The organism is Candidatus Bealeia paramacronuclearis (assembly GCF_035607555.1).
In the GTDB taxonomy this organism is placed as follows: Bacteria; Pseudomonadota; Alphaproteobacteria; order UBA9655; family UBA9655; genus Bealeia; species Bealeia paramacronuclearis.
On sequence record NZ_JAVHWZ010000002.1, the window covers coordinates 56,147 to 167,599 of the forward strand.

The following is a 111,453-nucleotide window of genomic DNA, read 5'->3' on the forward strand; positions in this document are numbered from 1 at the left end:
GCGCCTATTGCCATTGTTCTCCATCCTCATCCTGAGCATGGTGGGACGATGAACAATAAAGTGTCCTATGCCTTATTTCGTGCATTTGCAGATAAGGGGTTTCGTGTGCTGCGTTTTAATTTCCGTGGCGTGGGTCGGTCTGAAGGCAAATTTGATCATGGTGAGGGTGAGCTCAGTGACGCGGCCGCGTGCCTCGATTGGCTTCAATCTCAAAATCCTGAGCCACAGCAATGCTGGGTTGCAGGGTTCTCCTTTGGAGCTTGGATTTGTATGCAGCTTTTAATGCGCCGCCCTGAACTTGATGGATTTATTTCTGTAGCCCCGCCTGCCAATCATTATGATTTTAGTTTCTTAGCGCCTTGCCCTGTTTCTGGAATGCTTTTGCAAGGGACTGAAGACGATATCGTGCCTAAAGATTCTGTGGCAAAGCTTGCACAAAAACTTTCGGCACAACGGGGGCTTCATATTGATTATCGTTTGGTACCTGGTGCCGATCACTTCTTTGCAGGAAAACTCGATATCCTCACAAATCATGTGAATGATTATCTTGACGCCGCTTTTAATCCCATGCCTTTGGTTGCGAATGGGTGAGACTCTAAGAGTCTTCTTTTTGAGTGTCGTTTGAATTTAAAAAATAGAACAAGTGAGATTTTCATGACAACGCTTTTTGATTCCCTCTCAATGGGGCCATATATTCTTCCAAATCGTATTATTATGGCGCCTATGACCAGGGGACGTTCGGATGTAGGAGCTTTGCCCAATGAGCTTATGGCTGAGTATTATGCTAGCCGTGCAGATGCTGGATTATTAATCACTGAAGCTACTGCTATTCATCCTTTGGGTTATGGTTGGTTGGGCGCGCCGGGTATTTGGAATGAGGATCAAACAAAAAAGTGGAAACTTGTGACAGATGCGGTTCATGAGAAAGGTGGAAAAATTTTTCTCCAACACGAGTTACGCAGTTTGCAGGAGAAGAGAGAAGAGATAAGGTGAGAGGGAATATTTATTAAATGAGAAGAAATGATGTCTCGACACAAATGCACAAAATCACTTTATCGTTCATTTTTACAAGCCAGCAGTGTGCGCTATTCAGGGTTGGCACTTTCGGAGGTGTCACCGATTCCATTGTCGCATGACAGCGTCAATCGATGGTTGAGTTCTAGTGCATTGCGTCCGAGCGGAGTGTGGAATCTTACTCAATCTCTTATTAACAAGAAAGAACCTTGTTTTTTAGTATGTGACGATACAATTTTGGATAAAAATCGGAGCGAGAAGATAGAGCTTGTGCATTATCAGTATTCTGGGAATGCCCATGATGTTATTGCGGGGATAGGTCTTGTCAATTTGGTATGGCATGGCCTGAGGAGTCATGACTCTATTCCTGTTGATTATCGTATTTATGATAAAGCCAGCGATGGCAAAAGCAAGAATGACCATTTCAGGGAAATGTTAAAGCTGGCTCAAGACAGAGGGATAAATCCGGATGACGTGGTTGCAGACGCTTGGTACTCGAGCTTGAATAATCTGAAGGCCATTGAATCCATAGGCTGGACATGGGTGATGGGGTTGAAGAAAAACAGGAAAGTGAATCGTGGAGAAACTCTTGAAAAGCTGGACATTCCAGATGAAGGACTGAAAGTTCACTTACGCGGATATGGATGGATTACTGTTTTCCGGTTTGTTGCCAAAAACGGTCGCACGGATTATATCGGAACCAATAGGGATAATCCCTCTCGTGATCATATTGAACTGGTCATGAAATCGCGTTGGAAAATCGAAGTTTATCATCGGGAATTAAAGCAAACATGCGGTCTTGAACGCTGTCAGTCTCGCACGGGACGAGCCCAAAGAAATCATATATTTCTTGCCATTTCGGCTTGGATTCAAAGATTTAAAAGACGACTTGCTGGAGGCTTCTCTTTTTATCAGCAGCAGTGGGATGTTATTAAGCATGATATCTCTAGAGAAATAACAAAACTCATGTCTTTCGCTTAGATTCCCACCCTTTTGCTGCAAACTGCGTAACTCGTGTCCAACTTTGGCATATGGGGCGAGTTTCTCATCCAGATTTTCTTAATGGTGAATTGCCTGTGGGCCCCTCTGCGATTGCAGCTGAGGGGGAAACTCATACACCTCAAGGTAAAAAAAATTATGTCACACCCCGGGCTCTGACAATTCCAGAAATCCATAAAATTATAGAACACTATGCTGAGGCTTCTGAAAGAGCCATTACGGCAGGTTTTGATGGTGTGGAAATTCATGGGGCCAACGGTTATCTCATTGATCAATTTATTCGAGATGGTTCCAACCTGCGTCAAGATGACTATGGTGGTACGCTTGAGAATCGCTTGCGTTTCCTTTGTGAAGTTACAAAAGCTGTTTGCGATAAAATTGGATCTGATCGTGTCGGCGTTCGCCTCTCTCCTACATCTCATTACAATAGTATGAATGATAGTGATCCTGTTGGGACTTTCGTGCGCGCTGCAGAACTATTGAATGACTTAAATATTTGCTATTTACATACGCTTGAAGCCCTGCCAGGTCATATGTTGGCCACAGAAGGCTCCCGGGTGACGCCTCATATTCGTAAGGTTTTCAAGAACGTCCTTATCACAAATGGAGGTTATAATCTGGAAACTGGAAATAAAGCGATTAATGAAGGGGAGGGGGATGCTATTGCGTTTGGGGTACCTTTCCTCGCAAATTCTGATTTAATTTATCGATTTAAGCATAATGCACCCCTCAATGCACCAGATTTCGCAACTCTTTATACGTCAGGAATCGAAGGATATACGGACTATCCCATTATTGGAATTTGATCACTTTTTGGTGCAAAATATTTTTTTACGCCAGGAGTTCTCCATAAGAAATATTCTCAATGCTTTGAAGAATGCCTTGCCTAACGACTGGAATCATGGGGTCTGGGAGGTTTTCAGAATCAAACCATCCCATATCAGTATGCTTTTGAGGTTCAATATTATAAGGAATTTCATTTACGAGGAGATTGTGGACAAAGAAAAGGCTTAAATCTTGCCATCGTTTGGAAGGATCTTCCCAGGAAATAGCATCGAGATAAACCGCCGTTGAAAATTGAGGCGTTTTTACAGTGATTCCTACTTCCTCATGAGCTTCTCGAATGATAGCTTGAAGTGGGGTTTCGTCCCCCTCGATTTTACCCGTAGGACAATGCCAATGACCGCCATAAATGTGTGCATTAAGGTTGCGCTTTAAAAGAAGGATCTGGTTCTCCTTCCTTAAAATCAAATGAGGACAAATAATCATAAAAGTGTTTTAAATGTTGGTTTCGATTCCTTCAAGAGGTTAGTTTGTCAAAATATCTGTTTTTTTTTGAGGACTTCAAAAACGCAAGGGAAGGAGGATTATATTTCCCTACTTCAAAGGAGTTTTCTCACAACCACAGGTTTCCAGTTTTTTCTCAAGGGCGTCTACACGTGCTTTGAGAGCGTCAACATCAATCTCCACGGCATCGGCTTTACTGGGTTCTGCAAAGTCTGGGGTGGGGATAGATGGTGGAGGCTGAATACCGTTGGAGGGTGCTTGAATATAAAGCGTCTCCGTTTTATCTTCCGCCCTTAAGGAAGGGGCAGCTAAAAGCAGCCCCATCATGACAATGCTTGAGAAAATCGTCTTCATGGCTGTCTCCTTATGAGGCTGAATGGGGGTCAACCCAGCCAATATTTCCATCGGCTCTTTTATAAACCAAATTCATTTTTCCATGAGATCCGTTAAGGAACAAAAGTGCCGGAGAATTGGAGAGGTCCATATGCATGACGGCTTCTCCCACAGACAAAGTGGGGATATCCGTGTTCATTTCAGCAATAATCACAGGCGCTTCAAGTTCTTGCGATTCAGAGCTGCTATCCAATACATATTGTTGTGCGGACGTTTTTACATATTCCACATCGCGCTTTTTGTGGTGATCTGTAATGCGTTTTTTGTATTTGCGAAGTTGTTTTTCAAGTGTTTCAAGGGCTGCATCCACGCTCACATAAGGATCGTCCGCTTCTGAATGGGTGCGTACATTAATACCTTTTCCCAGATGAAGATCAAAATCTGTGATAATGCGATACCCATCTTTTGTCACGATCACCGAGCAATCAATTGGCTCAAGGGCATATTTGTTGACGATTTCATCAATCTTTGAGGATGTGTGATCACGCAAAGACTCACCAATATCAAGTTTTTTACCAGTCATAATAAATTTCATTTGAAGCACCCTTTAGTTTAATGTTTTTCCCTACTTTCAGGATAATCCTCCAATGGTTAACAGTCAAATAAAAGGGAGAAATATTTTTAGAGGATAATCTCAAAGATTTTATCGGACGCAGTTTCTCCCTTGATTAGCCTGATTTTTGAAGCACTCACTTGAAAATGTTTTGCTAAAGTTTTCATGACGGCCGTATTGGCTTTTCCTTTTTCAGGAACCGTTGTGACTTTGACTTTGTAATGGTGAGGTTCATCGAGTTCTAAAATTTCATTAGTGCGTGCGCCTGCAATAACACGAACCTTAATGCGCATGAAAGACCTCAGTAAAGGCGATTTGAAGCGCGTGATCGACCTCTTTGAAAGATGCTGTGATTCCCAGGTCCTCAAGGGAAGTCAAGCCATACTGAGGCAATCCGCAAGGAATAATATGGTTGTAATGAGAAAGATCTGGATTCACATTCAAAGAAATCCCATGCAGGGTTACCCATTTTTTGACTCTCACACCAATAGCTGCAATTTTTTTCTCCTGACCATTTATATCTACCCAAATTCCCACGCGCCCTTCAGCACGAAACCCAGTCACGCCAAGGTGGAGCAAAGCCTGGATAATCCATCCCTCAAGATTGCGGACATAAGACCGCAGATCAGCCCCGCGATTTTTAAGATCAAGCATCACATAAGCGATGCGCTGTCCGGGGCCGTGATAGGTGACTTGACCTCCGCGCCCTGAGTGAAAGGCAGGAAATGGTGCATTTTCCAAAACGTCCTCATCTTTGCCGCTGGTGCCTAGGGTGTAAAGGGAAGGATGTTCACAAAGCCAAATTAATTCAGGGGCCTGATCTTGAAAAATGGCCAAAGCCCGTGATTCCATGGTCGCCAAAGCGTTAGGATAATCGATGAGGCCTTCCTCAATTTTCCATTCCGGTAGGGGAGGACAAAAATCTTTACTTTCACCTCTTGCAAAAGGAGGACATTCCATGTTAACACGCCCCTACATTCTTCGTTTCTATCAGTTGAAGGGTGTAGCATTCTTTCAATCCTTATAAAAGAATGTTTTTTGTGCGGTCGTGGCGGAACTGGTAGACGCGCAGCGTTGAGGTCGCTGTGGGAGAGATCCCGTGGAAGTTCGAGTCTTCTCGACCGCACCATTTTAAAAGTGGTTTATATCTCAAGAGCTCTCAGGATCGATTCTTCAAGATCCTGAAAATCAACGGGCTTCGTCACAAAATCAAACGCACGATAATTCATCGCTTTTCGAAGGGTTGTTAAATCTCCATAAGCTGAGACAAGGATGGTTCGGATATGCGGACGCAGGGTATGCGTATGTTTTAAAAGGGTGAGTCCGTCCATTTCAGGCATATTAATATCTGAAATGATAACCGCGATTTCGGGATCATTTTCAATAATGGATAGAGCATCCCGCCCATTTTGTGCAAAGATAAGCTGAAATTTTTCGGCGGCGAGTGCTTTTCTAAACTTTTGGCGCGCGAGAAATTCTAAATCTTTCTCGTCATCAACCATCAATATTTTGGGTATGATCATCGTGTTTACATCAGTGAAATCTTATTTGGATTACTTATCCGTTATTTTTCAGATTTCGTCAAATTGGGGAACTGCTTTTTGCAGAGGTGCTATGAAAGAGTTGTGCTTGAAATTTCGGTCCTAAATTTTAGACTGTGAAAATCTTAATCTTTTGGAGAACTTACATATGAAAAACAACTTAACACTCAATTCAATTTCACTTGCCCTTTTGTGCAGTGTGTCCTTTTTTGATCTTCAGGCTATGAATACGGCCAAAGAGGGAATGGAGATTTCAGCTTCTAGCTCTACTGCTTCTGCTTCTGCGGTCACCAAACAAAAGACCTCTATATTTGAAGAGTTTGAAAGTGTAAGTGTGAAAGAGTACATCGAAAAATGCATGCCCAACTTGCCTGTCGAGAAAAAGAAAGACGCTGTTAAGGTGTTTGATTCCCTGTTGAAATCAAAAGCAACCCCAATTCAAGAAGACGATGCAAAATTGAATTTAAAAATTAAAACAGAGGGAGGGTATAGTTTTCCACCTTCAATGGAAATGCAGGGTCCGTTTTTAAAATATTGTGGTACGGGCTCCTTTAAACGTATCCTTGATATTGGTGGGGGAAAAGGAGATGACACGATATCGTGCCTTATGACGCGTAATGCGCAAGTAATCTCTGTTGATATTCAGCAGAATCAATTGAATGAACTGGGATTAAGGGTTGAAGACAAACTTGAAAAATCTTTTCCGGAAATTTTTGAGAAAAAATGGTTTTCAAAGTTAAAGCGTAATTTTGCAACAAAAGGATCTGTTCCAACTGCCTATATGAACGCGATTAATGGCGTGAATATGAGCCGTGTAGCCCATTTTTTAAATGGAGAAGAATTATCAATACTCGTTGATAACCTTGCAAGTATGATGAAAGATGGGGCATGGCTTTCTTTGACAGTTTCAACAATTGTGCCTGATTCACGCGAAGCTCAGTGGATTGAAAAACAAACACAACAAGGTTTAAAAGATCCTGGTCTCGTTTATTATGAAACTATTAAAACTATAAGAAAGAATGGTGTAGATCATTTGATCATTGAGGCTCTCCCCAAAACGTTCGCCATGGTTAACAGGAAGACGTGTCAACTTCCCAGTCCTGGTCATAAAATGGAGTTTATGGAAGAAAATAAAACGGCTTGGACGAATACCATGATACAAGGTCGGTATTATCATACGCTTGAGAGTTTAAAATCCTATTTAGAGAAAGATTTTGATATTGTTGATTCAAAGGTGACTGAGTGGGATGACGAAGATAAATTTCTTTCAGTTATTGCCGAAAGAAAACCACGTCAATAAGTAGGCTAGTAAATCCCCCCCCCTCAAATTTTGCGTTTGAGGGAGAGGCTTACAAAAAGGAAAGGGAATGACTTTAATAACATCAGATGCAAGAATTTTGGAATTGAAAAACAGAGATTTTTGGGAAAAACCTCCGAATGACTCTTCCGTTCTTAACATGCTGAATTGCATTGTATTTCTTGCATTCTATGCCCGCTTTTGAATAAGCCATCTTGCTGCACTATGTGCTTTTTTAATTGTCTAGAAATAACGGTTGAAAAAATAGATATTTTATATTATAGGGGTGATAATTTTACATTTTTAAATGGTTTTTTACAATGAATCGCACTTTATTATACTCAATTCTTTTGGCTTCAACGTTTATTTCTCCTGTATTTTCAATGCAGCAGCCGATTGACGAAGAAACCCCCACAGAGTCCACTCCTAGAAAAATCCAAACAGATGAGGAGCAGATCGCGCAATTGCCTTTGATTGAGCGCCTTTACATGGGGCGGTTTAAAAAACTTGACGCAAATTCGATTCAAGAAAAAACCCGCTCTGCAGTGCAGCTTATGATCCTAAATCAAAATGATTCCGCGCAGAAAATCTGGGAAGATTTGGCTGAGGCAGAACAGACGTCCGCAATGTACAAGCTAGGGATGATGTGTGAGAAAAAGGGGGACGCGCTGGGAGCCCTCTCTTGGACTGTTTTTGCAGTTCAGTGGGAGTGGATTAAGACTGGTAAACCGCACGTCCAAGCCCTGGAGCAACTTGAAAAGTGGAAGGAACAAAAAGATCTCATCAAAAACTCTCGAGTGACTGGTTTTCTTTCGAAACTCCATGAATTTAAGACATATTACCCGGATACGACGGAGGGGGGCGATGCGCCCGAAGAGTTTGACAGAATAACATGATTTACTCAGCAGAACCCTTTTGAGACGGATACAACATTTTTGAATAACGACTTGAAAACCCGCAAGGACACGGGGCTGTTGGAAAGATTTGTGAACCTGAAACATAAAGAGGAGACACGTCAGCAACTGACTCAGGGTAAAAAGTCCAAGAAGGGAGCCCAGAATGGATGTAAATTTCGGACAAATTTGGCTGTAATGTACGAATCGTTAGGATATGATCAGTGTGCAGAAAAGCATTACATAGCAGCAAACACAGCCTTATCCTATTTGAACCTTTCACATCGCTATTGAAGAACGAACAAAGAAAAATTCAAAGAAGCTGCGGAAAACTACTTTTCTTCCAAAGCCCAGGATGACAAGGCGGATAGAGACATGGAATCCCTCGTCGCCTATCGTCTTGGATGCTATTACCATAACAAAAGAGACAACGCAAAGATACGGAATTGGTTCTCAAGATCCGACACGTCTTTGGGATATTACCAACTGGCGTGGATAGAGAATCACAAAAAAAACAATGATGCTGAAGTCACTCGCCTTTTGGAAAAATCAAAAGAAAAGGCGAAAACAGAAGGACGACCTTTTCCCGCCCTTTACCTGTTCCTGGCAAATTATGAACGGGAGCGAGGTGCTACGGAGGAGAAGGTTTTTCCATATTTACAACTGGCTGAAGAGCAAGAGAAACAACTCAAAGAGATGTTTAAAAAAAATCCTCAGCTCGAGACAAAGCCGTTTTGGGCGGAGTTAAAGAATGATTCTCGCGACAAATTGATTTCGCTCGGCATGGGAAATTATTATCTTCATTTCGCCTTAAAAGGGCAGGATGTTAAGACAAATCTCCCCTTAGCCATTGAAAAGTATAAGGTCTCTGACACACCTCATTCATTGTTTAATATAGGCCTAGCTTATTTGATCGATTCTCCCTTGTATGCCCCACAAAAAGCCGTTGAGTATTTCTTTCAATCAGGAAGACCAAAGGGTTTTTTACAGGTTGCCCACCTTCATAAAACAGGAAAAATCGCTCCCACCCCTTCAAATGTTGGGTATTGGGGAAAACTTGACGAACTTAAGAAGCTTTTTAAGAAAAGTTTGAGAAACGTAAGGTGGCATAACAAGGCCGCTCTGCAAGGAGAGTGGGCTCTTTGTATTGATGAAAATTTAGATTTGGCTGAAATTTATTTTCAGGAAGCCCTCAACGGAAATAAAAATATTTTACCAAGAGACAAAGAATTGTATGAGAGCTCTCTCCAAGATATCTCTGAAAAAAGGCTCTTACTCAGTAATCAAAATAAATTATTAAAATTAGAACTTCTGGCTCAGGAAAACTCAAACCGCAATCTCCCCTCTGAGACGTCGTTCGTGCAAAATAGCAACAACTATCAGCCACAAGAGGAGTTGGTCACGAAGCAGGATCAAACTATACCAGAAGCTTCTCGTTCTGAAGGTAAGCAAGATATTGACATAACACCCCCCACAATCAATGCGGGGCAGGTTAAAAAACAGAAGACAAAACCTAACAATAATGTGAGTTCAAAAAAGGATTTAGGCTCTAAAAATTCTAAAATTGATTTTCTAACCCTCTCAAAGGGCGACGAAAAGAAAGACGTCATCTTGGACTTCGCCGACATCACGTTGGAGAGCGCGTTTGAAGCAGAAATTGACATGCAAGTTGCAGAGGGGAAAGTCAAAAACAGCAAGCTTAAAGAACTTTGGGATGACGCCTTGGAGTCCATCGAATGTGGAAACCTTCTCAAAGGGACAGGTCAGCCAGAGATTTTAAAAAATACCTCAAATATATCAGGCACAATAGTTTCAAGGCGCATCAATAAAGAAGATCGACTTGTCTATAGCGTTGAGAGTGACCCACAAAACCCGGACAAAGTGAAAGTCACTATCCTTTCAATTGAGGGGCATTACACGTTTTTGACGAAGAAGTAGCGTCTGCATGGGATTCCTGATTTTTATCTGAGGTCAGACAGTATAGCACTTCTCTGTTACATTGATAGATATTGACGGAGGAGTTTATCAAAGAGTTGATGAAGGTTTTCTGGGTTTTTCTGGACGATGGAGAGGAGGATGGATTTGATTTTATGCCACCAATGTTCAATAGAATTGAGGTCAGGAGAGTCAGTGGGGAGAAAGCGCTTTTACAAGTGAATCTGCGCTTTTTAACCTAATTTATTGTGCCATTGAAAAAATTACAGAAAAAGGGACAGTGTTTTTGCAAAATTGGGCTTTGACAATTTCTCAGCTCGATGTATATTTTGAAGGAAGGCTCCAACTGGGGTCTATGTTTAACCGCTGACACAGTTAGTTGAACACTCTCGCGCTATGCGCTTTGAGCTCTCTCAAGCTGTCTCAAAGTATAATTCTTATCGGCCTCATCGCGCCTTGAAAGGCCTCACTCCTTTGCACTATATTCACTCTCATATTCTCGAGGCCTCTTGAGTCTCATTTCATATGAACTCCTACAAATTGAAAAAAGTATTGAAAAAATAAAAATCATTGTTATATTAATTTTGATTTAGTTTTATTTTTGGGGAAAAATTTTGTTTTATCGTGTTTCATTGGTGTTATTGACGGGTACAATTCTGGGTTCTGTTTCATCGCCGGCGCTTTTAGAGGCCTCGGGTGGGGAGGGGTATCACAAGGATCACAGAGGAAACAATAAACACTCTAATGATCAGCGTGATTATTCACAAAAAACTCGTTCCGACGGCAAAAGTAATTCCGAAATAAAACATGAGAAAAAGGGATATTTCCCAGAGAATAAAAAGAGCGAAAATTCTTTAAATTTTCAAGGAAAAAAGAAAAAAGGTTCTGGTGCGTCCAACAATTCCCAACCCTCTCAGGAGAAGATAGATCTCAAGAAAATTGATTTCACAAAATCCTTGGAATCGATCAGAGATTTTAATTCCTTATTCTCCTTTCTCAAAGATAACTTTCACAATCCTCAAAGCGTTGTAAAATGGTGCAATACCATTCGGGACATCATAAAAGACAAAAATCACAGAGATTACAAAAGAAATATCAACAATATCTTTATCGCAAGAGTCCTGACGAGTCTGGGTCAAGCAGTTAAAAAGAACCCTAAACTCAAATCAGTTTTAGATGAGTATTTTAGAGCCCAAACCGAATTTTTGGACTTGTGGGAAGACCGCGCCTTTAGTTTTCTAGAGCAGAATACATTTAAGGAGCAAGAGCTCTCGAATATTTTTTATGGCAATGCGCAGTTGGGCGGAATATTAGGAAGTAATTTCCTCAAAAAATGGGAGGAGGAAGCCACTAATCATCTCAAATCATTTAACGAGCAAGAGCTCTCGAACATTTTTTATGGAAATGCCCTTTTGGGCGGAAAGTGGAGTGATAACTTCCTCAAAGCTTGGGAAGAGAGAGCCCTTTCTCGTCTCGATAAATTTGGCCAGCAAGGGCTCTCGAATATTTTTTATGGAAATGCCCTTTTGGGCGGAAAGTGGAGTCGAGATTTCCTCGCAAAGTGGGAAACACAAGCCCTTTCTCGTCTCAATGAATTTAAGGAGCAAGAGCTCTCGAATATTTTTTATGGCAATGCGCAGTTGGGCGGAATATTAGGAAGTAATTTCCTCAAAAAATGGGAGGAGGAAGCCACTAATCATCTCAAATCATTTAACGAGCAAGAGCTCTCGAACATTTTTTATGGAAATGCGCAGTTGGGCGGAAAACTAAGTTCAAATTTCCTCGCAAAGTGGGAAACAGAAGCCCTTTCTCACGTCTCAAAGTTTAACGAGCAAGAACTGTCGAACATTTTTTATGGCAATGCGAAGTTGGGCGGAAAATTGAGTGATAAGTTCCTCGCAAACTGGGAAATACAAGCCCTTTCTCACGTCTCAAAGTTTAACGAGCAAGAACTGTCGAACATTTTTTATGGGCAGGCTCTTTTAGGAAACCCCTTCTCTCAAAAGTTTGTGGGAGCCTGGAAAGAAACCTTTTTGAGTAAAAGGACGAACGGGGAATTTCAGGATCCCTCAGCAGAAATACACAGTATTTATCTGGCCATCCAGCGATTCAATCTTCAAAAAGAGTTTGCTGAAGACCTTTTTCAAGAGATCAAATTGCTTTCGAAAAAACATGGAAAAAAAAATAAAATAACAACGTCCCAACTTCAAAATTCTGTTTTTGAAAGCCTGCAATCTTATTCCAAAGACAAAGACCTTGGAGATCTTGAGGAAGAGGCTTTCTTTGAGTCCGTAATGTCTCCTGTGGATATCTATCTGAAAAAATATGGAATTGTTGTTGAAGTTCAGGGGCCTTCTCATTTTCTCAGCGATCACAAAACGGCAAAACCAGAAGATAGGCTTAAGGAACACATTCTTCTCAATGACTCAGAGGGAAAAGTTTGCTCTGTTCTGGCCATCCCTTATTTTGAATGGAATCTGTTGAAAAACGAGCAAGAAAAGTTCGGCTATTTTAATGAAAAGCTCTCCCCCATTTTGCAGACGTTGAATTTAAGCTCTCCACATCAGGAGACCTCAAAGGGGCGTGAAAATTTCAAATCCTCTGCCATGAATATTGTTTTGAATTTAGGGGAAGGCAAAGATCTAAATGAGAGCAATCTTAGGCTTGCCTATAAAAAGAGGAAGTTCCTATTCTCAAACGATGGATCCGACAAAAATACCATGCCTGATGCACAGAAAACACCCGAAAACAAAGAAAGCGAAATCAACCTTCCCTTCAAGAAAAGATTACTACCACAATCATCCGGAGAAATAGATTTCTCAAATGGTGCCGAGTCATAGCTGACCCTGCTTTTTCTTGAGGAGAGGGCTATTCATTCGCGCCGCAAGTGCTTATGTTTGAATGGCACCCTCTCTTTTTTATGAAGATAAGTGGGATAGGGAAAACACCCTCGCCTTTAAGGAAATACTTGAGTCGGCGCTGAAATAACGCCTAGCAAGTTGAATTAAATATCACTTTAGAATTTCAGAACCCTAGCGTTTATGCGTTAATTTTTTATTCAAATCTTTATCACCAAGTTTCATTCACGATGGATATATATCGCTAATCACACAGAAGACAAACTGACCGGCAGCCGAGCAAAGGTGTTCAGTTTTGTTCGCCTTTACTTGATGTGTTGGATTGAGGCTTAAAGGCCAAGATTCCAGAATAACGAAGCCTTTGCTCTTTTAATTGACTCAAGCTCAGCTCATCAAACTTATATTTTTTTGATTCTTCACTATAGTCAGCATCATACCAATAAGACTCTTTCACTTCAAACCCAGCATTGGAATAAAATTTAGCAAGAGTTTCCGGGTCCATACTGTGGACAGTGACATATCTCTTTCCAAAATGAGGTTTCGTGCTCCCCACTTTATAGGCACCCACGTATTCATCATCATTGAATTCGTCTATTTCATGGGTCATGTACCCCGGGGATTTAACCTCTTGTTTTCGTTGTTTTTCCCAAAAATCTACAATGACGTCTTCGGCGCAAGGGCCAACGACAGAAGCCACTGCAAAACCTCCCGGTTTGGTAACTTCATACAATTTTTTAGTGTAGAGTTCAGTTTCATCTGGAGTTAAAAAGTGGATAAGATTTCCTGAATAAGTACCATCATACCTATAGTCATACGCAGGTCTCTCAAAGTTCAAAACGTTCTCCATCGAAATTAAAGGAACAAGGCCTTTGAAAGTTTCCAGATCTTTTAAGCTTTTTTCATTTGGAAGGTAGTTCTCTGCGCGCATTAAATTTTCTTTAATTTTTGGTTCAAGCTCCTTTTGAAGCTCCATAGGAACAACTCTTCCGCCAGCCACCAGAAATTTCCAAGAGGCATATCCCCAACCTGATGGGGCGTCCAATATTAAGGGGGGCTCTTTATGAGATTTAAACAATTTATGCGTTTCTGTAAGGGCGCTTTCCAAAGGAGGGAGCACCCCTGGAAAATTATATCCAAAATTCTTGGCTTGAGGGATCCCCTGATTAACCAGAGTCATCTTTTCCTTCAATATTGAGAAAGCAAGATTTAGCTTTTTCACAACGATGAGATGAGAAGCCCATAAATCAGTGCCTTCCTCAACAGCAACCACAGGAGCCGTTAAGAAAACTACTGTTAAACAGATGGTGATTTTAAAATAATTTAAAACTTTATTCATAAAAATGACTCAACAAAAAAATAATTGGGAGTATATAATTTTAAATTAATTTTCTTGTCAAGGAAAAGTAAAAATCTGTAGGAGCAATTTGAAAATGTCCGGTTAAGCAATTTAGAAATGTCCGGATTTGTCCTTAAGTTTTATGCTGATGCAGTCAGCAAGCAGGAGGATGAATGGAGACATTGTATAGCGAGGCCGAGATGGAAAAACTAAAGATATTGGATGACATAAAACGAGGTCTGCTGCGCCAAGGTGAAGGTGCGGCAGAGTTAGGTTTGAGTGCTCGGCAAGTGAGGCGTTTGCAGGCGAGAATTTCTGTTGAGGGACCTTCCGGGATTAAACGGCGTGCTATATCGGGCAGTAATCGTGCGCATTCAGAGGGCTTCAAAGCCAGAGTTCTTGAGGCAGTTCGGAATCGTTATGCGGATTTTGGTCCGACGCTAGCCAGCGAGAAACTGTTGGAGAATGAGGGGCTTAAGATCAACAAAGAAACTCTGCGACAATGGATGATAGCCGATGCATTATGGAGCGGGAAAATTCGGAAAAGCTCGCCTCTGCATCAATCCCGTCAGCGCCGCTCGTGCTTTGGTGAGCTTGTACAGATTGATGGGTCGCACCATGATTGGTTTGAGGGACGGCGTGCAAAGTGTTGTTTGCTCGTCTTTGTAGACGATGCCACCAGCCGCATCGTATCTATGCGATTTGAAGAATCGGAGACCACTGCCGGCTATTTCCGAGCCATGGAATCACACCTCGAGCAGCATGGTCTGCCTCTGGCCTATTATAGTGACCGGCACAGCATTTTTAAAACAACGCGCACAACTGACGGATATTACCAAGCTACTGAGCTGCATCGCGCCATGAAAGATTTAGGAATTGAGTTGATTTGCGCTTACTCACCCCAAGCCAAGGGCCGTGTCGAGCGGGCGAATCAAACGCTGCAAGATCGCTTAATCAAAGAGATGCGTTTGAGAGGTATCTGCGATATTGCGACTGCCAATGCCTATTTGCCGGCGTTTATCGAGAAGTATAACCAAAAGTTCGCCGTTGATGCGGCAAACCCGAAAGATCTGCACCGTGACGTACCTATCGACGCGCAAAGGTTGCGACGAATTTTATCTCATCACGTCACGCGCAAGCTTTCAAAAAACCTTGAATTCTCTTTGGAAGGGCAGGCCTATCAAGTTCAAGTGCCTGGAAAAGGCTATCGCTACCAGAATAAAAAAGTCACAATTTATCAACATTATACGGGGGCAATAGAGGTGATGCTTGGAGAAGAAGTCTTAAGCGTGATGGCGCTGGATAGGGTGACAAGGGGGCCCATTCTAGCTGATCGTAAGGACTTAGATCATGTTTTTGACCAGGAAATCTTCCCCAAAATAAACCCAGACTTCTTATTACCCACAGGGTCCACAGCCCCAAGTCTCTCTTGCGCTTGAGAGCGCGAGAGAGGGCTATGGACTTGTGGATAATAATTCAACTCAAAGCGGACATTTCTAAATTGCCTTGACAGGAAAAGTAAAAATCTAATTTTGAGGAAGAGGGCACCTTTGAAAAATCCTCCACACTTTTTCAAAGGTAATACAGAGGGATCCATTGGCTAAAACATTAGAGGCCGTAATAATAGGGTCCATAATAATATTAAAGGCCAAAAGAAGGGCCAACATTTCAGGCGTAAAGCCAAGGTAAGCTTCAAAAAGGGGAAGGACTATAAAAATGGCACCTCCCATCACGGCCGCCGTTGTATAGCGGGCGAGCACGAATAAAACCATAAAAGGAATCCAAGTTGAGGCGTCTGGAAAAGGAATTCCGTGATTGAGCATCAAGACAATTCCAAAAAGGGCATTGGCGATGCAATCCCCAATCTGTTGAATATTGGTTGTGGCGGGGATAACCATAGAGGCAAAGTCAGGATTGTGGACATTTTTACGCGCGGCCTCAATTGTAAACGGCATGGTGGCTGCTGAGGAGGCTGAGGTAAAAGCAATGAGGCCTGTGGGTAGCGTATTTTTTAATTGCGCTATCAAAACCTTCAAACGAAATCCTGAGGAAATTCCATAAAGCACAACTAAATACGCTAAAATAGCTCCCACAATCCAAATAAGAGACAGGCCATAGGCGGCCCAAAGGGAAGAAACATGTCCGCTTTTTTGAATATTTAGCAAAAATCCAAAGACAAAAAAGGGTACAAAGCGTGTAAAGATTTTTTGGAATATAAAATCCACAAGTGTTTTACATTTTTCAAGCCCTCGTTGCAAAGAGGTGAGGGGAGAGAACGCCAAAATCAGCCCCAATCCCAATCCAATATAAGTCCCTTTTGAGGCGCTCCAAAAAGAGGGCCTTAAAAAAGAAATCGTAAAATAAGGACTGAGAGATTGGGGCTCGCCCACGATGGATGCTGTGACTGTTGCGCGGAACATATCTTCCAAAAGCGCACCGATGCCCCAGGCATAATTGACGCTCAAGGCGTTGGAGAGGGCTTCAAAAATCAAAAGGATGAAGACTAAGGCGAAAGCTTGCTTTTGAAATTGAGAGAGTGTGAAGGTAATATAAATCATCACAGCGAAGGGCAAAACCCACATTAAAAACTCTTTGATGAGAAGGCTTAATGTATAAGCCCCCTCAGCAAAAGCATTTGGCATAAGGGATCCGAAAAGGATAACAAATGCCATTAGAAGCAAAGTCAGGTATTGAGGTTTTGCAAAAATGTTCATCACGTCACAACACGATTTTAAGTTTTCGTGATCATAAAGGATGAACTTTCAAAATGCCATCAAAATGGTTTTGGCCCACAATCTTAAGATTTTGGACTGTAATCCCTCAAGTCACCAATAAGACCCCAATTTTGAAAAATTGTCGCAAGCCATCCAATTTCATTGGAGTAGTAATGGGTTCGTGCACCATGAAGTTCAAAAAAATGCCCGGTATAGGGATGGGGCGTTTTACTTTTTGAATCTGGAAAATAATGAAGTGTTCCGTGAGAGCCCTCTGTGATTGTGAATTTCAGTTTTAAGTTTTTAAAAACTTGAAAAACGACTTTCATTTCAACAGTTTTATTTGTTGTGAAAATATCATTAAAAATAGGATCGTCATAATCATAGAGGACAGAGGAGGGACGTACGTTTTGATTTTCATTTTTCTTTTCAACCTCTTTTTTTTCCTCTATTTCGTTAAGAATGGCCTCTTTTTTGCCTTTATTAAGTGGCTTTTCCTTTTTAACAGGATTTTTTGGCAATTTTTCTCCCTCATAAAGTTGGGAAAGTTGATGATCCGAAGGTATATGGCCAGGAACTTCTTGTTTAATTTCATTCATTTTCGCTGTTGAAGTTATGAGGACGGGTGTCTCCTCACTTTGGGAAAGGAGAATATTGTCTTCAACTTTTAAGGATGTTTCTTTTGTTTTTTTAGGCGTCGTTTGAGGGGCGTTTGTTTTGGAAGGTGTTGTGGTTTTCTTTTTTATCGCTTCAAGTTTTTCTTGTTCTTCAGCTTGCTTTTTTTTCAGCTCATTTTTCCTCTTTTTTTGGGTTTTCATGGCTTCAGCATATTTAGAATTTTCTTGTTTCACAAAAGCGGTGGAAAAGTATTGAAAATCGTGCTGAATTTTTTGTTTTGTTACATAGCCGCTTGGATCGACAATTTGCAATGACTTTAATTTTGAGTTATCTTGTTTTTTTTGTATTTCAAAATCATCGCTAATACACCACCCCTCAAAAAATAATTCGGCGCCCCTCATGTAAAAAGGAAGTGAATCAAAATCAGGAGCTTCTTTATTTGGTATATTTAACATCTTGATTAATCTCTTGGAGGCCGCGACGTCTTCTTTTTTGTGAAACAAAGTTTGATTTATCCAAGGATCATCAAAATTCATTGTTAGAAGATAAAACGGAACTTTTTTCTGTCTGGCAACAATCAAAAATTCAAAACGAGTGATTTGTCTTATCTTATTATATTCAATTACAAAATTACGGGCGTTTTCTAACGTAAGAGAGGTCTTCACTTTTTGCTGTAATCTTTTAAAGGCTTGAAAATCTTCAAAAGTGAATTGGTAAAAATCAAAGAGCTCGTTAATTCTGCCGTTTTCATAAGTAACTTTAGATTCTTTTGTGTTATAAGATACTTGGGTTGAATGGATTGATGATGCATTTGATGACAGGGTCGATGAGAGATGTGTAAAGAATTTTAAATTATCTTGTTCACGCAATGTAACTTTGTTTTGTATGAACGCTATTAAGGGGGCAGTTAAAAAATCAGAGGAAGTAGAAGAGGTGATGCTTATAAGGAGGGCTTTTTTTAATTTTATCGTAAATTTTTCAGAATCAAGAAAATCTTCTTTTGTGACATCAGATTTTAATATTACTTTCATAGCGTCCGCTAAAGATGCTGACTTTGATTCGGCCAAATCATAGGTGTCTAGACAATTATAAATAATATTTACAATAGGGCCCACAAAATCTGAAAGCTTCTCAGATATGTAGTCTAAGGAAGCATGAGCATAAACTTCATAAGCGTTTAAATAATCCTTGATGTTTTGAAGTTTTTGATCTTCATTTTCTTCTTGAGTCGCAAGTGTCTTCTTCTTTTTTGAAATTGTGCCTGGTGTTTGATCTTGATCGTCCATCGCCGAGAGTACAGGCGACATGAGAATTGCTAATAAAGACGTTGTAAGAAAAAATCTTGATTTTGAAAATAACATTATAAAAATCTTTTAATTTATTTTTTTATATTTAAAATTTAATAATTATTCTTTTAATTCATTATTTTTTAAGAAAAGTTCAAAAAAATCATTAAAGAAACTTTTTTCTTCCCATGAAACGGGCCTGTAAAGAAACATCTTTAAAGAGATTAGAAGGAGCCGTCTTTGATCGCATGTCGTAAATGTGTCTTCATCACTAATAGGTTGAATTTCACCATCAGAGTCTTTTAAGGCAAATTGAGACGTAGACATCACTAACTTATAATTCATTGCCAAAACAGAATCTGAGTCTGAGTCAGAATCGGATTCGGATTCAGAATCAGATTTAATTTCTGGAGCAAAGTGGAAATTTATCAGGTCTCGGGCGTTTTTATGACGCTTATCGTAACGCTTGAAATAAGCGTCTGATTTCTTCTTTAGAATTTCCTTTTTCTTTTTCAGAAACTCAGCAGTATTTTTTTCCTTTTCTTCTCTTGTAAGGGACTTGTCATAGCTTGTTCTCGTAATTCCGTATTGATTGAAAACGTCTTTTGAAAGGGTGAATGTTTTTCTGGATTTTGAGTCTGTTAATGATTCAATTGAGGCATTTTTCCATTCATTGTATGCATTTTTGCGGATGTGTTTAAAATGGTCATCAAAAAACTCATCGTATCCGTCAGCATCTTCCAAAATCGCTTTAAGTCCGCAATCAATATAGCTGAGAATTGTTTCGTCTTTGACGTCTAGACTCATCTTATAGGCTTCGGTTTCAAGGCCCCAAAATCGAGCCAAAACATTAAATCCCCATTCCCAGGTCTCGTCCTTAATTGTTGATGAAAGGAGAGAAACCATTTTAATTTTTAACTTATTTTGGATGCTTTCATTTGGGATTAGTTTTGGCTGTCCTTTAATTATTTTTAGGGAGTGATTCTCCTTTGGTATGTAGTTTTGCACGACATCATCTAGAGTTCCCATTTTTTGAGGCAGTGTTTCGGAGGGGCTTTGAATAAAATCTCCATTAATTGTTTTTTCAGAAAATCTGACTGTCTTTTTTTCCGTTTTAAATTTTTTCTGAATGTTTGAATTGTCTTGAGATATCTCTCTTTCGTAGATATCAAATTTTCTCTTGGTCATATTTTCTTGATTTTCTTTTTCATTATCGGAAGACGTAATTTCCATTGCACCAAGTGGCTGGATGATAAGGCCAAACATTACAAAAAACGAGAAAAATAGATTCAAAAACATTATACTAACACCTTTAACACAAAATTTAAAAACGTACATTTTAGAAGAATATTTTAGCATGAGATTGCCTTCAATTAAGTATGTATTAAATTCTATAAAGTCAATATATTTTTAAATATTGTTAAAATTTTACACAAACTGAAGTTCTTTTAGAGATGAATAAATCTTGTTTACATGTTTCATTACAGTCGCTTAAACTTATTCAAACTTATTTGTTATCAAAGGAAAATCAATGTCCCTTCAAAAATCAATTGTCACTTTAGCGCCCAAAAAAGTCATTGGGCTTGAAGTGCGAACAAGTTTTCAAAATGAATGCAATCCATTGACGGCCAAGATAAGCCCTTTGATAGGAAGATATTTTCAAGAGGGGGTTTCTCAAAAAATTCAGGATAAAACTGCCCCTGGAGTGATGATTGCGGGCTACAAGACCTATGATCTCTCCTTTCAAAGGGGGGCGGCGGGTTATGAGGGGCCTTATACGTATTTCATCGGGGATGAAGCCAGTTCTTTAGAGAGTGTTTCCGAAGGCTTAATAACAACAGAAATTCCGGGGGGAGTTTATGTGAAATTCACAACCTCACCTGGGCCGATGCCTCTGATCATTATCCACGCCTGGCAAGAAATCTGGCAAATGTCAGAAGGCGACCTTGGTGGAAAGCGAACCTGGGGGGTTGATTTTGAAGTCTATGACGAACGTGCTCAAAATCCCATGGCAGCGGTGATTGATATTTACGTGGGAACTGAGGCCTCATAATCGTTATAGTAAATATTTTAAAAATCATTTAGACTTTCTTAAGGATTAGATGACTGAGTGAGAAAAACCATGAGCCGATCTATATTTCAAGGAGTTGATGTTTTGACAAAAGTACCCCAAGTTCCCAATGAAAATGATGCCCCTGCGCTTTTAACTCCCCAGCAAAGCAGAGAGCGCCAAGAGCGTTTGGCCAAGGCATTGCGTGAAAATCTCCTCAAACGCAAAGAGCAAATGCGAGCCCGTTTAATCCAGATGGAAGCGGCTTTAAATCAGAATTATGAAAAGGATTCCGAAGTTGTTTAATTAACTCTTCCTTAATCTTTTTTTCGTATAATAATTCAAAGAGTTGTTTGGAAAAAGGCGACCTCGCTTATGGGGAAGAAAAATAATCATAAAGAATTCCCTTATCTGGACCGTGAAATCTCATGGATTGCTTTTAATGAACGTGTTTTAGGGCAAGCCATGATGACGCAAAAACCGCTTCTCGAGCGTCTTCGATTTATTGCCATTGCTGCTAAAAACTTAGATGAATTTTTTATGGTGCGTGTGGCGGGGCTTAAAAACCAGGAAGCAGCAGGACTTGAGCGTAGACATCCTGAACCTGTGAGTTTAAAATCACTTTTGGATCAAATTCATGAGCGCGCCTCCGCTCTGATTCAAAATCAGTTTAATGTTCTTCAAACTCTAAAAAAGGAACTTGAGTCCGAAAACTTTTTTCTTGTAACGGCTGAGGGTTTGATGAAGTCAGACAAAGTTTGGCTCAGTACTTATTTCAAAGAGGAGATTTTCCCCGTACTCACACCTTTGGCGGTAGACCCTGCCCATCCTTTCCCGTTTGTTGCAAATTTAGGGATGACCGTAGCCCTTGAGATGGAGAATCCCGAAGGGGAGATTTTAAAAGGCTTGGTACCATTGCCCCTCAAAATTAAAAGATTTATTCAGCTTCCCAATCGGGGCTCGCGTTTTATTGCCCTTGAAGATGTGATCTCGCTTTTTATTCCCAAACTTTTTCCCGGGTTTATTTTGCGTGGCATGGGATGTTTTCGCGTTGTGCGCGATAGTGAAGTTGAAATTCATGAGGAGTCCGATGACTTTGTGCATTATTTCGAAGCGGCCCTCAAACAACGCGAACGCGGCGCTGTTATTCTTTTAATGATTCAAAAATCTATGCCTCCAGACCTGCGCGCATTTGTGGAGGAGGGGCTTGATCTTTCTATTGGGGAAGTGATGGAAGTAGACGGGATGTTGGGTCTTTCAGATTTGGATCAGGTCATCATCTCCAAACGCAATGATCTGCAATACAAGCCTTATGTTGAGCGCTTTCCAGCGCGAATTCGAGAATTTGGTGGAAGTTGTTTAGCTGCCATTAAACACAAAGATTTACTCGTCCATCACCCTTATGAAAGTTTTGACGTGGTTGTAGATTTTTTAAAAGAAGCCGCGCGTGATCCCAACGTGGTCTCTATCAAGCAAACGCTTTATAGAACCTCGAACGACTCCCCCATTGTGGCAGCACTTATTGAAGCGGCAGAAAATGGAAAATCCGTCTTGGTCATCGTTGAACTTAAAGCGCGCTTTGATGAAAAGGCAAATTTAAAATGGGCGCGAGATTTGGAGCGCGCCGGGGTTCTTGTCGTCTATGGACTTTTGGGGCTCAAAACCCATGCAAAACTTTCTTTGGTGACGCGTCGTGAAGATGGGCATCTTAAGAATTATGCTCATTTTGGAACGGGAAATTATCATCCCCAAACTGCAAGGGTTTATGATGATCTCTCTTTGTTTACGGCCGATCATAAAATTGTGGAAGACCTCTGCAAAATTTTTAATTATGTGACAGGATCGGCATCACCTAAAAAACTTAAGAAACTGGCGTATTCTCCCCTGAGTCTTAGATCCACGTTGATTGAGCATATTCGTGGAGAGAGAGATTTTGCCAAAGCAGGAAAGCCTGCCATAATTTGGGCCAAGATGAATGCGTTGGTGGATCATGAAATTATAGATGAGCTTTGTTTGGCTTCTCAAGATGGGGTTAAAATTCATCTGATTGTGAGAGGAATTTGTTGTTTGAGTCCTGAACTTCCCGGCGTTTCAGAGAATATTCATGTTAAAAGTCTCGTGGGGCGCTTTCTCGAACATTCTCGTATTGTCTGTTTTGGAAATGGTCATGATCTTCCTTCTGAACATGCCAAAGTTTTTATTTCTTCTGCAGATTGGATGCCCCGAAATTTTGACTGGCGATTTGAAAGTTTGGTGCCCATTGAAAACCATACGGTCAAATCCCAAATTCTAGATCAAATTATGATGGCTTATCTCAAAGATACCGCCAATAGTTGGTCTTTGGGCGCGGATGGAAATTATACCCAAATCAATCCAGAGGGAGAGGGATTCAATGCTCACCACTATTTTATGCGGCATCAATCTCTTTCAGGTGGTGGGTCCATGACTCATGATTTGCATCTTCCTCATTTAACTTTAGAAGAACCGGAAATTCTACCATGACATTTGCAACATCCCCCGTCATTGGTGATCGCGTGGCCGTTATTGATATCGGATCCAGGTCTTTACAACTTGTGATTTACGATCATTTTGGTCCGGCTCCCATTTTACTTCATAGTGAGAAAGTCGTTGCCTTTTTAGGAAAAAATCTTACAGAAACGGGAGTGCTTCATCAAGAAGGCATGGAGATTGCCAACTTTAATCTCAGTCGATTTGTGAGTCTTGTTCGTGATCTGAATGTGAGTTATTGCGCCATTATTGCAACGCAAGCCTTACGGGAGGCTAAAAATGGTAAGGAGTATATACGGTTTATTGAAAACCTCTGTGAGGCCAAGGTTCAAATTCTTAAAGGAGAAGAGGAAGCTATCAATTCGGCGCGTTCTATCCAATGGGCGTTTTTAAATCCTCAAGGTGTGATGGGAGATTTGGGCGGCGGAAGTCTTGAACTGGTGCGTTTTGACAAAGGAGAGCCACAGGAAAAAATAAGTCTTCCTATTGGACCCTTGCGTATTGAGAGTCTTTTTCAAGAGTCTATAAGCAAAGCGCAAAAATTCCTAGAAGAAGCTTATCGTAACATCACATGGATTAAAAAACCAAAGTCACTCTACCTTGTGGGAGGCGGTTGGAGAACGCTTGCAAATTATCATATGCAAAAGACAAACTATCCCATTCCTATTTCCCAAGGCTATCATTTGTCGCCTCATACAACATCACGATTGTGCTCAAAAATTATCAAAGCCAATCCTGAGGAATTGGCGTCTTGGTCACGCGCGACTGCAGGGCGAAAATTAACTTTACCCATGTCGGCGCTTGTTTTAAAAGAGCTTCTGAAGGTCACACAGCCGCAGCAAGTCGTCTTTACCAGCTACGGCTTAAGGGAGGGGTACTTGATGAATCAACTTCCTCCTGAGTATCAAAAAGAAGATCCCTTTTTGTGGGCTGCTAAAGAATGGAATAAAAGATCTTCCCGTCTGCCTGGATTTGCTGAAGCTTTATATAAGTGGTTAGATCCCCTGATTGGAGAGGATCAAGCCTTAAGACGTCTTACTTATGGTGCTTGTCTGCTCAGCGATGTTGTCTGGCGAGACCACCATAACTTTCAAGCGGAAATCATGTTTGAAAGAGCACTTTCATTGCCCTTTGTGACATTAACCCATGATAATCGAGCTCTTTTAGCATTCATCCTGTATTTAAGGTATGGTGGAAAATTGGATAGGCTCTCTTTGCCAAAAGTTCTTACGCTTTTGACAAAAGATGAATTGAAATGGGGGCGCATTATTGGAAGTGCTATGTATTTAGCATACACACTGTCGGCAGGAAGCCATGAGATTTTAAATGGAACAAAACTTCTTGTGGATGATGAAGAATTGCGCTTGGTTTCCAATTCTGATCCACGACTTTTTGAAGGATATGAAGTCCAAAAACGCTTTCAAAAATTGGCAGTCCTTGTTAAGGCGCGGGGATCAACTTAATTTTGTTTTTTTTAAAGACGATGCCAGTTTGTCCCTCAAGAATTTTTTGGGCATCTTCTCCAAAAACGGTATAGCGCCAGCCTTCCAAAAAGGGAGCTTCTTTTCCAAGGCTTCTTACAAAAGTTTCAAGATCTGAAGATGTCGCTAAAAGTTTGGCTGCCACATTGTGTTCATCGGCCTTAATGCGCAAAAGCATCTTCAACATTTCAAGGGCTGAGTTCATTCCAGGCGGAGAGGGGAGTGTAGCCTTCATCTGAGGGCATTGATCAAGAGGAAGCGCGAGAGCACTTTTTACAACTGAAATAATGTCTTCCCCAAGACGACTGTTAGCAATTGCAGGGTTCAGCCCCCTCATTCGCCCAAGGCTATCTTTATCTTTAGGCGCAATGGCCGCAATTTCCAAAAGCGTTTCATCCTTAAGAATACGGCCCCGTGGCACGTTTCGCTTTTGGGCTTCAATTTCTCGCCAAGCTGCAAGTAGCTTTAAAATCGCTAGCATGCGGGGCTTTGCGGTGCGATAGCGGATGCGTTCCCACTGCTTTTCGGGATCAACTTTGTAAGTGTCAGGACTGGATAAAACCTTCATTTCATCCTGAACCCAAGATCCACGGTGCGTTTCATCCAGGCGTTTTTGAAGTTTTTCATAAACCGTTCTTAAATAAGTCACATCACCCAAAGCATATTCAATTTGACGACTACTCAAAGGGCGACGAGACCAATCCGTAAAACGCTGAGATTTATCAAGCTTGGCTTTGGCCAAAGTTTCAACCAAGGATTCATAAGAGGCCGATTCGCCATAACCGCACACCATGGCGGCCACTTGCGAATCAAAGAGGGGGGAGGGAACCGCCTCTCTTAAATTATAGAAAATCTCAAGATCTTGGCGGGCCGCATGAAAAACTTTGAGGATTTTTGGATTGTATAAAAAATCCAAAAAGGGCTCAAGATTCAACTCCTGTGAAAGCGGATCTATGGCCACAGCCTCATCTTTGGTTCCGACTTGGATAAGGCACAGTTGCGGCCAATACGTCGTTTCGCGAATGAACTCCGTGTCAATGGTGATGAAAGTGTCATTTTGAGCGCGTTCTATAAAAGCCAGAAGCTCAGATGTGGAGTGAATCAGTGTCATGGCGGTGAGTATAATAAAACTTTTCAAGAAAAGATACACTCATCCTGACTTGAAGTTAATCTCCAAAATAGTACTAGGATCACTTTTTAAAAAAAATGTTGAGTTTTTGATTTATATTTTGTATATAAACTATATGTTTTTATTATAATTTTGGATTCAGGAGATTTTATGGTGTTTTTATTGAATTGTTATTTTTCAAAAAATTTTACGAGCGTATTGGCACTCAGTGCATTGACTCTGTCGGGATTCTCAGTCCCGCTTTATGCTGCTGACGATAATAAAGAGAATGAAAATACGTTTTCAATATCCCCCAAAGAAAAAGATCTCAATAGCAAGAGCGAGTCCGTTGAAACCAATTCCCCTCAGAAAAAAGACATTAAAGTTGCTGCGGATGTTGAAGGAGTGACAGAGCTACTTGAGGCATTTCAAGCATTTAACGAGGATTCTCTTTCTTATAGAAACGAAGTCGGAGCAGTACAGCATGCTTATCTTATTAATTATTATGAAAAAAATGAACCTCAGGAAGGTGCTGTTAAAAAAGCTTTTGCCTTCTTAAAGCAAGGTATTCCCTCTCTTTTTGGAAAAACCATCGACGAGCTTAAAACTGAATTAATCTGTATTTTTGAGAATGCTTTTGAAGGTGTAGAATTCAAAGAAAGTGCACAGTTTCAAAATTTAAAAAATTATACGGCATATCTTATGAAGGCTCTGCCAGAAGAGGTACGTAAGAAGTTTTCTGACTTTGTAAAAGATCATAAAATTTCAGATGAGTATAGAAATTTAAATCAAGATGAAATTAATGAAAATTATAAAGCAGAAAATCTTCTCCTTCAAAACCTTTTTAATAGCAAAAAACTTGCCGAAAAAAGCAAACTCCTTTCTCCTTTAAAATTTTGAGACACTTAACTAAAGATAGATAACGTGATAAGATGGCTTATTTAAAGGGGGATAGGCCATGGAATGCAAGAAATGTAATTCAGTTCAGTATGTTAAGAATGGAATGGTCAGAGGGATCCAACGCTACCGCTGTAAAAGCTGCGGCTGCAACTTCACAAATACACCTAAGCGCGGAAAGCCAGAGGCCATGAAAGCCTTGGCAATCCTTTTATATACATTGGGAAATGCAAGCTTTGGAATGATCGGAAAGGTTCTTAAAGTCAGTAATGTCGCTGTTTTGAAGTGGATTCGAAAAGAGGCAAAATCATTGGAAAGGCCTGCCGTTCCATCTGACCTTAAGCTCGTTCAAATCGACGAGATGTGGCATTACGTGAATGGAAAAAAAACAAAATTTGGATCTGGAAAGCCTTTGACCCTGTGTCAGGGCGAGTTATCTCCTGGACTTTGGGTCGCCGTGATGATCGAACAGCCAAAAGCTTAATCGACGAAATCGGCACGAGGGATCTCACTTTCATCACGGACGATTGGGAGGGATTTCATCGTCTAATTCCTGAACATCAACTTTTTACTGGCAAGGATTTAACCTACCCAATCGAGCAGGATAACAGCAACACACGTCATTATCTCGCGCGCTTTCGAAGGCGCTCCAAGGTCACGTCTCGAAGCCATGAAATGGTAGATCTTTCCTTACTTCTTCTTTACCATCTCTCCAATCCTGAAGTCTTCAAAAAATATCTGGACTCTTTCTTATCTATCTTTAGTTAAGAGTCTCTTTAAATCAGATTTTAATGCTCATTTGGCCGCAAATACTACTAATTATTTTGATATGATTCTTGAGAAAATCTATCCAAAAACGAAAGAAGATCAGTTGATTTTTGAAAAATCATTTTCCCCCCTCGTGAGTACTTTGTGGAATATTAGCTCTCTTTATCAGAAACACCTGAAAGAGGGATTTGAACCTTTATTTATACAGGACTATCATTTTGATACGATTTTTTTTGAAGCGGCCCAAAACCGAGTGATGTATAATCCTCAAACTAGGATATATAGATTTGTTGATATTAATGACAAGTCTGAGTTTATTTTTTTTCAAAATATGGGTTACGTTCTTTATGATTCGCCTAACGTGAATGAAATTGCTGAAAATCTTATCGCAAATATGGGAAAAACACAGAATAAAACAAATATTGATCAGGTGCAGACCTTATTCAAAAATAATCCAAAATTACTGCAAAACATCCCAGATGATTTTCTGATTAAACGAGGTCATCCCGAACTTCTTTTATTTAAAAAAGATCAAGCCAAGGCATTTGTGAAAAAAAACATTTCTTCAAAACCTAAAGTGTCGGCTAAGCCTTCTAGTGGAAAGGACCTTCAATCAAAACCTTCTCACAAAAAAGAAATCATTTCTGCAAACTCTGAATCCATAAAAGTTTCCACTCCTGTAGCGGTAACTTCAGAATTAAAATCCTCTACGCCTTCTGTGGTTCAGGCAGAAAAAAAAGAGGATGTCAAAATTGCGTCTTTCTCAGTTCCGACTATGACTCTTGTAATGAACACGAAAGGGGAAAGTATACCAAGGAATCCTCTCGTTAAAAAAGGGAAGAAACACGTAGTAGACCCAAAACCCGCTCCCAAACAAAAACCACTCAATTCTTCAGGAAAGAAAAATGGTGAAGTTTCCTCGATATCTTTAAAAGAATTTCAAGAGTCTATTGACTTCGAGGCTATTCCGGAAAAATCACTCAGGTCTGTTCTCGAGGATTTGAGCAATCCCCAAAAGACTTTTAACACAGCGGACATTAAAAAGATTTTTGAAAGCTTTGGAGCAACTTTTACCTCAGATAGCGGGGGATCACATGGCACCCTGAAATTTAAAAATTTCACGCCTCTTACACTTATTGAACTTCATGGATCTGGACGAGATTTCTATGGACCCAGATCAATGGCAAAATTTAGAAGTGTCTTTCTTGAATGGTTTGGAAAAACCATCGAAGAGAAAAAGGACTAATCATGGCGGTAACGCTCCAACCGTTTCCCTCAGGCTATGTACAAGATCTTTTGTGCATCGTCTCTTGAGGAACGGCGGAGTTAACAATCTCACGCTGGCGCCACACCCAGTAGTTTATCGCGATTGAGCTTTTTGACTTTGGAAATCTTAAGAGAAATGTTGCCTTCTTTTTGCCCTAGTTTTCCTAAAAAGAGGGGGAATTTTCCACTGCATAAAGGAATCAATTCGCTCGGTTTGGCTTTAAAAACAATTTGAGATCCCTTTTCCCATTTGAGGACTTCGCTGAGAGGAATTGAAACCGGATCGAGGATTGCTTCAAGATCTACATTAATTTCGAAAAGTTGTTCCTCAAAGTGGTTTTCCCAAATGGAGTCTCGTCCGAATTTTTCGCCCATGACCATTTGTAAAAGTTGCTCACGTACGGGCTCTAGAGTTGCGTAAGGAATAACAAATTCCAAAAATCCGCCGCGTTCGTCCATTTCAATTTTAAGGCGAATAAGGATACAGGCATTGACGGGCCTTGCGATCACTGCAAAGCGGGGATTGCTCTCTAGGTTTTTGAATTTAAATGTCACTGGAGAAAAAAGACTGAATGACTTTGTAAAATCTTCAAGCAGAAGATGAATCATCCGCTCAACCAAATTTCGCTCGATAGTTGTATAGGGGCGCCCCTCAATTTTGGTGATCCCGGGCCCTTTTCTGCCGCCTAAAAGAAGATCCACAATGGAATACACAAGGTGCGTATCGATTGTCACAAGTGCCGGATTTCCCCATTCTGCGGCCTCAAAAACACTGATGAGAATCGGTAAAGGAAGCGAATCAATATAATCTCCAAAACGAATGGAGTCAATTTTCTCAAGACTAACATCCACGATATCGCCCGTAAAATTCCGAAGTGTTGTGGAAAGAAGTCGCACCAAACGATCAAAGATTACCTCGAGCATCGGCAGACGCTCATATGTCACATGACTCGATCCAATGAGAGCTTTGAGACCTTGAGATTCCTCAGAAGCGTCACCGCTAATCCCTAAAAGGCTATCGATTTCCTCTTGGCTGAGTTCATGACTGAGGGTCTCTTTATCCCCTTCTGCCATTACGGACTCATCTGCGAGCATTTGTTCTTGAGCTTCTGCGCTCACGGCGGCTCCCCAATTTTATAATTATTATTTTTCTAAAGATTAACATAAATTACATCTGCCGCAAGCAAGAATCCCTTGCGAGATCAAATTTAAAAGGCTAAAAAATGGGATGGATTGGGTCGCACAACTCACAACTTTATTACTTAGTGGAGTCCTTGCGGGATTCTTGATTGCGGCTCCTGTGGGCCCGATTGGCATTTTGTGTATTAAACGAAGTCTTCATCACCATTTTATTCTCGCATTTTTAACAGGTGTGGGCGCCGGACTTGCAGATACATTTTATGGAGCGGTGGCCTGTTTTGGATTGGCAAGTATTGCCTCTTTATTACATGAGTACGATCCCCTTATCCGATTTGTAGGAGGTGGCGCTTTGATTGCAGTCGGGTTTAAAGTGATGCGTGACCACCACCATTTAAAAAATGACGTCAATAATGAATCTCAAGCTTATTTCAAAGCGCTGACCTCTGCGTTTTTCTTAACTCTCGCCAATCCCGCAACCTTGATTGCCTTTACGGCAGCCTTTGCCACATTGGGGCTCAATTCCCTCAATCGCTCTGCTTTTCAAGCAGGAACCGTTGTGCTTGGGGTTTTTCTTGGCGCCACAATGTGGTGGCTTGTGCTGTCTTCAGGCGTTTACCTTTTGCGAAAAAAACTCAACGACGATGCGCTCACCTGGATCAATCGTGTCTCGGGCACGGCTCTTATTGTTTTTGCAGTTTATCTTCTCTGGACAAGCCATTATCTGATTTGAGGCATATCTACTCCTCACCCTTTAAGACATTGGGGAAATTTCGCAATGCCGCGTGATGGACGTAATCCTCAATCTGGCCCTCAAAAAGTTGAGCATGGCCTTTGGCGGAAATGGCCAGAATGTGAGTGGCCACTGAATCAATGAAGGTTCTGTTATGACTTACGAATATGACTGTGCCCTCAAATTCATCCAAGGCTTGTGCTAAAAGCTCGGAAGAGGCCATATCCAGGTGGTTTGTGGGCTCGTCCAAAAGCAATAAATTGGCATCTTGTGAGAGAAGGCTGGCCAAACCTACCCGACTTTTCTCACCCCCCGAAAGTACGCGAATGGGTTTGAAAACATCGTCCCCTTTGAGTAAAAGGGCGCCTAAAAGTCGCCGCGCTTTTTGTTCGGAAAGATTGGGGGCAGAGGACATCAAATTCTCCAGGGCCGTTCTTTTGGGATCAAAAACATCGAGTTGTTCTTGGGCAAAGTAGCGCATTTCCACATTGTGACCCCATTTGAACTCACCCTCAAGTGGTGGAATTTTTCCTGCAATGGTTTTTAAAAGCGTTGATTTTCCAATGCCATTGGCTCCGATAATTGCAATTTTTTGCCCACGCTCAACCCGGAATCCTATTTTTTTCACCAGAGGTTGCGCGTATCCCACGGCAAGGTCCGTGACTGTTAAAGCCACGCGTCCAGATGGTTGAGGTTTTTTTAAAGGAATTGCAACTTCCGCATCTGGGGAGTTAAAATCAATGGAGTCCTCAAGAACCTTAATTTTCTCAAGCATTTTGAGCCGACTTTGAACTTGGCGAGCTTTGGAGGGTTTGGCGCGAAAGCGACTCACGAATTTCTCAATTTCTTGAGATCGACTCTGTAGATTTTTTGCCATTTGCTCATTTTGCGTATTTTTGAGCTCAAAGGCTTCTAAAAACGCATCAAAATTGCCTTTATAAGCAGTAAGCGTGCCGCCTTTTAAGTGAAGTGTATTATTTGATAATCGGTTTAAAAGGGCGCGATCGTGAGATACGAACACAAGGGTTCCAGTGAAATCCTGAAGGTAGTCCTCAAGCCAGATCATGCTGGGGAGATCCAAGTGGTTTGTAGGTTCGTCCAATACTAAAAAGTTTGGGCGATTCATGAGCATTTTCGCAAGCTCTAAACGCATGCGCCATCCACCTGATAACGACTTGGGATGCAGTTCAAATTGTGCGTGATGAAAACCAAGCCCCACCAAAATCGCTTTGGCATCTGCCTCTAAAGCATAGCCTTCGAGGTCTTGATAACGCTTTTCTATTTTTTCGTATTTTTCATAAAGCGTATCAGAATAATGTGTCTCCATACCATGAAGGGTTGCGTGAAGATCGTGATGCAGTTGATAGACCTCGCCCGCACCCGATAAAGCTTCCTCAAGAATGGTTTCTTTGGGGGTAGGGTTGGGTTCTTGGGGTAAATATCCTAGCCTTAACGTTCCTGGGCGAATTACATCACCATCGTCAGGATCGTCTAATTTGCAAAGAATATTGAGAAGCGTTGTTTTCCCAGCACCATTGGCACCCACAAGGGCGATGCGAGCTTTTTCAGGGAAACGATAATTTACGTCCTTAAAGACATAACGGTCGCCAAAGCGACGAGAAAGATTTTGAAGAGAAATCATTGTGGCACCTAAGTATAATCAAGTCTAAAGAGAAAATGGTGCCGTAAAAAAAGAGTGTTGAATTTTCACGGCACGCTGGATTTGTTGATAATCCGCGTGCCTTAATCATCCTGTGATGATGTGGCCTTTGTTCCGCATATAAAATATTTTCATTATAATCTCCTTTCCGAGAGATATTTATTCTTACCAAAAAAAAGAGAAAATGTCAAATTCTTCAGGGGCACTCTTATGTCTAGATTCTTTCGGGAGTAGGGGCACTTCACTGGTTCGCCCAGACAACTGCGCCGTTGATGACTTTTCCGTTAAAGGTGGCACCACGGCCTAATACCAATAAACCTTGGCGCCCTTGGAAAACCACATTTCCTGCAATTGTAGATTTACTATCAACGTAGAGTATTGGTTCCGTTTTCTTTAGATTTTTAAGATCATAAATAGTTCCTTGAATTGTCACGGAGATACTATCTCCAACATCAAATCCAAAGGATCCACTTTGTTTGTTTTGAAAAACAATGGTGATTCCACGAATGTGAGAATTTATCAGTTCTACCTTATTGGTATAAGCGATGAGACTGTTTAAAAATCGACTTCCTTCCGAAACAAGCGGCCCATAGACCGTAAAAGCTCCCTTTGCCGTTATTGTCTTTAATTCAACTGGACCATGTACCGTTGCATCTCCGATGTCTGATGCTTTGAGTGAAAGGGGGCCTGTCACCTTCAGATGAGATGCTTTTAACCCCTTTGCTGTGAGGGGGCCTGTCACCTCAAGCTTGCCGTTGACATTGAGTGTATCAAGGTCGGAGGGCCCATGAATTGTCAAATCGGAATGAGTTTTATGACTCAAATTGGTTGGTCCATAAAAAACTTTGGGGGTTAAACGGGCAGGTGTTAAATCCGTCGCATTAAGGGGTGATACCAGCGCCACAAGGGTAATAAATGAAAAGTATGAAAAATGCATAATCCACTCCGAATAGAATAATTAAAAATTAACTTACAGTTCAGGCTACCAGATTTTGAAAGAAAGTACAAACTTGGCAATTGCCCATTCATCAATTTCCTTAGAGAAAGAAGGGCACGATGCCATAAGAGCACTGTGCCACTCGACCCTTAAAAAAACTCACTTCTCTTTAGGTGTTTCAGGGTTTTGGAAGGCAATGCCCTCTTTTTGCGCATAAGGATCCTCACCACGCTTGAGAGGCTTTTTGGTAGCTAGAATTTCGATAAAACTTTTCACCGATTTCACCCCTTTGATCGCGCGGGCCTCTTTTAAGACGGCATCTAGTTCTTCACGACTTTGTGCGATTCCAAAGATGTAAATTGTCTTATCAAAAGTTCTTAGCGTATAATTTTGGAAGGGGATTTTGTTATTGAGCATCATATTGGATTTCAATTTCGTGGTCATCCAAGCATCTCTTGTGAATTCATCAAATCCTTCGCCACCACCGACTTTGAGTTCGTTAATAACTTGCTTGATACCAGAGACTTTTTTCAAAGCCTCCAAAACTTTTTTCTCTGTGAGTTGATCTTTAACATGACCCACAAGGAGGACTTTGCCATTGTAAACGGTCACATCAATGCCCGTAGCATCCGCTTTTTCCACAACCCATTTGTAGGTGATTTCAGAGCGAATGCGGTTGTCCCTCGCAACGCCATCAATGCCACGTGACTCTGTAGCGGCCGTTCCCACAACTGCAGTGCCGCCCACAATCAGTGGGACAAAGCATCCACTCAAAAGAACAGGAAGAGTTCCCAATGCGATTAATTTTTTTACAACCATAATGCTCTCAACTCCTTTAAGACGTCATCCATGCGGATCGAATATGCTCTGGCCATCGCCAGGGCGCAATCAACACTACATCAAATCGAATGGTTTGAGGAGAGGGGCCTTTCCAATTTTGAAGGAAATATTCTCCCGCCCGTTCAATACGGCGTTTTTGATGGGGTGAGATAGATTCTGCTGCAATCGCTTTAGTCTTGCGTGCTTTGACTTCCACAAACACGAGGGAATCATTACGTTTGGCAATCAGATCGATCTCTCCCACAGGGGAGGCAAAACGGTGGTGTAAGATATGATAGCCTTTGAGTCTTAAATAATAAGCTGCGAGTTTTTCCGCAAACTGTCCCCATCTCCAAGCCCTCAGACGTTTTTTAAAGCTTGTCTTGGAGATGGAGAGCCAAGGCGTAGAGTTCTTTTTTGCTTTTCCCGGTTTCATCTTTAAGGGCACTGACGGCCTCCTTTGTTGAATACGATTTTAATAAAATTTTAAGACGTTTTTCAATCTCTTTTATTGAATTTTCATCGTCTTTGCCTTCGCCAGAAATCAAAAGCACCATTTCACCTTTGGGAGGGTTGGTTTCAATCGAATCGAAAAGATCTTGTAAAGACAGATGTCGGACTTCCTCAAATTTCTTGGTGATTTCTCGTACAAGAGCCGCATCCCTATTTCCAAGAACCTCTAACGCATCTTTGATTGAGGCTCCAATTCGATGGGGGGACTCGAAGAAAACAAGAGTTGCGGGTAGATTTTTTAGATTGCGGAAAGCGTCTTGCCGGGCCTTGCTTTTATTAGGGAGAAATCCTCCGAAATAAAAAGGGTAGGGGGGGAGACCTGAAAGACAGAGTCCGGCCAAAACGGCGGAGGCCCCGGGAATAACTGTATAAGGAATTTGGAGACGTTGGCATTCAAGCACCAATTTATATCCAGGATCCGAAATCAATGGCATTCCCGCGTCCGTAATCAAAGAAATGGATTCACCTTGGAGGAGCTTTTCTAAAAGCTTGGGACGCGCTCCTTCAGCATTATGATCGTGATAGGGAAAAAGAGGGCTATCAATTCCAAGACTAACAAGAAACGGTTTTGATGTACGGGTGTCCTCACACGCGATTAAATCTGAGGCCTTCAGCATTTCAATCGCGCGCAATGTTATATCCCCCCTATTTCCAATGGGGGTGGCAACCAAATAAAGTGGCATTTACTTCACTCACTGAAAAGGATAGGCTCCTATCATGCCAAACTTTCAGAGGATTAGGAATGCTTATCCGTAAATTTTCTTTAAATGCACTTCGATGGGGTGCTGTTATGTCTCTGGCCCTGGCCATTGTCTCCTGTGGAACAACCTCAGAAAAGCCTGTTCTGCCAGCGCCACCACCACCTAAGCCGTCTGTTGTTAAACCGTTGCCGACCAAACCTGTAATCAAGCAAGAGATGCCTCAAACAACAAAAGTCGGATTTGTAGTTCCGCTTTCAGGTTCTCATGCGGAATTGGGACGCGCCCTTCAGCAATCAGCACAAGTCGCTCTTTTTGATATGAAAAAAGATGGCGTGGAATTGGTTTTTGCAGATTCTCAAGGTACTGCCGAAGGTGCGCATAAGGCGGCTCAAGAGGTCATTAGAAAAGGCGCTCAGATGATTATAGGCCCTGTGTTTGCCGAAGAAGTACAAGCTGTTAAAGCGCTTGTTTCTGCGCGGAAAATTCCACTGTTGGCCTTTACTACGGATAAATCCATGGCTGATGATAATGTGTTTGTTTTAGGGTTTTCGCCTCAAGAGCAAATTGAGCGTGTTTTGAAATATGCCGCATTTCAGGGTCTCATTCGTGTGGCGCTGCTAATACCCTCCAATCCTTATGGAAAGTTGGTGGAGGAGGCTACAAATCATCTTGAACAGCAGGGCCTTATCACCATTGTAGCCCGTGAATCTTATGCGTCTCAAGATATCGGAACGCCGGCTTTGACCTCAAAAATTGAGAAAATTCAAGCAGCCACTCCACAAGCACTTTTAGTGCCGGAAGGCGGGAAATCTTTGATGGGGCTTTTGCCTTATTTGGAATCTTATGCGTTGACTTCGCAAAGTGTTCAACTTTTAGGATCAGGTCAATGGGACTCTTCCGACGTCTGGAAAATTCAGGGTCTTCAAGGGGCTTGGTTTGCCTCACCTGCGCCTCAATTAAGGCAAGAGTTTGAGGAACATTATAAATCTGCGTTTATCTCTCAATCTCCTCGGATTGCGCCTCTGGCGTATGATGCGGTGGCTTTGGCGGCCGTGCTTTCTACCAGAGGTAATTTTTCCCCACAAGCCCTTGAAGTAAAACAAGGCTTTTCTGGAATCGATGGCATTTTCAGATTCAAAGATCACATCGCTGAGCGCGGACTTTCGATTTTGGAAGTTCGGGAAGCTCAGGTTGTGGTTCGAGAAAATGCCCCTGATCGTTTTTGAAGGGGACGGTTACATCTCGACTTCTTCTAAAGTCTTCGTTAAAAATAAGGCGAAAGAAGGGCTCTCACATGAATGATCTTTTTGAAATTCCAGTTTCTAATTTGACGCTTGAAGAAGCAAAAACTGAGCTTGCGCATTTGGCTAAGGAAATTCAGCGCCATGATGTCCTTTATTATTTAAAAGATCGGCCAGAAATTAGTGACGCGGACTACGATCATCTTAGGGGCCGAAATAGCGCGATTGAAAAACGTTTTCCTGAGTTAGTTCGCAAAGATAGTCCCACATTTCGCGTGGGCGCGCGGGTCGTTTCACAATTTCATAAAGTACGCCATCAAAAACCAATGTATTCGCTGGACAACGCATTTGATGAGGTGGATGTTCGGGAATTTTTGAGCCGTGTGATTCGATTTTTAGGACTTTCAGAGGAGGCGCCTTTAGAAATTGTGGCTGAGCCTAAAATCGATGGTCTGGCCGCCAATCTTCACTATCAAAAGGGGCAATTTCATTTAGGCGCCACCCGCGGGGACGGAGAGGTGGGCGAAGATATTACCGAAAATCTCAAAACGATTTCGGACATCCCGCGTCAGATTTCTCTGGGGGATGAAATGGGTATTCGTGGCGAAGTCTATATGAAGCATAGCGATTTTATGGCGATTAATGCTGAGCGTGAAGCCCAAGGCGAGCCGGTTTTCGCCAATCCCAGAAATGCGGCTGCAGGTTCCTTGCGTCAGTTGGATGCACGGATTACAGCCGCAAGACCCCTCCATTTTTTTGCTTATGCTTGTGATGATGTGAAATGCCTTCCAGTGAGCTCTCATTGGGCGTTTTTAGAATCCTTGAAAACCCTTGGATTTGTCGTTAATCCATTGGCAAAGTTATGTCAAAATGTCGAGGATGCGCTTTCTTATTACGAAGATCTTAAAACCAGCCGTGCAAATTTGACGTATGACATTGATGGTGTCGTCTTTAAAATTAATCGCCTGGATTATCAAGAGCGTTTGGGATTTTCAGCGCGCGCTCCCCGTTGGGCTATTGCGTATAAATTTCCGGCCGAACAAGCGCAGACGATTTTAAAAGAAATTGTCATTCAAGTTGGGCGAACAGGAACATTAACCCCGGTAGCCCATCTTCAGGCCGTGACTGTGGGGGGCGTTGTGGTCTCGCGCGCCACTTTGCACAATGAAGATGAAATTACGCGAAAAGATGTGCGCGTAGGGGATACCGTTTTCATTCAAAGGGCAGGAGATGTAATTCCCCAAGTTTTGGGGGCTATCCTAGAAAAACGCCCTTCTCAATCAGCTCCCTTTTCTTTTCCGACCGTTTGCCCCATTTGTGGAAGCCATGCGATTCGATTTCCCGGAGAAGTTGCCCGAAAATGTATTGGAGGCCTTATTTGTCCGGCACAAGTGTCATTGCGGCTTCGGCATTTTGTCTCTCGCGGCGCCTTTGATATTGAAGGTTTGGGGAGCAAGCATATTGATGCTTTTTTTGAAAAGGGGCTTTTAAAAACACCTGTGGACATTTTCACACTGGAAGCCCGAGACTCAAAATCATTAACGCCTTTGCGCCTGCAAGAGGGGTGGGGAGGGCAGTCTGTCCAGAATCTTTTTGAGGCGATTAATAGGCGTCGTGAGATTCCGCTCTCCCGTTTTATATATGCTTTAGGGATTCCGCAAATTGGGGAGGCGACCTCAAAACTTTTGGCGCGCCATTATCAGAGTTTTGAAGCCTTTGAAACGTCTATTATCGGTGCACAAAATCCTGAAAGTGAGGCTTTTCAGGACTTAATTGGGATTGATGGTATTGGCTCCAGTATGGCCGAGGATTTAATTGCGTTTTTTGATGAGCCGCACAATCGGGAAATTATTCAAAGTCTTTTGTCTGAAATTAAAATTCTTGAGGCAGAAAGACCACAAACGAGCACTCATCCTCTTTTTGGAAAATCCGTTGTTTTTACGGGAACGCTAGAGAATATGAGCCGTTCTGAAGCTAAAGCAAGAGCTGAAATTTTGGGTGCAAAAGTGTCAAGCTCTGTTTCGAAAAAAACAGATTTTGTGGTTGTAGGAAAAGATGCAGGATCTAAAGTCAAAGATGCTGAAAAATATGATATCCCAATCCTCAATGAAGAAGATTGGGAAAAGATGTCTCAAAAATAGGAGTCTATTTTTGAGAAAATAATTTCTTTTTTTCTTCTAATGTGTCCTTAATAATGTCTTGATAATGATCGTATTCTGGTAAAAAAATAATGGTGGAAAAAAGCTGTTCGGCAAGAGTTACATGATGTTCTTCAAACTTTTCATCTTTATTTGCGAGAAGCCATCCAAAGCTCTCATATCCGCTGAGATGAACGCGAGCTTGAAATCCTGTTGCACGTAGTCGATGAATCAGTGAGCATGAATAATCTTGAACGATACTATTATCATTTGTCTTCATACTGTGTTGATGTTTTACATTCGTCAATGCGGTTTGGGCGACACGATGAAATTTCGTTTCTTTGAAAATATTAGAAATTAACGTCTCAAGTTCTGCTACGGTTTGATTTTCATCTGACACAAGCAATGCAATTTTGTGACAGATATCGTCATCATTTTCTCCTGGGAGAAAACTTTTTTGAATGTCTTCCCAAGAATGCTTTTTTTTGTTGAGCACTTTTGACGAGGTGATGTTTTCTTCCTTAAGAAATTTTTTATTAAACATTGCATCAAGCGGTTGAGAAAGAAAGAAGGGCACACTTAAAGCAAGAGAAGAGATCAAAATACGCATAGACAACATCCTGTGTTAAAATCAAATAAAATTTAAACCTGATTATATCTAATAATTTTTTGATTTAAGTTGTCAATGGGCTTCTTCCCAATTGTCTCCAATCCCAATTCCAATCACGAGTGGAATTGAAAGAAAACAAATAGAAGACATGACTTTCTGAATGATATTTTTTGTGGGCTCAAGATCTTTTTCCAAGACTTCAAAGACCAACTCGTCGTGCACTTGCAAAATCATTTTCGCATCAAGGTTTTTTTCTTTTAAAAGAGGAGGGATGCGAATCATGGCTTTTTTCATGATATCTGCATTGGTGCCTTGAAGCGGCGCGTTGATCGCTTGTCGTTCGGCAAAGCCGCGCTTGTTAAAATCGCGATCGTGAATTCCAGGCACATAAACGCGTCTTCCGAAAAGTGTCTTGACATACCCTTTTTCTCGACCTTCTCGTTTTTTCAGCTCCATATAATCGTTAATTCCTGGATAAAGCTCAAAGTAAAGCTTCATATAATGGGCGGCTTCAGTTTTTGTGACACCTAATTGCTTGGCAAGACCAAAAGAACTGATGCCGTAAATGATGCCGAAATTAATGGCTTTGGCCTTTCTGCGTAAGGAGGAATCAACTTGATCTTGAGGAACTCCAAAAACTTGGGCGGCCGTTGTGGTGTGAATATCTTTGCCTTCGAGAAAAGCCCTTTTCAAAGACTCAATATTAGCCATATCCGCAAGCAGTCGCAGTTCAATCTGAGAATAGTCGGCAGAGAGGATCTTGTGTCCACTTTCGGCAATAAAGGCGCGGCGGATTTTTTTGCCTTCCTCTGTTCTGATGGGAATGTTCTGTAAATTCGGATCAGACGAAGACAATCGTCCCGTATTTGTAATCGTTTGGGAAAACGAAGTGTGAACGCGGCCCGTCCGTGGATCAATTTGTTGAATGAGGGCATCCGTATACGTGCTTTTGAGCTTTGAAAATTGTCGCCATTCAAGGATGCGATCGGCAATTTCATAGCCTTGGTTGGAGAGGTCTTCTAAAATGTCGGCTGAGGTGCTAAAAGCTCCGGTTTTGCCTTTTTGGCCGCTGGGAAGGCCTAAATTTTGGAATAATACTTCGCTCAATTGTTTGGGCGAACCCACATTAAAAATAACGCCCGCCTGTTCTTGAATTTGCTTTTCTAAAATCTCAAGGCGTCCGCCAAATTCATGGCTCAGTTCTTTTAAGGATTTTGCATTGACTTTGACGCCAGTCTTTTCCATCTCAACCAAAACGGGGACAAGAGGACGGTCGAGGGATTCATAAATGCTAAGCAAATGCTCACTCAAAAGTCGAGGCTTTAGAGTTTGATGTAATTGGAGCGTGATGTCCGCATCTTCGGCGGCATATTCGCAGGCTTTGTCTAAAGGCACATCGGCAAAGCTGATTTTTTTGCTGGCCGTGCCCGTCACATCTTTATAGGAAATGGCAGTCACATCAAAATGAAGTTTAGCTAATTCGTCCATGCCGTGGCCATGTTGTGCGCCATCCAAAACATAAGAAATCAGCATCGTATCATCAAGGGAAGTAATATTAAGGCCATAGCGACTTAATACTAACATATCGTATTTAATGTTTTGCCCAATTTTGAGGATCCCGGGATTTTCAAGAATGGGTTTGAGTTGAGCCAAAACATAATTGAGGGGAAGTTGTTCGGGAACCTCTCCCTGATTTAAAAGATCTCGTGGCGGTAGATTGTGACCTACGGGAATATAGCAGGCTTCATGGGCATTAAGAGAAAGGGAGATACCAACAAGATCGGCCGCTAAGGCATTTAAAGACGTTGTTTCCGTATCAACCGCAACAAAACCTTGGACACGAATGCGTTTGATCCAGGATTCGAGCTGAGGTTTCTCAAGAATCAATTCATACTTTCGTTCGGAAGGCGGCGTTTTTTTAGACTCTTCCTTTTGGCGGGAAAGTCGTCCCAAGAGATTTGTAAAATTTTGGGTCCTTAAAAAAGAGGCGATTTTTTCATCATCCACTTGAGGAAGCGCAAATTCAGAGAGCATTTTTTCAACGGGAACATCAGCTTTTAATGTTACCAACTGTTGGGAAATGAGCGCTGACTCTTTATTATTGTGAAGGGTTTCGCGACGCTTGGGTTGCTTAATACTTTCAAGGTTTTGATAAAGAATTTCAAGGTCGCCAAAGGTGTTGATAAGTTCTGCTGCGGTCTTGACCCCAATTCCAGGAACGCCTGGAATATTATCGGAAGTATCCCCTGCCAAAGCTTGAACATCACGGACCTTATCGGGGGTAACACCAAACTTTTCAAAAACCTCAGAGGCCCCGATAGGTTTGTTTTTCATCGGATCCCAGAGGCGGATTCCCACATCTACAAGTTGCATCAAGTCTTTGTCTGAAGAGACGATGGTGACTTCAGCGCCTTGAGCTTGGGCGGCGCGTGCGTAAGTAGCAATCAAGTCATCGGCCTCAAATCCGCGCATCTCAATTTGCGGTACGTTGAAGGCTTCGCAGGCTTCGCGAATAAGTGGAAATTGAGGGATGAGTTCAGGCGGTGTTTCAACACGATTGGCTTTATATTGAGGGTAAATTTCATTGCGGAAATTCTCACGTGCCGAGTCAAAAACGACAACAATATGATCCGGTTTTATCTCTTTCAAAAGCTTGATGAGCATATTGGTAAATCCCAAAACTGCCCCCACGGGCGTTCCATCCGGGCGGCTTAAGGGCGGAAGGGCATGAAAGGCGCGAAAGATATAGCCAGAGCCATCAATAAGATAGAGGTGTTTAAGGGGGATTTCGGTCATGAGACCCTCTTAAAAAATTGTTTTATTGCTGTGGCTTTTAAAATAATAAGGCCCGATGAAATGACAAGGGTTGTCCCAAAAATTCGCGGTAATGTCCATTCCATCCCTTCAAAAAGAGCGGAGACGTTCATGGCAATAACGGGTGCTAACACAAAGAAATAGTTGGCTTTTCCAACACCCCAGGCCTGAAGAAAAAGATTATAACTTACAAAAACAAATCCTGAGAGGAAAAAGCTGAGATAAAAAAGTGAGATCAAAAATTCAGGTTCCCAGAACCATAAGAAAGAGCGGCCCGAAAGGAAATAAACGAGTCCATTAAAAAAGGCTCCCGTCAAAAGTCCATAGGCCGTTCCTTGGATTACGGTGAGGGGCAGTTTTTTGAGATGCACGGAAAGAAGGGAGCCTACGGATGCAAAGCTCAAGCACATCAAAATAAAACTAAAACCAACCATTTCCCGTGTTGAAATTTCAATTTTGCTAAAGGTGTTATTATTATCTAGCGCAAATAGAAGTCCAATTAAACTTAAACATCCTGAGACCAAAATCGTTTTTTGAACAGGTTTTTTGTTCCAGAAAGAGTCAAGGAGAGAACTTGGAATCATCAGCAGAGACAGACCCATGGCCACAATGCCTGAAGGTAAATAATCCACCGCCTTGTAACAGCACCAGGTATTGAGATAATAAAATGTGATTCCAAATGCCGCAAGCCAGGGAAGATTGGCGACAGGGAACTTTTGGAATTTTTCACCTTTGAACTTTGAGAAGAGAAGAAGCCCCAGGCCTGAAATCAAAAATCGGTAAAAAACGGCAAGGTCTGCAGGGACATATTGAACCTGTATGCGAACAAAGATCCAACTAGAACCAGCGAAAAGAAGTGAAAAAACAAACAAAATATGAAGTTTTGAGAACTTCGAAAAAAAACCATTCATACTGAAATGTGCATACCTCCGGGCAGGGCAATTCGGGCTTTGATAAGCGTTTCGGGACTGATTTCTGCCAGATTGCAAAAGGAGAGTAAGGTTTTGTCGTCTTCTAAAATAACATCCAAGACACCCCCCAAAAGCTCGGGTTCATGGGCGCGTTTTTTAAGATCATTTAAAGAAAGCCCACTTTGGTTGACGAATTGATTTAAGAGTTCCTCATGTTTTGCCAAAAAGGCGAGTGCTTGAAGTGCTAGAGTTTCTGCATGCTTTTGATCCACTAAACAATTCCTTCTTCCAGTGCAATTTCTTCTCTGGCCTGATCATGGCAGTTTAGAAGCGCTTTTTCAAGTCGATGTTGGCTGCAATCAATTTGTATTTTTTCAAGATCAAAATGTATTTTTGAAATAAGCCCCGCATCCCCGGCACTTGAGAAATAAATGCTTATGACCATTTGTGCATAAGCTTCTGCTGCCTCTTCATCATAACCCAAAATATCTTGGGCAATCCAAAGGCCAAAAAGATGATTTCGCCTTGACGTGACCCGAAACATCATCTCTTCATCGTGATGATATTTGGCCTCAAAAGCAAGCTTGCGCTGATTAAATCCGTCCACTCATAGCCTCCCATCGGCATTTTATTTTTGTGAGTGCATTCTACTGAAGTTCATTTTAGTATCAAGCGACAAATTCATAAAGGGGAATAATTGTGGCGGAAAATGAGATCGACTTTGGATATGAACGCATTCAAAAAAAAGAGAAAGCGGAGCGTGTGAAATCACTTTTTCGAAATGTGGCCTCCAAATATGATTTGATGAATGATCTCATGAGCGGGGGGCTTCACCGAATTTGGAAACATGAATTTGCGAAGGCACTTCCTTATCGTGGTGGAAATACTTATCTTGATGTGGCTGGCGGTACCGGGGATATTGCGACTCTTATTTTAAAAAATCTTGAGAAATATGGACTTCAAGGACGTGTGATTATTTCTGATATTAATGAAGGAATGCTTGAGGAAGGATTACGTCGTGCACCAAATTTGTCGTTGGATTGGACCTGCGGAGATGCCGAATCCTTACCGTTTCCTGATAATTTTATGGACGTCTATACCATTGCTTTTGGATTGAGAAATGTCACTGACAAAAACAAGGCCCTTCAAGAGGCTTTCCGCGTTTTAAAACCAGGTGGAAAATTTTATTGCCTGGAATTTAGCAAAGTCCGGGATTGCCTCAGTCCTTTTTATGACCTTTATTCTTTTAAAATCGTCCCTAAAATTGGCAGAATTGTTGCTCAAGATGAAAATGCCTATCGCTATTTGGTGGAAAGTATTCGCATGTTCCCTAATCAAGAAACACTCAAGTCCATGATTGAGAACGCTGGGTTTCAAGCGACCAGTTACAAAAACCTCTCTCAAGGCATTGTGGCCATTCATGAAGGACGGAAAGGTTAGTTCATTTCCCTGTATTGGCACAGCCTTGAGCTTGGGGGGGATATTTTCTAAACGACTTTGGAACACCATTATTTGGCACAGATCTCGCATATAAATCATCAAATGAATAAGAAAGATGGAGAAAAAGAGAGTGGTTGATTCGGTTTCAAGCCCAACATCTTCAATGAGCGTCACAAAACGTGACAGTGGCGCTTATGGCATGACTCAACGCAAAATGGGTGATGCTGAGATTGATGCGGCAGCTATTGCCGATGGTCCTATTGAAGTTGCAGAAGCCCGTACAAAAATTATTCAAGAGAAAATTGATGGTGTTAAAAAACGGCGAGATGTTCTCCATGATCTCAAGCCAGATCTTTTGGCTTTGTCGAAAACTGTAGATACTCTGCGAGGCATGAGTAAAGCCTCAGGCGTCGAGAATGTCTTTGATAAGCGACTTGGAATGGCTTCTGGACTCGTCTCAAAACTTGATCAGACTTATGTTGCGGTTAATACACAAGATGGTGCAAGCGTTCGCTCCTTTGACATAAAAATTCAGCAACAAGCTTCCTCAGATGTTTTAACCTCAGGCGCTTCGCTTTATTATGGAGATACAACCACAGCCTTAGGACTTGCTGCCGGAAATCTTTCTATTAATGGATCTTCTGTAGCCATTACCAATACCATGAATTTGACAGATGTCATGAATGCCATCAATTCGTCTCCCATCTTTACGGTGCAGGGTGTACAAGCCCAAATTCAAACGACAACACTCTTGGGTGTTACTTTTAATCGCCTCAGTTTAACGCCTCAAATGGGTGGAAAACTGACCATTAGTGATGATCAGGGATCTGCTATAAAAAACGCGCTTCACTTTGTAAATAATGAATATACCTCGTTAAATCTGACGGGAAACTTAGTTATTGATGGCAGAACGATTGCCATTGATCCCAGCATGACAATTTATGATGTCAGAAACGCGATTAGAATTGAGTGTTCTCAGCAACTCAGTCAGCCAGCAACCGCAGATGTTGATATTCGCGGAAATGGCGATTACAGATTATTTGTCAGCCGAAAAGACACGGGGGCCCCCCAATGTCTTTGGTGGGGACGGACCCCAGTATTCTTTCAGCTTTTGGATGGACTCTGTCCGGATCTGGAAAGAGCGCGAATGATTTAAGTGCACAATATTCCATTAATTACGGGGATGGGAATTGGATTGACAATACCAGCACCACCAATACCATAGATAATATAATAGATAAGGTATCGTTGACGATTACGGGTGTGACACCTAATGGTGAACAAGTCACGGTCGGTGTTGAGCCTTATTTAGATCAGATTAAAAGTCGTATAGTAACATTTGTGGATCTTACCAATAAGGTTTTGGACTTCCTCAATAAGCAAAACGAACGTGGCCCAGACGGAAAACCCGTTAAAGATGCTCTTTTGGCAGGAAATAATTTCTTACGCGACCTGACGCATAAAATTCGTTCGAGTATTAATATGATTGTTCCTGGGATTCAAAGTGGAGAATTGCAATCGCTTCAAGATTTGGGAATTAGTTTTAAAAAGGATGAGGATGGTTTTCATTTAAAACTCGATGATTCCCAATTGAACAAGGCCCTGAACACGAATCCAGATCAAGTAAAGCAAGTGTTAGCGTTTCGATTTCAGACAACAAATTCCTCTTTCTTAATGCCAACTTCTCCTCAAGCGCTTGACGGTGGTTTGGGAGGAAAAAACATTGGCGTGAGTGTCACAAATCAAGGGGGAGTGATCTCAGCATACTATACATTGAATACTGTAAATTATCCGGCTAATATTGATTCTAAAGGAACAATTACACCCCAAGACGGAACGCCTTTATCATCACTTTCTCCAATTTACCTCATGCCCTCTGTTTATAATAGTTTGAGCGTTGGTGATACACAATCTACAACTATAACAATAACTCAAGGTATTTTAGATGTTTTGGGTAATAGTTTGAAGGGAGTTGTACAAAAGGGATTGTCTGTGGGCGGAAAAACGCTTGTTCAAGCAGGTTCTTATGAAAATGAAGATAAACGCATTGGTGATGATATTCAAAAAGATGAAATAAAGATTGAAAAAATAAATGAAAAAGCTGAAAGAGAGCGTGAAAAAATTCTAAGGCAATTTGAGCGTATGCAGGGGATTCTTGAAATGGCCAAGCATATGCGTGCTATGATTGCGTCTTATTTTGCAGCTCAAAACAAACAAAATTAAACAACAGGGAGAATGGAAATGTCTTATGCAACAAAACTTTATCAAAAAAACAGCACAAACCATGCTCAAGCTATTGATCTGGTGATTGATATCTATGATGAGGCTGTGAATGCCCTTGAGGAGGCGCTTCAAGCCATCAACGACAATCGCATTCAGGATCGTTTTATGGCAACTGAAAAGGCACGTAAATATTTAATTGGGCTCAGTTCGTCTCTTAATAAAAATAATGAGGAAACTCAAACTTTATCAAAGACTCTCGAAAACTATTACGTTGTGATCAATGATCTTCTGACGCGCATCAATGTTTACAATAAACCAGAAACCTGTCTTGCTGCTATTCAAAGCCTCAAAGAGATGGCGGAATGCTGGCGCGAAGTTAAATCCACGGCGCAAGAGGAAGTTTCCCCTCAAATCTAGATTTAAAAAATACGAATTTTCACAATTTATTAATTTATTTTTTGTATCCTAATAATAGAAGTTGGTTTTATTTTAATTCTGTTGTTGGGAGAGAGCTATGGATCAAAATCCAGCCCTGGTGGTGTTTAACCGGACTTTTGATGAAGCGAATAATATGCTGTTGGAAGCCCGAGAATATGTAAAATTTTATGCAGCTAGAGATGTGCAACATTTGCCACCTATTGAGCGCCTTAAGGTCAGCTGTGAAGCTATGCGCGTCACAGCGCGCCTGACCCAAATCATGGCGTGGCTTTTGATGCAAAAAGCAATCCGCGCGGGCGAAGTGTCAAAAGAGGATTACATTACAGAAGATGCGCGCCTTTTGGTGGGGGGCACGTGTTTAGACACGTCGTCTCAAGAGGATTTGTCAATTCCGCCACGTTTGCGCGATCTTTTGAAGCAAAGCTATGCCCTCTATCTCCGTGTTCAGCGATTGGATGAACGTTTTCGTGGGAAAGATACTCTCTCTGCAGCCGTTCCTCATCAATCTGGAGCCAGCTTCTTGAGCTTAATTCAATAGCTTAATCGTTTGCAATTGTTTTTTTCAAATAAAAGTCAATAAATTCAATCTCTGGGGCGAGTTATTGGCTTACTTCATTTCCTTTTTTTCAAAGGGTGCAAATAATAGCGTTATTTTTTCTACTTTCTCTTTTGTGGATGTGCTGTCTCCTATCAATAAGCTAAAGACATCGGGGTATTTATTTGTCAGAATGTCATAAATTACAGATTGAGATCCAATGTTTTTTGAAATTTGTTTTTTGTTTTTGTAGATTTGTTCCCATATATATTTAAAATTAAGACTTAAAGATTTAAGAAGTAATTTAGGAAAAACAGCTTTTTTATTGATTTGAGTTTGAAGGGCGTTGAGCGTTGAGATGTCCAATTGAGGTTCTTTCATTTCCTGAAGACATGCAATGGATTTTTCAAAGTCTCCTTGATAAATATAAAGTGCAGATTGGAGCTCAAGAAGACCGCCTTTTTCAATTGCAATATCAAATTTTAAACCTTCTGATTCATAAGGCAATTCTATCTCTTTCTTCTTCTTTTGATTTTTAAATTCCTGAAAAATTTCAGAAAGATATGTGTCTGCACGTGCAAGCTGACAGATATCTCCAGATTCTAAAATGGCGGTTACAATATAATACTTAATTTGAAAATGTAGCAGAGAATTTGAGTTTTTAGCGTTTTCTAATGCTAATTCTAAATATTTGAGAGCATCAGAATATTGACAATTATCAATCAAATCAGAGGCGATAAACATGAGCTCACAAGGATCCCCCTCTTTTAAAAGTTGAGCGCCTTGAGTCAATATCTTTGTATTTTGTTCTCTTTGTCCGTCGATATGATAAAAATTTGATAGTGTTTGGGTGTAATAACGAATATTGAAACCTTTTGTATTAGGGTAAAAGGCCAGAGTATAGTCCGCTAATTTTGTAAGATTCTCAATGTTGGGTTTGTTTTTCCTGGTATTGCAATAAATATTCAGGAAATTGGTTAGCAAGATGGTTTGCGCCCCGAGAGTGTATTCAGCATCTCCATATAGGGCCCACAAAGGTTGATCTGCAAGATAAGCAAAAGAAGATTTGAGTTGAGAATGGTCACGGTTAAAAGCATTTTTATTAATTAAATCGTAAAGGCGGTTAAGAAAACAAGAGTCAAAGGTTGTGAGTGCAGTTTTTGACTCCAAATCTCCTGCGAGCGTTAACAATTTAAGGGCCATTAAATGGAGCTGCATTCCTTTGTAGAGTTGGGAGTTTTTCATTAACTTGCCAATTTCTTCGTAATTAAAGTGAGTGCTTTTAACTACCAATTTCAAGATGTCTTGAAGTTCAGGGGAAACTTTCACGACAGAGGCCGCAAACCCAACGGCTTTTTTGTCAAAAAGGTCGATCCGAATGTATTTTTTCGTAAGGCCTTTCTTGTAAGGGGCAAATTTTTCGATAGATTGAATTAAGTCTTTGAAGTCTTCTGGAGTTTCACTTTCTGGGGTAACATCAGTTGTTGTCATGTTAGGAGTCTGAGGCAGAAGAATCTTGGGATAATTTTCAATAGGAAATTTTTCGGCCAACTTATTATAGGCCCAAATGAAATTGCGAGGATTGGAAAAAGCCAATTTGCTCATAAATTTAGGCTGTTTTTTCAAAAAATCGCTATAATCCAAGCTCAGTTGACGCCAATGTTTGCAAGTCAGTTGGATTGTAGAAAAATCTTGAAACGACATGAAGGAGAAGATTAAATGTTGTAGATCTTGGGGGAGATTCGAAAGTATGTTTGAATATTGTTTAAGCTCTTCAGACGTTAATGGGGTAATTTCTTTTCCAACAACTTTGGTTTCATCATCATTCAGTACAAAATCAAGTTCGGAATGACCTGTTTTTGCACGGGGTGTGGTAACCCTCTTTTCGTTGTTATTATTATTGTTATTTGGGTCCTTAGACGAAGAGGATACGTTTCCTGCATAAACGGATTGAGGGGCCACCAGAAGCGCTATTAATACGAGAGAACTTGAAGAGAATTTTAATAATTTTTTCATAACACAAATCACCTTTAAAAATAAGATGATAAAACATAATTAAATGTGATTGAAAGTCAATTAAAAAATTAATTAAATGCAAAAAGTCATTTTATTGCATTAAGGTTATTAATGCCATTTCCAAAAAATATTTAGCATAATCAAAATCAGCACATTGCCATCCCGGCGGAAGGGGGATCCATAAAATGGTTTTTTTCACCATGAATCCCCGTTTTTGTGTGGAGATATAGCGGGGATGAGGAAACACCACGTTATTTAATAGATAAATGGTATAAGTGGATGCTCGATATTTCAAAGAATGAAATCTGGAAAATTTATGACATCGTTAGAAAAAATAATCTCATCATACATATGTCACCGTGTCTTTTGGTTATCTGATGATGAATCGTGAGAGTTAAGTTTCCGCCTTCTATAATACCTGCGCGCTTGAGCTTTGCTGGCGCTTTTAAGTTTTTTCTGGGGACCCTCTCCTAATGCAGTGCGCACAGGCAGGATGACTCGAAACTTCCGATAAAAATCGAGATCTATAACTTGAGCCATGGTATCCTCCTTTAAATAATGGAAATTCCTATTCACTGTCTTATAGTGTTACTCTAGCAAAATAAGATTAAGAAATTTCTAGCGAAGGGTTTAAAAAGCGTTTATTTGAAAAATATTTCCGGATTCCTTGCGTTCTCCTTAAGACGCTGTTATAAGCTTGGCTTAAGATGTAGCCAGGCGAAGGGGCAAACCCCGGGCATGCCGACCTACAGTTTATGATAAATCATTATTTTTGGAGACAAAAATGCCCAAGTTAAAAACGAAAAGCAGCGTAAAAAAGCGTTTTCGTCTTACCGGCACCGGTAAGGTTATCACCGCTCACGCAAAAAAGCGCCACGGTATGCGCAAACTTTCCCCTCAACAACGCCGCGCGCTTCGTGGCACAACGACGATGTCTGAGTGCGATGCGAAGATTGTTCGTCGTTTTATGCCTTATGGTTTATAGGAGGTTAGGTTATGGCACGCGTTAAACGTGGAGTGACGGCACATGCACGTCACAAAAAAATCATTGCGATGGCAAAAGGCTATCGTGGTCGTTCAAAAAATTGTTTTAGAATTGCCGTTCAACGAGTCGAAAAAGCATTACAATATGCCTATCGGGATCGTAGAAATCGTAAGCGCGATTTTCGTGGACTTTGGATTCAACGGATCAATGCGGCAAGCCGTATGCACGGTTTAAACTACTCTCGTTTCATCAACGGCCTTATCAAGGCTGGAATTGAAATCGATCGTAAAGTTTTGGCTGATATTGCGGTGCGTGAACCCAAGGCTTTCAAAGCCATTGTGGATCAAGCTCAAAAAGCTTTAGCTGCTTAATATAAAAGATTTATCTTTGAAAAAACACCTTAGGCGCAAATCGCTTGAGGTGTTTTTTTGTGGGGGAGGGCTCAATAAAATGCACTCTATATTTATATGGGCAATTGAAAAACTTGATTTTTGAGAGAAAATTTCGTACTGGATAAATATAAGGTGGTTAATTATGTTTTTTAAGATTGACGGCCTCGCCATAGCTTCGTTTCTGGCGGGTAACGTTTTTTATGCCCCTCACGCCACCTTTTGGCTCAATGCAATATTTCCAATTTCGTCAAGGGCTTTATTTGTTTGCGCTCCTTTTTTCTGAAGTTCTGCACTGAGAATTTCTTCAACAAAGGAAAGGGCTTCTTCCACGACTTTTTCTTTGAGTTGGTTTTTGGCCGTCTCTTGGGCAATTTGAATACGCTCGTGGGTGGATTTTTCTTTTTGAGTCAGCATATCTGTGAGCTCTTCCTCAATGGAGCGTTTAAGATCAATGGCATCTGCTTCTGCGCGGGAAACAATCTCTATCGCTTGTTGCATGGCCGCTTCATGCTTAGTTTGATAGGTGTGAAGAAGGCTTAAGGCTTCATCATGAAGGCGTTGGGCTTCAGACAGTTGCTTTTCAATACGATGAGTTCGCTCATCAATCATTGTTATGAGCTCTTTCCAGGCGCGCTTCCCTAAGACTGCGAGCAACAGAATAAAAGAAATTAGAACCCAAAATTCAGGAGTTTCAAACATCATTTCCCTGCCTTGCTAATACGTTTTTGAAGTTCACCTTGGGACAACTCAAGATTGGCGACTTTTGCGAGAATCGTTTGTGCCACCCCCAACGAAATACCATGAAGATCTTTTTGTGCGGCCACTTTGGCTTGATGAAGCTCTTGTTCGGCACGCCGCATTTTTTCCGTTACTTTCTCGATGATTTCTTTTTGGCGCTTCGTAAAATCAATATTTACTTGATCGGCCATTGCCTTATATCTCTCACGGGCTTCATTGCGGGCTTGCTGGAGTGTGGATTCATATTCGGCCAAAAGCTCCTCGGCTTTGTCGCGATGAATATGAGATTTTTCAGAAAGTTTTTGAAGGACGCCGGCGCGATTCTCAATGACCTTGGTGATTTTAGGGGTCGCGATGTAAGAGAGAATAAAATAAAGTACGATAAAACAGACAAAGAGCCAAAAAAGCTGAGATGGATATGTTGTAAAATCCAATTGTGGCATTTTTAAACTCCTTGTCTTTTATCTGGTTTTCTTATTTGAAAAGGATCAAGAACGCGATCAAAAGCGCGAAAAGGGCCACCGCTTCAGTGAGTGCGAATCCCAAAATACCCATAGGAAATACTTGCTCACGGGAGGAGGGGTTCCGGGCGATTGCGCTGATGAGAGATGAGAAGATATTCCCAATTCCAATTCCGACACCACAAAGCGCAAAGACGGCGAGTCCTGCCCCAATAAAACGTGCTGCTTCCATATCCATTTTTTGTTTTCTCCTTCTGGTTAATAGTTAGTGTAGATGAATCGCATCATGTAAATAAATACATGTGAGAATGGTAAAAACATACGCTTGCAAAAGTGCAACCATGACCTCAAATGCCGTCAGGGCCGTATTGACAACCAAGGGTGCCACGCCGAATAGGCCTAAGGCGACTGTAAATCCCGCAAAGACCTTGAGCATGGTATGTCCCGCCATCATATTGGCAAATAGTCGAACCGACAAACTGACAGGACGGGAGAGGTAGGATAAAATTTCAATCGGGATGATAATTGGCGCCATAAAGACGGGGGCCCCTTTGGGGAAAAAGAGTGAAAAGAAATGAAATCCATGTTTGAAAATTCCAATCAACGTTACGGCTAAAAAGACCAGCATCGCAAGGCCAAAGGTCACGATAATATGGCTTGTATAGGTGAAGGAATAGGGCACCATCCCTAAAAGATTTCCCATGAGGATGAATATGAACACGGTGAAGATCAGAGGGAAATAGGAGCGTCCTTTAGGGCCTACATTCTCATTTAAAAGGCTCGCCACAAATTCATATGTCATCTCTGAGAGCCCCTGCCAACGGCCTGGGATGGCCTTGGATTTCATCATACCACCTACTAAAAAGAGAGTGGAGGCGAAAACAGCCAAAACCATGAAGAGGGACGAGTTGGTAAAAGAAACATCTATGCCAGCAATCTGAAGGGGCATAATCGTGTGAATCTCAAATTGATGAAGCGGATCTGCCATTTTTTCCTCTTCTAATCCCTCGTTATTTTTGTTTTTTTGTTAATGCTCGGTAGACATTTAGCATGCCTGCGCCAGAACCCAAAACAAAAAATGCAATTAATCCCCAAGGTTTTGTGGAAAATGCCCAATCGATGAGAAGTCCCACACCTATACCCACCAAAACCCCTGAAATAAGCTCGATTCCCACGTTGAGAAGCACTCCCATTGAGGACTCTGGCTTTTCATCCGTGGGCTTTTTACCCTCAAAGGCATCAAGTTTTGCCTTTAAATCTTCAAGGTCTTGTTTTTTTGTCATAAGTTTTACCCTGTGTTGAGCGGAAACATAAGTCCCCACAACTTACTTGTCAAGGTGGGGAGAGAGGAGATTTTTCAGATGCTCAAACACGTTTAGCATGACGATGTAGAGTGTGTTATTTTTGAAAGCGTGTAATCTATATTGTGAATGAAAGTTGGGTGTAAATTCTCATAAATTTTCATCACTTACAAAACTCAAGGGGAGTAAGAATTGATTATGACAGCCCTAAAATTAAAGCCTGATTCCATATTTGATAAATTGGTCGATACAGTTCGCACCTCATTTGCATCTTCTGATTTTTATGGAGCCGTTCATCTTTTGGATGGAGACAAAACTGTCATTGAGAAAAGTAGAGGTTGGCAAGATTTTAAGATGACCTTGCCGATTTCTCCAGAGATGCTCTTTCCTGTGGCCTCTATTACGAAAATTTTTACGGGCTTTCTTACTCTAAAATTATGGGAAGAGGGAAAATTTGATTTAGACGCCCCACTTCTTAAGATTTTTCCTAGCACTCACGGTTTTTGGGCCGGAGCCCCCCCTCCAAATTGGACGGAACGTGTGACACCTTATCACTGTTTGACGCATAGTTCTGGAATTCATTGCTATGCTGACACAAAAGCATTTTATGAAGGAAAGGCCAGAAAAGATGATGTCTCCAGAAGAGCTGGCGCGATGGATATTTTCGATGCCTAAAGATTTTTCGGAAGGAAAGAAATTCTCCTATGGAAATTCAGGCGTCTCACTGATGGGAAGGCTTATTGAGGCATTTGAAAAGATGCATTTAAGTGATGCTTTTCAAAAACGAATTTGTGCTCCATTGCGCCTTAAAAATACGTTTCTTCCCGTGCAGGGAAGCCGTCAAAATCCAGGTGCAAAGCTTGAAAATTACGCTTATGGGTTTGGCGTTGATGATTACTTTGATCCTCAGGGTAAGCACATCCTCAAGCCATCATCCGATTGGACTTTTTCGGTCGCCTATGCCAGTTGGGGACTCATTTCAACAGTAGCTGATTTGGGAAAGTTTATGAGAGCATTAGTGCAAGAGAAGATTTGCAAAGAGGTGACATTAAAAAAAATGTTCACCCCTCTCCTCCAAAATTATGGCTGGGGCATCAATATACTGACTCAGAATAATGCCACAGTATTTTACCACAATGGTGGATTTGATGGCGTCAGTTCAACGCTCAGATATTATCCCGAAAGGGAAATGACCCTTGTTATTTTATCTTCAACACGAGTTACGCAGTTTGCAGCAAAAGGGTGGGAATCTAAGCGAAAGACATGAGTTTTGTTATTTCTCTAGAGATATCATGCTTAATAACATCCCACTGCTGCTGATAAAAAGAGAAGCCTCCAGCAAGTCGTCTTTTAAATCTTTGAATCCAAGCCGAAATGGCAAGAAATATATGATTTCTTTGGGCTCGTCCCGTGCGAGACTGACAGCGTTCAAGACCGCATGTTTGCTTTAATTCCCGATGATAAACTTCGATTTTCCAACGCGATTTCATGACCAGTTCAATATGATCACGAGAGGGATTATCCCTATTGGTTCCGATATAATCCGTGCGACCGTTTTTGGCAACAAACCGGAAAACAGTAATCCATCCATATCCGCGTAAGTGAACTTTCAGTCCTTCATCTGGAATGTCCAGCTTTTCAAGAGTTTCTCCACGATTCACTTTCCTGTTTTTCTTCAACCCCATCACCCATGTCCAGCCTATGGATTCAATGGCCTTCAGATTATTCAAGCTCGAGTACCAAGCGTCTGCAACCACGTCATCCGGATTTATCCCTCTGTCTTGAGCCAGCTTTAACATTTCCCTGAAATGGTCATTCTTGCTTTTGCCATCGCTGGCTTTATCATAAATACGATAATCAACAGGAATAGAGTCATGACTCCTCAGGCCATGCCATACCAAATTGACAAGACCTATCCCCGCAATAACATCATGGGCATTCCCAGAATACTGATAATGCACAAGCTCTATCTTCTCGCTCCGATTTTTATCCAAAATTGTATCGTCACATACTAAAAAACAAGGTTCTTTCTTGTTAATAAGAGATTGAGTAAGATTCCACACTCCGCTCGGACGCAATGCACTAGAACTCAACCATCGATTGACGCTGTCATGCGACAATGGAATCGGTGACACCTCCGAAAGTGCCAACCCTGAATAGCGCACACTGCTGGCTTGTAAAAATGAACGATAAAGTGATTTTGTGCATTTGTGTCGAGACATCATTTCTTCTCATTTAATAAATATTCCCTCTCACCTTATCTCTTCTCTCTTCTCCTGCAAACTGCGTAACTCGTGTTCAAGCAATATTGACTATGGTATTCTCAAAAACAGAATTTGGAAAGAGCAAGTAAAATCTCCTTATGAAACCGCTTCAGAAATTGAAGATCGATTATATCGAGAGAGCCCACTTTTGCAAAAAATTGAAGATCAATTCTCTATCTATGCTCTTGCAGATAATCTTCAGCAAATTTTGATGGGAGCAACATAAACAAACGGGTAGGGGAGGGCTCTATCGGCTCCTATACAAAAATAGTGTTTTCCCTGTGAGCAAAATCTGTCCGTAAAGAACTTGCAGACTATTCAAAATAAATTTTCTTGAATTTTTGTTTTTTAAAATATATAAATATTTCATAATTTAACTTTAAATTAGTTTTTAATATGTATGCGGCCCAACTTTTAATAAAATTAATTATTGTTTTTCAAATGCTTTCAGGCGTGGCCCAAGCCGTGCGCCATAATCCTCCGTCAACTGAAGAAGACAGCAAAAAGCTTGCTTTACAATTTCCTGCAGTGGGCAGGTTGGATCATTATATCGAACATAATGGGGAAAAAATTACCACCTATTACGGGACAGCAAGTCTGGTCAAAATTCCAAACTGTCCAGAGGAGCTTTTAGGTCGATTGATTCTTTCTAATAAACACGTCCTGGAAAAAATGTCTCAAAAAGAGACAAAGATGGACTTTGTTCTTGAGAAGGAGAGGGGGGGGGGGGGCGGTTTCCGTAGAGTTACAAGGATACTATCCCTTTCCTGATTTCCAAGTCAAATATTGTTGTGATTTGTTTTCAATGAGTTTACCTCGGGATATCGCTATCGGTGTGTTGAAATCCCCTATTCAAAACATTGTACCTCTGCCCTTGTGCATGGAGCCGAGATATCCATTAGTTGAGAAAGACCTTGTCTTGACTGTGATTGGGTGTGGTCTTTTTGGACGTACGGACGCCGAATTTCTTTTGGCCTCAGATGGGCAAAAGAGAGCCTTTCAGTTTAAATCGGTAGAGTTTTTGGACTCTTCTCTGGCAGTCCCGCATTCCACAGGAGTTCCGATTCAGCGTTTTCGCAATGTGGGCACTATTCTTTCCTCCGAAGAGCGCCTTACAGGGGAAATTGAAATGGGAGATAGCGGGGGGCCCGTTATTATGACCTACAACAACTCTTCTCAGATTGTAGGTCTGGTTTCTGGTGGAAATGACCATAATATCCCTCCCAGTCAAAAGGATTCTTTACGGTATAAACATGGAAAACATTTCTTTTCCCATTTTTTGCCCTCGGCTTATCCGGTCCAGACGTGTTCTTGGGAGATGGAAAAATTATTACGGGGAAATGATTTGGATTTATCCAGACATCATATTCCCTCTCGCCAACGCTCCCTTCCCATTACAGAGGTTTATGAATGGATCCCTGGGGCTTTCGATGTTTTCTCAAGTTCGTCTTTTCTCCAGAAGCTTCAAGGAATCTGCAAAAAGCGGGACTGATGAGGCTTTTATTGACAGATAAGCGTCTTGATATCCCTATCATTAGGACGCCATACAATCGCTTCTATTTCGATGAAAAAAATCTATTATTTTTAAGTGAGAAAAAAGCATTTTAAGATTTTAATTGCCCAAAAGTGTTGACAATCTTGCGGGGATTTATTAAACATTAAGCACTCTTGATAAGAGAGTGCTAATTTAAGAGCAACAGTCATTCTCAAAACAAAGGAGACATTATGAAATTTAGACCCTTACACGATCGCGTGCTTGTACGTCGTATCGAAGCTGAAGAAAAAACAGTCGGCGGAATTATCATTCCTGACTCAGCAAAAGAAAAACCCATGCAAGGCGAAATCGTCGCTGTTGGATCTGGGCACCGTCAAGAAGACGGAAAAGTCACTCCACTCGACGTGAAGTCTGGTGACAAAGTGCTTTTTGGCAAATGGTCCGGCACGGAAGTCAAGATTGGCGCAGAAGATCTTCTCGTCATGAAAGAGTCCGACATCATGGGAATCATGGAATAATTTTAATTTAAGAAAGGAATAAAACAATGGCTGCAAAAGACGTCAAATTTAGCGTTGATGCCCGCGAGCGGATGCTCCGTGGCGTTGATATTTTAGCTGATGCTGTAAAAGTCACATTAGGTCCAAAAGGTCGTAATGTGGTAATTGAAAAATCATTCGGCTCCCCCCGTATCACAAAAGACGGTGTGTCTGTTGCAAAAGAAATCGAGCTTTCAGATCGCTTTGAAAACATGGGCGCGCAAATGCTTCGTGAAGTAGCGTCCCGTACGTCTGACCTTGCTGGAGACGGTACAACAACTGCAACCGTTTTGGCACAAGCCATCGTTCGTGAAGGTGTTCGCGCTGTTGCGGCAGGTCTCAATCCAATGGATTTGAAGCGTGGTATTGATATGGCAGTTGAAGCTGTCATTTCTGATGTAAAACAACGCTCCCGCTCCGTATCCACAGCTGCTGAAATAGCACAAGTCGGAACAGTTTCTGCCAATGGCGAAACCGACATCGGTGAGATGATTGGCCGCGCGATGGAAAAAGTCGGTAAAGAAGGCGTGATAACCGTTGAAGAAGCGAAATCTCTTGAGACCGAACTCGATGTGGTTGAAGGTATGCAATTTGATCGCGGATATCTCTCCCCTTATTTCATCACAAATCCTGAGAAAATGGTTTGCGAGATGGACAATCCTTATATCCTTCTTCATGAGAAGAAATTGGGTGGATTGCAACCTCTCTTGCCTTTGCTTGAGTCCGTTGTTCAATCCGGCCGCCCTCTTCTCATCATTGCTGAAGATGTGGAAGGTGAAGCTTTGGCAACACTCGTTGTCAACAAGCTCCGCGGTGGTTTGAAAGTTGCGGCGGTGAAAGCTCCTGGTTTTGGCGATCGCAGAAAAGCAATGCTTGAAGATTTAGCGATTGTGACCGGTGGCCAAGTTATCTCTGAAGATTTGGGGATGAAGCTTGAGAACGTTCGTATCGATGCTTTGGGATCAGCTAAACGCGTTGTGATCAACAAAGACGAGACTACAATCATTGATGGCTCTGGCAACAAGCAAGACATCGAAACACGTTGCAATCAAATCCGTGCACAAGTTGAAGAAACATCCTCTGACTATGATCGCGAGAAGCTCCAAGAGCGTTTGGCGAAATTGGCAGGTGGTGTTGCAATCATCCGCGTTGGTGGTGTGACTGAGCTTGAAGTAAAAGAGCGCAAAGATCGCGTTGAAGATGCAATGCATGCAACACGTGCCGCTGTTGAAGAAGGCGTTGTTGCGGGTGGTGGTGTAGCGCTTCTTTATGCAACGCCAGTTCTTGCAGGCTTGAAACCCGCGAACGACGATCAACGCGTAGGTATCGATATTATCCGTCGTGCGCTGCAATCTCCTGTGCGTCAAATCGCGCTCAATGCGGGATCTGATGGATCTATTGTTGTTGGAAAACTCCTTGAGAGCAAAGACACCAACTATGGTTACAACGCACAAACTGGCGAATATTGCGACATGGTGAAATGCGGTATTATAGACCCGACTAAAGTCGTGCGTACAGCCATACAAGATGCAGCTTCCGTGGCCGGGCTTTTGATCACAACAGAAGCTATGATTGCCGAAAAGCCTGAAAAAACGCCTGCAATGCCAAGCGGTATGGGTGATATGGGCGGTATGGGTGGTATGGGTTTCTAATCCATTTTCATATCCAAAAGCTTATCGAAAAGGCGGCCTTAGGGTCGCCTTTTTTTGCATAGAAAATTTTCATAAAAATCAACTTAATGGGAGGTATAAAAGAAGTTAGAAGTGCAAGTAAGCTCCCTTTTTAGGGGGTGAAAATTAATAATTACAAACTGTTAGAGGTATTAATCATGAAAAAAACATCTATGACTTTATTCCTGTCTTTGGTTGCCCTTTCTATCTCACCCAACCTTGAGGCAAAGAAAGACTATGCAAAAATGAATCTTGAAGATGCAAAGAATCTTATTACAGCTAAAAAAGCGACCTACGGCATACTTCGTGAGGATGTACAGGCTCTTTATTTTGCCCATTTGAATGCCCTAAGCAATCATGGCGTTAGTCTAATACTGGATTACAAAGATGAAATGTTAATGGCTCTTACTGAAGTGCAATTGTTCTTAGCCAATCGGGAAAAAGCACAAGCCTTTAAACTTTCTCAACTTTCTCAACTTTCCAAAACAGGTGATCAAAAAGATGAAAAAGTAGATGAAAAAGTAGATGAAAACCCCTCAAGTCTAAAAAAAATCTCGTAAAACATGGGAAAGTCTTGCTCAACAAATCAATGAAGCCAGAAGGCGCTATCCTGATGCTGTTGGCTCTGTGCCGATTGAGGTTCCACCATCAACTTTATTAAAATCATTTCAGGAATATAACTATACAGACCTTATAAAAAAATCCGATCGAAAAAATATTCTTGAGGGTACGTTGGTAAGATTAGGTGGTGCAACAAGCCTTGCAGACTACATTGTTAAAAAAAAATTAGTAAATGCTCAGATTCGTGATTCATTTTTATACCCCTCCAAAAATGAAACTGAAAAACCCAGTTAGAAAAACTCAGTTAGTAATTTAAATAGCCTATCGAAAAGGCGGCCTTAGGGTCGCCTTTTTTGTAGGTTTAATTATGGTCAAAAAATAACCATTTAATATTTAAAAAAACATCCTATTATTTTTTAACCCATTGAACAGGCTTTCAAAGAGAGGGAGAGGTTAGACCCTCCTTAAGCCCTTAGACTGTGTTGAGGTCAATGGATAATTTTAATTGTAAAAGGAGTTATTATAATGAAAGAAAAGTTAGGTGTAGTGATGTTTGCCCTTGCCATTTTATCTTCTGGGCAAAATGCGCTCATCGCTGGGCATAAGGATTATCCTAATGATAATAGTGGAAAGAAAGCAATTGCTGCTAAATATACCCTCTACGCAGGATATGAAACCCAGGTTAATTTATTGACTGAATTTCATAAAAAAAGTAGTTTCTTCAACATTGAAGTGGATGAAACTTTAAACGCACTTACCGACCTGAAGACGTGGATAGGGATAAAGAAGGATGCTCAACTTAAAAAAGTAAAAAATACTCAGGGAGAAATAGTGGACGAGATGGTCCTCGTTGAGTCAAAAACTTCAGAAAAATGGACAAAATTGGCACAACATGTGAAGCTTTCTCAAGAGCGATTTGGGGAATGTCTTCCTACAGAAAATACAGAGAATCTCATTTTTCTGGAAAAGACCCGACTCTCATCTTTCAATCTGGAGAATCAACAGGATATCAATCTAAATGATCTCACTCTTTTAGGATTTCTCAAAAAAAAAGTGACAAAGCTAATAAAGGTTAATGTAGAAAAAGATTTGAATTCAGAGATAGAGAAATTAGAAAGTCAGCTTTCTTTGTTGAAAGAAACAAAGATGCAGAAGGTGAATATTAGTATAGAAACTGCCATGAATTCAATTAATCAATTTACAATTCCATAACCTTCTTCAAGGAAGATAAGTTTTTCCAAAAGGTGGCCTTCGGGCCGCCTTTTTTGTTAAGGGGAAATAAGTATTTAATGGAATCCTATAACGTGAAAAGTGAAGGGGATAACGCCTCGCACTTGACGCGATATCAAAAGCGATACACATTCTGGACCTCTCTTTTTTTATACGAGGATTGATCCATGTTTATTGTTTTCCTTCATTATCAAGTGCCTCTTGATCAAGTTGATCTTCATATTGAGGCGCATCGGGGTTTTTTGAAAAAGTATTATGACGAAGGAAAGTTCATTCTTTCAGGACCCCGCATTCCTCGAGAAAAGGGCGGCGTCATTGTGATGGATGCGTCTATTCGCGGACGGGTTGCTCAAATTATGAGCGAGGATCCTTTTATCCAGCAGGGTATTGCTACTTATGAAATGGTTCCTTTTGAACCCACACGTTTTCATGAGTTTTTATCCCCTATTATTGAAAGGCGAAATCAGCATCAAATTGAAGTGGTTCCCTATGATCCCTCATGGCCCCACAGATTTGAAGAATTGGCCCGTGAACTCAAAGAAATCTTAGGCGATAATTTGGTAGCAATACACCACATTGGAAGCACATCCGTGCTAGGTCTTTCTGCCAAACCTATAATTGATATCATTCCCGTTGTGAAAAATCTCGATCAGGTAGATGCAGTTTCGTCTCAATTTGAAGCCAGGGGTTACGAAGTCAAAGGCGAGCTCGGGATGATTTCAAGGCGTTTTTTTACAAAAAGTGATGCTTCTGGAAATCGTATGGCCAATGTGCATACCTGGTCTGAAGGATCCCCTGAAGTCGAACGTCATCTTATATTCTGCAACTATTTGAGGGCGCATCCTGATGTGGCTCAAGAGTATGCAAATTTAAAATTCAAACTGGCCGAAGCTTACCCCCATAATCGTGAGGGTTATACCGGAGGTAAGGGGGATTGGATCTCAAGCATTGTGGAGCGTGCCAAGCAAGAGCATGACAGAGAAAAAACTCCTTCATAAAGGAAATGAAATCCGTTGGTGTGATAATTCATAATTAAAAAAGGGTGAGGAATTTTCCTCACCCTTTTTTTCATTACGTCAAAAAACAGAAGGGATTACTTTGTCTCCTCAGCCTCTTTCTCTTTAATCTTGCGATTGTAAAGGACGCTGAGGCTACCTGCCGCCCACATCCACGCCAATGTGACAACAATCATGATGATCGCAACATAAGGCGCAATGGTGAGCTGAGTTCCAGCCGTTGCCAAAAGAAGGCCTTGTTGAATGAGCCCACCACCGGATTTACCGAGGCGACCACCGACCACGTCAACCGCAGCCTTACCTTTACTCTTCATTTCCGCATCAAGAGGAATGTAGGCCATTTCCTTCGTCGGATCAAAGAGGGAGTATTTTGTACCCTTACTCAAGATGTTTTGAGCACCACCCAAAAGCGCGGCTAAGAAGAGGGGGGCCAATCCAATCCAATCTACCATGAATCCAAGGGAGTCTTGGAAGATCACAAAGGCAAAGAAAAGGATACCTGTGATTCCAATCACAATTGGTGTTGAGATGGCGGCCGTTAACCAACCGAATTTGCGGACAACACCTTTACACATCAAAATGATGGTCATTGTGGCAACACCCGTCCAAGAAGAAATATCGCCCGTGAAAGCACTGTAATCTTTTGGATTTGGGTAAAGCGCACGAACTTGGCTTTTCCAGGTCACTTCCACAAGGTTAATGGAAATACCATAGGCCAAAACGAGAAGGGCAATGAATCCCAAATAAGGCGAGGACAAAATATATTTAAAGCTCTCACCCACGGACATTTTAGGCTTGCTTTTCTTAGGGGATTTGCTTTCTTCTTTGACTTGGTCATAGTAGAAAGGATCCGTCAAAACATTGCGGTTCATCCAATAATAAATGGCCATAATCATGAGTCCTGCAAACACCACCATGGAGATGATATAATATTGAGGGGTTTGCCAGCTATCAACATCACCCGGACGGATATGCTCCATTTTGGCGAAGAATTTTGTCAGTTGCCCCGCAAAAATCAAAGAGACGTTCGCAATTAATCCAAACATGGAATAAAAACGCTTAGCTTCATTGGTGCGTGTAATGTCGTTTGCAAACTGCCAGAACATTAATGTGAGAACGACTGAGCCCCACATTTCGGCCATGATGTAGAAAATCGCATAGCTCCATACACCCCAAATGGCGATGAAGTACTTAAGATTTTGAAACTCTGACATCAAAACTTGGATGTGCTGAGGGTCGGGATGCAGCATGGCTTTATTAGGATAAACAAAGAACGCAAAAGCCGCAAAGAAAATCAAAAATGGCGCAATGATCGCATAAAACAAGTTTTCCTTTGAAAGGACGTTACTTAATTTAGCATAGATGATCACAAAGAGAATTGAAACTGGCGTCACACCCCAGAATTTCAAAAAGCTAATCACTTCCGCACCGGCAGCAGGAACAACAAGTGAGTCTTTCACATTTCGTAAAACTGTGTAGTTAAACAAAACGAAGAACATGATGAAGCACATGGGTAAGAATTTTTTCATCTCATACCCATGAATCGGCCAAATGGCCTCTCTGATTTTACCGAATGAGGGCTCTTGTTGAGCCGCAGCGGAAGTCTTTGACATTTTTGATTCCTCAACCCTTTCTTGTTGTCGACAAATGTTTAACCAACAATCGACAGAAAATAACAAAAACACCACGAAAGATAGGAATAAATCAAATTAAAACTTAAACCAACACATCATGATGTTAAGAATTAGAAAACACTAACTAATTCCATGCTGGCATTATCATTTAACCAGTGAAAATTCAACCCTCATTTTTGCATATCTGCTTCGCATTTATGTGAGGTATACTACTCTAAAAAGATCTGCGTGCCAAGCCTTAGGATTTATTTGGCCTATTAACAAAATAATTGAATAGTGTGGATTCAAGGATGAGGTGCAATGCCCTTATTGAATAAGAAGACAATAGCGTGATTCAGGTGGCTTGCCAATGACTCAAGTGGAGATTTTCCATTCAACACCTTCCTTGGCATGAGGTTATGTCCCAGCACAATTTGCTCCAGTTCCTCCTCAGGCATATTCAACAGATCGGTTTTGCGTGGGAGATCACGCCTAAATCTTCCATTCATATTTTCAATGCCTCCTTTCTGCCACGAAGAATAGACATCGCAAAAGTAGGTTGGAACTCCAAGCTGCTGTGTGATTTCCTTGTGTTTCGCAAATTCCATCCCATTGTCAAAAGTGACGGATTTTAAAAGGTTGTCAGGAAGACTTTTAAAGAAGCACAAGAGAGCAGCTATTGTCTCAGAGGCTGTTTTGCTTGCGAGCTTAATCGCAACAGTATAGCGTGTCACTCGTTCATGAACCACCAGCATGTGCTGTGAGTTTCCTCGAAAAGACATCAGGTCCGCTTCCCAGTGACCCACTTCTTTTCGAGCCTCCACGACCTCAGGCCTGTCATGAATAGAGGTGCGATCAGGTATACGCCCTCTATGGACTCTTTTCCGTCGCCCTCTACGCGCATGGCAGCAAGGAAGAAACTTATAAAGCTTCTCCTTCTTCTTAGCAGGCTGGTAGAGCCACTGATAAATGCTTTCATGACTGATATAGGAAATCTCTTCCAATTCGCCATAAGTCTTCAAGCGCAGCGCAATAAGCTCTGGAGTAAAGCCCTCATGGAACCGTTCCAGGATATAAGCTTTTAAGCTTGCATCTCTGTCAATGCGCTGTGGCTTCTTACGACGGGACAAATAGCGTCTCCTAGCCGTATCAGGTCTGTATGCATCTTTGTTAGAGTTTCTGCGGATCTCACGCGAGATAGTGGACTTATTTCGTCCAAGACGGCGGGCCATTTCCCCAATGGATATCCCATTATCATGATAATGGGATATCAGAGTTCTTTCTACTTGGCTCAAATGCTTATATTTTTTCATCACAACGTCTCCTTTTGATCAATGCTAATTAGCATACAAGACGTTGCACCTCATCCTTGAATCCACACCGCATTTCTAATGTTCTCCTGCATGTGTTGGTTTTTGTGAAACGCAGCATTGTCCATCACAATGACGGTGTTGGGCGGAAGCTTTGGAAGCAAGTCTTGTTCAAGCCAGGCAGTGAAGATCTCTGTATTAATGTTTGTGCTAAATAGGCTTACCGTTAACAAAACTTTGCCTAACAAAGCCCCAATAACGTTGGTTCTTCCCTTAGCTCCCCAATCTTGCTGGCCATAGCAACGGAGCCCTTTTTCTGCATACCCATGAGTGCGCGGCATATCATGAGCAAAGCCGCTTTCATCGATATAAACAATAGCGCGCCCGGCTTCTTGATGTTGATTAATTTTTTCCTGGAATATATGCCGTTTTCCGACGCAGACCTTGGGATGATTGAGACTTTTTTATAGCTGATCCCGAGGCGTTTTAAGGCATACCCGACGCAACGTACGCTCACCTTCAGACGCTGTGCGCGCTCAAATTGATAGGCGTCAGGAGAGGTCTTCACATCCTCGGCAAGGGCCTGCATATCAATTTTAGTGGCAGGTTTGTTCCGCGTCTTATGAGGTGTCAAGCGCTTTGTTCAATTATAGACAGTTTGCTTGCCAACCCCAAACCTTTGAGCGGCTTGTGCCATGCTCAAGCCCTCCCGTTCTCGTATCTCTAGATACTGTTAGCTAATTTTTTAAGGGTATGTTAAAGTCCATGAAGAAAGGGAGAAATTTCATGGACAAACGCCTTTATCCAGTCTCAGAATTGTTTTTCAATAAAGAAATCAAGCCGCTAATCGATAAATGTTATTCAGCAGCGGGCCGTCCTCGAAAAGTCACAGATTATCAAGTGTTTAATGCCATTCTCTACGTGCTACGGACGGGGATTCCGTGGCGCGACTTGCCCAGCTGTTATGGTTATTGGCACACCGTTTATCTGCGTTTTAACAAGGGTAGCAAACGGGGCGTCTGGTGGCACATTTTCACACATTTGCAGCAGCATAAGAAATTGAAAATGAACATTGTTTTGATTGACTCGACCTCTTTTAAAGTTCACCGTCACGGCGGGGGACAAAAAGGGGGCACTGCAGTCGGGGAAGAAGCCGCGCAGGGATCACCACCAAACTCCACTGGGTCATGACGGCCGAAGGGCACTTTGTCGAGGGTCAATTAACCGGCGGAAACGTTCACGATGTCACGGTTGCGAGCGGACTTTTTGAAGACATTGTCGGCTGTTACGCGCGAGATATACGCAAAAGTTGGTGACGGCCGATAATGAAGCAGTTATATTGTCAGGGACGGTGACTCCACATCCATCGCAGAATTTGATACCCGTGGCCACTTTTAGCAACTGATTTTTTATAGACTCTTGCCAAAATGAATATTAAAATAGAAAAATAATGCTAGGTTCAGATTGTGAGTGCCTCGCTATGGAGTGCCAGAGTAATAGTCATGAAATATAGAGCATCTAGGGATCCCCACAAACCGCTTTTGAGCGGACTCACCCCGCTCTCAAATACCCCCCCCTGAGCCAACAGCAGTGGCATGGTTCCGCCGCTTTTTGCCATGGATGACCTTGAGACTGCTTTTCAATGGATTTCAAATTTGCGCAAAAAATATTCCCCCAATAATGACATCTGGAACTTGCGGCGGGACTGGGAGAATATCAAGGAGAGTGTTCTCGCCCAATTCAATGACGGCTCTTATCAGTTTAGCTCTTTAGAGCGTTTAGAGTTCAAAGACGGGATCCCCTCTTTGTGGACATCACAAGACATGATTGCCTTAAAACTTATCACGCAAGCCCTTGAAGCCCGAATAGGATTTGCAATTCCAAAATCTTGTTATCACGTCAAAGATCATGGGGGTTTAAAACACGCCGTTCACAAAACGCACGAGGCTCTTCCTCACCATCACTTTGTTATGCGCAGTGATATTAAAAGCTATTATCAATCCATTGATTTCAAATCATTAATGTCAATCATTGAAACTTACATCAACCATCCCGTTCTTTTAACCCTTATTTACAAAGCTTGCTGTCGAACAGAAACACGAGGAGGAATTTTTCATGACTATAATGAACGCGGCATTCCAAAAGGATCCCCTTTGTCTCCTTTACTTGGGGCGATCGCCTTAATGCCCCTTGATCAAGAGATGGGACGAATCAAAGATATTTTTTATGCCCGGTTTATGGATGACTGGGTCGTTCTGACCAAAAGTAAAACCGCTTTACGTAAGGTTGTTAAACGAACCCATCAAATTTTTAATTCACAAAAATTACATCTTCACCCGATGAAGACTTATATTGGCAAAATAAGGCAAGGTTTTAATTTCTTAGGCTATTATTTTGACGATAAAAAAATTCTCCCTGCAAAAGAAGCCATCAGGCGTTTTCACGAACGTGTTACCGCGCTTTACGAGCACCCGCAAATAAATATCACGTCTCAACGATATATGAAATCTCTCACCACACGAGATATATCTCTCTATCAAGTTGATGAACCCGCACCCAAAGATGAGGATTTCAAAAATATTCTCTTCCCTCTTCTAGCGGCCTCTAAACACCCTGAGAGATTAAAGCGGCTGCGGAAGTACCTCGATCAATGGACGTGGCTTCGCTAAAATTGGGACTCACGATGATTAAAGAGCTTGAAACATGTGTTCAGGCTTTTCTGCCCTCGCTTTTTTCACATTGGAGTGCGGGCAGCACCCCAGACGATTCCGTCTGGGGTATTTCGCTGACGGGCCGCTATTTTAGTTCATAAATGAAATGTGAAGCTGTGAGGTGAGCCGCCGTACAAACAGTATAACCACCCATCCCCCCCATTGTAGTGAGCCCCGCCGCTTTTTTGCCATTTTTTGTATAAGTTTTCTGATCCAAGATCGTGCATAGATTCAGTCGGTAAATAATTACAATAGGCCATATCATCTGTCGCATTCCATCCACCCCATGTCCAAAAGATCGCTATCGGCGCTTTTACTGCATCCCAGTTCTCAATAATTGCCCTTATATGATGATTTTTGGCCAGTTGTGACATCTCTTTATCGACTAAAAAGTTGGTGTGAACCATATCTCTATCTTGCTCGTATTCGCTTGATTATGCACCTTACGATACCCCACGTTAATACTTAGGTCTTCTCCCGTCTTACCACACTTTGAGAGGTCAAACTCTCCACTCAAGGGGTTCGGCAATGATGAAATGGGGAGCACCGTCTGCGCGTTTGTCTGGGGGTCAGTATAAATCAGTTTGCCCTTAAAAAAGCGCCAAAAAACATCCTCATCTTTCTTATTTATATTAAAATAGTCGCAAACCCACTTTTTTGCATTCTTTGCTATGGTTTTGTTCCAGTCTTTACAAACAAGCGATAAGGTTGTCCCAATCTCTCGGAAATTTGTTATGTCAGTTTTTGATGAAATAAACGCATATTTTAAGATTTCCTCCCCGATCTCTCGTGGGGCCTGCAGGAAGGCGGGTTTCATCGTCAATGATGATGATTTCTCTTCCTCTCCCTGTTTCGCAGCTTGAACGGGCTGGCAACTTAATACGGTAAGAGCACACATTGCCAATAAAGATTTTTTCGTAAATACCATAATCAACACTCCTTAAATAAAAAATCCACGAGACAATTCTCATAATTTTAGCGGATATAAAAATTAAGTAATGTTTCTTATTTTAGAATACAATATTTATTTTGCGACTAAATTCATTTTAGAGCTGGTGGAGCTACATCACATTTATTCAAGTCATGTTTCTTCTTTTTTTTATTAATATGTTTGAAGGCCTTGTGGATTATATCGGCTATGGCTTGATTTTTAAACTCTTCAAAATTAAACGAGGATTTTTCTGTTTCTTCTCTCATGAGTCAGACCTTTCTTTAAAGTGGATCTTCCTCCTCTATCAAAGCTGACACAGTTTCCAAAACACTCCTCCTCAGTTTTCACCGCGCAAGAAATTGACAAACTCTGCAAGGCCTACACGTCGCCTTCTTTTCAAACGCTCGGCGTGAAGAATGGACGAGACTTGTTCAACTGTCTCATCGACTTGATTGTTAATAATGATATAATCGTATTCGGACCAGTGACTGATTTCATCCGCTGCTTTTTTCATGCGAGCATGCACAATCTCTTCAGAGTCTTGACCACGAGAACGTAAACGCTCCTCCAAAGCTTGAGATGACGGCGGAAGTATGAAAATGCTCACAATGTCACCCGTGGAGATTTCTTTCATTTGCTGTGTGCCTTGCCAATCAATATCAAAAAGAATGTCGATACCTTGGTTCAGCTTTTTTTCAATGGAGGCTTTGGGGGTTGCATAATGGTGTCCATAGACCAGGGCATGCTCAAGCAAAAGCCCTGATTTGACCATGCCTTGAAATGCACCTTCATCAATAAAATAGTAGTCTTTTCCGTCTTCCTCACCTGGGCGTGCGGGGCGTGTTGTGACGGAAACAGACATTTCCAAATCTGTTTCTTGAGCAAGCAATTTCCGAGAAACCGTTGTTTTTCCCGCACCTGAGGGAGATGAAATCACGAGCATAAAGCCGCGTCTGCGAATATGAATTGAGGGATTTGTCATGATTTTTTCCTTTTCAAAAATCATTTTGAATGGGGCTCGCAATCATATCAAGAATTTTATATCATAATGTTGAAAATAGAATAGGGAAGGACCTTCAATTATGCGCATTTATAAACCTGCAAAATCTGCAACACAATCTGGCATGGCCAAAACAGTGGCCTGGATTGCGGAATTTGAGTCTTCGGATCCTTTAAAGTCTGAAAATTTAATGGGGTGGGTTTCAGGGAAGGACACCCATAAACAATTGCGCCTTGAGTTTAAAACCCTTGAAGATGCCATCTATTTTGCAAAATCCAAGGGTTTGAAATACACCATTTCAAATCCCACGGAAAAAGTAATGCGTCCTAAAAGTTATGCCCTCAATTTTACTTGTGCCCGCATACGAGGGAGTTGATTTGAATTAAAAGACCGTCGTGCCAAAAAGCATAATTCAATTAGCCTTTATTAAAACTTCCGCAATTCCTCTGGAGATAGGATCATCCTGCAGATCGAAATTCAAAAACGTTCATAGGGTGCGGTGAGGGCTCTAAAATTGTTTTGGCGGCAAGTTGGAAATTTTCGTGTGTGTAGTCGTTGATAGTTTCATTCCAAAAGCAGTGTGCCGATTGGTTTAGTGGCATCGTCATGACATTCCAAACGCCAGGGTGCAGATCAAAAATCTTAAACGCCGATTCTTTTCCAAAACCTCTGCGTTGGAATTTGGCGAGAATGAAAAATTCACCCATGTTCCAATCGACATAAGGGGCGGCGCCCACTTTATTTAAAAGGGCAAACCCTGCCGTCTCATTTTCCGCCGAAATCAGATAAGCGATTCGGTCATCTTTGATAAAATAAGATTTGAGATCTATACATTCATAAAGCCCATCTGCGGGAAGTTCCCAACCCTCTTGAGAGCCGCAATCTCGCGACATGTCATAGACATAAAATCGTGCCATATTTTGGATCAAAGGGTAATCTTGAAGGGTAAGTTTTTGAAGTGTAATCATTCTCATGTCTATGCCGGTAATAGCTCCAAAAATCAAGGAGAATTCATCCAAATTTAAAAAACACACAAAAATATATTTAAAATTTTATCTACCTGCGCTAACCTTTTGAATTATTTAATTGTGCGTAAAGGAATTATGCTATGTCTCATTTTAAAAATATAGTTCTCTTGTTCTGTGTAGGCATTTTGGCAGTACCCAATTGTTATGCCAATAAAAAAACGCCGAAGGAAAATTCAGAACAAAGAGAGGTGAATAACCCCCCTCATGTGAATTTAAAACCAATTCTTCCAACTTTAAAACGAACAAAAAGATTTAATTACAAATGGGATGCTTATCCAGAGGAAACAAAAGTTGCGTTTTTAAAAAGAATTGGCCTTAATCCTGGACCGTAACTCAGCTAAATTGATTGGAATTTCTAAAACTTAAAAAATAAAATTGACATGTCGAATTTATTCATTATTTTCACTCGAAATTATTTTGTTAAGTGTAAAGGAAGTCTGATATGTCCTATTTTAAAAATATTGTTTTGTTAGCGTGTGTAAGCGTTTTTGCAGCATCGAATTGTTGCGCAACTAAAAAACCCAAAAAAGAGAATACAGAAGAAAATAAACCAAGTAATCCTCTCCGTAAGGAGATAGAAAAACCAGTCATAAAGAGGCAGAAAGCTTTTCATTTTGGCATAGAAGGGCTTCCTGAGAAAGACTTTAAAGATTTTTTTGAAAAAAAAGCGCGAGAAGATCAAGATCCCTCAGATACAGAAAATTAAGCTGTTCCCCATCTTTAACTGAAAATTATGGTGAGGACTGCCTCAACTGCAAATAAAGTGGGAATAATGGGCAGGGAGACATTGCACTCTTTGTTATGGAATTAAGGTGGTCTCTTGCCGCATCTTCCCTGTTCCTTCCATAATTGTGATGGCTTGGTTTTGAAGATGTACGCAATCACCTTGAATTTTTATTCCCAAGCTTCCGCCTCTTCATCAACCCCAAACCTTGGAGCCTACATCCGTGAAACACAATCATAAGGGGAATTCCTTTTTGACGTGACAATGAGAGTGCGGCAATCAATTCTTCAAACAGGAAGTGTGCCGCAGCAAGCGTGCCATGACCACACAATTTGTCCTCGATTGTGGGCGTAAACCATAGAATATGAAAAAGATCAGGACCTCAACGCTTTACAAAGCTAGTTTCTAAAAGATTCATTTCGGCGGCAATTTTTTGACAAAGTAAATCACCCCGAAAATCTTGAACAAGGATTACGCCTGCGGGATTTCCTGAAAATGGAGCCTTTGTAAATGCATCAACAGTCCAAATTTCATTTTACCTTCATCTCATTCCCATCGCCATACTTGTGTCAATCATGCGATTGGAAAAACCCCATTCGTTATCATACCAAGAGAGAATACGACAGAACGTTCCATCAACCACTTGAGTTTGAGTAACATCAAAAGTTGAGCTCGCAGGATCGTGATTGAAATCGATAGAAACGCAAGGTGCCGAATTAATGGCCAGAATGCCCTTCAAAGGACCCTCTGCCGCTCGTGTCATAATTGTGTTGATTTCCTCAGCTGTTGTCGCTTTTTTCGACACAAATTTCAGATCCACCATGGACACATTGGGGGTGGGCACACGAATGGCGGTGCCGTCCAATTTGCCTTTGAGTTCTGGTAAAACAAGTCCCACCGCACGGGCCGCTCCAGTTGAGGACGGAATTAAGGATACAGCGGCCGTGCGTGCACGCCGTAAATCTTTATGCAACGTATCAACAATGCGTTGATCTCCCGTATAGGCGTGAATTGTGGTCATAAAACCATGGGCAATCCCCAATGCTTTGTGAAGCTCGGACGCAACTGGTGCTAAACAGTTCGTGGTACAAGATGCATTTGAAATGATAGTATGGTCGGCCTTGATTTTGTCATGATTCACGCCATAAACAACAGTCAAATCGACGTTGTCCGCAGGTGCAGAAATCAGAACTTTTTTGGCGCCGGCTTTAATATGCTTTGAAGCGGACTCTTTGGAGGTGAAAAATCCAGAGCATTCAAGCACAATATCGACGCCCAACTCTTTCCAAGGAAGATCTTCGGGATTGGCTTTGGCAAATACTTTTATGTCTTTTCCATCGATGGTCATAGAATCAGATGAGGCCTCGACAGTTCCTTGAAAGCGCCCGTGGACGGAGTCATATTTAAATAGGTGAGCGTTGTCTTGAGCTGACCCCAAATCGTTGATCGCCACAACGTGCAAGTCGTGATTTTTGCGCTCAGCGATGGCGCGCATCACAAGGCGGCCAATGCGGCCAAAGCCATTAATTGCAACAGTGAGTGTCATTTTATTCTCCCAATTTTTCTAAGATTTTTGCGGTAATATTCTCTTGTGTGAATCCAAAATGGCGGTAGAGGTCCTGATAGGGCGCAGAGGCCCCAAAAGTCGTCATGCCAAAAATGAGCCCCTCTTCGCCCACATATTTATCCCATCCCAAAGGCGATGCCGCTTCAATAGCTACCCTCAAACCTGCCCCCAAAACAGATTTCTTATAAGTGGCATCTTGTTCATCAAAAAGAGTTGTACAGGGCATGGAAACTACATGTGAAGGGACTCCCTTTGTCCGCAATGTCTCATGAACAGAAACTGCAATTTCCACTTCCGAACCTGTGGCAATGAGAATCACCTGTGGGGCCCCTTCACACGATCTCAAAATGTAGCCGCCTTTGGCCGTAAGATTTTCCGTTTCCTCAGTCCTTAAAAGAGGAAGTTTTTGACGGGTCAAGGTGAGGACGGAAGGTGTGGATTTAAGGGCTATGGCAGTACTCCAAGATTCAGCAACTTCTACAGCATCACAAGGTCTGAAAACATGGAGATTGGGGACCGCTCGAAGACTTGCCAATTGTTCGATGGGCTGGTGGGTCGGGCCATCCTCCCCAAGACCAATAGAATCGTGTGTCATTACATAAATCACACGAATCCCCATAAGCGCTGAAAGTCGGAGCGCGGGTTTTAAATAATCCACAAAGACCAAAAACGTTCCGCCATAAGGAATAAATCCGCCATGCAGTGCAATGCCATTCATCATCGCGCCCATGGCATGTTCGCGGACGCCATAATGGATGTAGCGTCCGGAAAAGTCCTGAGGCGTCACAGCCTTCATGGACTTGCCTTGGGTATTGTTGGATCCAGTTAAATCCGCAGATCCCCCTAAAAGCTCAGGAATTACAGTTGAAATTTCATCGAGCACCATTTGGGAAGATTGACGTGAGGCCACCGATGTTTTTTCAGTGATAAATTTCTGCGTTAAACTCTGAAAAGCTTTTTCAAAACCAGAAGGTAAATCGCCATTTCGGCGGCGTGTGATTTCTTCTTTTTGCGCCTTAGGTAATGCGGCCCAGCGCTTTTGCCAGGCTTCATAAACGAGTGCATTTTTCTCGGCAATATCTCGCCAGCTTTTTAAAATATCCTGAGGAATTTCAAAAGGTGGAAGTCTCCAACTTAAATTCGTGCGCACGGCTTGAATTTCAGCCGCACCCAGGGGAGAACCATGAACAGCCGAAGTTCCCGCTTTATTAGGAGATCCTTTTGCAATTTGCGTTTTGCACGCAATCATCACAGGTTTGTCTGAATTTTGAGCACGTGTCAAAGCCACAAAAATATCTTCAAAATTGTGCCCGTCAATTTCATCGACCGCCCAACCGGAAGCCTTGAATCGTGCCTGTTGATTATCAGAAACAGAAAGCGAAGTCGGGCCATCAATCGAGATACCATTATCATCAAAAAGCACAATCAAATTATTGAGCTTTAAATGGCCAGCCAAAGAAATTGCCTCATGAGAAATACCTTCCATAAGGCATCCATCGCCCACAATCGTATAGATTTTGTGGTCTGAGATTTCAGCTCCCAATTCCGAGGCTTCAAGCTTTTGTGCAAGTGCCATCCCAACAGCATTAGCAAGACCTTGGCCCAAAGGGCCCGTTGTGGTCTCAATGCCTTCTGCATGATTATATTCAGGATGTCCTGCTGTTTTACTGCCCCAGGTCCGAAAGGCTTTTAAATCCTCAATGTGCATGTCAGGATAGCCCGTCAAATACAAAAGAGAATACAAAAGTGCGGAACCATGACCGGCTGAAAGTACAAATCGATCCCGATCAAGCCATTTGGAATCGTTGGGACTAAATTTCAAAAAATTCCGAAAAAGAACAGTTGCGACATCCGCCATTCCCATGGGCATGCCCGGGTGACCTGATTGGGCTTTTTCCACTATGTCCATTGAAAGCACGCGGATGGCATTGGCCATTTGAGTCAATTCAAGAAGAGGAAGGGGGTGGGAAGTCGATTTTGCGCTTAAATTCATTTGATTGGGATCCTTTAAAATATACACGAGAAAATGGAACTTTTTTGAGTTTTGGTCAAGGGTTCGCAGACGTTTGATTGGGAGAAATTGCATGAAATTTCCAGTAAAATCTATTGCATTTTTTGTTTTATTAATTTATTAAAAAACAATTTTACTTGTATTGTTATTGAAAGGTGTTGAATTGTGGAAAACATTTTTAGATTTGTAAAATTTTTATCAATCATTTGCTGGGGTGCTCAAAATGCCTCTGCGGTCATCATTGTGAACGGACACGAAGTGACAAACGATAAAATCGTTCACGAGTATGGCATTGAAAATGAAACAAAACAATTGTTTGTTACGTACAAAAAAATTAATAATGACTTTTTTTTAGAGGTGCAAGATTACTATATTCCCTCTCCAGAAATCCATGCATCAACCCCAGATCAACTATTAAAAAAATATGAGGGTGGCTTTCAAAAAATTAAAAAACACTTGGCTCCTTATTATAAGGAAGATCAGCTTATTTATGAAATGCCAGTTGCCATTGAACAGCATTTCCTGAGTCCGAAAGCATGTCGCATAGGTTGTCCTTTGTTTTCTTCTCATATTTACAGTTGCCTGATGGAATCGCCCACGGTGACAATTGTGGGTGATAGTGTTGATTTTAATCATACCTCTTATATAAAATCCAAGGGATTGTTGTGTCTTTTGCCAACCTCGCTAAACACTTTTGTGAAAGAATTTCAGTTTTTCCCAATAAAAGATAATTCATACAGTTATGACCTTGCAATTCAAGGTTATGTTAATTTTGGATGCCCACAAAATTTTTGCAATTTTTATGGGCAGTTTTTTGTAATTGGTGCCAGAAAGGTGAGAATTCAATTTTAAATCCGCTTGAATTGATTTGAAAGACCATTGCATAATTGAGGGATGAGGAGAGAAAGGATATACTGAGGAAAGTCCGAAAAGCAGGAGTGATCGAAAATGTCCTTTTTAAATCGTGAAGCCAGAGAGCGTTTAAAGAACAGTCAACTTATCCAAGCTTTTAGCCTTATCGACTGGGAGAGTGTAAAGCAAAATATGGGGAAACTAGGAAGATCTGGCTATGGCCCCAATGGGTACGTACCAGTCAATTTACTGAAGGCGTTGATTTTGCAGGCTTGGCATAGCTTAAGCGATGAGGGGTTGGAAGAAGCCTTGAGGGTTCGGTTGGACTTTATGGTCATCACGGGGTTGGAAAAGGTGCCTGATCATACGACGCTCTGTCGATTTCGCAACTTGTTGATCAGTCAAAACCTTTGGGAATACCTCCTTGCAATGATCAATTATCAACTAGAACAAAAGGGATTAAAAGTGAAAGAATCCCAAGGAGCGATTATAGATGCGACGCTTATCGAATCAGCGGCACGTCCTCGGAAAGAAATGGAGGGGATGGCTGTTGATCGTGAAGAAGACAAGGAATATGCTGTTGAAGAGCAGGTAACCCTTTCCAAAGATCCAGATGCCACATGGCTTAAGAAGGGGAAACGGAGCTATTTTGGGTACAAAGGCTTTATGGTCATTGACCAGGAGGACGGATATATTGATCAGGTTCACGTGACGCCTGCGCATGTCTCTGAAGTGAGAGAGTTGGAAGAGGTTGTGAAGAAGCGTCGAGATAAGAGGCTTTATGGAGACAAAGGGTATGCTTCCCAAGGAAACAAAGACTTGCTGAGGTCTAAGGGGATTAAGAACGGGTTGATGGAGAAAGCGAAAAGAAATAAGCCCTTAACCCATTGGCAAAAAGTATTTAACCGGATGATTTCGAAGATTCGATATAGGGTGGAACAAGGATTTGGAACCTTAAAACGAAAATTCAAATTCACGAGAGCATCCTATTTTACAACACCCAAAGTTCAAGGACAAATGGCCCTAAAAGCCATAGCCTTTAACCTCTTAAAGGCCACAAATAAGGTTGCTTATGGATAAATCAGGCGAGTTAAGTGAGTATTTGAGCAAAAAAAGAACAAAGAGACGAAGAAAAATATCATCCCCCTCAATTTAAAAAACTCAAAAATTAGCTTTTCAGGACCTCAGTTGGAATTTTTATTAATTATGCAATGGCCTTTTTGAAGAACTTGCATGAAATTTGCTGTAAAAGTCTGTTGCGTTTTTGATATGTCTGTCGCAATTCTCAAAAACCCCAAACCAAGGTTTCTAATTCTTTTAAATTTTTAACCTTACTCTTCCAATCCTTTATTCTCACTTGAACATTCAAATTGCTGTATTGATGAAGTAGCATTAACCCCGCCAGTTGATGACTCAATGCGGGTGTCAGTGTGTTTGGTGTATATCCATATGACGTTAAAAATTCTCTCAAAAGTAATTTATCTCCTTGTATCAAAAAAGCCCCTGGGCCCAACAAGTCATACTCAGACAACCCCAACATAGAATCACCAAAGTCAATGAGTGCATCGATATGCCAAAAGCCATCCCGTTGTTTTACAATAAAGTTCATAGGTGTATATTCGCCTGTTAACAAAACAGGCTTTTCTATTTTTATTAAATTCTCTTTTATTGAGTTGAGGTAGGCAGGGATTTCCTCGACCAATAGATTTGGAAGCCCCGTCGATCGATGCTGTTCTTGACAAAGTCTGAGTTGTTGTTTGATAAAGTCATCCCAATGGCAATCAATGTCTTCAAGACCGATGATTGGGAGAGAATGAACTTCACGAATGAGGGAGCCTAATTCCCGCATGATGGCCATTTTATTTTCATGACTCATTTTGTCCCAAAGCGTTTCTAAAAGCGTGCCGTCCAGTTGGCTCATGACAATGTAAGGCCAACTAAAGATTTCTCCCTCATATTTAACTGTTGGCGTCTTAATGGAGAGTTTTCCTTGCAGATGGTTTAAAACCAAAATTTCACTTTTAAATTGGTCCAAATGAAAAGGAGGAAAAATTTTAATGACTGTGTGTTTTTCATAGGCAAACACCAGATTTGTCCCTTCTGAGAAAAGGTTCAAAGGCGCAGCCGGCAATTGATGACGTTCAATTATCTCTTTTGCAATTGTATTTATTATATCAGGATTCTGCTTAAGAATTTCGTACTCTTCAAATGACCTTATGGATAAGAGATGGTTTTTTAGACTCAAACTTTGATCCATTTTACCTTTTCCTTTAACTTTCCCTAATAAATTTACCTTTATATTTTTAGATTCAGTATTTTGCAATAGATGGGTGCCTTGCTCTTAAGGTATGATCATTAAAGGAATCATTGAGTTAGGCACCCTCAAAGACAGAGGGAATTGAGAGGAAGTTTCAGGTGCGTTGGAAGGCGAGAATTCAACTTATCAATGCACGTGAATTTTAAAATATCATTTTACAAAAGGTTTTGGATTTTTATGTTCCAAAGCCAATTGAGTCTATAAAATACAGCACCAACGGCTTTGTTTTGCTTTTTTAACAATCATCTCACGGCTGAGACTGGCGCCAACTAATTTGATAGAGGATTCCGTTGAAAAGTGTTTTGGTACGTAGTTGTTCGCATTGGAGGGGGGCATGAGTCCCAATTCCATGAACATTTCGGCTGTAAGTTCACTACAAAATACAGAACTCAAATCGACCTTTTTATTAGAGCCATAAGCGGCCCTAATCAATTCCGTGAGATGCTTTTCATAAGGCCTTCCATTAAATTTTTCGACAAATTGAGTCACGGCTTGAGAGGGGGGTGTATTGTCATTTTCGAACTTAAATGTTCTTAAAAAAACGCTGCCATCATAATGTTCAACAACTTGTGTCCAAGGTGAGAGTCGCACATGAGGAAAGTGACGTTCCAGAATGATATCTTTGGGGGAAATCGTTGCTTCAAAAAAACGCCACGCACTTTCATCGTCAGGATTTTCCCCCGCTTTTGAAAACACAACTCCCACATGGGAATAATCACTTTGGGTGAACCTTTTTATGAGGCGACTGAAAGCGCTTTTTCCTGAAAAAAGAGCAATTCCGCGAAGATTATATTCCGCCTTTTCAGAGAGTGAAAGTTTGCATTGAGGATGTTCTGCTTTGATAAGCGATTCCTGTTCTTCCAAAACAATATGTTTTTTTTCAGGTATTGTGGATGTAATGGAAATTGAATTTTCATCTTTAAGATTTTTAGGATTATTTGCATTCAAGACTTCTCCAGAAAAAATAAATCCAACTGAGAGGATCAAAACGGAAGGAATCATTTTGAAAATTTGAGGCATGATAAATCTCCTTGGTATTTGCCCATGAAAATCAACCAATATTTACAATAAATATGTAAAAATATAATTAAATAATGATAAATTTAAATTATAAATAGTTTAACTTTATGTGAATAATGGATGTTTTTTGTTCTGTGCCTGATCAGTATTTGCCTGGCAATCCTTTTGTATGCATTGGGAAACGCGAACTTTGGGAGGGTTGGAAAACTTCTTAAAGTCAGCAATGTCGTTGTCTTAAAGTGGATTCTCAAAGAAGCAAAATCACTGGAAAGGCCTTTTCCTGCTTCTTCTTTGCCACCTCTCCGATCCTGATGTCTTGAAAAAATACCTATCTTTATTTAATCATCTCGAAAAAATGACCAAGATCGCAAAATAAATATTGTATTATAAAATAATAAATATTACTTAATATTTGTATCCGCTAAAATTATGAGAATTGTCTCGTGGATTGTTTATTTAAGGAGTGTTGATTATGGTATTTACGAACACGAGTTACGCAGTTTGCAGCAAAAGGGTGGGAATCTAAGCGAAAGACATGAGTTTTGTTATTTCTCTAGAGATATCATGCTTAATAACATCCCACTGCTGCTGATAAAAAGAGAAGCCTCCAGCAAGTCGTCTTTTAAATCTTTGAATCCAAGCCGAAATGGCAAGAAATATATGATTTCTTTGGGCTCGTCCCGTGCGAGACTGACAGCGTTCAAGACCGCATGTTTGCTTTAATTCCCGATGATAAACTTCGATTTTCCAACGCGATTTCATGACCAGTTCAATATGATCACGAGAGGGATTATCCCTATTGGTTCCGATATAATCCGTGCGACCGTTTTTGGCAACAAACCGGAAAACAGTAATCCATCCATATCCGCGTAAGTGAACTTTCAGTCCTTCATCTGGAATGTCCAGCTTTTCAAGAGTTTCTCCACGATTCACTTTCCTGTTTTTCTTCAACCCCATCACCCATGTCCAGCCTATGGATTCAATGGCCTTCAGATTATTCAAGCTCGAGTACCAAGCGTCTGCAACCACGTCATCCGGATTTATCCCTCTGTCTTGAGCCAGCTTTAACATTTCCCTGAAATGGTCATTCTTGCTTTTGCCATCGCTGGCTTTATCATAAATACGATAATCAACAGGAATAGAGTCATGACTCCTCAGGCCATGCCATACCAAATTGACAAGACCTATCCCCGCAATAACATCATGGGCATTCCCAGAATACTGATAATGCACAAGCTCTATCTTCTCGCTCCGATTTTTATCCAAAATTGTATCGTCACATACTAAAAAACAAGGTTCTTTCTTGTTAATAAGAGATTGAGTAAGATTCCACACTCCGCTCGGACGCAATGCACTAGAACTCAACCATCGATTGACGCTGTCATGCGACAATGGAATCGGTGACACCTCCGAAAGTGCCAACCCTGAATAGCGCACACTGCTGGCTTGTAAAAATGAACGATAAAGTGATTTTGTGCATTTGTGTCGAGACATCATTTCTTCTCATTTAATAAATATTCCCTCTCACCTTATCTCTTCTCTCTTCTCCTGCAAACTGCGTAACTCGTGACGAAGAAATCTTTATTGGCAATGTGTGCCCTTGCTGCATTAAGCTACCAGCCCGTTCAAGCTGCGAAACAGGAAGAAGAAGAGAAATCATCATCATTGACGATTAAACCCGCCTTCCCGCAGGCCCCACGAGAGATCGGGGAGGAAATCTTAAAATATGCGTTTATTTCCGCAAAAACTGACACAACAAATTTCCGAGAGATTGGAACAAAACCATAGCAAAGAATGCAAAAAAGTGGGTTTGCGACTATTTTAATATAGAAGAGTAATATAGAAGAGTAATATAGAAGAGAAAAATAAAGATGTTTTTTGGCTCTTGTTTACGAGCAAATTGATTTACAATCCGAATCCCAATAACAATGAAGGCCAGGTTAACTTATTCATTTCATCATTGCCGAACCCCTTAGAAGGCACATTTGACCTATCAAAATGTGGCAAGACAGAAGAAGACCTAAGTATTAACGTGGGGTACCGTGAGGGAAAAAAAACGGAGAATGCCGGGAAGCTTGAGATATGTATTGCGCCATGGTTTTTAATTAAAAAGAACCTCAGCACCACGGCCACATACCTTAAGCCAATCATGGCTGATTGGAGCCAAGAAAAAGTACAGGTAAGGATATTCTGGACTGGGGGGTGCTGGGATAATTTAGATTCGTATGATGATTTATTTAAAAAAGATCAAAAAGTGGCGTATGTGAAGCACAGTTCTCTTATGGTGTGTATAATGCTCCCCAGAGAAACTAGACCAGTAGCTAAGTGAGATTTTTTTCTCCAAATATAAAGAAGGAGAAAGACATGATACGAAGAAAACATAGCGTGGAATTTAAGGCCCAAGTGGCTTTGGAAGCGATTCGAGCTGACTTAACAGTGGCTGAAATTGCCAAGTCCACCCCGGTCAAGTTCAGGCCTGGAAAGCCGAGGCCTTAGCCAACCTTGAGTCCCTTTTTGACAAGAAAAATAGCGAGAAAACCGTGGAAAATCAACAGCTCGAAGTGCTTGAGCGTAAAGTCGGCCAATTGATCATCGAGAACGATTTTCTAAAAAAAAAGTTGGGGAGCCTCTGTCAAAAGGAACGCCGAGAAATGATTGAAATGAATCATGAAAATTTAAGTGTCCGTCGTCAGTGCTCTCTTTTGGAGCTCAACCGCTCAACGATTTATTACAAAACCGTTGAGCGTGTTCATGACACAATTCTTGCAAATGAAATCAATGAATTATGGAACGATATGCCATTTTATGGTTATCGCCGGATGACAGCTGAACTTCGAAGACGTAGGTATCAACTACTACCGTCTAAAGCCGGTAGTAGTTGATAGTCGATATATAGTGGCCTGGCGTCTTTCCAACACGATGGACACCCACTTTTGTCTTGAGATGCTGGATGAGGCTTTGGGGCAGGGAATTCCTGAGATTTTAAACACGGATCAAGGCAGTCAGTTTACGAGTCATGATTGGATCAGTCGGGTGAAAGGCGCTGGAGTTTTGGTGAGTATGGATGGCAAAGGGCGTTGGGTGAATAACGTGATTATCGAGCGTTTTTGGCGCACGATCAAGCATGAGCATGTGCTGTTGCATTCTTACGAGGACCTGCGGCAAGCGCGTCGATCGATTGGCGATTTTATCAATCTTTACAACCACAAACGCCTATATCAGAGTTTGAGATATCACACGCCAGCAGAGGTATATGGGGTGGGTTTGCAGGCATCTCGTAAGCTTTTGAAATCGCAGTTTTTCTGCCCTGATGGACGTGTAGATAACTTGAAAAACGCCAAGTTACCCACATCCCCACAGGCCCAACAACCAGGATTAATTTTTTAACAATGAAAGGAAAAAAGTCTCACTTTAGTTGATCAATTTTTGGTCTAGACATAAGGGCGCAGTTTAAGCGTCACAGTGAGTTGCCTGAATGCGAAACAACTGGGCTAGATTCTTCTTTGCCCATCCTTCATCATCCCGCATTTCATCAAACTTTAACAATGATGGAAATTTAAATGTGAAAACGGCGAACCCCGCCATTAAACAATCGATGGTGGAATAGTTATGCGCAGGATTTTCCTTGATACCAACAGCCTTTATGCCTTTTTCAAAAGATTCTTTGACAACTCTTAGTAGCTCATCATGAGTAAAAGCAAAACGGGTTTCTTTCATAAAGCCTCTTAGTTTTTTTATAACTTTATTCTATCATAAATGGCACTGTAGTTTACGAAAAATTAATACCTTGCTCTTGGCTTTCTCTGCTTTTTAACCCCTAGCGGGAATTGCTGCAAAAATTAATATATTTTTAACTATTTGTAATTTAAAATAAACGTATCAGTCAATTAAGATTGTAAATATTAAAATGGAGTATGTATCATGAAATCATTTTTTATGATTTTTATTATGCTGTTTCTTGTCGAAACAAAGACCGTAAACGCAGCAGGTTGGGGATGTCCTGACCAAGAAATGAAATGTCTCGATAAGAATGGGATTGAAAAAGGTACGGTTATTGTTAATCAGGATTGGAAAAGTGGTCGGTGCGAGCCCAGGAGAGGTAAGGCAGATGTTGAGCTGGGGTGTATAGCTGAATACGGTGAGGGATCCAGAGTGAACGGATGGAGATCGTGTACCGATATCTTTGGTAATAATGCATGTAACTGACGACTGTCTGTGGAAAAATCATGCGAATTTTGTAAAGAGTGCTCCATAGTTTGTTTTATAACACTTTTTCAACGATTTTTTTCTGAAAAACTAGCAATGATTTGGGATCTTTAGCTTTAAATTAAGATAAGGCCTCAAATTTCATAATTTTACTCCTGTTTTTTTAAATTTTATTAACTTCAAATTGAAGTCAAACGCATCCTGTCAGAAAAATCTGCGTGACAGAAATTCTAAAAAAGACTATAAAGTGAGTAATCAATCTTCAAGGAACATAGACGTGATATCTCATATATGTCTAAAAAATGTATTTCGATGGTGGCGATGGCGGGCCTAACGCTAAGTTTTCGCACGACTATTTTTATACATATTTTTGACATGAGGACACAATGTTTCATACTTTCACTTTAAAAGCTCTTGCTTGCACAACGTTATTTTCGCTTTCACTCAATGCTACCCCTTTGGTGACTATCGCCAATTATGGCCCCCATGCGTCTTTGGAAAAGACAATTCAAGGATTTCGTGAAGAGCTCGCAATCCAAGGATTTGAGGATGGCAAAACAATTCAAATTATGGAATCAAATGTCAATTTTGATCAAGCTCTGATACCCCAAATGCTCACAAAACTTCAGGCACAAAAGCCTGCGGTGATGCTAGTGATGACTACGCCCGTAGCAGAGGCCGCAAAGCATAAAATAAAAACGACTCCCCTTGTTTTTGCGGATATCACGGACCCTGTCGCGGCAGGCCTTATTCCAAGTTCCGATCAAGCAAACTCGAATATCTCTGGGGCTTCTGAAAAGCAAGATCTTACTGCTCTTTTAGCATTTGCGGAGCGTCTTTTACCCAACGCCAAACGTGTAGGCATTCTTTATGCAACAGGTGAGGATAACGACAAAGCTCTTCTGAAAATGATGGAAGAGGCCACTAAAGCCAAGGATTTGGAACTTGTGGCCATTGGGGTGGATCATGCCCGCAATGTACCCATGCTCATGCAAAAATTCAAGGGTAAGGTGGACTTTATTTATGTAGGCACTAGCGGCCCTATTCAGCCGTCTCTCCCCGCCATTTCCAGTGAAGCCGTGCGCCTTCATATCCCTGTGATTAATGCAGATAGTGACGCTGTGAAAAATAACCTCGTCTTAGCTAGCTTTGGTGTAAGCTATGAAAAGATTGGGCAGAACGCGGGTAAAATTGCAGCTCAAGTTTTAAAAGGTACTGAGATTTCAAAAATTTCACCTCTGAATCCTCGGCCCCAGGATCACGAAGGATTTATTAGTCTTAAGGTTTTAAATGACCTCAAGCTAGAACTTCCAAAAGATCTTTCTCAAATTACCGTAATTAAATAAACGTCATGCTTGAACTTAAAAATATCACAAAGACTTTTTCAAGAGGTCTTTATGAGCGCCACACTCTTTTTCAAAATTTGAATTTGAGCGTGGAACGGGAAGAATTTGTCGTCATTTTGGGCAGCAATGGATCTGGAAAATCAACACTCCTGAAACTTATTTCAGGAGTCATTTTCCCCGATACTGGCAAAGTGCTATTGAGGGGCCGCGATTTCGCATCTCTTCCCTTATTTAAACGTGCTGGATCCATCAGTCGCGTTGTCCAAGACAGCCTTGAGGGAACGATCGGAGAATTCACTATTCTTGAGAATTTGGAATTAGCCTTTTATCGTGGCAAACGTGCTCCGTTCTTTTCAAAACCGCCTCAGGAAAAGTTTTTAAAAAAACTCCAAGGTCTTCCTTTGGGACTTGAGGAGAAGCTCAATCAAACGCTCATCACACTTTCAGGCGGACAGCGCCAAGTGGTAGCCCTTTTGATGGCAACCTTAGGCACACCCGATTTGTTGCTTTTAGATGAGCACACCTCCGCTCTTGACCCCAAATCCGCAAAAGATGTGATGAAGTTTACGAATGATCTTGTGAGTCAAGAAAAAGTCACAACTCTTATGATTACTCATAATCTTCAAGACGCCGTTCACTATGGGGATCGCTTGATCATGCTCCATCATGGAAAGATTGTTTTAGACGTGAAGAATGAGGAAAAAAGTGCACTCACCCTCCCACACCTTTTAGCTCTTTTCCATGATCTTGAAGATCAAGATCTTGTGGGGGAGAAATCTCATGCTTGACCTCTTTTTTGATTTAGCCCCCATGAGCCTTTTCCAAAGTCTTATTTTGGGACTTGTGGCTTTGGGCATTATGATTCCTTTTCGCCTTTTGGATTTTGCAGACCTAAGTGCGGAGGGAACCTATCCCCTAGGAGGAGCCATTACAGGACTTTGCCTTACTTATGGATTTTTGCCAGAAACGTCAGTACTTTTGGCCATTTTGGGAGGTGGTGTGGGAGGGCTCATTACCGCACAAATTCATTTAAAACTTAAAATTCACCCGCTTTTGTCAGGAATCATTTTAGCGACCCTTTTGTATAGCGTGAACTTAAGATTAATGGGACAGCCCAACATTGCTCTTTTTGCTTATGATACACTTTATAGCGCTTTTGAAAATGATATCGTAAAAGAGAGCCTTTTGACCTCAGGAATCGATATTTTAATCCTGATTCTTTTGTATGGATTTCTTAAAACGCAAAAAGGACTTCGCCTTCGCGCCGTGGGGCTGAACCTCAAAGTCGCAGAAATCCAAGGAATTTCAATTACACTTTATGTACTCTTAGGACTTTTCTTGGCCAATGGTTGCCATGCTCTGAGTGGCTCTCTCATGGTTCAAACCCAAGGATATTCGGATATCAATATGGGGCTTGGAATTGTGATTTATGGATTAGCCGCCCTCATGCTCGGAGAGACGTTGTTGCGGCGTCAAACTTTGAAGACACAATTAATGGCCCCCTTTTTAGGGTCCATTGTATTCTCTCAATTGCAAGGTGTTGTGATGGCCATGGGGCTTGAACCCTCAGACTTCAAGTTCTTCACCGGCACTGTTCTTCTCAGTGTATTAGCCTCACAGCGCTGGTTATTTCGAAATACGCACTCCCTTTAAAGGCCAAACACCTCGAGAATTTTGACAATGTCTTTCAGCGTTGCGGAGATAAAATTCTGACTTTATAGCATTTCCGTAATATAAACTACAACCGGCTACAGCCGGTGGTTTGAGCTCACGCGTGTAAAGCAAATTCAAAGGGTAAACCCTAAAACTCTGACATTTTAAAGTCATCCTGTATTATAATAAAATTATCTCGCCTTTGCTATATACCGCTCGGCAATGAAGAAGCCTTATTAATCAGAGGAATGAACGAAACAACCGTTGTAATTCAATAAAATTTATGTATAAACAAGGCATGAAAATTGAACTGACAATTAAAGAAAAACAAGAACTAGAATTTCAGCGCAGTAAAGAGAGAGAGCGTCGCGTGGCAGATTGCATCAAAGCCGTGATGTTAAATGCAGAAGGTTGGACTCAAATGCAAATCGCTCAAGCTTTGCGAATTCGCTATGAAACTGTTCAAGATCATCTTAACGATTACAAGAATAGCAGGAAACTGAAACCTGAAAATGGCGGCTCTGAAAGCCATCTCACTTCCCATCAAACTTTTCAGCTAATCAGCCATTTTGAGGACAAAATCCACCTCAAAGCTGAGCTTATTTGCGCCTATGTGGATTACACTTTTGGCGTCCATTTTACTGTTTCAGGAATGAACAAGTGGCTCATCCGCAACAATTTTTCTTTCAAAAAACCAAAGGAAACTCCTTTCAAAGCGGACGCCGTTCAATTTAGAAACCAGGAATGTTACCATTGCAGCCCATGAAACCATTGATATCAAGGCCATGGAAAAGCATTTTGCCGCCTTGCGAAAGAAATATCCCAAGGCCCCAAAAATTCCCTTATACTATCAGCAAAGAAACAAAGCAGGCTGCCGAGGACTATGAAATTGTCCTGTATTATCTCCCTCCTTACAGCCTCAATTTGAATCCGATTGAGAGGTTATGGAAAGTGATGAATGAGTGCGTACGCAATAATTGTGTCTTTAAAAGTGCCACTGAATTTAGGAAAGCCCTTGACGAATTCTTTGCCAAATGGTCAAAAATCGCCAGCTCCAGGATAGACTGCATTAATGATAACTTTCAAATCCTCAATAAGGCACCTTCAAGTTAAAGGAGTATATTGGCAAGCTGGGCACCTCTTTCCTCGACTTCATCGCCCTGGCATCACTCAACATCTTCCTCAATTCAATAATTAGCTAACAGTGTCTAAAATACAAATACATTTTAATTTCGAAATTTTAAAATGTATGCTACTGTAAAAAAAAGGGGGGAAATCCATGAAACAATTTTCAATTTTTTCAATTGCGGCGTTTTTGATTTTTGCTATGCTTGCATTTGATTCAAAATCTTGCCCGCCAGGAGTAACTTGCGTCACTTGCCCACAAGGGATTTGGGGGGGGCCGTGTGCTGGTCAAGCCCCAGCTGGATGCGATGACAGCAATGATTGCCAAGACCCTACACAAGCCTGTGAAAATTATGTCAAGCAGACATTCAACGTCACATTATGCGTTGGTGGATGTGGCGGCGGAACTATTCCTGGCCCTGGTTGCGATGTTTTTTGTTTACCTGCAAATCAAAGCTGTGGTTTTGAGATGAAAAACGCAAAATCCTATTTGCACAATTAAATACAGGACCGTGTGTATGCCCATGCCAAGAGCTCAAGTGCCAAGCGCTTCTTGCTTGAGTTTGTAAAGCAGGCCCCCTTTAAAATTCACTCCATTCAAGTGGGTGGCGGGTCTGAATTTAGGGCTGAATTTGATGAAGCCTGTGCAGAACTTAGAATTCCGCTGATTGTTCTGCCCCCCAAAAAGTCCACTTACAACGGCGGCGTTGAGCGGGAAAATCGAATATTCCGGTAGGATTTTTACAATCAAAACAATTTATTGGCTGATTCCATAGCTTCTATGCGCTCTGAGCTCTCTCAAGCTGTCTCAAAGTATAATTCTTATCGGCCTCATCGCGCCTTGAAAGGCCTCACTCCTTTGCACTATATTCACTCTCATATTCTCGAGGCCTCTTGAGTCTCATTTGTTATGAATTCCTACAAAAATTGATATTGCCTAAAAAAACAGGCTCAGGCTAGTATCTCTGTGTAATTTAAACTTCTTATTAGTTTGTCCATGCTCAATATCTCCCTTTATCTGACGACAGTCCTTATTTGGGGGTCGACGTGGCTTGTGATTAACTTTCAAAAAGGCATTGTGCCTTTAGAAGTTTCTGTTTTTTATAGATTCACATTGGCCTCTCTTTTACTTTTGGGATGGTGTTATTTCAAAAAATTGAATCTTCGCTTTTCCAAAAAAGATCACCTTTTTTTGGCGGGGCAAGGATTTTTTCTCTTTGGGGTTAATTATCTTCTCTGTTATTGCGCAAGCCATTATATTCCCAGCGGTCTTAATGCTATTAGTTTTTCCATGGTCCTTGTGGGAAACATTATAAGCTCTGCCATCTTTTACAAGGTTCCCATTCGTCTGCCCCTAGCTTTAGGGGCCTTTTCAGGCGTGGCGGGAATTATTGCTATTTTTTGGCCAGAACTCCTCTCCTTAGATCTTTCAAGCAATAATGTTTTGGGTATGATTTTAAGCCTTATGGGTGGATGTTTTGCGTCCATTGGAAATATGATCTCTATTCGGAATCAAAATCATAAATTGCCCGTGACCGAAACCAACGCTCTTGCTATGGGATATGGTGCCGCATTCACGCTGGGATATGTTCTTCTCTCAGGATTCCCTCTTGTTTGGGATATGTCGTGGACTTATATGACCTCGTTTTTGTATCTCACTATTTTTGGAACAATTGTAGCATTCGGTTGTTATCTCACCCTTTTGGGACGTGTAGGAGGTAGCAATGCTGCTTATGCCTTGGTTCTGACACCTATTGTCGCACTCGGGATCTCTACCATTTATGAGGGATTTGTTTGGACGCCGAATGTAATTTTTGGGGTCGCACTCATCTTAAGCGGAAATGTGCTGATTCTCGTAAAGAAAAATGCAAAGCCTCAAGTGAAATCCAGTTCTTTAAACGTGCACATGCCCTTACAAAAGACCGTTTAACGCAAGTTGATAATGGGGTTCCCAAGGGGAGGTTTGTGGAGGACTTTTGACAGAATGGATGCTTTCCTTTGTGCCCCTTTAGGAAGGCCTGCCTGCATAGAAGGTTTGTGATTTGTTAATATTATCGTGACAACGTAATAACCATCCCAAGTACTTATTTTATAATATTGAGAGGAAAAGTCTGCCTGAATGACGGAGTGATTTGGGGTACCTTCACCGTCATTTTTAAACTTGTCATAAGTATTCCAATTAAATGAGCCAGAATAATTTTCATGGAAAGCGTATCCAACGTGATATTGAGATAAGTCTACCGGTGCGGCCGAATAAAAATCAAAATAGCTCATGGATTCATTGACTGAGCAGTGGAGGGTTGTATCTGTATCGGCTGAGTAGGGGCCTACAGTGTGTCCTTTAAAAATCTTTAAATTAAAGGGGATTGTCTTAATTGAGCTCCAGCAGTGTCCATTTTCTGTTGCCACCTCCACATCATAATTTGAGTGATTCACAAATGTGAACTTCATTTTCTCTGCTTGTGCGGATATACTGAACCCTATTCCAAGGATTATGGTTGTCAGGAAGAAAAGATGTTTCATGGAACGCCTCCTTAAAACAGGGAGCACTTAGTATTTTTTCTATGATTTTACAGCATAATCTTTAAAAAAGCGTAAATTTTACCGAAACGGCGGCTCATCAAAGGAACGGAGTTTTCGTGAATGGAGGGCAGGGCCGCCAAAGGCAGGTTCGACTTGAAGAAGACGAATAGTTTCAAGCCCCACTTCTAAATGCTGTCTGACGCGCTCACGATAAAAGTTATTGGCCATCCCTTTGAGTTTGAGTTCTCCATGAATGGGTTTGTCAGACACACACAAAAGCGTTCCATAAGGCACCCGCATCCTAAACCCATTGGCGGCAATGGTAGCCGATTCCATATCCAGCGCAATAGCACGGCTTTTCCGGAATCGCTCCATGAGCTCAGCGGATCTGAGTTCCCAATTCCGATTGCATGTGGATACAACAGTTCCCGTGCGCATACGACTTTTGAGTTCCATACCCGTTTCGCCCGTAATATTGGCCACCGCTTGCTGGAGGGCGACTTGAATTTCGGCAATAGGGGGGACGGGAATCCAGGTTGGAAGATCTTGGTCTAACACTTCATCCTCGCGGACATATGCGTGGGCCAAGACATAATCACCCAAAAGTTGACTGCGTCTTAATCCAGCGCAATGGCCCAGCATCAGCCAGCAATGGGGACGCAAAACAGCCAAATGGTCGGTGATCGTTTTGGCATTACTGGGACCTACACCAATATTAATAAAGGTAATACCTGTGCCATCGGCACGCACTAAATGATAACCTGGCATTTGGGGAAGGTGCGCCATTTTATGGCCCTCGGCCTCGGTTTGATTAAACCGTGGATTGTGTGTAATGTGATCGCCAGGTTCGACAAACATAATGTAGTCTTCGCTATTAGCGAGTTGCTCATGGCTAAATTTAATGAATTCGTCAATGTAGCGTTGATAGTTGGTAAGAAGTATAAACTTCTGAAAATGTTTGGCGGCAGTCCCGCAATAATGACTGAGACGCGAGAGCGAAAAGTCAACACGTTCTGCCGTAAAAAGGGCTAAGGGCAAAGGCTGATTCTTGCGTGGCCTGTAGGTTCCATTGACGATGCTGTCATCAATCAAACTTAAATTGGGGAGCGCAAATTCAATCGGTGCTTGCCAAAGTTGCTCGGGCTCAAACGTTATAGAATCCCACTCATCTACGAAGGGGAGGGGGATTTGCCAGTCGCTGTATCCCACAACGACAGGGGTGTCGTGATGCTTGATTAAAAGATCAATTTGTCGCGTGTAATAAGCCTTAAAAATATCAGGTCTCGTGAGGGTTGTTCCATAAACCCCAGGCTCTAAAATGGCACCATAAGCAACGCGCGCATCAATGTTGAGATTCTTGGGTGTAATGGAGATCCCGAGATAAGGGTAGGTGGCCTCTTCTAAATTTGGAAGAGCATCGAGATTGGTATTTTTCAGATTTAAAAAAGCATCCCGAATCATAGAGGTGTGGGAGTTATAAATTTCCGTGATGCGTTCCACAGCTTCACCAGCGTCCCAAAATTCTTGGAGATTGGTCACATCGCCATGGCCGGTAATGTTTTGTGCTTGGGAGAGAATATCTTTTTTGCCCATCATATATTAACAAATACAGGATTTTGAACCGTTTGTAAATGGATTTCTGAAGAATGGGCAATTCATAAAATTTACAATTTTGGAATCGTCTGTTATAAATAGAACTATCAGTGAATCGGATGGTTGCAGATCTTCGGATTTGAGGAAAGTCCGGGCTCCCAAGAGACATGGTGCCGGATAACGTCCGGCGTGGGTGACCATAGGGAAAGTGCCACAGAAAGTAAACCGCCTCGCAAGAGGTAAGGGTGAAAGGGTGCGGTAAGAGCGCACCGCGCCTCTGGTAACAGGGGTGGCAGGGTAAACCCCACCAGGAGCAAGGCCAAATAGGGATGATGCGATGTGTCTCTTCACATGTCATCCGGGTCGGCCGCATGAGGTGTTATCGTAAGATGTACCCCAGATGAATAACCATCCCCTCGAAAGAGGGACAGAACCCGGCTTATAGATTCACTGATATTTCTTCAAAGGCATTTATACAAAGGTAGATAATTCTCTTAAGCGTCTTAGGATTGTTTGGAAATTCTCTTGACATGCTTATCGTACTAGCATAATGGTACAAAAGAACAAAAAGTGAGGTGTCCATGGAAGATGATCATCATACCGTCGATTTGGCGGATGCAATTTTGCTATTGGAAAGCAAGGGTGAGGTCGAGGTTTTTTTGAAGGATCTCTGTACGCCTCAGGAAATTAAAGCGCTCAAAGAGCGCTGGCGGGTTTGCCAGTTACTCGAGCGGGGAACTAGTTCCTACCGGCAAATTCATAGCATCACTGGGGCCAGTCTTACCACCATTGGAAGGGTCGCCCGCTTTTTAAAAGATGAGCCCTATTGCGGCTATCAAACTGTTTTGAAAAAATTAAAAACCGAGGTTCAAAATGAATAAGTTATTCTATGCAATTTTACCGATTTTTTTAGGGGGCGCTACCCTCAATGCCCACTCCGTTTTTATCAGTCAAGTCGTTGATCATCCGGCCCTCAATAGCACCGTTGAAGGACTTCGTGCGGGGTTAAATTCTCAAGGATTTGAGGAAAATAAAAATCTTGAAATCAAGATTGAGTCCGCCCAAGCCAATGCCGCCATGGCAGGGCAAATTGCCGGAAAGTTTGCCAATCAAAATCCAGATGTGGTTGTGGGTGTGGGTACGCTTTCGGCACAAAGCTTTTTAAAATATGCCTTAAAAGGGCAAGTGAAACTTGTTTTCAGCTCCATCACAGATCCCAAAAGTGCAGGACTTACGGACTCTCCGCACATTCAAGGCGTTTCCAATTTCATTGCCCTTGAACCACAACTTCAGCTCTTTCAAAAGATTCAGCCCAATTTAAAAACCCTTGGGATTCTTTATAATCCTGGCGAATTGAATTCCATAGAAATAGTGAAAAAACTGAAGGAACTCTGCCCCAAGTTTGGTATTGCACTTTTCAAGCAGACAATTACAAAAACGAGCGAAGTGCCTCAGGCTGCACAAAAGTTGGCACCACAAGTGGATGCGATTTTTATCAGCAATGACAACACGGCCTTAAGCGCCCTTCAATCGATCGTAAAAGTCGGAAAACCAGTTTATGTCAGCGATACGGATGCGGTGGCACTTGGTGCTGTGGCGGCCTTTGGACCCAATCAATACGAAGTTGGTGTTCAAACAGGCGTTATGATTGCACGCCTTTTAAACGGGGAAATGACTTCACCTTCTATTGAATACCCGAGCAAAAGCGATCTTTATATCAATCTTGAGGCGGCCAATAAGTTAGGACTTGAAATCCCTGATGAAGTCCTGAAAAACGCTACAAAAATCCTCGAGGAGGCAGCTTTATGACGGGCGCTGAAATTCTCATGGCCCTGGAAATGGGCCTTATTTATGGGATTGTGGGAATTGGAATTTACCTTAGTTTTCGCGTTCTCAATTTTCCAGATCTGACCTGTGACGGCAGTTTTGTGACAGGTGGGGCAGGGGCCGTACTCGCTCTTAAAATGGGGATCTCTCCATTCTTTTCGGTCGGTGTTGCTTTCCTTTTGGGGTGCGGCGCTGGGTTTTTGACGGGTGTTTTGAATGTCTATTTTAAAACCTCCGATCTTTTGGCCGGAATTCTGGTGGCGTTCATGCTCTACTCCTTAAATTTAATGCTTATGGGCGGTATTCCCAACATGACCCTTATTTCTGAATCGACCTTATTTGAAATGGGATCTCCCTTTCTGATTTTAGTATGTATTGGGATTTTGATTTGGGTACTTTTAAGCCTTCTTTTTGCAACTGATTTTGGGCTTGCGTTAAGGAGTTTGGGGCAAAACAAAAGCCTTGCCATGAATTGTGGAATTCATATTCCACCCTTTATCTTTTTAGGGCTCATGCTCAGCAATGGCTTTATCGGTTTGGCGGGTGGATTGTTCAGCCAACATGAAGGATTCGTCGATATCTCCCAAGGCATTGGAACTCTGATCATAGGGCTTGCTGCGATCATGATCGGGGAAAGTCTTTTCAAATCTCGAAGTCTCAGTGTGATTTTGGCCTCCTGTTTTTTGGGTTCCATTCTTTATCGATTGGTTATTGCTATAGCTCTTCATAGTGATTGGCTCGGACTTGAAACACAACATCTCAATCTCATCACAGGTCTACTTGTGGTTCTCATTATGTGGGCCCCTCAGATCAAAGGGAGGCGTTATGCTCAAGCTTGAAAATATTGATGTGATTTTAAATCAAGGTACATCCTTGGAAAGATCAATTTTAAAGAACCTCAATCTTGAATTGGCCCGGGGTGATTTCCTTATTTTAAGGGGGGATAATGGTGCAGGAAAATCAACAGTGTTCAATGTGATTTCAGGGCACCAGAGGCCTCAGCGGGGGAGGATTTTTCTTGAGGATATTGATATCACAAACGCACCCCAACACAAGCGGGCCGAAGATATCAGCCTTGTGATGCAAGATCCCCGCATGGGAACCCTTGAAAATATGAGTATTGAGGAAAATTTAAGTTTTGCTTATCTCCGCGGAAAAAAACGAGGGTTTCAATGGGCTTCTTCGTCTTCGCGAAGGGCGTTTTTCCAAGAAAAACTTTCTCTTTTGGGGATGGGGCTTGAAGGCCGCTTGGAGACGCTTGTATCTCATTTATCTGGCGGACAACGCCAAGCCTTGAGCCTTATTATGGCGATTTTGAGAAACTCAAAACTTTTGCTTTTGGACGAGATTACCGCAGCCCTTGATCCCAAATTGTCAGAATCTCTCATGGAGCTCACTCACAAAATTATCTCTGAAAATAACCTGACTGCCATGATGATTACACACAATCCGCAACACCAAGAAACCTATGGAACACGGGCTTTGATCTTAAAAAATGGAACCCTTGTGTGAATGGTCTCGTATTTGTCCAAATAAATGCCACAATTTGATCATAAAGCTTCAGAATTCGAGAAAAGTGGTGGCCTTTGAGGTGTCTGGAAACGCATAAAAGGGGACTCACCTTGGATCCCAGAGCTTTTTTTCAAACTATTCCAAGACTTTCAATTTTCTCAAATGATCACAGTCTAAATCACATAACTTTTTTGAAAAGAAAGAATAAATTAAGCACGAAGGATGCTATGCCTCCCTTCCTCTATTTTCCGCATAATAAATATTATGGAAAATTAATCTTGAGGTTTTGGTGCGGCAGAGCTTCCGGCCAAAATACCACCATCAATGACAAGTTCTGCGCCTGTGACGTATTTTGATTCATCAGATGCCAAATATAATGCGCAATACGCCACATCCAAAGGTTCTCCCATCTTTCCCAAAGGAATGGCGCGCTCAATTTTTTCGATAGAGAGTGCGCGCATCTCAGGCGTTGCTCCCAGCATAGGATCCCAAATTGACGTTAAAATCGCAGCGGGATAAATACCGTTACAACGAATTTTATAGTTTTTCTCTGCACAATAAAGCGCTACTGTTTTGGTGTGATTTCGAATGGCAGCTTTACTGGAGGCATAAGCAGCAGCCCCTGGAACTCCCACAAGACCGGAGCGCGAAGACATGTTAACAATTGATCCTCCATCTTCCTTCATCAAAGGAATAGCCATTTTACAGCCCAGGAATGTTCCCCCCAAATTGACGTCATGAATGTAATTCCAACTCTTAAAAGACGCATGTTCTGGATCTTGTGGTCCAAATTCAGGGAAAAATCCCATAATTCCCGCATTATTCACAAGAATATCCAATTTTCCAAACTGAGACTCGATAAAATTTGAAATCTCCGCCCAACCACTTTCTTGCGCCACATCAAGGTGGAAATAAGTCGCGTTTGGCGCTAACTCTCGGGTAAGTTTTTTACCGGCGTCATCAAGGATGTCAGAAAGAATCACGTAAGCCCCCTCTTCCACAAAAAGCTGGGCTATAGAGGCGCCAATGCCTTGCGCCGCCCCTGTAATCAGTGCAATTTTGTTTTTTAAGCGTCCCATTTAAAAAAAATCCTATTTATTTCATTTGATTGTTAAATAAAATTTAACAAATTTTAGTACAGTTTACAAATAGGAATACCTCTCATAGATTGGGCTTGGAGACAAAAATGAAATTTTTAACTTTCTTTACAATCCTCTTGTATGGGATGCTTTCTGGTGGAATTGCGCAAGGAAATATAATTTACATGAAACCCAATGAAGAAATAACGTTTACGATTCCTTTTCTAAAACATAAGCGTCTCTCTGATATTGACGTTTTGAGCGAGCATAGTGACAAACTCAGTATCACAGTAGAAAGACCTGATGATGGCAAGTCTTCTATTATTATTCGGGCACATGCATTAAAAATTGGAGACTCCCGAGGAGTTGTGGCTTTTACAAAAAATGATCCCAGGCGATTTTGGTTTAAAAAATTTATCATAAGTGAATAGAAACAGATGATTGCAATTCTTAAAACTTACAAATCTGGCGGATTTACGTTTCAATCTTTGGGATCCAATATTATTTCAGGTCTGATTGTGGGTATTGTAGCGATGCCCTTGGCCATGGCGTTTGCCATCGCTTCTGGCGCAAAACCGGAGCAAGGGCTTTACACATCCATCATTTCGGCTGTGATCGTAGGGATTTTTGGTGGAACGCGCACCCAAATCGCAGGGCCTACCGGCGCCTTCATCGCCATTTTAATGACCATTACAGTTCAGCACGGCATTGTAGGGCTTCAGATGGCCACATTTATGGCGGGAATCATTCTGATCCTGATGGGGGTTGCGAAATTAGGCAGTTTTATTAAATTTATTCCTGATCCTGTAATCGTAGGTTTTACAAGCGGAATCGCAGTCATCATTTTCATTGGTCAGTGGGATAATTTTTTTGGATTTCCAGATTTCTCCCAAAAATTTCATCATTTTCACGAAAAGATGATTGCATTTTTGTATGCTTTGCCGAATTTTCATTTCACAACCACAATTTTAGGTTTTTTAAGTCTGGGAATTTTAATATTCGCCCCTAAAATCCCTTATTTAAAATCAGCCCCCTCCCCTCTTGTGGCGCTTGTAATTGTAACTTGCCTTCAAGCCCATTTTGGATTTTCGGATGTAGCAACCATTGGCTCTACATTTGGCGAAATTCCTCAAAAACTTCCTGATTTTCAAATTCCTGCAATTACCCTGTCCCGTATCATTGAACTTGCAGGCCCAGCCTTTACCATCGCCCTTTTAGGAGCCATTGAATCCCTACTTTCTGCCACAGTTGCAGATGGTATGGCAGGTACAAGACACAATTCGAATCAAGAGCTAATAGGACAAGGCCTTGCCAATATAATCTGCCCTTTTTTCGGAGGATTTGCCTCAACTGGCGCCATTGCCCGAACTGCGACCAGCATTCGTAATGGCGCCACGAATCCTATAGCAGCAATTATTCATTCTCTTACATTGCTGATCATGATTTTGGCTTTGGCACCGTTGGCTTATCATATTCCATTGACGGCCTTGGCTGCGATTTTATTCGTAGTCGCCTATAATATGAGCGAAATGCATCGGTTTGCCTTTATGTTCAACCATGCGCCCCAAAGTGACATCATCATTTTGCTCACAACATTTGTGCTGACGGTCATGACGGACCTTGTGGTAGCCGTCAATGTGGGCGTGATTCTCTCAATTTTGCTCTTTACACGACGGATGAGCCAATCTGTTCATATTGATCAAGAAAAGGAAGAACATCTTGAGGAGGAACTCTTAGCATTGGGTTTTGATCGTCTTCCTCACAATGTTCTGGTCTATAGTGTTCAGGGCCCTTTCTTTTTTGGAGCTGCCGAAACCCTTGAACGAGCCCTTTCGGCAACCCACGCAGATCCTACCTCGTTGATTTTAAGGCTCAAAGGTGTGCCTTTTATGGATGTCACTGGCCTTCAAACTTTCAAAGACATCATCTATGATTATCAAAAACGTGGGGTCGATGTTTACCTCTGTGAGGCCAATTCTAAAGTCCAGCAGAAACTTGAAAGAATGGGAATTCTTAAAATTATTCATGGAAATCAGGTGTATTTATCCATTCGTGAGGCTTTGAATTTCATTCGGTGGGAGACATCATCCTCCTCAAGGATGCTATGATGACCATATATTTGCGTTGATTACATTTCTTATTTTCTGTAAATCGCTGTTACCCCCCCTCCTTATCGTTAAGATAATTCTATCGAAGGCGTTGCAAATTCAATTTAAGAAAGGCAGAATTAATTTAAGAATATAATAAATATCAGGGAGGATCTGCGATGAGACGTGTGTTTTATGTTGCATTTTTTATCTCCTCTTTATGTTTTGAGGCCTCCTTGGGGGCTGTGAGTGGGCGTATTAATCGCGAGCCTTATGAAGAAGTTCAAATGGAAGATAAAATCAGGAGTTACTTACCTGCTCAAGGAACTGCGGAGACGCAAGACCTCGTTCCTAAGCTTGTGAAGCTAAATTCCGAACTTCATGCCTCAATTTCACGAACTCCATTTACATTGAAAGAACTCTTGTGCCTTGAAAGGCCTAATGAGAGTGGGGATCTTGATTTAGTTTTTCCGAATGCGCTTTTATTAAAGGTTGCTGCGGCAATCCCAACAACGAAAGAAGAGAAATTTGTAATCCAAACGGCCCAAGAAGCCTGGGCCCATCGTCCTTTTTATATTGATGGAAGGAATCTCGAGACAAACCTTTATATTTTGAAAAACTTCTCTTTTCTTACTTATGTTGTGATGGGTCCTGGGCTTGATTTTAGTTCAGAATACTTTAATATTCTTTTGACGCGCAAACTTACAGGATTTGGATACTTGGAAGTTACTGGAAGTCCTCTTATGCAGTCGTTTCCTCCCCATAAAGTTGTTTTTGAGAACTCAAGGGAAACCCTACGCTATTTTTTTGTTGATCAATCTTCCATTTTTCAAGCAAACGACATCCAAACGATTCCTTTTGCAGCCACTGAATTATGGTTTTCAAATCAAAGTGATCTGGCTTGGAATCATTTCAAAAACATTTCTCCTCTGGTGGAGTCATTGACCCTTCTTTATAATCCTCAAATTAAAAATCAAATACCCTCAACTATAACATGGCCTCAAAATCTCTCCTCATTAACCCTTGATTTTAATGAGATAACAACTGAATTTATTGGAAACTTGCCTAAGGCATTACGAAAATTGAAATTGGAGGGTGTGCAGCACTTGCCGAAATCGTCCCTCCAAAAACTTCCTAACACTCTCAAATGGTTAAGGCTTAAAAATTGTCAATTTTGCGAAGAAAGACTTTTTAATTCATTTGATTTTGGATGGAATAATTTTGTGAGCTATTTAAATTATGGGCTTTCTTACTTGGAAGTCAATAATTGTCCCGACATCAAAAAAGAAGATTTGACATCATTTGCATCATCCTATGGGCATACTTTGGTGTATGTCCCGCCGCCCAGATCACTATATTCCTATTTTGATTCCTATTTTGAATAGGTCAATAAGAGAAAAACAAGGAGACGCCAATTGGGAAAACTTACATCAGAAATCATCACCTCTTTAGGACTAGAGTCTTATTTGATGTCTGAAGGGAATCTGCCTTTATCCTCCCCCATTGATGGAGAATCTTTGGGATATGTTGAGGAAACATCACAAGCAGACGCCCATGAGATGATTTCAAAAGCCAAAGCTGCGTTTTTAAAATGGCGTGTTGTCCCCGCCCCTCTTCGCGGGGAGCACTTACGGCTTTTGGGGGAAGAGCTGAGAACCTGCAAAGAAGAACTCGGTTATTTGATTAGTCTTGAGTCCGGCAAAATTCTTGAAGAAGGACGTGGAGAGGTTCAAGAAATTATCGATATTTGCGGTTTTGCCTTAGGCCTTTCCCGCCAGCTTTATGGCCTTACCATGACGTCTGAACGCCCTGGGCACCGCATGATGGAAACTTGGCATCCGCTGGGGCCTGTGGCTGTGATCTCGCCCTTTAATTTTCCCGCAGCCATTTGGGGGTGGAATTTTGTGTTGGCAATCCTTTGCGGAAATCCTGTCATTTGGAAACCTTCGGAAAAAACGCTTTTAACTGCCATTGCCTGCGCACACCTTTTTGAAAAAGTGATTTCGAAATTTGAGAACGCGCCCCCTCACCTCTTACAGCTTGCTTTGGGAGGACGCGAGATTTCAGATGTTTTTCTAGAAAATCATGACATCCCTCTAGTTTCTGCCACCGGAAGTTGTGGAATGGGTCATTATGTAGCGCAGCAAGTCTCCAATCGTTTGGGGCGATATCTTTTGGAATTGGGTGGCAATAATGGGATGATTTTGGCGCCTTCTGCTCATCTTGAGCTGGCTGTTCGCGCTGTCACTTTTTCAGCATTAGGAACCGCAGGACAGCGGTGCACAACTTTAAGGCGGCTCATCATTCATCGATCCATTTATGATCAAGTGATTCCACGGCTTAAATCTATTTTTGAAAATGTGAAAATTGGAAATCCCCTCGAGTCCGGAATTCTCATGGGTCCCCTGATTAACAAAGAGGCTTATGAGCATATGCAAGAATCATTAAAACTTGCACAAGAGCAAGGCGGAAAAATTCATGGAGGGACAAGAGTGTTAAAGGAAAAATATACCAAGGGATATTACGTCAAACCTGCTCTTGTAGAAATGCCATCTCAAACATCAATTGTGAAAACAGAGACATTTGCCCCGATTTTATATGTGATGACGTATGATGATTTTACGGAGGCCCTTCAGATGCACAACGATGTTCCCCAAGGTCTTTCCTCCAGCATTTTTACGCAAGACACGGCGGAGGCCGAAATTTTTATGTCTGCAAGCGGCAGCGATTGTGGTATTGTGAATGTGAATATAGGGCCCAGCGGCGCTGAAATTGGTGGTGCTTTTGGAGGTGAAAAAGAAACAGGCGGAGGTCGCGTTTCGGGCACTGATACCTGGCGCGCTTTTATGCGGCGTGCCACCAACACCATCAACTATTCAGGGGAGCTTCCGCTCGCACAGGGGATCCATTTCGATGTCAGCTGAATTTTTCTGGTACGACCCATTTCGTCTTCAAGATCGTTTGTCTGATGAGGAAACACTTATTCAAGATACGGCCAGAGATTACGCACAAGTCTCGCTTTTGCCGCGCATTCTCGAGCTGAATCGTCAAGAAAAGGCGGACCCTGCCCTTTTTGAAGAACTGGGCAGTCTTGGCTTTTTCGGAATGACATTGAGCGGATATGGTTGCGCCAATGCCAATTATGTAAGTTATGGACTTGTTGCGCGAGAGTTAGAGCGCGTAGATTCAAGCTATCGATCAACTTTCAGTGTTCAATCTTCCCTTGTCATGTTTGCCATATACAAGTTTGGCTCTGATGAGCAAAAAGAGCGATTTCTACCAGGCCTTAGAGAAGGAAAACTTATTGGTTCTTTTGGACTAACTGAGCCCAATCATGGCTCGGATCCCGGATCCATGGAAAGTCATGCGAAAAAAGTCGAAGGTGGCTGGAAACTTTCAGGCTCTAAAACGTGGATCACCCACAGTCCCATCGCCGACGTCCTCATAGTTTGGGCCAAGGATGAGAATAATAAAATCCGAGGATTCCTTCTTGAAAAAGGAATGAAAGGCCTCGAGTGCCCCAAAATCCCAGGTAAATTCAGTTTAAGGGCTTCCATCACCGGACAAATCCTGATGGATGAAGTGTTTGTGCATGAGAAAAATCTGATGCCTTTGGCGCACGGTTTGAAAGCCCCTTTTGAATGCCTGAATAATGCGCGCTTTGGTATTGCTTGGGGCACATTGGGGGCTGCAGAATTCTGTTGGCACGAAGTGCGCCAGTACGGGCTTGAACGACGTCAATTTGGCGTACCTTTGGCGTCCAAACAACTCTATCAAAAGAAATTAGCGGATATGCAAACGGAAATCTCATTAGGTCTTGAGGGTGCTTATCAAATGGGGAGGCTTAAAGATCAGGGGCACTGCGCCCATGAGCTCATTTCACTCATGAAACGCAACAATGCCGGACGTGCTCTTGAAATCGCACGAACTGCACGCGATATGCTGGGGGCTAACGGAATTTCGGACGAATATCACGTCATCAGGCACGTCATGAATCTTGAGTCCGTGAATACGTATGAGGGCACACACGATATTCATGCCCTCATTTTAGGTCGGTCTCAAACGGATTTAATGGCGTTTTGAGATCTCATGAAAAAGGCAATAGCCGGAACATCCGATAATTATGATGGATAAAGCTGTTGACATTGGTGAGGAAACACAATAGCCATCATCACAAGTACCAATACAGACTTCGTCAGCGCAACAATTTGCAACACCCGCATTCGCAAGGCAAGTCCCCCAACATGACCCGCAAGCGTGACTTTCTTTTAAGTTTTTGGCAACAATAGGGTTACTGTAAAGGTGTCTCCACAGTTTTGACTCTTCATCGGAATGCGAATTTTTGGCCGCAATAACAGTATCACTAGTTGTTAAGAACAGGCATCCAAACGCAGCTAAAAAATATAAAAATTTCTTTTTCATGGCTTTCGCCTCCTATTGATCTTTTGCTGTTTCTCCCAAATTTACAAAAATTGATTAAAATTTATTTAATTTTTTATCAGCCAATAGAAGCACCTATTTTTGATAAATCAAATACGGACAATATTAATAATTTTCAATGTATTATATAAATATTCAAATACAAACAACGTATTTGTGATATATTTAAAATATATAAAAAATAAAATTTTGGTGATGTTATGAAAAATTCCAAGATTACATTTTATGTATTAATTACGGTTGTTGTTTTTTCTCAAAGTCACACAATTCTTCATGCGGCAATTTCAGGAGACGATGTTGCAAATAAATCAATCTCAAGACTTGTATCCCATTTAAATGATTCGGATCTAAACGTTTCTAAAGACAGCACTAAAGTTCTTGAACCGGTTGTGAGAAAAGAAGGTGATCACTTTCAAGTTGATCCCCAGTTTGTTCAGCAAATCCAAACTTATGCAGAGATGGCAGACTTAAGTTACCACCTTGTCAGCGGAAGGGTGGAGCTTTCTGAAAAATATCTTGAAAAATTTATTAAAGAGGGCTGGAAGATTTCAGGATTCTCAGGACTCAGCGGCAACAAAGACTTCGATCAAAAAAAATACGACGCCAAGAATCTCGATCTTGCAGGATTTTTAGCCTTTAATCCCAAAACAAATGAGGCAGTGATCACGTTTCACGGCTCTCAAGACTCTCTGGATTGGGAGAATAATTTTATGATGGACAAAGTAGATGCAAGGAAAATGGGCTTTAAATTTGACGGAAAAGTTCACAGAGGGTTTGCCGAAAGATACAAGTCTTCCAAAGACGAAATTTACAGCCTTTTGAAAAGAACTTACCTCAGCTTAAACCAATCCGCCAAAGATGAATTTCACATCACAACAACTGGCCATAGTTTAGGTGGAGGAATGGCAACCATTGGCTATGCAGATCTTGCTACTGATTGGGCTAAGCAAATTTGGGGCGATAATTACAAGAATACCGAAAGCAATCGTATCAGAGGGTTTGCCATGTCCCCTCCCCGTGCTTTTGATGAAGCCGCAATTTCCACTTTAACACATTCTGTGGGCGTCCAAAATCTTATTATTGATACCAATGATTTCGATCCTGTAAGCAAAGTGGGCCCGGGAAGAGTTCTTACAGCTTTGCTTATGGCATCAACACCAAATGCGCCTTTATCCTGGCTTTTAAAAGGCGCAAACAAGTTAGGCCTAGTTGATGAGAGCAACCCCCAACTTTTAGCACAAAAGTATGGTGGATATCGTCATTTGGGAACAAAAGCGACACAATCAACTGCCCAGTCTATGAAAGAAGCCGTAGAGCTTTTTTCAAACCCTGGCGGACCCAAAAAAACTACACTTCAACAAACTGTTGAGAATATTGGAATGCCTAAGACTGGGATTATAGATAAAGCTTTTGAAAAAATAAAATCAGGAATTGCTGCAATTCATTATGGATCAAATCAAACCCATGGCCTGTATTTTGATCCGCGCCTCATTCACGGATCTACCATTGAGGCAAGAATCAATAAAGCCTCTCCACCCTCCCCCGTCCCAGAAAAAAAGTCTTTCTGGCAAAAAGTAAAAAACAAAATTTTTGGGTAACTTCTGTTCTATACCTCTCACCAATGAAGAAGCCTTATTAATCAGGGGAAAGCCAAAATAAGAGTTGTAATTCAATAAAATTTATGTATAAACAAGGCATAAAAATTGAACTGACGAATAAAGAAAAACAAGATCTAGAATTCAGCACACTAAAGAGAGAGATCGTCGCGTGGCTGATCGCATCAAAGCGGTTTTACTAAATACAGAATGTTGGATTCAAATGCAAATCGCCCAAGCTTTGCGGATTCGCTATGAAACTGTTCAAGATCACCTCAACGATTACAAGAATAGCAAAAAGCTGAATCCTGAAAATGGTGGCTCTGAAAGCCATCTTACCCCTCATCAAACTTTGCAGCTGATCCGGCTGAGTTTGAGGAGGCCATTCATCTCACATCTGTCTGAACTCACACACCTTGGAATTTCGATAAGTTCGGCAACAGTGCTTGGCAAAAATTGGCGTGCTGCAACCTCAGTGACTGCTGAAACCCCTTCTCTCAGACGATGTGCAAATGTTTTTTGTAAGTCGTCTGAGTTTTGAGATGGCCCGGTTTCTTTTGCGCAAGAACCTTGACAAAATTCATAATTTATCGCCCATTGAGAAAGCATTTTTTATGATTGAGAGGCCTTTGAAATGACGACACGAACTCATCCTTACAGAACTCATACTTGCGGCGAACTGCGTATTCAGAATGCGGGCGAAACCGTGCGGATTTCAGGATGGGTCCATCGTCAGCGCGATCATGGGCAGTTGTTGTTTATTGATCTTCGCGATCATTATGGATTGACCCAATGTGTTGTGGATCCAGAAAGCTCTTGCTTTTCTGCACTTGAAGCGATCCGCAATGAAAGTGTGATTACAATTACCGGAAAAGTTGTGGAGAGGACAGCAGATACGGTTAATACCAAAATGCCTACCGGGCAAATTGAGATTTTTATCGAGAGCTTTGAACTGCAATCTGCAGCGCTTTCACCTTTGCCCTTACAAGTCAATAGTAACGCAGAATTTCCTGAAGAAACCCGCCTGAAATATCGTTTTTTGGATTTGCGTCGCGAGAAAATGCACGACAATATCATTCTGCGGTCGGCCGTTATTTCCTCCCTGCGTCGTCGGATGATCGAACAAGGCTTTATGGAGTTTCAAACTCCGATTTTAACAGCCAGTTCTCCTGAAGGTGCTCGCGACTTCTTGGTGCCAAGCCGCATTCATCCAGGTCAATTTTATGCGCTTCCTCAAGCGCCGCAACAATTCAAACAGCTTTTGATGGTCTCGGGATTTGATAAATATTTCCAAATCGCACCTTGTTTCCGGGACGAAGATGGTCGTGCGGACCGCTCTCCCGGAGAATTTTACCAGCTCGATTTTGAGATGTCATTTGTCACTCAAGACGATGTTTTTAATGCGATTGAGCCTGTTTTGGCTGGCGTCTTTCATGAATTTGGCAAAGGGCGCCGGATTACAGAAACGCCATTCCCACGCATTCCTTATGATGTCTCCATGCTCAAATATGGATCCGACAAACCGGATCTTCGAAATCCCATTGAGATTGCGGATGTCTCTGAAGTCTTTAAAGGCTCAGATTTTGGGGTTTTTTCAAATGCCCTTGAAAAAGGTTCTGTTGTACGCGCGATTCCCGCACCTCACGCTTCTGATCGCCCCCGTTCTTTCTTTGACAAGCTCAATGATTGGGCCCGGGAATTGGGCGCGCCTGGTTTGGGATATATTATTTTCTCAGAAGGTTCGGCCAAGGGGCCCATTGCAAAATTCTTGGATGAGGATCGCCTTGAAAAACTCAAATCTTTGGCCAACCTTCAAGACGGGGATGCTGTTTTCTTCGTCTGCGACCAAGTTAAAAAAGCCGAGAAATTGGCAGGTTTGGCCCGCACAAAAATTGGAGAAGATCTCGATATTATCGAAAAGGATTGCTTTAAGTTCTGTTGGACAGTGGATTTCCCCATGTTTGAATATAACGAGGACACAAAGCAAATCGAATTCTCACACAACCCCTTTTCCATGCCGCAAGGGGGAATGGACGCGCTTTTAAATCAAGATCCTCTCACTATCAAAGCGTATCAATATGACATCGTTTGTAATGGTATTGAGCTCTCAAGTGGCGCGATTCGAAATCATTTGCCAGAAGTTATGTACAAGGCTTTTGAGATTGCAGGATATAACAATGATCACGTTGATGAAAAATTCGGCGGCATGATCAACGCCTTTAAATATGGGGCCCCACCTCATGGCGGTTCAGCGCCTGGGATTGATCGCATTGTGATGCTTTTGGCCGATGAGCCCAACTTGCGCGAAATTGTGGCATTTCCCATGAACCAGCAAGCGCAAGATCTTTTGATGGGAGCGCCTTCCTCTGTGATGGATTCTCAACTCAAAGAATTGAATTTAAAAGTGGTATTGCCCATCAAAGAAAAAGCTTCAGCCTAAGGAGAAATCATGAGTATGAAATCAAGTGCTATGCCAGGAAAACTGCCCTCTCAACAGAGTGGATTCCAAAGGGCGTTGGCGGGACTTATTTTCTCAAGCCGTTGGCTCCAGGCGCCCCTTTATTTTGGCCTCATCGTCTCTCAATGCATTTATATTTATCATTTTCTGATTGATCTCATCCATCTTGTCAGCGAAGCCTCAACGATTAGCGAAAATGAGATTATGCTCATTGTTTTGGGACTTATTGATGTGGTGATGATTTCTAATCTTCTTATTATGGTAATTATCGGCGGATATGAAACGTTCGTCTCGCGCCTTCGTATGGATGATCATCCCGATTCCCCGGAATGGCTTTCCCATGTGAACGCGAATACAATGAAGATCAAATTGGCATTGGCGCTCATTGGAATTTCGTCGATCCATCTTTTGAAGACATTTATTTTTATTGACCAAGGATTTGACCAAGAAGGACATAAAATCTCTGAGGCCACGGTGATGTGGCAAGTTATTATTCATGTAACATTTTTGGTTTCAGCCATCGCCTTGGCCTACACATCCAAACTTGCACAAGGCATTGCGGAGGAAGCATGACCTACGTTGTGACGGAATCGTGCATTAAATGTAAGTACACCGATTGTGTGGAAGTCTGCCCTGTGGATTGCTTTTACGAGGGCGAGAATATGCTCATGATCAATCCTGAAGAATGTATTGACTGTGGTGTGTGCGAACCGGAATGTCCGATTGAGGCTATCCAACCGGACACCAAAGAAGGTATGGAAAAATGGGTAGCTATTAATGCGGAATTCTCAAAAATTTGGCCCAACATCACACGAAAAAAAGAAGCCTACCCCGATGCGGACAATTGGGCAAAAGTGAAAAACAAGTACCCCAGCGAATTTAATCCCGAAAAGGGATGAAGTAGCCCCCCTTTTCCAATATGATCTCAAAGCAATAAGACATCCCCGTCATTCCAAACACAGGGCTGTTCTTTATAGTACTTCTCCATTATATGGATAGACATTGGCTGAGGAGTTTATCAAGGAGTTGATGAAGGTTTTCTGGGTTTTGCTGGACGAGGGGGCGGAGGATGGATTTGATTTTGTGCCACCAATGTTCGATAGGATTGAGGTCAGGAGAGTCAGTTGGGAGAAAGAGGAGATGGCAGCCAAATTTCTCAATCAAATCTTTCGTTTTTGGCGATTTGTGAAAGGCGGCATTGTCCATAATCAGGGTGGTATTTTTTGATAAACCCGGCAATAAAACCTACTCAAGCCAAGCATTAAAAAGATCTGCATGACATCCACCTTGAAAGGTGAAAGGCGCCACGAACGCACCCTTCATGAGACCGCCAATGATACTGACATGCTCTCTTTTTTGGCCCGGGATCTCCGCGTAAACCTTTTGCCCGCGCGGCGCCCAGGCATGCTCTCGATAAAGGCGATTATCAATCCCAGCTTCATCAATCCACACGATTGTTTCAGGATCTATAGTCATTCCCCTATAAATAGATAGATTTTTAGGAAAAGTTTAGGTATAAGGAGGGAATGGCAAAAGCATATTCGGAAGAGCTGCGAAAAAAGGTCATCTCCTCCATTACGAGCGGCGACCGTAAGCGGGAGGCTGCAAAGGTTTTTAACGTTGGAGAAACCACGATCTATCGATGGATATGTCTTCATAAACAAGGGGATATTAAACCGAAAAAACGCACTTCTTATCCGCGTAAAGTCGATGAGCAAAAACTCAGAGACTACGTCGCTCAAAATCCGGATCATACGCTCAAACAAATCGCCGAAGCTTTGGGGTTGAGATTCCAAAACGTGAGTAAATGGCTTAAACGTTTAAACATTACACGAAAAAAAGACGACGCTTTACAAAGAACGTAACGAAGACAAGCGGGCCGAATTTATAAAACAGCTTGAGAAAATAGATCCTGAAACAATCGTGTGGATTGATGAAGCTGGGATTGATAATCGCCTTTATCGAGAGCATGCCTGGGCGCCGCGCGGACAAAAGGTTTACGCGGAGATCCCGGGCCAAAAAAGAGAGCGTGCCAGTATCATTGGCGGTCTCATGAAGGGTGCGTTCGTGGCGCCTTTCACCTTTCAAGGTGGATGTCATGCAGATCTTTTTAATGCTTGGCTTGAGTAGGTTTTATTGCCGGGTTTATCAAAAAATACCACCCTGATTATGGACAATGCCGCCTTTCATAAATCGCCAAAAACGAAAGATTTGATTGAGAAATTTCGCTGCCATCTCCTCTTTCTCCCAACTGACTCTCCTGACCTCAATCCTATCGTAAGCGTCATAGGACCCGCATCTTTTAGGTGTGAGGAAAATAGGACAAGGTTGACTCCGTAAAACAACTACGGAGATGAAAATGATGAAGGAGAAAAGGACGGGGCAACGTCAAACGCGAGATGAAAGATCCGCAGGGAAGCTGAAATATTGGGAAGAGCAGATCGAGAGCTGGCGTAAGAGCGGATTGAGTCAGGAAAAATTTTGTACGGCTGGAGGACTGAGTTATTCGTCCTTTAAGTATTGGTTTCCCCGCGTGGGAAGAAGGCTATTTGAGGGGTCATCGGTCGGGCGCTTTGTGGCGACTGCTGTGGTGGGGCACGAGAGTCCAGAAACATTAGATTTATTTGAGAGTCCTGCCCTTCAAGCAGAGGCTCGCCAAGCTCCCGTGCCCCTTGAGATTCGCTTTATGTCCGGGGAGAGGATTGAGATTGTGCCGGGATTTGATGGGATTACGCTTCAGCGTGTAATTGCAATACTGCGGAGTTGCCATGTTTGAGCAGACGCGAGGGGAGATTCTGTTTTATTCCGCCCCGATGGACATGAGAAAATCGATTGATGGACTTGCGGCTTACGTGGCCTCTAGCTTAGGTCGTGTGCCGTGTGACGGAACGATGTATGTTTTTTGCAACCGGACCCTGACCAAGATGAAGATCTTGTATTGGGAGACGAATGGATTTTGTCTTTGGTACAAACGCCTTGAAAAAGAGAGGTTTCAGGTGAGTTTGAGGGGAGATGTTTTGGAGTTGACCTCCCAGCAATTGAGATGGCTGCAAGAGGGTCTCAATTATCAAAAGCTCAAAGGCCATAAGGCGGTCCATTTTCAAGAATTTTCCTGAGGTTTTTACCTGAAAAAACTCAGAAATACATTGACGTTTTAGGGGGTTTTGGGTAGAGTTCCTCATGAAAAATGAGCCCCAAACTTCACTCAAAATCTCCTCTGTTTTCGACGCTGTGGCGCTCTATAAAAACTTGCAAAAATCAGAAAAAGACAAGGCTATTCTAGCCACACAAAATGAACATCTGGTGCAAGAGGTTGATCGACTGACTCATTTATTGCTTCAGATGAAACAAAGCAAGTTTGGGCGGAGCTCTGAGAAGATCAAGTTCGAGGAATTTCCCAAGCTCCCCGGGTTTGAAAACGTCTTTGATGAGGTTTACGAAGAGCCGCCTTTAGAAGCAGAAAAGGCTGGGGCTGAAAGTGAAACAGAGAATGACTCTGGAAAGGACAAATCCTCCTCGACTCTTCTCAAAAAAGGACGTCGTCCGTTGCCGGCTCATCTGCCGCGCGAACGTGTCATCCATGATATTGCTGGTGATAAAATCTGCACCTGTGGACATCCGTTGCATCAGATGGGCGAGGAGATCTCTGAGCAGCTGGATTACGTTCCCGCACAGTTAAAAGTCATTCAAAACGTGCGCTTGAAGTATGCCTGTAAATCTTGCACCGAAGGGGTGCGTGTGGCTGAAGTGCCCAATGCGCCTCTTCTCAAAAGCATGGCATCTGCGAATCTATTGGCCCACATCATCGTCTCCAAGTACCAAGATCATCTACCCCTTTATCGACAATCTCAGATGTGGGAGCGGTTTGAAGTTGACTTAGGTCGGGCCACGATGAGCCGTTGGATTCTTCAAATAGGTGATCTCTTGAGCCCTTTAAAAGAGCTTTTAAGATCTGAGATTCTCAAGGAGACTTATGTACGGGCAGATGAAACGCGGGCTCAAGTTTTAAAGGAATGTGACCGCAAGGCGCAAACGCAATCCTATATGTGGGTGTATATGACCGGGTCGTCATCTCATCACGCCATTTCTTATGAATACACGCCCACACGCAAAGGTGAAAATGCCAAAGAATTCCTGAAGGGTTTTAAAGGTTACCTTCATACGGATGGGTATGGTGGTTACAAAGCCTTGGCGCAAAGTCAAGACATCACGGCTGTGGGATGTTGGGCCCATGCGCGGCGCAAGTTTGCGGACATTATTAAAAGTACAGGCAACACCACGGGCAAATCTGCCGAGGCGCTCACCATCATCAGAAGCCTTTATAAAATTGAAAAAGACGCCAAAGAGGCTCAATACCCGCCCGATAAGATCCAAAAGCTCCGACAAGAAAAAGCCAAGCCCATCCTTGAGAAATTCAAGGTCTTGCTTAAGGAGCACAAAAAAGTGATTGTTCCCAAAAGTCCCTTGGGGCAAGCGGTTGGCTATGTTTTAAGGCAATGGGGCCCCTTGACAGAATACCTCAATGATGGCCGCTTGGATATTGACAACAACATGGCAGGACGCGCCATCCGTCCATTTGCTGTGGGCCGAAAAAACTGGCTTTTTATG

Annotated in this window: 121 protein-coding genes, 1 tRNA gene, 1 other RNA gene and 6 pseudogenes (2 of these 129 only partly in view); 79 read left to right on the forward strand and 50 right to left on the reverse strand. The window is 41.8% G+C overall.

Features of this window, described 5'->3' with window-relative positions; all coding sequences use genetic code 11:
• The 4 genes and pseudogenes from Bealeia2_RS05000 to Bealeia2_RS05015 all read left to right on the forward strand — a co-directional run.
• Window positions 1-591, forward strand: partial view of an alpha/beta hydrolase gene (locus tag Bealeia2_RS05000; RefSeq protein ID WP_331256026.1) — the 3' portion only. 72 nt of this gene lie to the left of the window's left edge; the window shows 591 of its 663 coding nt (coding positions 73-663); the start codon falls outside the window, past its left edge; its stop codon occupies window positions 589-591.
• 63 nt (window positions 592-654) lie between these two features.
• Window positions 655-948, forward strand: a pseudogene (locus tag Bealeia2_RS05005) (oxidoreductase); the annotation flags it as partial.
• A 75-nt stretch (window positions 949-1,023) separates the two neighbouring features.
• The gene (locus Bealeia2_RS05010) at window positions 1,024-1,995 is read left to right on the forward strand and encodes an IS701 family transposase (protein WP_422388038.1); all 972 of its coding nucleotides are present in this window, start codon (window positions 1,024-1,026) and stop codon (window positions 1,993-1,995) included.
• Between the two features lie 32 nt (window positions 1,996-2,027).
• Window positions 2,028-2,819, forward strand: a pseudogene (locus tag Bealeia2_RS05015) (oxidoreductase); the annotation flags it as partial.
• 25 nt (window positions 2,820-2,844) lie between these two features.
• Here the strand turns inward: Bealeia2_RS05015 and Bealeia2_RS05020 are convergent.
• The 5 genes from Bealeia2_RS05020 to lipB all read right to left on the reverse strand — a co-directional run bounded on the left by Bealeia2_RS05020 (window position 2,845) and on the right by lipB (window position 5,206).
• Complete coding sequence (locus tag Bealeia2_RS05020; RefSeq protein ID WP_331256028.1) at window positions 2,845-3,282, reverse strand: NUDIX domain-containing protein; 438 nt, start codon at window positions 3,280-3,282, stop codon at window positions 2,845-2,847.
• A gap of 108 nt (window positions 3,283-3,390) precedes the next feature.
• Window positions 3,391-3,654, reverse strand: a complete 264-nt coding sequence (locus tag Bealeia2_RS05025; protein WP_331256029.1) for a hypothetical protein — start codon at window positions 3,652-3,654, stop codon at window positions 3,391-3,393.
• Window positions 3,655-3,664: 10 nt separating this feature from the next.
• Window positions 3,665-4,228, reverse strand: coding sequence for a ribosome hibernation-promoting factor, HPF/YfiA family (gene hpf / locus Bealeia2_RS05030; RefSeq protein ID WP_331256030.1), 564 nt, complete (start codon window positions 4,226-4,228; stop codon window positions 3,665-3,667).
• A gap of 86 nt (window positions 4,229-4,314) precedes the next feature.
• On the reverse strand, window positions 4,315-4,539 hold the full coding sequence (locus tag Bealeia2_RS05035; protein ID WP_331256031.1) for a DUF167 domain-containing protein: 225 nt from the start codon (window positions 4,537-4,539) through the stop codon (window positions 4,315-4,317).
• The gene (lipB, locus tag Bealeia2_RS05040) at window positions 4,529-5,206 is read right to left on the reverse strand and encodes a lipoyl(octanoyl) transferase LipB (protein WP_331256032.1); all 678 of its coding nucleotides are present in this window, start codon (window positions 5,204-5,206) and stop codon (window positions 4,529-4,531) included. The genes Bealeia2_RS05035 and lipB overlap by 11 nt, the downstream gene beginning before the upstream one ends.
• An 82-nt stretch (window positions 5,207-5,288) precedes the next feature.
• Between lipB and Bealeia2_RS05045 the strand changes: the two genes are divergently transcribed.
• Window positions 5,289-5,375 (forward strand) — tRNA-Leu (locus Bealeia2_RS05045).
• A gap of 13 nt (window positions 5,376-5,388) precedes the next feature.
• Here the strand turns inward: Bealeia2_RS05045 and Bealeia2_RS05050 are convergent.
• Window positions 5,389-5,769, reverse strand: a complete 381-nt coding sequence (locus tag Bealeia2_RS05050; RefSeq protein WP_331256033.1) for a response regulator — start codon at window positions 5,767-5,769, stop codon at window positions 5,389-5,391.
• A 166-nt stretch (window positions 5,770-5,935) separates the two neighbouring features.
• Between Bealeia2_RS05050 and Bealeia2_RS05055 the strand changes: the two genes are divergently transcribed.
• The 3 genes from Bealeia2_RS05055 (at window position 5,936) to Bealeia2_RS05065 (ending at window position 9,915) form a co-directional block, all read left to right on the forward strand.
• Window positions 5,936-7,087 (forward strand): class I SAM-dependent methyltransferase, encoded by a 1,152-nt coding sequence (locus tag Bealeia2_RS05055; protein WP_331256034.1) that lies wholly within the window; start codon window positions 5,936-5,938, stop codon window positions 7,085-7,087.
• A gap of 317 nt (window positions 7,088-7,404) precedes the next feature.
• The gene (locus Bealeia2_RS05060; protein ID WP_331256035.1) at window positions 7,405-7,980 is read left to right on the forward strand and encodes a hypothetical protein; all 576 of its coding nucleotides are present in this window, start codon (window positions 7,405-7,407) and stop codon (window positions 7,978-7,980) included.
• 372 nt (window positions 7,981-8,352) lie between these two features.
• Complete coding sequence (locus Bealeia2_RS05065) at window positions 8,353-9,915, forward strand: type II toxin-antitoxin system YoeB family toxin (RefSeq protein WP_331256036.1); 1,563 nt, start codon at window positions 8,353-8,355, stop codon at window positions 9,913-9,915.
• 56 nt (window positions 9,916-9,971) lie between these two features.
• Here Bealeia2_RS05065 and Bealeia2_RS10545 read toward each other — a convergent pair whose 3' ends face one another.
• Window positions 9,972-10,085, reverse strand: coding sequence for a hypothetical protein (locus Bealeia2_RS10545; RefSeq protein WP_422388046.1), 114 nt, complete (start codon window positions 10,083-10,085; stop codon window positions 9,972-9,974).
• Between the two features lie 468 nt (window positions 10,086-10,553).
• Here Bealeia2_RS10545 and Bealeia2_RS05070 point away from each other — a divergent pair, with 468 nt between their 5' ends.
• Window positions 10,554-12,752: a PDDEXK family nuclease gene (locus tag Bealeia2_RS05070; protein ID WP_331256037.1), complete on the forward strand. Its 2,199-nt coding sequence runs from the start codon at window positions 10,554-10,556 to the stop codon at window positions 12,750-12,752.
• Window positions 12,753-13,059: 307 nt separating this feature from the next.
• On the opposite strand, the gene Bealeia2_RS05075 is transcribed toward Bealeia2_RS05070, so the two are convergent.
• Window positions 13,060-14,106 carry a hypothetical protein gene (locus tag Bealeia2_RS05075; RefSeq protein WP_331256038.1) on the reverse strand — a complete coding sequence of 349 codons (1,047 nt, stop codon included), beginning with the start codon at window positions 14,104-14,106 and terminating at the stop codon, window positions 13,060-13,062.
• 173 nt (window positions 14,107-14,279) lie between these two features.
• Here Bealeia2_RS05075 and Bealeia2_RS05080 point away from each other — a divergent pair, with 173 nt between their 5' ends.
• On the forward strand, window positions 14,280-15,545 hold the full coding sequence (locus Bealeia2_RS05080; RefSeq protein WP_331255482.1) for an ISNCY family transposase: 1,266 nt from the start codon (window positions 14,280-14,282) through the stop codon (window positions 15,543-15,545).
• Window positions 15,546-15,632: 87 nt separating this feature from the next.
• Here the strand turns inward: Bealeia2_RS05080 and Bealeia2_RS05085 are convergent, their stop codons facing one another.
• From Bealeia2_RS05085 to Bealeia2_RS05095, 3 genes are all read right to left on the reverse strand, one after another.
• Window positions 15,633-16,778 carry a cation:dicarboxylate symporter family transporter gene (locus Bealeia2_RS05085; RefSeq protein ID WP_331256039.1) on the reverse strand — a complete coding sequence of 382 codons (1,146 nt, stop codon included), beginning with the start codon at window positions 16,776-16,778 and terminating at the stop codon, window positions 15,633-15,635.
• A 125-nt stretch (window positions 16,779-16,903) separates the two neighbouring features.
• Entirely contained in the window at window positions 16,904-18,799 is a 1,896-nt protein-coding gene (locus Bealeia2_RS05090) for a hypothetical protein (RefSeq protein WP_331256040.1), read from the reverse strand.
• Window positions 18,800-18,844: 45 nt separating this feature from the next.
• The gene (locus Bealeia2_RS05095; RefSeq protein ID WP_331256041.1) at window positions 18,845-20,083 is read right to left on the reverse strand and encodes a hypothetical protein; all 1,239 of its coding nucleotides are present in this window, start codon (window positions 20,081-20,083) and stop codon (window positions 18,845-18,847) included.
• Window positions 20,084-20,255: 172 nt separating this feature from the next.
• Here Bealeia2_RS05095 and Bealeia2_RS05100 point away from each other — a divergent pair, with 172 nt between their 5' ends.
• The 4 genes from Bealeia2_RS05100 to Bealeia2_RS05115 all read left to right on the forward strand — a co-directional run bounded on the left by Bealeia2_RS05100 (window position 20,256) and on the right by Bealeia2_RS05115 (window position 24,745).
• The gene (locus Bealeia2_RS05100) at window positions 20,256-20,777 is read left to right on the forward strand and encodes a GyrI-like domain-containing protein (RefSeq protein ID WP_331256042.1); all 522 of its coding nucleotides are present in this window, start codon (window positions 20,256-20,258) and stop codon (window positions 20,775-20,777) included.
• Window positions 20,778-20,879: 102 nt separating this feature from the next.
• The gene (locus Bealeia2_RS05105; protein WP_331256043.1) at window positions 20,880-21,080 is read left to right on the forward strand and encodes a hypothetical protein; all 201 of its coding nucleotides are present in this window, start codon (window positions 20,880-20,882) and stop codon (window positions 21,078-21,080) included.
• A 69-nt stretch (window positions 21,081-21,149) separates the two neighbouring features.
• On the forward strand, window positions 21,150-23,276 hold the full coding sequence (locus tag Bealeia2_RS05110) for an RNA degradosome polyphosphate kinase (RefSeq protein WP_331256044.1): 2,127 nt from the start codon (window positions 21,150-21,152) through the stop codon (window positions 23,274-23,276).
• Window positions 23,273-24,745: a Ppx/GppA phosphatase family protein gene (locus Bealeia2_RS05115; protein WP_331256045.1), complete on the forward strand. Its 1,473-nt coding sequence runs from the start codon at window positions 23,273-23,275 to the stop codon at window positions 24,743-24,745. The genes Bealeia2_RS05110 and Bealeia2_RS05115 overlap by 4 nt, the downstream gene beginning before the upstream one ends.
• Here the strand turns inward: Bealeia2_RS05115 and rnd are convergent.
• Window positions 24,723-25,874, reverse strand: coding sequence for a ribonuclease D (rnd, locus tag Bealeia2_RS05120; protein WP_331256046.1), 1,152 nt, complete (start codon window positions 25,872-25,874; stop codon window positions 24,723-24,725). The genes Bealeia2_RS05115 and rnd overlap by 23 nt on opposite strands.
• A 402-nt stretch (window positions 25,875-26,276) precedes the next feature.
• Here rnd and Bealeia2_RS05125 point away from each other — a divergent pair, with 402 nt between their 5' ends.
• The 4 genes from Bealeia2_RS05125 (at window position 26,277) to Bealeia2_RS05135 (ending at window position 28,782) form a co-directional block, all read left to right on the forward strand.
• A complete protein-coding gene (locus Bealeia2_RS05125) occupies window positions 26,277-26,771 on the forward strand; it encodes a hypothetical protein (RefSeq protein WP_331256047.1) in 495 nt (164 codons plus the stop codon).
• Window positions 26,772-26,829: 58 nt separating this feature from the next.
• On the forward strand, window positions 26,830-27,252 hold the full coding sequence (locus Bealeia2_RS05130; RefSeq protein WP_331255242.1) for an IS1/IS1595 family N-terminal zinc-binding domain-containing protein: 423 nt from the start codon (window positions 26,830-26,832) through the stop codon (window positions 27,250-27,252).
• A complete protein-coding gene (locus Bealeia2_RS10550; protein WP_414437814.1) occupies window positions 27,189-27,536 on the forward strand; it encodes an IS1 family transposase in 348 nt (115 codons plus the stop codon). The genes Bealeia2_RS05130 and Bealeia2_RS10550 overlap by 64 nt, the downstream gene beginning before the upstream one ends.
• A 331-nt stretch (window positions 27,537-27,867) precedes the next feature.
• Window positions 27,868-28,782: a hypothetical protein gene (locus Bealeia2_RS05135; protein WP_331256048.1), complete on the forward strand. Its 915-nt coding sequence runs from the start codon at window positions 27,868-27,870 to the stop codon at window positions 28,780-28,782.
• Between the two features lie 89 nt (window positions 28,783-28,871).
• Here the strand turns inward: Bealeia2_RS05135 and fliM are convergent, their stop codons facing one another.
• Window positions 28,872-29,921, reverse strand: coding sequence for a flagellar motor switch protein FliM (gene fliM, locus Bealeia2_RS05140; RefSeq protein WP_331256049.1), 1,050 nt, complete (start codon window positions 29,919-29,921; stop codon window positions 28,872-28,874).
• Between the two features lie 109 nt (window positions 29,922-30,030).
• Between fliM and Bealeia2_RS05145 the strand changes: the two genes are divergently transcribed.
• Window positions 30,031-30,672, forward strand: a complete 642-nt coding sequence (locus Bealeia2_RS05145) for a LysE family translocator (protein ID WP_331256050.1) — start codon at window positions 30,031-30,033, stop codon at window positions 30,670-30,672.
• Between the two features lie 7 nt (window positions 30,673-30,679).
• Here the strand turns inward: Bealeia2_RS05145 and Bealeia2_RS05150 are convergent, their stop codons facing one another.
• The 5 genes from Bealeia2_RS05150 to rsmI form a co-directional block, all read right to left on the reverse strand.
• The gene (locus Bealeia2_RS05150) at window positions 30,680-32,314 is read right to left on the reverse strand and encodes an ABC-F family ATP-binding cassette domain-containing protein (RefSeq protein ID WP_331256051.1); all 1,635 of its coding nucleotides are present in this window, start codon (window positions 32,312-32,314) and stop codon (window positions 30,680-30,682) included.
• A gap of 259 nt (window positions 32,315-32,573) precedes the next feature.
• The gene (locus Bealeia2_RS05155; protein ID WP_331256052.1) at window positions 32,574-33,269 is read right to left on the reverse strand and encodes a hypothetical protein; all 696 of its coding nucleotides are present in this window, start codon (window positions 33,267-33,269) and stop codon (window positions 32,574-32,576) included.
• A gap of 159 nt (window positions 33,270-33,428) precedes the next feature.
• A complete protein-coding gene (locus Bealeia2_RS05160) occupies window positions 33,429-34,088 on the reverse strand; it encodes a BON domain-containing protein (RefSeq protein ID WP_331256053.1) in 660 nt (219 codons plus the stop codon).
• A gap of 16 nt (window positions 34,089-34,104) precedes the next feature.
• Entirely contained in the window at window positions 34,105-34,536 is a 432-nt protein-coding gene (locus tag Bealeia2_RS05165) for a YraN family protein (RefSeq protein ID WP_331256054.1), read from the reverse strand.
• Window positions 34,460-35,284 (reverse strand): 16S rRNA (cytidine(1402)-2'-O)-methyltransferase, encoded by an 825-nt coding sequence (rsmI, locus tag Bealeia2_RS05170; protein ID WP_331256055.1) that lies wholly within the window; start codon window positions 35,282-35,284, stop codon window positions 34,460-34,462. Before rsmI ends, Bealeia2_RS05165 begins: the two co-directional genes overlap by 77 nt.
• A gap of 59 nt (window positions 35,285-35,343) precedes the next feature.
• On the opposite strand from rsmI, the gene Bealeia2_RS05175 reads away from it, so the two are divergent.
• Window positions 35,344-36,528, forward strand: coding sequence for a penicillin-binding protein activator (locus tag Bealeia2_RS05175; RefSeq protein WP_331256056.1), 1,185 nt, complete (start codon window positions 35,344-35,346; stop codon window positions 36,526-36,528).
• Between the two features lie 68 nt (window positions 36,529-36,596).
• Window positions 36,597-38,684, forward strand: coding sequence for an NAD-dependent DNA ligase LigA (gene ligA, locus Bealeia2_RS05180; RefSeq protein ID WP_331256057.1), 2,088 nt, complete (start codon window positions 36,597-36,599; stop codon window positions 38,682-38,684).
• Window positions 38,685-38,688: 4 nt separating this feature from the next.
• Here the strand turns inward: ligA and Bealeia2_RS05185 are convergent, their stop codons facing one another.
• From Bealeia2_RS05185 to Bealeia2_RS05205, 5 genes are all read right to left on the reverse strand, one after another.
• Entirely contained in the window at window positions 38,689-39,291 is a 603-nt protein-coding gene (locus Bealeia2_RS05185) for a hypothetical protein (protein WP_331256058.1), read from the reverse strand.
• 72 nt (window positions 39,292-39,363) lie between these two features.
• On the reverse strand, window positions 39,364-42,087 hold the full coding sequence (gene polA, locus Bealeia2_RS05190) for a DNA polymerase I (protein ID WP_331256059.1): 2,724 nt from the start codon (window positions 42,085-42,087) through the stop codon (window positions 39,364-39,366).
• Window positions 42,084-42,977 carry a DMT family transporter gene (locus tag Bealeia2_RS05195; protein ID WP_331256060.1) on the reverse strand — a complete coding sequence of 298 codons (894 nt, stop codon included), beginning with the start codon at window positions 42,975-42,977 and terminating at the stop codon, window positions 42,084-42,086. The genes polA and Bealeia2_RS05195 overlap by 4 nt, the downstream gene beginning before the upstream one ends.
• A gap of 35 nt (window positions 42,978-43,012) precedes the next feature.
• Window positions 43,013-43,288: a DUF3572 family protein gene (locus Bealeia2_RS05200; RefSeq protein WP_331256061.1), complete on the reverse strand. Its 276-nt coding sequence runs from the start codon at window positions 43,286-43,288 to the stop codon at window positions 43,013-43,015.
• Entirely contained in the window at window positions 43,288-43,623 is a 336-nt protein-coding gene (locus tag Bealeia2_RS05205) for a DUF1476 domain-containing protein (RefSeq protein WP_331256062.1), read from the reverse strand. The genes Bealeia2_RS05200 and Bealeia2_RS05205 overlap by 1 nt, the downstream gene beginning before the upstream one ends.
• Before the next feature lie 89 nt (window positions 43,624-43,712).
• Between Bealeia2_RS05205 and ubiE the strand changes: the two genes are divergently transcribed.
• The 5 genes from ubiE (at window position 43,713) to Bealeia2_RS05230 (ending at window position 47,655) form a co-directional block, all read left to right on the forward strand.
• Entirely contained in the window at window positions 43,713-44,456 is a 744-nt protein-coding gene (ubiE, locus tag Bealeia2_RS05210) for a bifunctional demethylmenaquinone methyltransferase/2-methoxy-6-polyprenyl-1,4-benzoquinol methylase UbiE (RefSeq protein WP_414437862.1), read from the forward strand.
• A gap of 115 nt (window positions 44,457-44,571) precedes the next feature.
• Window positions 44,572-45,612 (forward strand): hypothetical protein, encoded by a 1,041-nt coding sequence (locus Bealeia2_RS05215; RefSeq protein WP_331256064.1) that lies wholly within the window; start codon window positions 44,572-44,574, stop codon window positions 45,610-45,612.
• Window positions 45,528-46,679, forward strand: coding sequence for a flagellar filament capping protein FliD (gene fliD / locus Bealeia2_RS05220; RefSeq protein WP_331256065.1), 1,152 nt, complete (start codon window positions 45,528-45,530; stop codon window positions 46,677-46,679). Before Bealeia2_RS05215 ends, fliD begins: the two co-directional genes overlap by 85 nt.
• 18 nt (window positions 46,680-46,697) lie before the next feature.
• On the forward strand, window positions 46,698-47,096 hold the full coding sequence (locus Bealeia2_RS05225; RefSeq protein WP_331256066.1) for a flagellar export chaperone FliS: 399 nt from the start codon (window positions 46,698-46,700) through the stop codon (window positions 47,094-47,096).
• A gap of 97 nt (window positions 47,097-47,193) precedes the next feature.
• Window positions 47,194-47,655, forward strand: coding sequence for a DUF1465 family protein (locus tag Bealeia2_RS05230; protein WP_331256067.1), 462 nt, complete (start codon window positions 47,194-47,196; stop codon window positions 47,653-47,655).
• 69 nt (window positions 47,656-47,724) lie between these two features.
• On the opposite strand, the gene Bealeia2_RS05235 is transcribed toward Bealeia2_RS05230, so the two are convergent.
• Window positions 47,725-49,668: an F-box protein gene (locus Bealeia2_RS05235; RefSeq protein WP_331256068.1), complete on the reverse strand. Its 1,944-nt coding sequence runs from the start codon at window positions 49,666-49,668 to the stop codon at window positions 47,725-47,727.
• A gap of 784 nt (window positions 49,669-50,452) precedes the next feature.
• Between Bealeia2_RS05235 and rpmI the strand changes: the two genes are divergently transcribed.
• On the forward strand, window positions 50,453-50,653 hold the full coding sequence (gene rpmI / locus Bealeia2_RS05240) for a 50S ribosomal protein L35 (protein ID WP_331256069.1): 201 nt from the start codon (window positions 50,453-50,455) through the stop codon (window positions 50,651-50,653).
• Window positions 50,654-50,664: 11 nt separating this feature from the next.
• Entirely contained in the window at window positions 50,665-51,024 is a 360-nt protein-coding gene (rplT, locus tag Bealeia2_RS05245; RefSeq protein ID WP_331256070.1) for a 50S ribosomal protein L20, read from the forward strand.
• A gap of 228 nt (window positions 51,025-51,252) precedes the next feature.
• Here the strand turns inward: rplT and Bealeia2_RS05250 are convergent, their stop codons facing one another.
• The 5 genes from Bealeia2_RS05250 to Bealeia2_RS05270 are packed head-to-tail and all read right to left on the reverse strand — an operon-like array spanning window position 51,253 to window position 53,527.
• The gene (locus tag Bealeia2_RS05250; RefSeq protein WP_331256071.1) at window positions 51,253-51,747 is read right to left on the reverse strand and encodes an ATP synthase F0 subunit B; all 495 of its coding nucleotides are present in this window, start codon (window positions 51,745-51,747) and stop codon (window positions 51,253-51,255) included.
• Complete coding sequence (locus Bealeia2_RS05255; protein ID WP_331256072.1) at window positions 51,744-52,226, reverse strand: F0F1 ATP synthase subunit B family protein; 483 nt, start codon at window positions 52,224-52,226, stop codon at window positions 51,744-51,746. The genes Bealeia2_RS05250 and Bealeia2_RS05255 overlap by 4 nt, the downstream gene beginning before the upstream one ends.
• A 31-nt stretch (window positions 52,227-52,257) precedes the next feature.
• Complete coding sequence (locus Bealeia2_RS05260; RefSeq protein ID WP_331256073.1) at window positions 52,258-52,482, reverse strand: F0F1 ATP synthase subunit C; 225 nt, start codon at window positions 52,480-52,482, stop codon at window positions 52,258-52,260.
• Between the two features lie 27 nt (window positions 52,483-52,509).
• Complete coding sequence (locus Bealeia2_RS05265; RefSeq protein ID WP_331256074.1) at window positions 52,510-53,232, reverse strand: F0F1 ATP synthase subunit A; 723 nt, start codon at window positions 53,230-53,232, stop codon at window positions 52,510-52,512.
• 22 nt (window positions 53,233-53,254) lie between these two features.
• On the reverse strand, window positions 53,255-53,527 hold the full coding sequence (locus Bealeia2_RS05270) for an AtpZ/AtpI family protein (protein ID WP_331256075.1): 273 nt from the start codon (window positions 53,525-53,527) through the stop codon (window positions 53,255-53,257).
• A gap of 216 nt (window positions 53,528-53,743) precedes the next feature.
• Between Bealeia2_RS05270 and Bealeia2_RS05275 the strand changes: the two genes are divergently transcribed.
• Window positions 53,744-54,220, forward strand: coding sequence for a serine hydrolase domain-containing protein (locus tag Bealeia2_RS05275; RefSeq protein ID WP_331256076.1), 477 nt, complete (start codon window positions 53,744-53,746; stop codon window positions 54,218-54,220).
• Window positions 54,174-54,812, forward strand: a complete 639-nt coding sequence (locus Bealeia2_RS05280; protein ID WP_331256077.1) for a serine hydrolase domain-containing protein — start codon at window positions 54,174-54,176, stop codon at window positions 54,810-54,812. The genes Bealeia2_RS05275 and Bealeia2_RS05280 overlap by 47 nt, the downstream gene beginning before the upstream one ends.
• On the opposite strand, the gene Bealeia2_RS05285 is transcribed toward Bealeia2_RS05280, so the two are convergent.
• Window positions 54,796-55,767: an IS701 family transposase gene (locus tag Bealeia2_RS05285; protein WP_422388038.1), complete on the reverse strand. Its 972-nt coding sequence runs from the start codon at window positions 55,765-55,767 to the stop codon at window positions 54,796-54,798. The two genes, Bealeia2_RS05280 and Bealeia2_RS05285, sit on opposite strands and share 17 nt — an antisense overlap.
• A gap of 438 nt (window positions 55,768-56,205) precedes the next feature.
• On the opposite strand from Bealeia2_RS05285, the gene Bealeia2_RS05290 reads away from it, so the two are divergent.
• The 8 genes from Bealeia2_RS05290 to Bealeia2_RS05325 all read left to right on the forward strand — a co-directional run bounded on the left by Bealeia2_RS05290 (window position 56,206) and on the right by Bealeia2_RS05325 (window position 62,299).
• Window positions 56,206-56,580 (forward strand): hypothetical protein, encoded by a 375-nt coding sequence (locus Bealeia2_RS05290; protein ID WP_331256078.1) that lies wholly within the window; start codon window positions 56,206-56,208, stop codon window positions 56,578-56,580.
• A gap of 148 nt (window positions 56,581-56,728) precedes the next feature.
• The gene (locus Bealeia2_RS05295; RefSeq protein ID WP_331256079.1) at window positions 56,729-57,301 is read left to right on the forward strand and encodes a hypothetical protein; all 573 of its coding nucleotides are present in this window, start codon (window positions 56,729-56,731) and stop codon (window positions 57,299-57,301) included.
• A gap of 233 nt (window positions 57,302-57,534) precedes the next feature.
• The gene (locus tag Bealeia2_RS05300; protein WP_331256080.1) at window positions 57,535-57,822 is read left to right on the forward strand and encodes a co-chaperone GroES; all 288 of its coding nucleotides are present in this window, start codon (window positions 57,535-57,537) and stop codon (window positions 57,820-57,822) included.
• 26 nt (window positions 57,823-57,848) lie between these two features.
• Complete coding sequence (gene groL, locus Bealeia2_RS05305; protein ID WP_331256081.1) at window positions 57,849-59,492, forward strand: chaperonin GroEL; 1,644 nt, start codon at window positions 57,849-57,851, stop codon at window positions 59,490-59,492.
• Window positions 59,493-59,629: 137 nt separating this feature from the next.
• Complete coding sequence (locus Bealeia2_RS05310; protein ID WP_331256082.1) at window positions 59,630-60,070, forward strand: hypothetical protein; 441 nt, start codon at window positions 59,630-59,632, stop codon at window positions 60,068-60,070.
• A gap of 67 nt (window positions 60,071-60,137) precedes the next feature.
• Complete coding sequence (locus tag Bealeia2_RS05315) at window positions 60,138-60,365, forward strand: hypothetical protein (RefSeq protein ID WP_331256083.1); 228 nt, start codon at window positions 60,138-60,140, stop codon at window positions 60,363-60,365.
• A 231-nt stretch (window positions 60,366-60,596) separates the two neighbouring features.
• Window positions 60,597-61,283, forward strand: a complete 687-nt coding sequence (locus Bealeia2_RS05320) for a hypothetical protein (protein ID WP_331256084.1) — start codon at window positions 60,597-60,599, stop codon at window positions 61,281-61,283.
• A 185-nt stretch (window positions 61,284-61,468) separates the two neighbouring features.
• Window positions 61,469-62,299 (forward strand): GrpB family protein, encoded by an 831-nt coding sequence (locus Bealeia2_RS05325; RefSeq protein WP_331256085.1) that lies wholly within the window; start codon window positions 61,469-61,471, stop codon window positions 62,297-62,299.
• A 95-nt stretch (window positions 62,300-62,394) separates the two neighbouring features.
• Here Bealeia2_RS05325 and Bealeia2_RS05330 read toward each other — a convergent pair whose 3' ends face one another.
• The 4 genes from Bealeia2_RS05330 to Bealeia2_RS05340 all read right to left on the reverse strand — a co-directional run bounded on the left by Bealeia2_RS05330 (window position 62,395) and on the right by Bealeia2_RS05340 (window position 65,829).
• Window positions 62,395-63,930: an Npt1/Npt2 family nucleotide transporter gene (locus Bealeia2_RS05330; RefSeq protein WP_331256086.1), complete on the reverse strand. Its 1,536-nt coding sequence runs from the start codon at window positions 63,928-63,930 to the stop codon at window positions 62,395-62,397.
• A 305-nt stretch (window positions 63,931-64,235) separates the two neighbouring features.
• The gene (locus tag Bealeia2_RS05335) at window positions 64,236-65,243 is read right to left on the reverse strand and encodes an IS30 family transposase (RefSeq protein ID WP_331256087.1); all 1,008 of its coding nucleotides are present in this window, start codon (window positions 65,241-65,243) and stop codon (window positions 64,236-64,238) included.
• Between the two features lie 50 nt (window positions 65,244-65,293).
• The gene (locus tag Bealeia2_RS10555) at window positions 65,294-65,581 is read right to left on the reverse strand and encodes a transposase (protein ID WP_414437847.1); all 288 of its coding nucleotides are present in this window, start codon (window positions 65,579-65,581) and stop codon (window positions 65,294-65,296) included.
• Window positions 65,482-65,829 (reverse strand): IS630 transposase-related protein, encoded by a 348-nt coding sequence (locus Bealeia2_RS05340; protein ID WP_414437863.1) that lies wholly within the window; start codon window positions 65,827-65,829, stop codon window positions 65,482-65,484. The genes Bealeia2_RS10555 and Bealeia2_RS05340 overlap by 100 nt, the downstream gene beginning before the upstream one ends.
• Window positions 65,830-66,026: 197 nt before the next feature.
• Between Bealeia2_RS05340 and Bealeia2_RS05345 the strand changes: the two genes are divergently transcribed.
• The 3 genes from Bealeia2_RS05345 to Bealeia2_RS05355 all read left to right on the forward strand — a co-directional run bounded on the left by Bealeia2_RS05345 (window position 66,027) and on the right by Bealeia2_RS05355 (window position 67,909).
• Window positions 66,027-66,431, forward strand: a complete 405-nt coding sequence (locus Bealeia2_RS05345; protein ID WP_331256089.1) for a transposase — start codon at window positions 66,027-66,029, stop codon at window positions 66,429-66,431.
• Window positions 66,428-66,556, forward strand: a complete 129-nt coding sequence (locus Bealeia2_RS05350) for a hypothetical protein (protein WP_331256090.1) — start codon at window positions 66,428-66,430, stop codon at window positions 66,554-66,556. The genes Bealeia2_RS05345 and Bealeia2_RS05350 overlap by 4 nt, the downstream gene beginning before the upstream one ends.
• 279 nt (window positions 66,557-66,835) lie before the next feature.
• On the forward strand, window positions 66,836-67,909 hold the full coding sequence (locus Bealeia2_RS05355; RefSeq protein ID WP_331256091.1) for a reverse transcriptase/maturase family protein: 1,074 nt from the start codon (window positions 66,836-66,838) through the stop codon (window positions 67,907-67,909).
• Window positions 67,910-68,046: 137 nt separating this feature from the next.
• On the opposite strand, the gene Bealeia2_RS05360 is transcribed toward Bealeia2_RS05355, so the two are convergent.
• The 3 genes from Bealeia2_RS05360 to gmk form a co-directional block, all read right to left on the reverse strand.
• Window positions 68,047-68,325 (reverse strand): hypothetical protein, encoded by a 279-nt coding sequence (locus Bealeia2_RS05360; protein ID WP_331256092.1) that lies wholly within the window; start codon window positions 68,323-68,325, stop codon window positions 68,047-68,049.
• An 11-nt stretch (window positions 68,326-68,336) separates the two neighbouring features.
• Window positions 68,337-68,879 carry a hypothetical protein gene (locus tag Bealeia2_RS05365; protein ID WP_331256093.1) on the reverse strand — a complete coding sequence of 181 codons (543 nt, stop codon included), beginning with the start codon at window positions 68,877-68,879 and terminating at the stop codon, window positions 68,337-68,339.
• A gap of 340 nt (window positions 68,880-69,219) precedes the next feature.
• Window positions 69,220-69,864, reverse strand: a complete 645-nt coding sequence (gene gmk / locus Bealeia2_RS05370) for a guanylate kinase (RefSeq protein ID WP_331256094.1) — start codon at window positions 69,862-69,864, stop codon at window positions 69,220-69,222.
• Window positions 69,865-69,964: 100 nt separating this feature from the next.
• Here gmk and Bealeia2_RS05375 point away from each other — a divergent pair, with 100 nt between their 5' ends.
• On the forward strand, window positions 69,965-70,258 hold the full coding sequence (locus tag Bealeia2_RS05375) for an ETC complex I subunit (protein WP_331256095.1): 294 nt from the start codon (window positions 69,965-69,967) through the stop codon (window positions 70,256-70,258).
• An 82-nt stretch (window positions 70,259-70,340) separates the two neighbouring features.
• On the opposite strand, the gene Bealeia2_RS05380 is transcribed toward Bealeia2_RS05375, so the two are convergent.
• On the reverse strand, window positions 70,341-70,856 hold the full coding sequence (locus tag Bealeia2_RS05380; protein WP_331256096.1) for a GNAT family N-acetyltransferase: 516 nt from the start codon (window positions 70,854-70,856) through the stop codon (window positions 70,341-70,343).
• A 134-nt stretch (window positions 70,857-70,990) separates the two neighbouring features.
• Between Bealeia2_RS05380 and Bealeia2_RS05385 the strand changes: the two genes are divergently transcribed.
• The gene (locus Bealeia2_RS05385; RefSeq protein WP_331256097.1) at window positions 70,991-71,242 is read left to right on the forward strand and encodes a hypothetical protein; all 252 of its coding nucleotides are present in this window, start codon (window positions 70,991-70,993) and stop codon (window positions 71,240-71,242) included.
• A gap of 110 nt (window positions 71,243-71,352) precedes the next feature.
• Complete coding sequence (locus Bealeia2_RS05390; RefSeq protein WP_331256098.1) at window positions 71,353-71,616, forward strand: hypothetical protein; 264 nt, start codon at window positions 71,353-71,355, stop codon at window positions 71,614-71,616.
• A gap of 175 nt (window positions 71,617-71,791) precedes the next feature.
• Here Bealeia2_RS05390 and Bealeia2_RS10560 read toward each other — a convergent pair.
• The 3 genes and pseudogenes from Bealeia2_RS10560 to tkt all read right to left on the reverse strand — a co-directional run bounded on the left by Bealeia2_RS10560 (window position 71,792) and on the right by tkt (window position 75,194).
• Window positions 71,792-72,163 (reverse strand): annotated as a pseudogene (locus tag Bealeia2_RS10560) (PhzF family phenazine biosynthesis protein).
• 12 nt (window positions 72,164-72,175) lie between these two features.
• Window positions 72,176-73,180: a type I glyceraldehyde-3-phosphate dehydrogenase gene (gene gap, locus Bealeia2_RS05395; RefSeq protein WP_331256099.1), complete on the reverse strand. Its 1,005-nt coding sequence runs from the start codon at window positions 73,178-73,180 to the stop codon at window positions 72,176-72,178.
• A gap of 1 nt (window position 73,181) precedes the next feature.
• Entirely contained in the window at window positions 73,182-75,194 is a 2,013-nt protein-coding gene (gene tkt, locus Bealeia2_RS05400; RefSeq protein ID WP_331256558.1) for a transketolase, read from the reverse strand.
• A gap of 183 nt (window positions 75,195-75,377) precedes the next feature.
• Between tkt and Bealeia2_RS05405 the strand changes: the two genes are divergently transcribed.
• Both Bealeia2_RS05405 and Bealeia2_RS05410 read left to right on the forward strand, forming a co-directional pair.
• Entirely contained in the window at window positions 75,378-76,064 is a 687-nt protein-coding gene (locus tag Bealeia2_RS05405; RefSeq protein ID WP_331256100.1) for a hypothetical protein, read from the forward strand.
• A gap of 96 nt (window positions 76,065-76,160) precedes the next feature.
• Window positions 76,161-77,144, forward strand: coding sequence for an IS5 family transposase (locus Bealeia2_RS05410; RefSeq protein ID WP_331255236.1), 984 nt, complete (start codon window positions 76,161-76,163; stop codon window positions 77,142-77,144).
• Window positions 77,145-77,349: 205 nt separating this feature from the next.
• Here Bealeia2_RS05410 and Bealeia2_RS05415 read toward each other — a convergent pair whose 3' ends face one another.
• From Bealeia2_RS05415 to Bealeia2_RS05425, 3 genes are all read right to left on the reverse strand, one after another.
• On the reverse strand, window positions 77,350-78,387 hold the full coding sequence (locus Bealeia2_RS05415) for an aminoglycoside phosphotransferase family protein (protein WP_331256101.1): 1,038 nt from the start codon (window positions 78,385-78,387) through the stop codon (window positions 77,350-77,352).
• Window positions 78,388-78,579: 192 nt separating this feature from the next.
• Window positions 78,580-79,401 (reverse strand): hypothetical protein, encoded by an 822-nt coding sequence (locus Bealeia2_RS05420; protein ID WP_331256102.1) that lies wholly within the window; start codon window positions 79,399-79,401, stop codon window positions 78,580-78,582.
• A 522-nt stretch (window positions 79,402-79,923) separates the two neighbouring features.
• Entirely contained in the window at window positions 79,924-80,895 is a 972-nt protein-coding gene (locus Bealeia2_RS05425; RefSeq protein ID WP_422388038.1) for an IS701 family transposase, read from the reverse strand.
• Between the two features lie 72 nt (window positions 80,896-80,967).
• Here Bealeia2_RS05425 and Bealeia2_RS05430 point away from each other — a divergent pair, with 72 nt between their 5' ends.
• The 4 genes from Bealeia2_RS05430 to Bealeia2_RS05445 all read left to right on the forward strand — a co-directional run bounded on the left by Bealeia2_RS05430 (window position 80,968) and on the right by Bealeia2_RS05445 (window position 82,788).
• The gene (locus Bealeia2_RS05430) at window positions 80,968-81,189 is read left to right on the forward strand and encodes a hypothetical protein (RefSeq protein WP_331256103.1); all 222 of its coding nucleotides are present in this window, start codon (window positions 80,968-80,970) and stop codon (window positions 81,187-81,189) included.
• A gap of 112 nt (window positions 81,190-81,301) precedes the next feature.
• Window positions 81,302-81,730: a hypothetical protein gene (locus tag Bealeia2_RS05435; RefSeq protein WP_331256104.1), complete on the forward strand. Its 429-nt coding sequence runs from the start codon at window positions 81,302-81,304 to the stop codon at window positions 81,728-81,730.
• A 211-nt stretch (window positions 81,731-81,941) separates the two neighbouring features.
• Window positions 81,942-82,283, forward strand: a complete 342-nt coding sequence (locus Bealeia2_RS05440; protein ID WP_331256105.1) for a hypothetical protein — start codon at window positions 81,942-81,944, stop codon at window positions 82,281-82,283.
• Between the two features lie 13 nt (window positions 82,284-82,296).
• The gene (locus Bealeia2_RS05445) at window positions 82,297-82,788 is read left to right on the forward strand and encodes a transposase (RefSeq protein ID WP_414437848.1); all 492 of its coding nucleotides are present in this window, start codon (window positions 82,297-82,299) and stop codon (window positions 82,786-82,788) included.
• Window positions 82,789-82,851: 63 nt separating this feature from the next.
• On the opposite strand, the gene Bealeia2_RS05450 is transcribed toward Bealeia2_RS05445, so the two are convergent.
• Entirely contained in the window at window positions 82,852-83,118 is a 267-nt protein-coding gene (locus tag Bealeia2_RS05450) for a hypothetical protein (RefSeq protein WP_331256106.1), read from the reverse strand.
• A gap of 204 nt (window positions 83,119-83,322) precedes the next feature.
• On the opposite strand from Bealeia2_RS05450, the gene Bealeia2_RS05455 reads away from it, so the two are divergent.
• From Bealeia2_RS05455 to Bealeia2_RS05500, 9 genes and pseudogenes are all read left to right on the forward strand, one after another.
• Window positions 83,323-83,607, forward strand: coding sequence for a hypothetical protein (locus Bealeia2_RS05455; RefSeq protein WP_331256107.1), 285 nt, complete (start codon window positions 83,323-83,325; stop codon window positions 83,605-83,607).
• 386 nt (window positions 83,608-83,993) lie between these two features.
• The gene (locus tag Bealeia2_RS05460; RefSeq protein WP_331256108.1) at window positions 83,994-84,953 is read left to right on the forward strand and encodes an ABC transporter substrate-binding protein; all 960 of its coding nucleotides are present in this window, start codon (window positions 83,994-83,996) and stop codon (window positions 84,951-84,953) included.
• 5 nt (window positions 84,954-84,958) lie between these two features.
• Window positions 84,959-85,741: an ABC transporter ATP-binding protein gene (locus tag Bealeia2_RS05465; protein WP_331256109.1), complete on the forward strand. Its 783-nt coding sequence runs from the start codon at window positions 84,959-84,961 to the stop codon at window positions 85,739-85,741.
• Window positions 85,734-86,606, forward strand: coding sequence for an ABC transporter permease (locus tag Bealeia2_RS05470; RefSeq protein WP_331256110.1), 873 nt, complete (start codon window positions 85,734-85,736; stop codon window positions 86,604-86,606). Before Bealeia2_RS05465 ends, Bealeia2_RS05470 begins: the two co-directional genes overlap by 8 nt.
• A 283-nt stretch (window positions 86,607-86,889) precedes the next feature.
• A pseudogene (locus tag Bealeia2_RS10565) lies at window positions 86,890-87,719 on the forward strand (transposase).
• 293 nt (window positions 87,720-88,012) lie between these two features.
• The gene (locus tag Bealeia2_RS05485; protein WP_331256111.1) at window positions 88,013-88,204 is read left to right on the forward strand and encodes a hypothetical protein; all 192 of its coding nucleotides are present in this window, start codon (window positions 88,013-88,015) and stop codon (window positions 88,202-88,204) included.
• Between the two features lie 41 nt (window positions 88,205-88,245).
• On the forward strand, window positions 88,246-88,467 hold the full coding sequence (locus Bealeia2_RS05490) for a hypothetical protein (RefSeq protein WP_331256112.1): 222 nt from the start codon (window positions 88,246-88,248) through the stop codon (window positions 88,465-88,467).
• Window positions 88,468-88,491: 24 nt separating this feature from the next.
• Entirely contained in the window at window positions 88,492-88,629 is a 138-nt protein-coding gene (locus Bealeia2_RS05495) for an integrase core domain-containing protein (RefSeq protein WP_331256113.1), read from the forward strand.
• Between the two features lie 99 nt (window positions 88,630-88,728).
• On the forward strand, window positions 88,729-89,661 hold the full coding sequence (locus Bealeia2_RS05500; protein WP_331256114.1) for a DMT family transporter: 933 nt from the start codon (window positions 88,729-88,731) through the stop codon (window positions 89,659-89,661).
• Here Bealeia2_RS05500 and Bealeia2_RS05505 read toward each other — a convergent pair.
• The gene (locus Bealeia2_RS05505) at window positions 89,658-90,254 is read right to left on the reverse strand and encodes a hypothetical protein (RefSeq protein WP_331256115.1); all 597 of its coding nucleotides are present in this window, start codon (window positions 90,252-90,254) and stop codon (window positions 89,658-89,660) included. The two genes, Bealeia2_RS05500 and Bealeia2_RS05505, sit on opposite strands and share 4 nt — an antisense overlap.
• Window positions 90,255-90,332: 78 nt before the next feature.
• A complete protein-coding gene (locus Bealeia2_RS05510) occupies window positions 90,333-91,850 on the reverse strand; it encodes an AMP nucleosidase (RefSeq protein WP_331256116.1) in 1,518 nt (505 codons plus the stop codon).
• A gap of 104 nt (window positions 91,851-91,954) precedes the next feature.
• Between Bealeia2_RS05510 and rnpB the strand changes: the two genes are divergently transcribed.
• The 5 genes from rnpB to Bealeia2_RS05535 all read left to right on the forward strand — a co-directional run bounded on the left by rnpB (window position 91,955) and on the right by Bealeia2_RS05535 (window position 95,186).
• An RNA gene (rnpB, locus tag Bealeia2_RS05515) (RNase P RNA component class A) lies at window positions 91,955-92,305 on the forward strand.
• Between the two features lie 123 nt (window positions 92,306-92,428).
• Window positions 92,429-92,728, forward strand: coding sequence for a YerC/YecD family TrpR-related protein (locus tag Bealeia2_RS05520; RefSeq protein WP_331256117.1), 300 nt, complete (start codon window positions 92,429-92,431; stop codon window positions 92,726-92,728).
• Window positions 92,721-93,656, forward strand: a complete 936-nt coding sequence (locus tag Bealeia2_RS05525; protein WP_331256118.1) for an ABC transporter substrate-binding protein — start codon at window positions 92,721-92,723, stop codon at window positions 93,654-93,656. The genes Bealeia2_RS05520 and Bealeia2_RS05525 overlap by 8 nt, the downstream gene beginning before the upstream one ends.
• Entirely contained in the window at window positions 93,653-94,513 is an 861-nt protein-coding gene (locus Bealeia2_RS05530) for an ABC transporter permease (protein ID WP_331256119.1), read from the forward strand. Before Bealeia2_RS05525 ends, Bealeia2_RS05530 begins: the two co-directional genes overlap by 4 nt.
• Complete coding sequence (locus Bealeia2_RS05535) at window positions 94,500-95,186, forward strand: ABC transporter ATP-binding protein (protein ID WP_331256120.1); 687 nt, start codon at window positions 94,500-94,502, stop codon at window positions 95,184-95,186. The genes Bealeia2_RS05530 and Bealeia2_RS05535 overlap by 14 nt, the downstream gene beginning before the upstream one ends.
• A gap of 272 nt (window positions 95,187-95,458) precedes the next feature.
• Here the strand turns inward: Bealeia2_RS05535 and Bealeia2_RS05540 are convergent, their stop codons facing one another.
• Window positions 95,459-96,265 (reverse strand): SDR family oxidoreductase, encoded by an 807-nt coding sequence (locus tag Bealeia2_RS05540; protein WP_331256121.1) that lies wholly within the window; start codon window positions 96,263-96,265, stop codon window positions 95,459-95,461.
• Between the two features lie 107 nt (window positions 96,266-96,372).
• Between Bealeia2_RS05540 and Bealeia2_RS05545 the strand changes: the two genes are divergently transcribed.
• The 5 genes from Bealeia2_RS05545 to Bealeia2_RS05565 all read left to right on the forward strand — a co-directional run bounded on the left by Bealeia2_RS05545 (window position 96,373) and on the right by Bealeia2_RS05565 (window position 102,435).
• The gene (locus Bealeia2_RS05545; protein WP_331256122.1) at window positions 96,373-96,696 is read left to right on the forward strand and encodes a hypothetical protein; all 324 of its coding nucleotides are present in this window, start codon (window positions 96,373-96,375) and stop codon (window positions 96,694-96,696) included.
• A 6-nt stretch (window positions 96,697-96,702) separates the two neighbouring features.
• Window positions 96,703-98,373 carry a SulP family inorganic anion transporter gene (locus tag Bealeia2_RS05550; protein WP_331256123.1) on the forward strand — a complete coding sequence of 557 codons (1,671 nt, stop codon included), beginning with the start codon at window positions 96,703-96,705 and terminating at the stop codon, window positions 98,371-98,373.
• Between the two features lie 158 nt (window positions 98,374-98,531).
• Window positions 98,532-99,737 (forward strand): leucine-rich repeat domain-containing protein, encoded by a 1,206-nt coding sequence (locus Bealeia2_RS05555; protein ID WP_331256124.1) that lies wholly within the window; start codon window positions 98,532-98,534, stop codon window positions 99,735-99,737.
• 84 nt (window positions 99,738-99,821) lie between these two features.
• Window positions 99,822-101,276, forward strand: a complete 1,455-nt coding sequence (amaB, locus tag Bealeia2_RS05560) for an L-piperidine-6-carboxylate dehydrogenase (protein ID WP_414437864.1) — start codon at window positions 99,822-99,824, stop codon at window positions 101,274-101,276.
• The gene (locus Bealeia2_RS05565) at window positions 101,266-102,435 is read left to right on the forward strand and encodes an acyl-CoA dehydrogenase (protein WP_331256126.1); all 1,170 of its coding nucleotides are present in this window, start codon (window positions 101,266-101,268) and stop codon (window positions 102,433-102,435) included. Before amaB ends, Bealeia2_RS05565 begins: the two co-directional genes overlap by 11 nt.
• Here the strand turns inward: Bealeia2_RS05565 and Bealeia2_RS05570 are convergent.
• Entirely contained in the window at window positions 102,421-102,774 is a 354-nt protein-coding gene (locus Bealeia2_RS05570) for a hypothetical protein (protein ID WP_331256127.1), read from the reverse strand. The genes Bealeia2_RS05565 and Bealeia2_RS05570 overlap by 15 nt on opposite strands.
• Window positions 102,775-102,992: 218 nt before the next feature.
• On the opposite strand from Bealeia2_RS05570, the gene Bealeia2_RS05575 reads away from it, so the two are divergent.
• From Bealeia2_RS05575 to fdxA, 5 genes are all read left to right on the forward strand, one after another.
• A complete protein-coding gene (locus Bealeia2_RS05575; protein WP_331256128.1) occupies window positions 102,993-104,390 on the forward strand; it encodes a lipase family protein in 1,398 nt (465 codons plus the stop codon).
• 169 nt (window positions 104,391-104,559) lie between these two features.
• Window positions 104,560-104,928 (forward strand): COG3415 family protein, encoded by a 369-nt coding sequence (locus Bealeia2_RS05580; RefSeq protein ID WP_331256129.1) that lies wholly within the window; start codon window positions 104,560-104,562, stop codon window positions 104,926-104,928.
• A 93-nt stretch (window positions 104,929-105,021) separates the two neighbouring features.
• Entirely contained in the window at window positions 105,022-106,827 is a 1,806-nt protein-coding gene (gene aspS, locus Bealeia2_RS05585) for an aspartate--tRNA ligase (RefSeq protein ID WP_331256130.1), read from the forward strand.
• 15 nt (window positions 106,828-106,842) lie between these two features.
• On the forward strand, window positions 106,843-107,418 hold the full coding sequence (locus tag Bealeia2_RS05590; RefSeq protein ID WP_414437865.1) for a TIGR00645 family protein: 576 nt from the start codon (window positions 106,843-106,845) through the stop codon (window positions 107,416-107,418).
• Window positions 107,415-107,744 (forward strand): ferredoxin FdxA, encoded by a 330-nt coding sequence (fdxA, locus tag Bealeia2_RS05595; RefSeq protein ID WP_331256132.1) that lies wholly within the window; start codon window positions 107,415-107,417, stop codon window positions 107,742-107,744. Before Bealeia2_RS05590 ends, fdxA begins: the two co-directional genes overlap by 4 nt.
• 88 nt (window positions 107,745-107,832) lie before the next feature.
• On the opposite strand, the pseudogene Bealeia2_RS05600 reads toward fdxA, so the two are convergent.
• Window positions 107,833-108,321 (reverse strand): annotated as a pseudogene (locus Bealeia2_RS05600) (IS630 family transposase).
• Window positions 108,322-108,371: 50 nt separating this feature from the next.
• Here Bealeia2_RS05600 and Bealeia2_RS05605 point away from each other — a divergent pair.
• The 5 genes and pseudogenes from Bealeia2_RS05605 to tnpC all read left to right on the forward strand — a co-directional run.
• Window positions 108,372-108,710 carry an IS630 transposase-related protein gene (locus Bealeia2_RS05605; protein ID WP_331256133.1) on the forward strand — a complete coding sequence of 113 codons (339 nt, stop codon included), beginning with the start codon at window positions 108,372-108,374 and terminating at the stop codon, window positions 108,708-108,710.
• A gap of 58 nt (window positions 108,711-108,768) precedes the next feature.
• Window positions 108,769-109,185, forward strand: a pseudogene (locus tag Bealeia2_RS05610) (IS630 family transposase).
• Between the two features lie 19 nt (window positions 109,186-109,204).
• The gene (gene tnpA, locus Bealeia2_RS05615) at window positions 109,205-109,621 is read left to right on the forward strand and encodes an IS66 family insertion sequence element accessory protein TnpA (RefSeq protein ID WP_331255563.1); all 417 of its coding nucleotides are present in this window, start codon (window positions 109,205-109,207) and stop codon (window positions 109,619-109,621) included.
• Window positions 109,614-109,961 carry an IS66 family insertion sequence element accessory protein TnpB gene (gene tnpB / locus Bealeia2_RS05620; protein WP_331255536.1) on the forward strand — a complete coding sequence of 116 codons (348 nt, stop codon included), beginning with the start codon at window positions 109,614-109,616 and terminating at the stop codon, window positions 109,959-109,961. Before tnpA ends, tnpB begins: the two co-directional genes overlap by 8 nt.
• Window positions 109,962-110,025: 64 nt before the next feature.
• Window positions 110,026-111,453 carry the 5' portion of an IS66 family transposase gene (tnpC, locus tag Bealeia2_RS05625; RefSeq protein WP_331255562.1) on the forward strand. 189 nt of this gene lie beyond the right edge of the window, so the window shows 1,428 of its 1,617 coding nt (coding positions 1-1,428); its start codon is at window positions 110,026-110,028; its stop codon lies off the right edge, out of view.

Bases quoted from the DNA above. Each gene is read 5' to 3' on its own strand.
- Bealeia2_RS05450 (WP_331256106.1), bottom strand. From the start codon at position 83,118: ATGAAAGAAACCCGTTTTGCTTTTACTCATGATGAGCTACTAAGAGTT.
- Bealeia2_RS05095 (WP_331256041.1), bottom strand. From the start codon at position 20,083: ATGCTAAAATATTCTTCTAAAATGTACGTTTTTAAATTTTGTGTTAAA.
- Bealeia2_RS05080 (WP_331255482.1), top strand. From the start codon at position 14,280: ATGGAGACATTGTATAGCGAGGCCGAGATGGAAAAACTAAAGATATTG.
- Bealeia2_RS05425 (WP_422388038.1), bottom strand. From the start codon at position 80,895: ATGTCTCGACACAAATGCACAAAATCACTTTATCGTTCATTTTTACAA.
- Bealeia2_RS05275 (WP_331256076.1), top strand. From the start codon at position 53,744: ATGACAGCCCTAAAATTAAAGCCTGATTCCATATTTGATAAATTGGTC.
- Bealeia2_RS05555 (WP_331256124.1), top strand. From the start codon at position 98,532: ATGAGACGTGTGTTTTATGTTGCATTTTTTATCTCCTCTTTATGTTTT.
- Bealeia2_RS05075 (WP_331256038.1), bottom strand. From the start codon at position 14,106: ATGAATAAAGTTTTAAATTATTTTAAAATCACCATCTGTTTAACAGTA.
- fliD (WP_331256065.1), top strand. From the start codon at position 45,528: ATGTCTTTGGTGGGGACGGACCCCAGTATTCTTTCAGCTTTTGGATGG.
- Bealeia2_RS05260 (WP_331256073.1), bottom strand. From the start codon at position 52,482: ATGGATATGGAAGCAGCACGTTTTATTGGGGCAGGACTCGCCGTCTTT.
- gap (WP_331256099.1), bottom strand. From the start codon at position 73,180: ATGACACTCACTGTTGCAATTAATGGCTTTGGCCGCATTGGCCGCCTT.
- Bealeia2_RS05605 (WP_331256133.1), top strand. From the start codon at position 108,372: ATGGCAAAAGCATATTCGGAAGAGCTGCGAAAAAAGGTCATCTCCTCC.
- Bealeia2_RS05355 (WP_331256091.1), top strand. From the start codon at position 66,836: ATGGTTCCGCCGCTTTTTGCCATGGATGACCTTGAGACTGCTTTTCAA.
- rnd (WP_331256046.1), bottom strand. From the start codon at position 25,874: ATGACACTGATTCACTCCACATCTGAGCTTCTGGCTTTTATAGAACGC.
- tnpB (WP_331255536.1), top strand. From the start codon at position 109,614: ATGTTTGAGCAGACGCGAGGGGAGATTCTGTTTTATTCCGCCCCGATG.
- Bealeia2_RS05565 (WP_331256126.1), top strand. From the start codon at position 101,266: ATGTCAGCTGAATTTTTCTGGTACGACCCATTTCGTCTTCAAGATCGT.
- Bealeia2_RS05340 (WP_414437863.1), bottom strand. From the start codon at position 65,829: ATGCAGGCCCTTGCCGAGGATGTGAAGACCTCTCCTGACGCCTATCAA.
- Bealeia2_RS05145 (WP_331256050.1), top strand. From the start codon at position 30,031: ATGGATTGGGTCGCACAACTCACAACTTTATTACTTAGTGGAGTCCTT.
- Bealeia2_RS05250 (WP_331256071.1), bottom strand. From the start codon at position 51,747: ATGATGTTTGAAACTCCTGAATTTTGGGTTCTAATTTCTTTTATTCTG.
- Bealeia2_RS05465 (WP_331256109.1), top strand. From the start codon at position 84,959: ATGCTTGAACTTAAAAATATCACAAAGACTTTTTCAAGAGGTCTTTAT.
- Bealeia2_RS05420 (WP_331256102.1), bottom strand. From the start codon at position 79,401: ATGCCTCAAATTTTCAAAATGATTCCTTCCGTTTTGATCCTCTCAGTT.
- Bealeia2_RS05570 (WP_331256127.1), bottom strand. From the start codon at position 102,774: ATGAAAAAGAAATTTTTATATTTTTTAGCTGCGTTTGGATGCCTGTTC.
- Bealeia2_RS05510 (WP_331256116.1), bottom strand. From the start codon at position 91,850: ATGATGGGCAAAAAAGATATTCTCTCCCAAGCACAAAACATTACCGGC.
- Bealeia2_RS05545 (WP_331256122.1), top strand. From the start codon at position 96,373: ATGAAATTTTTAACTTTCTTTACAATCCTCTTGTATGGGATGCTTTCT.
- Bealeia2_RS05090 (WP_331256040.1), bottom strand. From the start codon at position 18,799: ATGTTATTTTCAAAATCAAGATTTTTTCTTACAACGTCTTTATTAGCA.
- amaB (WP_414437864.1), top strand. From the start codon at position 99,822: ATGTCTGAAGGGAATCTGCCTTTATCCTCCCCCATTGATGGAGAATCT.
- Bealeia2_RS05365 (WP_331256093.1), bottom strand. From the start codon at position 68,879: ATGGTATTTACGAAAAAATCTTTATTGGCAATGTGTGCTCTTACCGTA.
- Bealeia2_RS05035 (WP_331256031.1), bottom strand. From the start codon at position 4,539: ATGCGCATTAAGGTTCGTGTTATTGCAGGCGCACGCACTAATGAAATT.
- Bealeia2_RS05130 (WP_331255242.1), top strand. From the start codon at position 26,830: ATGGAATGCAAGAAATGTAATTCAGTTCAGTATGTTAAGAATGGAATG.
- Bealeia2_RS05575 (WP_331256128.1), top strand. From the start codon at position 102,993: ATGAAAAATTCCAAGATTACATTTTATGTATTAATTACGGTTGTTGTT.
- Bealeia2_RS05320 (WP_331256084.1), top strand. From the start codon at position 60,597: ATGAAAGAAAAGTTAGGTGTAGTGATGTTTGCCCTTGCCATTTTATCT.
- Bealeia2_RS05535 (WP_331256120.1), top strand. From the start codon at position 94,500: ATGCTCAAGCTTGAAAATATTGATGTGATTTTAAATCAAGGTACATCC.
- Bealeia2_RS05525 (WP_331256118.1), top strand. From the start codon at position 92,721: ATGAATAAGTTATTCTATGCAATTTTACCGATTTTTTTAGGGGGCGCT.
- Bealeia2_RS05055 (WP_331256034.1), top strand. From the start codon at position 5,936: ATGAAAAACAACTTAACACTCAATTCAATTTCACTTGCCCTTTTGTGC.
- Bealeia2_RS05500 (WP_331256114.1), top strand. From the start codon at position 88,729: ATGCTCAATATCTCCCTTTATCTGACGACAGTCCTTATTTGGGGGTCG.
- tkt (WP_331256558.1), bottom strand. From the start codon at position 75,194: ATGAATTTAAGCGCAAAATCGACTTCCCACCCCCTTCCTCTTCTTGAA.
- Bealeia2_RS05380 (WP_331256096.1), bottom strand. From the start codon at position 70,856: ATGAGAATGATTACACTTCAAAAACTTACCCTTCAAGATTACCCTTTG.
- Bealeia2_RS05025 (WP_331256029.1), bottom strand. From the start codon at position 3,654: ATGAAGACGATTTTCTCAAGCATTGTCATGATGGGGCTGCTTTTAGCT.
- Bealeia2_RS05300 (WP_331256080.1), top strand. From the start codon at position 57,535: ATGAAATTTAGACCCTTACACGATCGCGTGCTTGTACGTCGTATCGAA.
- Bealeia2_RS05460 (WP_331256108.1), top strand. From the start codon at position 83,994: ATGTTTCATACTTTCACTTTAAAAGCTCTTGCTTGCACAACGTTATTT.
- Bealeia2_RS05255 (WP_331256072.1), bottom strand. From the start codon at position 52,226: ATGCCACAATTGGATTTTACAACATATCCATCTCAGCTTTTTTGGCTC.
- Bealeia2_RS05280 (WP_331256077.1), top strand. From the start codon at position 54,174: ATGATGTCTCCAGAAGAGCTGGCGCGATGGATATTTTCGATGCCTAAA.
- gmk (WP_331256094.1), bottom strand. From the start codon at position 69,864: ATGACAAATCCCTCAATTCATATTCGCAGACGCGGCTTTATGCTCGTG.
- Bealeia2_RS05470 (WP_331256110.1), top strand. From the start codon at position 85,734: ATGCTTGACCTCTTTTTTGATTTAGCCCCCATGAGCCTTTTCCAAAGT.
- Bealeia2_RS05455 (WP_331256107.1), top strand. From the start codon at position 83,323: ATGAAATCATTTTTTATGATTTTTATTATGCTGTTTCTTGTCGAAACA.
- Bealeia2_RS05115 (WP_331256045.1), top strand. From the start codon at position 23,273: ATGACATTTGCAACATCCCCCGTCATTGGTGATCGCGTGGCCGTTATT.
- Bealeia2_RS05235 (WP_331256068.1), bottom strand. From the start codon at position 49,668: ATGAAAAAATTATTAAAATTCTCTTCAAGTTCTCTCGTATTAATAGCG.
- Bealeia2_RS05160 (WP_331256053.1), bottom strand. From the start codon at position 34,088: ATGGTTGTAAAAAAATTAATCGCATTGGGAACTCTTCCTGTTCTTTTG.
- Bealeia2_RS05050 (WP_331256033.1), bottom strand. From the start codon at position 5,769: ATGATCATACCCAAAATATTGATGGTTGATGACGAGAAAGATTTAGAA.
- Bealeia2_RS05390 (WP_331256098.1), top strand. From the start codon at position 71,353: ATGTCCTATTTTAAAAATATTGTTTTGTTAGCGTGTGTAAGCGTTTTT.
- Bealeia2_RS05225 (WP_331256066.1), top strand. From the start codon at position 46,698: ATGTCTTATGCAACAAAACTTTATCAAAAAAACAGCACAAACCATGCT.
- Bealeia2_RS05540 (WP_331256121.1), bottom strand. From the start codon at position 96,265: ATGGGACGCTTAAAAAACAAAATTGCACTGATTACAGGGGCGGCGCAA.
- aspS (WP_331256130.1), top strand. From the start codon at position 105,022: ATGACGACACGAACTCATCCTTACAGAACTCATACTTGCGGCGAACTG.
- Bealeia2_RS05325 (WP_331256085.1), top strand. From the start codon at position 61,469: ATGTTTATTGTTTTCCTTCATTATCAAGTGCCTCTTGATCAAGTTGAT.
- Bealeia2_RS05185 (WP_331256058.1), bottom strand. From the start codon at position 39,291: ATGCGTATTTTGATCTCTTCTCTTGCTTTAAGTGTGCCCTTCTTTCTT.
- Bealeia2_RS05230 (WP_331256067.1), top strand. From the start codon at position 47,194: ATGGATCAAAATCCAGCCCTGGTGGTGTTTAACCGGACTTTTGATGAA.
- Bealeia2_RS05345 (WP_331256089.1), top strand. From the start codon at position 66,027: ATGGACAAACGCCTTTATCCAGTCTCAGAATTGTTTTTCAATAAAGAA.
- Bealeia2_RS05020 (WP_331256028.1), bottom strand. From the start codon at position 3,282: ATGATTATTTGTCCTCATTTGATTTTAAGGAAGGAGAACCAGATCCTT.
- Bealeia2_RS05350 (WP_331256090.1), top strand. From the start codon at position 66,428: ATGACGGCCGAAGGGCACTTTGTCGAGGGTCAATTAACCGGCGGAAAC.
- Bealeia2_RS05410 (WP_331255236.1), top strand. From the start codon at position 76,161: ATGTCCTTTTTAAATCGTGAAGCCAGAGAGCGTTTAAAGAACAGTCAA.
- polA (WP_331256059.1), bottom strand. From the start codon at position 42,087: ATGACCGAAATCCCCCTTAAACACCTCTATCTTATTGATGGCTCTGGC.
- rplT (WP_331256070.1), top strand. From the start codon at position 50,665: ATGGCACGCGTTAAACGTGGAGTGACGGCACATGCACGTCACAAAAAA.
- Bealeia2_RS05505 (WP_331256115.1), bottom strand. From the start codon at position 90,254: ATGAAACATCTTTTCTTCCTGACAACCATAATCCTTGGAATAGGGTTC.
- Bealeia2_RS05010 (WP_422388038.1), top strand. From the start codon at position 1,024: ATGTCTCGACACAAATGCACAAAATCACTTTATCGTTCATTTTTACAA.
- Bealeia2_RS05590 (WP_414437865.1), top strand. From the start codon at position 106,843: ATGAAATCAAGTGCTATGCCAGGAAAACTGCCCTCTCAACAGAGTGGA.
- Bealeia2_RS05550 (WP_331256123.1), top strand. From the start codon at position 96,703: ATGATTGCAATTCTTAAAACTTACAAATCTGGCGGATTTACGTTTCAA.
- Bealeia2_RS05270 (WP_331256075.1), bottom strand. From the start codon at position 53,527: ATGACAAAAAAACAAGACCTTGAAGATTTAAAGGCAAAACTTGATGCC.
- Bealeia2_RS05110 (WP_331256044.1), top strand. From the start codon at position 21,150: ATGGGGAAGAAAAATAATCATAAAGAATTCCCTTATCTGGACCGTGAA.
- Bealeia2_RS05330 (WP_331256086.1), bottom strand. From the start codon at position 63,930: ATGTCAAAGACTTCCGCTGCGGCTCAACAAGAGCCCTCATTCGGTAAA.
- Bealeia2_RS05530 (WP_331256119.1), top strand. From the start codon at position 93,653: ATGACGGGCGCTGAAATTCTCATGGCCCTGGAAATGGGCCTTATTTAT.
- Bealeia2_RS05085 (WP_331256039.1), bottom strand. From the start codon at position 16,778: ATGGCATTTGTTATCCTTTTCGGATCCCTTATGCCAAATGCTTTTGCT.
- Bealeia2_RS05155 (WP_331256052.1), bottom strand. From the start codon at position 33,269: ATGCATTTTTCATACTTTTCATTTATTACCCTTGTGGCGCTGGTATCA.
- Bealeia2_RS05285 (WP_422388038.1), bottom strand. From the start codon at position 55,767: ATGTCTCGACACAAATGCACAAAATCACTTTATCGTTCATTTTTACAA.
- Bealeia2_RS05150 (WP_331256051.1), bottom strand. From the start codon at position 32,314: ATGATTTCTCTTCAAAATCTTTCTCGTCGCTTTGGCGACCGTTATGTC.
- Bealeia2_RS05100 (WP_331256042.1), top strand. From the start codon at position 20,256: ATGTCCCTTCAAAAATCAATTGTCACTTTAGCGCCCAAAAAAGTCATT.
- tnpA (WP_331255563.1), top strand. From the start codon at position 109,205: ATGATGAAGGAGAAAAGGACGGGGCAACGTCAAACGCGAGATGAAAGA.
- Bealeia2_RS05175 (WP_331256056.1), top strand. From the start codon at position 35,344: ATGCTTATCCGTAAATTTTCTTTAAATGCACTTCGATGGGGTGCTGTT.
- Bealeia2_RS10555 (WP_414437847.1), bottom strand. From the start codon at position 65,581: ATGCCGCGCACTCATGGGTATGCAGAAAAAGGGCTCCGTTGCTATGGC.
- fdxA (WP_331256132.1), top strand. From the start codon at position 107,415: ATGACCTACGTTGTGACGGAATCGTGCATTAAATGTAAGTACACCGAT.
- Bealeia2_RS05065 (WP_331256036.1), top strand. From the start codon at position 8,353: ATGGAATCCCTCGTCGCCTATCGTCTTGGATGCTATTACCATAACAAA.
- groL (WP_331256081.1), top strand. From the start codon at position 57,849: ATGGCTGCAAAAGACGTCAAATTTAGCGTTGATGCCCGCGAGCGGATG.
- Bealeia2_RS05135 (WP_331256048.1), top strand. From the start codon at position 27,868: ATGGGTTACGTTCTTTATGATTCGCCTAACGTGAATGAAATTGCTGAA.
- ligA (WP_331256057.1), top strand. From the start codon at position 36,597: ATGAATGATCTTTTTGAAATTCCAGTTTCTAATTTGACGCTTGAAGAA.
- Bealeia2_RS05290 (WP_331256078.1), top strand. From the start codon at position 56,206: ATGTATGCGGCCCAACTTTTAATAAAATTAATTATTGTTTTTCAAATG.
- rpmI (WP_331256069.1), top strand. From the start codon at position 50,453: ATGCCCAAGTTAAAAACGAAAAGCAGCGTAAAAAAGCGTTTTCGTCTT.
- Bealeia2_RS05215 (WP_331256064.1), top strand. From the start codon at position 44,572: ATGGAGAAAAAGAGAGTGGTTGATTCGGTTTCAAGCCCAACATCTTCA.
- lipB (WP_331256032.1), bottom strand. From the start codon at position 5,206: ATGGAATGTCCTCCTTTTGCAAGAGGTGAAAGTAAAGATTTTTGTCCT.
- hpf (WP_331256030.1), bottom strand. From the start codon at position 4,228: ATGAAATTTATTATGACTGGTAAAAAACTTGATATTGGTGAGTCTTTG.
- Bealeia2_RS05375 (WP_331256095.1), top strand. From the start codon at position 69,965: ATGCGCATTTATAAACCTGCAAAATCTGCAACACAATCTGGCATGGCC.
- rsmI (WP_331256055.1), bottom strand. From the start codon at position 35,284: ATGCCACTTTATTTGGTTGCCACCCCCATTGGAAATAGGGGGGATATA.
- Bealeia2_RS05360 (WP_331256092.1), bottom strand. From the start codon at position 68,325: ATGTCACAACTGGCCAAAAATCATCATATAAGGGCAATTATTGAGAAC.
- Bealeia2_RS05385 (WP_331256097.1), top strand. From the start codon at position 70,991: ATGTCTCATTTTAAAAATATAGTTCTCTTGTTCTGTGTAGGCATTTTG.
- Bealeia2_RS05335 (WP_331256087.1), bottom strand. From the start codon at position 65,243: ATGAAAAAATATAAGCATTTGAGCCAAGTAGAAAGAACTCTGATATCC.
- Bealeia2_RS05060 (WP_331256035.1), top strand. From the start codon at position 7,405: ATGAATCGCACTTTATTATACTCAATTCTTTTGGCTTCAACGTTTATT.
- Bealeia2_RS05520 (WP_331256117.1), top strand. From the start codon at position 92,429: ATGGAAGATGATCATCATACCGTCGATTTGGCGGATGCAATTTTGCTA.
- Bealeia2_RS05265 (WP_331256074.1), bottom strand. From the start codon at position 53,232: ATGGCAGATCCGCTTCATCAATTTGAGATTCACACGATTATGCCCCTT.